Source organism: Amycolatopsis sp. NPDC005003, assembly GCF_053600695.1.
The window spans coordinates 1-115,343 of sequence record NZ_JBSGAI010000006.1 but is presented as its reverse complement, the minus strand read 5'-3'; the positions used below and the strand labels follow the sequence as shown (position 1 = coordinate 115,343).

At 71.7% G+C, this 115,343-nt stretch carries 93 protein-coding genes and 2 pseudogenes (1 of these 95 running past the window's edge); 38 read left to right on the top strand and 57 right to left on the bottom strand.

Annotated elements, in window-relative coordinates; translation table 11 throughout:
- Positions 1–935 carry the 3' portion of a LacI family DNA-binding transcriptional regulator gene (locus tag ACWED2_RS09380; RefSeq protein WP_449689964.1) on the top strand. The gene continues 76 nt to the left of window position 1, outside the view, so only the last 935 of its 1,011 coding nucleotides appear in the window; the start codon falls outside the window, past its left edge; it ends in the stop codon at positions 933–935.
- Between the two features lie 13 nt (positions 936–948).
- Here ACWED2_RS09380 and ACWED2_RS09375 read toward each other — a convergent pair whose 3' ends face one another.
- Complete coding sequence (locus ACWED2_RS09375) at positions 949–1,815, bottom strand: alpha/beta hydrolase fold domain-containing protein (protein WP_449689963.1); 867 nt, start codon at positions 1,813–1,815, stop codon at positions 949–951.
- Positions 1,816–1,947: 132 nt separating this feature from the next.
- Between ACWED2_RS09375 and ACWED2_RS09370 the strand changes: the two genes are divergently transcribed.
- From ACWED2_RS09370 to ACWED2_RS09350, 5 genes are read left to right on the top strand one after another with little or no spacing between them, the layout of a single operon-like run.
- On the top strand, positions 1,948–3,243 hold the full coding sequence (locus ACWED2_RS09370) for an MFS transporter (protein ID WP_449689962.1): 1,296 nt from the start codon (positions 1,948–1,950) through the stop codon (positions 3,241–3,243).
- 12 nt (positions 3,244–3,255) lie between these two features.
- Positions 3,256–5,730 carry a glycoside hydrolase family 78 protein gene (locus ACWED2_RS09365; protein WP_449689961.1) on the top strand — a complete coding sequence of 825 codons (2,475 nt, stop codon included), beginning with the start codon at positions 3,256–3,258 and terminating at the stop codon, positions 5,728–5,730.
- On the top strand, positions 5,730–7,919 hold the full coding sequence (locus ACWED2_RS09360; protein WP_449689960.1) for a glycoside hydrolase family 3 C-terminal domain-containing protein: 2,190 nt from the start codon (positions 5,730–5,732) through the stop codon (positions 7,917–7,919). The genes ACWED2_RS09365 and ACWED2_RS09360 overlap by 1 nt, the downstream gene beginning before the upstream one ends.
- Before the next feature lie 23 nt (positions 7,920–7,942).
- Entirely contained in the window at positions 7,943–8,701 is a 759-nt protein-coding gene (locus tag ACWED2_RS09355; protein ID WP_449689959.1) for an SDR family NAD(P)-dependent oxidoreductase, read from the top strand.
- Positions 8,698–11,337 carry a family 78 glycoside hydrolase catalytic domain gene (locus ACWED2_RS09350; protein ID WP_449689958.1) on the top strand — a complete coding sequence of 880 codons (2,640 nt, stop codon included), beginning with the start codon at positions 8,698–8,700 and terminating at the stop codon, positions 11,335–11,337. The genes ACWED2_RS09355 and ACWED2_RS09350 overlap by 4 nt, the downstream gene beginning before the upstream one ends.
- Before the next feature lie 186 nt (positions 11,338–11,523).
- Here ACWED2_RS09350 and ACWED2_RS09345 read toward each other — a convergent pair whose 3' ends face one another.
- Entirely contained in the window at positions 11,524–12,681 is a 1,158-nt protein-coding gene (locus tag ACWED2_RS09345) for a hypothetical protein (RefSeq protein ID WP_449689957.1), read from the bottom strand.
- Positions 12,682–12,983: 302 nt separating this feature from the next.
- Between ACWED2_RS09345 and ACWED2_RS09340 the strand changes: the two are divergent.
- Positions 12,984–13,055, top strand: a pseudogene (locus ACWED2_RS09340) (hypothetical protein); the annotation flags it as partial.
- A gap of 730 nt (positions 13,056–13,785) precedes the next feature.
- Here the strand turns inward: ACWED2_RS09340 and ACWED2_RS09335 are convergent.
- A complete protein-coding gene (locus ACWED2_RS09335) occupies positions 13,786–17,508 on the bottom strand; it encodes a DUF7379 domain-containing protein (protein WP_449689956.1) in 3,723 nt (1,240 codons plus the stop codon).
- Positions 17,509–17,861: 353 nt separating this feature from the next.
- Positions 17,862–18,386: pseudogene (locus ACWED2_RS09330) on the bottom strand (alcohol dehydrogenase catalytic domain-containing protein); the annotation flags it as partial.
- Between the two features lie 133 nt (positions 18,387–18,519).
- Between ACWED2_RS09330 and ACWED2_RS09325 the strand changes: the two are divergent.
- Positions 18,520–18,924 (top strand): nuclear transport factor 2 family protein, encoded by a 405-nt coding sequence (locus tag ACWED2_RS09325; RefSeq protein WP_449689955.1) that lies wholly within the window; start codon positions 18,520–18,522, stop codon positions 18,922–18,924.
- 28 nt (positions 18,925–18,952) lie between these two features.
- Here the strand turns inward: ACWED2_RS09325 and ACWED2_RS09320 are convergent, their stop codons facing one another.
- Positions 18,953–20,083 carry an epoxide hydrolase family protein gene (locus ACWED2_RS09320; RefSeq protein ID WP_449689954.1) on the bottom strand — a complete coding sequence of 377 codons (1,131 nt, stop codon included), beginning with the start codon at positions 20,081–20,083 and terminating at the stop codon, positions 18,953–18,955.
- Here ACWED2_RS09320 and ACWED2_RS09315 point away from each other — a divergent pair.
- The gene (locus ACWED2_RS09315; RefSeq protein WP_449689953.1) at positions 20,082–20,321 is read left to right on the top strand and encodes an MmyB family transcriptional regulator; all 240 of its coding nucleotides are present in this window, start codon (positions 20,082–20,084) and stop codon (positions 20,319–20,321) included. The two genes, ACWED2_RS09320 and ACWED2_RS09315, sit on opposite strands and share 2 nt — an antisense overlap.
- Before the next feature lie 16 nt (positions 20,322–20,337).
- On the opposite strand, the gene ACWED2_RS09310 is transcribed toward ACWED2_RS09315, so the two are convergent.
- The 4 genes from ACWED2_RS09310 to ACWED2_RS09295 are packed head-to-tail and all read right to left on the bottom strand — an operon-like array spanning position 20,338 to position 26,434.
- Entirely contained in the window at positions 20,338–21,312 is a 975-nt protein-coding gene (locus ACWED2_RS09310) for a hypothetical protein (RefSeq protein ID WP_449689952.1), read from the bottom strand.
- The gene (locus ACWED2_RS09305; protein WP_449689951.1) at positions 21,309–24,224 is read right to left on the bottom strand and encodes an ATP-binding protein; all 2,916 of its coding nucleotides are present in this window, start codon (positions 24,222–24,224) and stop codon (positions 21,309–21,311) included. The genes ACWED2_RS09310 and ACWED2_RS09305 overlap by 4 nt, the downstream gene beginning before the upstream one ends.
- Before the next feature lie 10 nt (positions 24,225–24,234).
- Positions 24,235–26,157 (bottom strand): hypothetical protein, encoded by a 1,923-nt coding sequence (locus ACWED2_RS09300; protein ID WP_449689950.1) that lies wholly within the window; start codon positions 26,155–26,157, stop codon positions 24,235–24,237.
- A 16-nt stretch (positions 26,158–26,173) separates the two neighbouring features.
- Positions 26,174–26,434, bottom strand: a complete 261-nt coding sequence (locus ACWED2_RS09295) for a hypothetical protein (RefSeq protein WP_449689949.1) — start codon at positions 26,432–26,434, stop codon at positions 26,174–26,176.
- A 418-nt stretch (positions 26,435–26,852) separates the two neighbouring features.
- On the opposite strand from ACWED2_RS09295, the gene ACWED2_RS09290 reads away from it, so the two are divergent.
- Together ACWED2_RS09290 and ACWED2_RS09285 are read left to right on the top strand one after the other, a co-directional pair.
- Positions 26,853–28,055 (top strand): epoxide hydrolase family protein, encoded by a 1,203-nt coding sequence (locus tag ACWED2_RS09290; protein ID WP_449690130.1) that lies wholly within the window; start codon positions 26,853–26,855, stop codon positions 28,053–28,055.
- A gap of 83 nt (positions 28,056–28,138) precedes the next feature.
- A complete protein-coding gene (locus ACWED2_RS09285) occupies positions 28,139–29,392 on the top strand; it encodes an epoxide hydrolase family protein (protein ID WP_449689948.1) in 1,254 nt (417 codons plus the stop codon).
- A gap of 37 nt (positions 29,393–29,429) precedes the next feature.
- On the opposite strand, the gene ACWED2_RS09280 is transcribed toward ACWED2_RS09285, so the two are convergent.
- On the bottom strand, positions 29,430–32,138 hold the full coding sequence (locus ACWED2_RS09280; protein WP_449689947.1) for an ATP-binding protein: 2,709 nt from the start codon (positions 32,136–32,138) through the stop codon (positions 29,430–29,432).
- A gap of 209 nt (positions 32,139–32,347) precedes the next feature.
- On the opposite strand from ACWED2_RS09280, the gene ACWED2_RS09275 reads away from it, so the two are divergent.
- Positions 32,348–35,128 (top strand): ATP-binding protein, encoded by a 2,781-nt coding sequence (locus ACWED2_RS09275; RefSeq protein ID WP_449689946.1) that lies wholly within the window; start codon positions 32,348–32,350, stop codon positions 35,126–35,128.
- A 7-nt stretch (positions 35,129–35,135) separates the two neighbouring features.
- Here the strand turns inward: ACWED2_RS09275 and ACWED2_RS09270 are convergent, their stop codons facing one another.
- From ACWED2_RS09270 to ACWED2_RS09260, 3 genes are read right to left on the bottom strand one after another with little or no spacing between them, the layout of a single operon-like run.
- On the bottom strand, positions 35,136–35,855 hold the full coding sequence (locus ACWED2_RS09270; protein WP_449689945.1) for an SDR family oxidoreductase: 720 nt from the start codon (positions 35,853–35,855) through the stop codon (positions 35,136–35,138).
- Positions 35,856–35,865: 10 nt separating this feature from the next.
- Positions 35,866–37,353: an MFS transporter gene (locus ACWED2_RS09265; protein WP_449689944.1), complete on the bottom strand. Its 1,488-nt coding sequence runs from the start codon at positions 37,351–37,353 to the stop codon at positions 35,866–35,868.
- Positions 37,350–37,961, bottom strand: coding sequence for a muconolactone Delta-isomerase family protein (locus ACWED2_RS09260; protein WP_449689943.1), 612 nt, complete (start codon positions 37,959–37,961; stop codon positions 37,350–37,352). The genes ACWED2_RS09265 and ACWED2_RS09260 overlap by 4 nt, the downstream gene beginning before the upstream one ends.
- 169 nt (positions 37,962–38,130) lie before the next feature.
- Here ACWED2_RS09260 and ACWED2_RS09255 point away from each other — a divergent pair, with 169 nt between their 5' ends.
- The 7 genes from ACWED2_RS09255 (at position 38,131) to ACWED2_RS09225 (ending at position 45,669) form a co-directional block, all read left to right on the top strand.
- Positions 38,131–38,748 carry a VOC family protein gene (locus tag ACWED2_RS09255; RefSeq protein ID WP_449689942.1) on the top strand — a complete coding sequence of 206 codons (618 nt, stop codon included), beginning with the start codon at positions 38,131–38,133 and terminating at the stop codon, positions 38,746–38,748.
- Between the two features lie 63 nt (positions 38,749–38,811).
- Entirely contained in the window at positions 38,812–39,579 is a 768-nt protein-coding gene (locus ACWED2_RS09250) for an SDR family oxidoreductase (RefSeq protein ID WP_449689941.1), read from the top strand.
- A 14-nt stretch (positions 39,580–39,593) separates the two neighbouring features.
- Positions 39,594–40,976: a dihydrolipoyl dehydrogenase family protein gene (locus tag ACWED2_RS09245; RefSeq protein WP_449689940.1), complete on the top strand. Its 1,383-nt coding sequence runs from the start codon at positions 39,594–39,596 to the stop codon at positions 40,974–40,976.
- Positions 40,977–41,128: 152 nt separating this feature from the next.
- Entirely contained in the window at positions 41,129–41,833 is a 705-nt protein-coding gene (locus tag ACWED2_RS09240) for an SDR family NAD(P)-dependent oxidoreductase (protein ID WP_449689939.1), read from the top strand.
- Entirely contained in the window at positions 41,820–42,920 is a 1,101-nt protein-coding gene (locus ACWED2_RS09235) for a tellurite resistance/C4-dicarboxylate transporter family protein (protein WP_449689938.1), read from the top strand. The genes ACWED2_RS09240 and ACWED2_RS09235 overlap by 14 nt, the downstream gene beginning before the upstream one ends.
- Positions 42,921–42,925: 5 nt before the next feature.
- Entirely contained in the window at positions 42,926–44,605 is a 1,680-nt protein-coding gene (locus ACWED2_RS09230) for an MOSC domain-containing protein (protein ID WP_449689937.1), read from the top strand.
- Between the two features lie 278 nt (positions 44,606–44,883).
- A complete protein-coding gene (locus ACWED2_RS09225; protein WP_449689936.1) occupies positions 44,884–45,669 on the top strand; it encodes a hypothetical protein in 786 nt (261 codons plus the stop codon).
- A gap of 239 nt (positions 45,670–45,908) precedes the next feature.
- On the opposite strand, the gene ACWED2_RS09220 is transcribed toward ACWED2_RS09225, so the two are convergent.
- Positions 45,909–47,909, bottom strand: a complete 2,001-nt coding sequence (locus tag ACWED2_RS09220; RefSeq protein ID WP_449689935.1) for a hypothetical protein — start codon at positions 47,907–47,909, stop codon at positions 45,909–45,911.
- A gap of 223 nt (positions 47,910–48,132) precedes the next feature.
- Entirely contained in the window at positions 48,133–50,019 is a 1,887-nt protein-coding gene (locus ACWED2_RS09215; protein ID WP_449689934.1) for a hypothetical protein, read from the bottom strand.
- 477 nt (positions 50,020–50,496) lie between these two features.
- Between ACWED2_RS09215 and ACWED2_RS09210 the strand changes: the two genes are divergently transcribed.
- Positions 50,497–51,126: an amidohydrolase family protein gene (locus tag ACWED2_RS09210; protein WP_449690129.1), complete on the top strand. Its 630-nt coding sequence runs from the start codon at positions 50,497–50,499 to the stop codon at positions 51,124–51,126.
- A 29-nt stretch (positions 51,127–51,155) separates the two neighbouring features.
- On the opposite strand, the gene ACWED2_RS09205 is transcribed toward ACWED2_RS09210, so the two are convergent.
- The 3 genes from ACWED2_RS09205 to ACWED2_RS09195 form a co-directional block, all read right to left on the bottom strand.
- Entirely contained in the window at positions 51,156–51,947 is a 792-nt protein-coding gene (locus tag ACWED2_RS09205) for a hypothetical protein (protein WP_449689933.1), read from the bottom strand.
- A gap of 142 nt (positions 51,948–52,089) precedes the next feature.
- Positions 52,090–52,677, bottom strand: coding sequence for a TetR/AcrR family transcriptional regulator (locus ACWED2_RS09200; protein ID WP_449689932.1), 588 nt, complete (start codon positions 52,675–52,677; stop codon positions 52,090–52,092).
- 46 nt (positions 52,678–52,723) lie between these two features.
- The gene (locus ACWED2_RS09195) at positions 52,724–53,737 is read right to left on the bottom strand and encodes an NADP-dependent oxidoreductase (protein ID WP_449689931.1); all 1,014 of its coding nucleotides are present in this window, start codon (positions 53,735–53,737) and stop codon (positions 52,724–52,726) included.
- A 210-nt stretch (positions 53,738–53,947) separates the two neighbouring features.
- Between ACWED2_RS09195 and ACWED2_RS09190 the strand changes: the two genes are divergently transcribed.
- Complete coding sequence (locus ACWED2_RS09190; protein WP_449689930.1) at positions 53,948–54,790, top strand: alpha/beta fold hydrolase; 843 nt, start codon at positions 53,948–53,950, stop codon at positions 54,788–54,790.
- A 4-nt stretch (positions 54,791–54,794) separates the two neighbouring features.
- On the opposite strand, the gene ACWED2_RS09185 is transcribed toward ACWED2_RS09190, so the two are convergent.
- The gene (locus ACWED2_RS09185; protein WP_449689929.1) at positions 54,795–55,469 is read right to left on the bottom strand and encodes a TetR/AcrR family transcriptional regulator; all 675 of its coding nucleotides are present in this window, start codon (positions 55,467–55,469) and stop codon (positions 54,795–54,797) included.
- Between the two features lie 100 nt (positions 55,470–55,569).
- Entirely contained in the window at positions 55,570–56,148 is a 579-nt protein-coding gene (locus ACWED2_RS09180) for a PadR family transcriptional regulator (protein WP_449689928.1), read from the bottom strand.
- Positions 56,149–56,233: 85 nt separating this feature from the next.
- On the opposite strand from ACWED2_RS09180, the gene ACWED2_RS09175 reads away from it, so the two are divergent.
- From ACWED2_RS09175 to ACWED2_RS09165, 3 genes are all read left to right on the top strand, one after another.
- Entirely contained in the window at positions 56,234–57,025 is a 792-nt protein-coding gene (locus ACWED2_RS09175; protein ID WP_449689927.1) for an SGNH/GDSL hydrolase family protein, read from the top strand.
- Positions 57,026–57,180: 155 nt separating this feature from the next.
- A complete protein-coding gene (locus tag ACWED2_RS09170; RefSeq protein ID WP_449689926.1) occupies positions 57,181–57,642 on the top strand; it encodes a VOC family protein in 462 nt (153 codons plus the stop codon).
- Positions 57,643–57,746: 104 nt separating this feature from the next.
- Entirely contained in the window at positions 57,747–58,307 is a 561-nt protein-coding gene (locus tag ACWED2_RS09165) for an SRPBCC domain-containing protein (RefSeq protein WP_449689925.1), read from the top strand.
- Between the two features lie 79 nt (positions 58,308–58,386).
- Here ACWED2_RS09165 and ACWED2_RS09160 read toward each other — a convergent pair whose 3' ends face one another.
- The 3 genes from ACWED2_RS09160 to ACWED2_RS09150 form a co-directional block, all read right to left on the bottom strand.
- Positions 58,387–61,491 (bottom strand): tetratricopeptide repeat protein, encoded by a 3,105-nt coding sequence (locus tag ACWED2_RS09160; protein ID WP_449689924.1) that lies wholly within the window; start codon positions 61,489–61,491, stop codon positions 58,387–58,389.
- A 13-nt stretch (positions 61,492–61,504) separates the two neighbouring features.
- The gene (locus ACWED2_RS09155) at positions 61,505–61,834 is read right to left on the bottom strand and encodes a trypco2 family protein (RefSeq protein WP_449689923.1); all 330 of its coding nucleotides are present in this window, start codon (positions 61,832–61,834) and stop codon (positions 61,505–61,507) included.
- Between the two features lie 127 nt (positions 61,835–61,961).
- Positions 61,962–62,825: a LysR family transcriptional regulator gene (locus ACWED2_RS09150; RefSeq protein ID WP_449689922.1), complete on the bottom strand. Its 864-nt coding sequence runs from the start codon at positions 62,823–62,825 to the stop codon at positions 61,962–61,964.
- Between the two features lie 166 nt (positions 62,826–62,991).
- Here ACWED2_RS09150 and ACWED2_RS09145 point away from each other — a divergent pair, with 166 nt between their 5' ends.
- Positions 62,992–63,729, top strand: coding sequence for an alpha/beta hydrolase (locus ACWED2_RS09145; RefSeq protein ID WP_449689921.1), 738 nt, complete (start codon positions 62,992–62,994; stop codon positions 63,727–63,729).
- Complete coding sequence (locus tag ACWED2_RS09140) at positions 63,726–64,169, top strand: ester cyclase (RefSeq protein ID WP_449689920.1); 444 nt, start codon at positions 63,726–63,728, stop codon at positions 64,167–64,169. The genes ACWED2_RS09145 and ACWED2_RS09140 overlap by 4 nt, the downstream gene beginning before the upstream one ends.
- A 291-nt stretch (positions 64,170–64,460) precedes the next feature.
- On the opposite strand, the gene ACWED2_RS09135 is transcribed toward ACWED2_RS09140, so the two are convergent.
- Together ACWED2_RS09135 and ACWED2_RS09130 are read right to left on the bottom strand one after the other, a co-directional pair.
- Positions 64,461–65,306 (bottom strand): HEAT repeat domain-containing protein, encoded by an 846-nt coding sequence (locus ACWED2_RS09135; protein ID WP_449689919.1) that lies wholly within the window; start codon positions 65,304–65,306, stop codon positions 64,461–64,463.
- An 86-nt stretch (positions 65,307–65,392) separates the two neighbouring features.
- The gene (locus tag ACWED2_RS09130; RefSeq protein ID WP_449689918.1) at positions 65,393–66,367 is read right to left on the bottom strand and encodes an RNA polymerase subunit sigma-70; all 975 of its coding nucleotides are present in this window, start codon (positions 66,365–66,367) and stop codon (positions 65,393–65,395) included.
- Between the two features lie 89 nt (positions 66,368–66,456).
- Here ACWED2_RS09130 and ACWED2_RS09125 point away from each other — a divergent pair, with 89 nt between their 5' ends.
- Positions 66,457–66,927 (top strand): PPOX class F420-dependent oxidoreductase, encoded by a 471-nt coding sequence (locus ACWED2_RS09125; protein ID WP_449689917.1) that lies wholly within the window; start codon positions 66,457–66,459, stop codon positions 66,925–66,927.
- A gap of 48 nt (positions 66,928–66,975) precedes the next feature.
- Here the strand turns inward: ACWED2_RS09125 and ACWED2_RS09120 are convergent, their stop codons facing one another.
- Entirely contained in the window at positions 66,976–67,566 is a 591-nt protein-coding gene (locus tag ACWED2_RS09120; protein ID WP_449689916.1) for a TetR/AcrR family transcriptional regulator, read from the bottom strand.
- A 94-nt stretch (positions 67,567–67,660) separates the two neighbouring features.
- Between ACWED2_RS09120 and ACWED2_RS09115 the strand changes: the two genes are divergently transcribed.
- On the top strand, positions 67,661–68,824 hold the full coding sequence (locus ACWED2_RS09115; RefSeq protein ID WP_449689915.1) for an epoxide hydrolase family protein: 1,164 nt from the start codon (positions 67,661–67,663) through the stop codon (positions 68,822–68,824).
- Positions 68,825–68,884: 60 nt separating this feature from the next.
- On the opposite strand, the gene ACWED2_RS09110 is transcribed toward ACWED2_RS09115, so the two are convergent.
- From ACWED2_RS09110 to ACWED2_RS09100, 3 genes are read right to left on the bottom strand one after another with little or no spacing between them, the layout of a single operon-like run.
- Positions 68,885–70,318 (bottom strand): alpha/beta hydrolase, encoded by a 1,434-nt coding sequence (locus tag ACWED2_RS09110; protein WP_449689914.1) that lies wholly within the window; start codon positions 70,316–70,318, stop codon positions 68,885–68,887.
- Positions 70,319–70,344: 26 nt separating this feature from the next.
- Positions 70,345–71,064 (bottom strand): ABC transporter permease, encoded by a 720-nt coding sequence (locus tag ACWED2_RS09105; RefSeq protein ID WP_449689913.1) that lies wholly within the window; start codon positions 71,062–71,064, stop codon positions 70,345–70,347.
- An 11-nt stretch (positions 71,065–71,075) separates the two neighbouring features.
- Positions 71,076–71,960 (bottom strand): ABC transporter ATP-binding protein, encoded by an 885-nt coding sequence (locus tag ACWED2_RS09100; protein ID WP_449689912.1) that lies wholly within the window; start codon positions 71,958–71,960, stop codon positions 71,076–71,078.
- Between the two features lie 108 nt (positions 71,961–72,068).
- Here ACWED2_RS09100 and ACWED2_RS09095 point away from each other — a divergent pair, with 108 nt between their 5' ends.
- Complete coding sequence (locus ACWED2_RS09095) at positions 72,069–73,205, top strand: sensor histidine kinase (RefSeq protein ID WP_449689911.1); 1,137 nt, start codon at positions 72,069–72,071, stop codon at positions 73,203–73,205.
- On the top strand, positions 73,202–73,804 hold the full coding sequence (locus tag ACWED2_RS09090; RefSeq protein ID WP_449689910.1) for a response regulator: 603 nt from the start codon (positions 73,202–73,204) through the stop codon (positions 73,802–73,804). Before ACWED2_RS09095 ends, ACWED2_RS09090 begins: the two co-directional genes overlap by 4 nt.
- 27 nt (positions 73,805–73,831) lie before the next feature.
- Here the strand turns inward: ACWED2_RS09090 and ACWED2_RS09085 are convergent, their stop codons facing one another.
- From ACWED2_RS09085 to ACWED2_RS09065, 5 genes are all read right to left on the bottom strand, one after another.
- Positions 73,832–74,182 carry a VOC family protein gene (locus tag ACWED2_RS09085; protein WP_449689909.1) on the bottom strand — a complete coding sequence of 117 codons (351 nt, stop codon included), beginning with the start codon at positions 74,180–74,182 and terminating at the stop codon, positions 73,832–73,834.
- A 25-nt stretch (positions 74,183–74,207) separates the two neighbouring features.
- The gene (locus ACWED2_RS09080) at positions 74,208–75,419 is read right to left on the bottom strand and encodes a cytochrome P450 (RefSeq protein ID WP_449689908.1); all 1,212 of its coding nucleotides are present in this window, start codon (positions 75,417–75,419) and stop codon (positions 74,208–74,210) included.
- On the bottom strand, positions 75,416–75,910 hold the full coding sequence (locus ACWED2_RS09075; RefSeq protein WP_449689907.1) for a hypothetical protein: 495 nt from the start codon (positions 75,908–75,910) through the stop codon (positions 75,416–75,418). Before ACWED2_RS09075 ends, ACWED2_RS09080 begins: the two co-directional genes overlap by 4 nt.
- Positions 75,907–77,394 (bottom strand): phenylacetate--CoA ligase family protein, encoded by a 1,488-nt coding sequence (locus ACWED2_RS09070; RefSeq protein ID WP_449689906.1) that lies wholly within the window; start codon positions 77,392–77,394, stop codon positions 75,907–75,909. Before ACWED2_RS09070 ends, ACWED2_RS09075 begins: the two co-directional genes overlap by 4 nt.
- 389 nt (positions 77,395–77,783) lie before the next feature.
- Positions 77,784–78,647: an NADP-dependent oxidoreductase gene (locus ACWED2_RS09065; protein ID WP_449689905.1), complete on the bottom strand. Its 864-nt coding sequence runs from the start codon at positions 78,645–78,647 to the stop codon at positions 77,784–77,786.
- An 84-nt stretch (positions 78,648–78,731) separates the two neighbouring features.
- On the opposite strand from ACWED2_RS09065, the gene ACWED2_RS09060 reads away from it, so the two are divergent.
- Complete coding sequence (locus ACWED2_RS09060; protein ID WP_449689904.1) at positions 78,732–79,694, top strand: AraC family transcriptional regulator; 963 nt, start codon at positions 78,732–78,734, stop codon at positions 79,692–79,694.
- Here the strand turns inward: ACWED2_RS09060 and ACWED2_RS09055 are convergent.
- The 3 genes from ACWED2_RS09055 to ACWED2_RS09045 all read right to left on the bottom strand — a co-directional run bounded on the left by ACWED2_RS09055 (position 79,681) and on the right by ACWED2_RS09045 (position 82,150).
- Positions 79,681–80,631, bottom strand: coding sequence for an alpha/beta hydrolase (locus ACWED2_RS09055; RefSeq protein WP_449689903.1), 951 nt, complete (start codon positions 80,629–80,631; stop codon positions 79,681–79,683). The two genes, ACWED2_RS09060 and ACWED2_RS09055, sit on opposite strands and share 14 nt — an antisense overlap.
- A gap of 26 nt (positions 80,632–80,657) precedes the next feature.
- Complete coding sequence (locus ACWED2_RS09050) at positions 80,658–81,596, bottom strand: NADP-dependent oxidoreductase (RefSeq protein WP_449689902.1); 939 nt, start codon at positions 81,594–81,596, stop codon at positions 80,658–80,660.
- Positions 81,597–81,682: 86 nt separating this feature from the next.
- Positions 81,683–82,150 (bottom strand): cupin domain-containing protein, encoded by a 468-nt coding sequence (locus ACWED2_RS09045; protein WP_449689901.1) that lies wholly within the window; start codon positions 82,148–82,150, stop codon positions 81,683–81,685.
- A gap of 115 nt (positions 82,151–82,265) precedes the next feature.
- Here ACWED2_RS09045 and ACWED2_RS09040 point away from each other — a divergent pair, with 115 nt between their 5' ends.
- Both ACWED2_RS09040 and ACWED2_RS09035 read left to right on the top strand, forming a co-directional pair.
- Positions 82,266–82,769 (top strand): MarR family winged helix-turn-helix transcriptional regulator, encoded by a 504-nt coding sequence (locus tag ACWED2_RS09040; protein WP_449689900.1) that lies wholly within the window; start codon positions 82,266–82,268, stop codon positions 82,767–82,769.
- A gap of 148 nt (positions 82,770–82,917) precedes the next feature.
- Positions 82,918–84,936 carry an AAA family ATPase gene (locus tag ACWED2_RS09035; RefSeq protein WP_449689899.1) on the top strand — a complete coding sequence of 673 codons (2,019 nt, stop codon included), beginning with the start codon at positions 82,918–82,920 and terminating at the stop codon, positions 84,934–84,936.
- Positions 84,937–85,042: 106 nt separating this feature from the next.
- Here ACWED2_RS09035 and ACWED2_RS09030 read toward each other — a convergent pair whose 3' ends face one another.
- The gene (locus tag ACWED2_RS09030) at positions 85,043–85,921 is read right to left on the bottom strand and encodes an alpha/beta fold hydrolase (protein WP_449689898.1); all 879 of its coding nucleotides are present in this window, start codon (positions 85,919–85,921) and stop codon (positions 85,043–85,045) included.
- Between the two features lie 110 nt (positions 85,922–86,031).
- On the opposite strand from ACWED2_RS09030, the gene ACWED2_RS09025 reads away from it, so the two are divergent.
- A complete protein-coding gene (locus ACWED2_RS09025) occupies positions 86,032–87,951 on the top strand; it encodes a BTAD domain-containing putative transcriptional regulator (RefSeq protein WP_449689897.1) in 1,920 nt (639 codons plus the stop codon).
- A 185-nt stretch (positions 87,952–88,136) separates the two neighbouring features.
- Here ACWED2_RS09025 and ACWED2_RS09020 read toward each other — a convergent pair whose 3' ends face one another.
- The 5 genes from ACWED2_RS09020 to ACWED2_RS09000 all read right to left on the bottom strand — a co-directional run bounded on the left by ACWED2_RS09020 (position 88,137) and on the right by ACWED2_RS09000 (position 94,529).
- Positions 88,137–89,654 (bottom strand): GMC oxidoreductase, encoded by a 1,518-nt coding sequence (locus ACWED2_RS09020; protein WP_449689896.1) that lies wholly within the window; start codon positions 89,652–89,654, stop codon positions 88,137–88,139.
- 1 nt (position 89,655) lies between these two features.
- Positions 89,656–90,537 (bottom strand): glucose-1-phosphate thymidylyltransferase RfbA, encoded by an 882-nt coding sequence (gene rfbA, locus ACWED2_RS09015; RefSeq protein ID WP_449689895.1) that lies wholly within the window; start codon positions 90,535–90,537, stop codon positions 89,656–89,658.
- A 67-nt stretch (positions 90,538–90,604) separates the two neighbouring features.
- Entirely contained in the window at positions 90,605–92,296 is a 1,692-nt protein-coding gene (locus ACWED2_RS09010; protein WP_449689894.1) for a non-ribosomal peptide synthetase, read from the bottom strand.
- Complete coding sequence (locus ACWED2_RS09005; protein ID WP_449689893.1) at positions 92,281–93,012, bottom strand: thioesterase II family protein; 732 nt, start codon at positions 93,010–93,012, stop codon at positions 92,281–92,283. Before ACWED2_RS09005 ends, ACWED2_RS09010 begins: the two co-directional genes overlap by 16 nt.
- A gap of 50 nt (positions 93,013–93,062) precedes the next feature.
- Positions 93,063–94,529, bottom strand: coding sequence for a condensation domain-containing protein (locus tag ACWED2_RS09000; RefSeq protein WP_449689892.1), 1,467 nt, complete (start codon positions 94,527–94,529; stop codon positions 93,063–93,065).
- 218 nt (positions 94,530–94,747) lie between these two features.
- Here ACWED2_RS09000 and ACWED2_RS08995 point away from each other — a divergent pair, with 218 nt between their 5' ends.
- Complete coding sequence (locus ACWED2_RS08995) at positions 94,748–95,191, top strand: enediyne antibiotic chromoprotein (protein WP_449689891.1); 444 nt, start codon at positions 94,748–94,750, stop codon at positions 95,189–95,191.
- Between the two features lie 77 nt (positions 95,192–95,268).
- On the opposite strand, the gene ACWED2_RS08990 is transcribed toward ACWED2_RS08995, so the two are convergent.
- Positions 95,269–96,438 carry a nucleotide disphospho-sugar-binding domain-containing protein gene (locus tag ACWED2_RS08990; RefSeq protein ID WP_449689890.1) on the bottom strand — a complete coding sequence of 390 codons (1,170 nt, stop codon included), beginning with the start codon at positions 96,436–96,438 and terminating at the stop codon, positions 95,269–95,271.
- 173 nt (positions 96,439–96,611) lie between these two features.
- Between ACWED2_RS08990 and ACWED2_RS08985 the strand changes: the two genes are divergently transcribed.
- Positions 96,612–96,827, top strand: a complete 216-nt coding sequence (locus ACWED2_RS08985) for a hypothetical protein (RefSeq protein WP_449689889.1) — start codon at positions 96,612–96,614, stop codon at positions 96,825–96,827.
- Positions 96,828–96,856: 29 nt separating this feature from the next.
- On the opposite strand, the gene ACWED2_RS08980 is transcribed toward ACWED2_RS08985, so the two are convergent.
- The 7 genes from ACWED2_RS08980 to ACWED2_RS08950 all read right to left on the bottom strand — a co-directional run bounded on the left by ACWED2_RS08980 (position 96,857) and on the right by ACWED2_RS08950 (position 103,957).
- Positions 96,857–97,909, bottom strand: a complete 1,053-nt coding sequence (locus ACWED2_RS08980; protein WP_449689888.1) for a hypothetical protein — start codon at positions 97,907–97,909, stop codon at positions 96,857–96,859.
- A complete protein-coding gene (locus ACWED2_RS08975; RefSeq protein ID WP_449689887.1) occupies positions 97,909–98,889 on the bottom strand; it encodes a methyltransferase in 981 nt (326 codons plus the stop codon). Before ACWED2_RS08975 ends, ACWED2_RS08980 begins: the two co-directional genes overlap by 1 nt.
- A gap of 45 nt (positions 98,890–98,934) precedes the next feature.
- Positions 98,935–100,356: an NDP-hexose 2,3-dehydratase family protein gene (locus ACWED2_RS08970; RefSeq protein WP_449689886.1), complete on the bottom strand. Its 1,422-nt coding sequence runs from the start codon at positions 100,354–100,356 to the stop codon at positions 98,935–98,937.
- Positions 100,357–100,454: 98 nt separating this feature from the next.
- Positions 100,455–101,096, bottom strand: a complete 642-nt coding sequence (locus ACWED2_RS08965; protein ID WP_449689885.1) for a response regulator — start codon at positions 101,094–101,096, stop codon at positions 100,455–100,457.
- Positions 101,093–102,271, bottom strand: a complete 1,179-nt coding sequence (locus tag ACWED2_RS08960) for a sensor histidine kinase (RefSeq protein ID WP_449689884.1) — start codon at positions 102,269–102,271, stop codon at positions 101,093–101,095. The genes ACWED2_RS08965 and ACWED2_RS08960 overlap by 4 nt, the downstream gene beginning before the upstream one ends.
- Positions 102,272–102,279: 8 nt before the next feature.
- Positions 102,280–103,113 carry an ABC transporter permease gene (locus ACWED2_RS08955; protein ID WP_449689883.1) on the bottom strand — a complete coding sequence of 278 codons (834 nt, stop codon included), beginning with the start codon at positions 103,111–103,113 and terminating at the stop codon, positions 102,280–102,282.
- The gene (locus tag ACWED2_RS08950) at positions 103,106–103,957 is read right to left on the bottom strand and encodes an ABC transporter ATP-binding protein (protein WP_449689882.1); all 852 of its coding nucleotides are present in this window, start codon (positions 103,955–103,957) and stop codon (positions 103,106–103,108) included. Before ACWED2_RS08950 ends, ACWED2_RS08955 begins: the two co-directional genes overlap by 8 nt.
- 162 nt (positions 103,958–104,119) lie before the next feature.
- Between ACWED2_RS08950 and ACWED2_RS08945 the strand changes: the two genes are divergently transcribed.
- Positions 104,120–104,881 (top strand): NAD-dependent epimerase/dehydratase family protein, encoded by a 762-nt coding sequence (locus ACWED2_RS08945; RefSeq protein ID WP_449689881.1) that lies wholly within the window; start codon positions 104,120–104,122, stop codon positions 104,879–104,881.
- A 44-nt stretch (positions 104,882–104,925) separates the two neighbouring features.
- Here the strand turns inward: ACWED2_RS08945 and ACWED2_RS08940 are convergent, their stop codons facing one another.
- From ACWED2_RS08940 to ACWED2_RS08915, 6 genes are read right to left on the bottom strand one after another with little or no spacing between them, the layout of a single operon-like run.
- Entirely contained in the window at positions 104,926–106,098 is a 1,173-nt protein-coding gene (locus ACWED2_RS08940) for a class I SAM-dependent methyltransferase (RefSeq protein ID WP_449689880.1), read from the bottom strand.
- The gene (locus tag ACWED2_RS08935; protein ID WP_449689879.1) at positions 106,095–109,160 is read right to left on the bottom strand and encodes an AMP-binding protein; all 3,066 of its coding nucleotides are present in this window, start codon (positions 109,158–109,160) and stop codon (positions 106,095–106,097) included. Before ACWED2_RS08935 ends, ACWED2_RS08940 begins: the two co-directional genes overlap by 4 nt.
- 36 nt (positions 109,161–109,196) lie before the next feature.
- Positions 109,197–110,381 carry a nucleotide disphospho-sugar-binding domain-containing protein gene (locus ACWED2_RS08930; protein ID WP_449690128.1) on the bottom strand — a complete coding sequence of 395 codons (1,185 nt, stop codon included), beginning with the start codon at positions 110,379–110,381 and terminating at the stop codon, positions 109,197–109,199.
- Positions 110,381–111,574: a nucleotide disphospho-sugar-binding domain-containing protein gene (locus ACWED2_RS08925; RefSeq protein WP_449689878.1), complete on the bottom strand. Its 1,194-nt coding sequence runs from the start codon at positions 111,572–111,574 to the stop codon at positions 110,381–110,383. The genes ACWED2_RS08930 and ACWED2_RS08925 overlap by 1 nt, the downstream gene beginning before the upstream one ends.
- A gap of 1 nt (position 111,575) precedes the next feature.
- On the bottom strand, positions 111,576–112,703 hold the full coding sequence (locus ACWED2_RS08920; RefSeq protein WP_449689877.1) for a glycosyltransferase: 1,128 nt from the start codon (positions 112,701–112,703) through the stop codon (positions 111,576–111,578).
- A 35-nt stretch (positions 112,704–112,738) separates the two neighbouring features.
- The gene (locus ACWED2_RS08915; RefSeq protein ID WP_449689876.1) at positions 112,739–113,899 is read right to left on the bottom strand and encodes a nucleotide disphospho-sugar-binding domain-containing protein; all 1,161 of its coding nucleotides are present in this window, start codon (positions 113,897–113,899) and stop codon (positions 112,739–112,741) included.
- Positions 113,900–114,127: 228 nt separating this feature from the next.
- Here ACWED2_RS08915 and ACWED2_RS08910 point away from each other — a divergent pair, with 228 nt between their 5' ends.
- Positions 114,128–115,261, top strand: a complete 1,134-nt coding sequence (locus ACWED2_RS08910) for a glycosyltransferase (RefSeq protein ID WP_449689875.1) — start codon at positions 114,128–114,130, stop codon at positions 115,259–115,261.
- Positions 115,262–115,343: the final 82 nt, after the last annotated feature.

Below are 115,343 nucleotides of genomic sequence, written 5' to 3'. Positions count from 1 at the left end.
GCTTCGTGCTCAACGGGACGTCCGAGCAACGGATCTCCGAGGCCACCAAGGAACGCGTCCTGGCCGAGGCGGCCCGCCTGGGCTACCGGCCGCACACCGCGGCCCAGGCGCTGCGCCGCGGCAGCAGCAAGCTGGTCCTGCTGGTCGTCCCCGACTGGCCGGTGGAGTTCAGCATCAGCAAATGCGTCGAAGAAGCCTCCCACGCCCTGGAGGAGGCCGGTTACTCGCTCGTCACCCAGACCCGGCACCCCGCGGGCACCGCGCGTCCGCTCTGGGAGCTCCTCGACCCGGAGGTGGTCGTCGGGTTCACGCCGTTCACGCCGGACGAACTGGCGGCGATGCGCGGGTGCGGCATCACCAAGATCATCCCCGGGTCCTCGTCGAGCCCTCAGCAGCCCGATCCGCTCGGTCTTCGGGACGGCCCGCGCCTGCAGGTCGAGCACCTGCACGGACGCGGTCACACACGCCTCGGCTTCGCCGCGACGGCCGACCCTCGTCTGGCCGATCTGGTCGAGTCCCGACTGCGGATGGCCGAGGAAACGGCCGCCGGCCTGCCGCCCCTGGTGGTCCGGCACGTCGACGACCACGCCGACGCCGCCGGGCAAGCAGTACACGACTGGCTGGACGCGGGCGTGACCGGCGTCGTCGCCTACAACGACGAAAGTGCCGCCCGGGTGATCCGGGCCGCGGTGCGCGCGGGGCGCCGCGTTCCGGCCGATCTCGCCGTCATCGGGCACGACGACAACCCTTACACCGAGCTGTTCGTCCCCTCGATCTCGAGCATCCGGATCGACTACGCCGGCCTCGGACGGCACTTGGCCGCCCTCGCTCTGCACGAAGCCACCGGGCAACCCCTGCCGGCCGGCAACGTCGATGCCGCGGCGACCGTGGTGGCCCGGGAATCCACTGAGATCGTCGACCGCCTGCGCGAGTAGTCGACCGGTCCGGTCAACCGTCGGCGCCGACCGTCTTGGAACGGTTCAACAGCCAGTCGGTGACGACACGGATGCCGAGCCCGAAATGAGGCCGCTGCGGCCGATTCAGAAAGCCATGCCGAGACCCGGGAACCCTCGCGTGGACGATATCGACACCCGCAGCGGCCAGCTCGGCCGCGAAAGCCTCACCGGACGCCCCCAGCGCGTCACGATCGGCGTCGAGAACGAGAGTCGGCGGAAACCCGCCCAACTCGCCGCCGCCCGGGAAAGCGTGCCGGTCCTGCAGAGCTTCCGCAGTGCCGGCGTAGTTCCGGTTCATCTTGTCGACGACGCCCGGCATGAACTGCCCGAGCCGGTGCCGCCCGCGGATCCGGGACGCCAGGCGTCCCGACAGGGCCGGGAGCGACGCGTGGAACGTCCCATAGACCAGCACCAGCCCGGCCGGCCCCGGCTGCCCTTCGTCCCACAGGCGGAGTGTCGCGGCCGCCGCCAAGCACGCACCGGCGCTCGCCCCGCCCAGAACGGTCCCAGCCCCCGCCGACCGCGCCTGGACCCAGGTGAACACGTCGATGACGTCGTCGAGCGGGATCGGAAACCGGATCCCCGGCAGCCGGCCGGACGGCAGCCGGCGCACCCAGCTGAACGGCGGGACACGGCGGTAGTCGACACTCACCACTTCGCGACCGGTCCGCGCGACGGCCATCGCGACCGCGTGCGCCTCGGGCACGTCCAGGTCGCCCCAGGCGAAGGCGCCACCGTGCGCCCACACGAGCGGAGCGACGCTTTCCACCGCGCCACCGGGCGGCGTGTAGATGCGCACCGGAACCACGCCGTGCCGTCCTCGGACTTCGGCGTCTTCGATGTTCAGGATCAGCTCCACTTCGAACTCCGCTGCAACGTTTCATACCGGAATGCTTGCACGTGCTAGCTCCGGCAGATTAGCATCACCGGTCAGCGCTTGCTAGCACGTGATACCACGTCTGACCTGAGCTTTCGGACAACGGAGTCTTCCATGATCGACAGTCAACCGTCTGCTGTCCCGCCTCCGGCGCCGGCGGCTGCGCCCGCTCCGGCACTGCCCAAGGTCTCCGCTCGCTACATCTGGCTGATGGCCCTGGCCCAGTTCGGCGTGTTCCTGGCCTTCATCACCCCGCTCGGGATCTCGCTCTCGGTGAAGCTGGCCCAAGTCGCGCCCGGGCACGAGGAGTACCTCGGCTACATCACCGGCGGGGGCGCCGCCACGGTCCTGCTGTTCGGCCCGCTCCTGGGCGTGCTCAGCGACCGGACGAGGAGCCGGTTGGGGCGCCGCCGTCCGTTCATGGTCGGCGGGATGCTGCTCGGCGTCGTGTCGCTGGTGGTCATGGCCACGGCGCCGAGCGCGTTCGTGCTCGGGCTCGGCTGGGTGCTGGCCCAGCTGGGCTGGGGGCAGGTCCTGGGTGCGTTGACCAACTCGCAGGCCGATCGGCTTCCCGAGGAACAGCGCGGCAAGGTCGCCGGGCTCGTCGGCTTCGCCACCCTCATCGCCCCGGTGGGCGGTGTCGTGCTGGCCAGCCAGTTCGTCGGCGACGCCCTGCTGCTGTTCCTGGTCCCCGGCTCGGTCGGGGTCGTGCTGGTGACCCTCTTCGTCTGCCTGATCCACGAGCAGGACAGCCGCACGCTGCCGCGGAGCGCCCCCCTCACCGCGCGGAGCCTGGTCGGCAAGTACACGTTCAAGCCGCGCCGGTACCCGGACTACTCGTGGAACTGGCTCAGCCGCTTCCTGTTCTACTTCGGGCTGACGCTCAACACGACGTTCGTCGCGTTCTTCCTCGCCGCACGCCTGGGGATCAGTGTGGCGGAGGTGGCCGGTACCGTCGCCGTTCTCTCCGGGCTCGGCGTGCTGGCCACGTCCGCGGGCGCGCTGGGCGGCGGGTTCCTCTCCGACAAGCTCCGCCGCCGGCGCGTGTTCGTCCTCGTCGCGGGTGCGATCTTCGCCCTCGGCGCGGTGGTCATGGCCTTCGCGTCCAGCGTGCCCCTGCTGTTCGCGGGATCGCTGACGACCTCGGTCGGGCTGGGCATGTTCTCCGCCGTCGACCAGGCGCTCGCCCTCGACGTCCTCCCCGAACGCGAGACCGAGGCCGGCCGTTTCATGGGCATCATGGGCTTCGCCACTTCGATCCCGCAGTCCGTCGCTCCGCTGATCGCGCCGGTGTTCCTGACCATCGGGGCCACGGCCACCGGCAAGAACTACACCCTGCTGTTCATCGTCGCCGCCGCCTGTACCGTCCTCAGTGGACTGGCTGTGCTGCGCGTCAAGTCCGTCCGATAGAGGAGATTCGCCGTGTCCCCCACCTGGCAGGCCAGGTTCATCACGCCCGCGTCCGCAGCCGGAGCGCCGGCGTCGTACTTCCGGCGCGAGTTCACCGTCGAGGGCTCGCCTCGCCGCGCGACCCTGCACGTCACCGCGATCGGGCTGGTCGAGCCGCACCTGAATGGCGGGCGGGTGGGCGACGAGGTGCTGGCCCCCGGCTGGACCTCCTACCGGCATCACCTCGCGGTCAGCTCCTACGACGTGACCGACCGGATCGTTCCCGGCGCGAACGCCGTCGGTGCGATCGTCGGCGAAGGGTGGGCGCTCGGACGACTCGGCTGGGAGAACAAGCGCCACCACTACGCCGACCGGCCGGCGTTGTTCCTGCAACTCGAACTCGAGTACGCCGACCGCACCGAGACGATCGGCACGGACACCTCGTTCACCACCGGCACCGGAGCCGTCCTGGCGAACAGCCTCTACGACGGCGAGGAGTACGACGCCCGGCTGGAACCCCTCGCCTGGAACCAGCCGGAGTTCGGTGACTCGTGGGAGCCGGTGGAGCTGTTCGACTGGGACCTCTCGGCCCTCGTGACCCCCACTGCTCCCCCGATCCGGCGAATCGAAGGACTAAAGCCCGTCTCGATCACGCAGAGCCCGAGCGGGAAGACGATCGTCGACTTCGGACAGAACATCTCCGGCTGGGTCCGGTTGAGCGTTCTCGGCGAGCCGGGGCAGACGATCACGATCCGCCACGCCGAGGTGCTCACCGACGGCGAGCTGCACACCGAAAACCTGCGCACCGCCGCGGCGACCGACCGGTACACCCTCCGCGGCGGCGACCGCGAGACGTGGGAGCCGAAGTTCACCTTCCACGGCTTCCGCTACGCCGAAGTGGACGGCTACCCGGGCACCGTCACCGCCGACGACCTCACCGCGGTCGTGGTGCACAGCGACATGACCCGGACGGGGTGGTTCGAGTGCTCGAACCCACTGCTGAACCAGCTGCACGCCAATGTCGTCTGGTCCATGCGGGACAACTTCGTCGGCGTCCCCACCGACTGCCCGCAACGGGACGAACGCCTGGGCTGGACCGGTGACATCAACGCGTTCGCCCCCACGGCGGCCTTCCTCTACGACGTGCGCGGTGTCCTCGGCTCCTGGCTGGCCGACCTCGCCGCCGAGCAGCGCGAAAAGGGGTACGTGCCCTGGGTCGTCCCGGACGTGCTGTCCACCCCGTCGCCGCCGACCGCGTTGTGGAGCGACGTCGCGATCAGCCTCCCCTGGACGCTCTACACCGAGTACGGGGACCCGGACATCCTCCGGCAGAACTACGACTCGATGGCGGCGTTAACCCGGGACGTCGAGACCCGGTTGGCCGATACAGGCCTGTGGAGCAGCGGCTACCAGTTCGGCGACTGGCTCGACCCGGACGCACCGATGGACAACCCGGCGGGCGGCAAGACCGACCGGCACCTCGTCGCGTCGGCGTTCCTGTACCGCACCACCACACAGCTGGCACAGACCGCGGCTCTGCTCGGCAAGGCCGAGGATGCCGAGCACTTCGCGGCCTTGGCCGATCGCGTGCGGGCGGCGTTCCGGCACGAGTACGTCACCCCGTCCGGTCGGCTGGCGAACGAGTCGGCGACCGCGTTGGCCCTCGCGATCTGCTTCGACATCCTCGACCCAGCCCAGGAAACCAAGGCAGGCGACCAGCTGGCCGCATTGGTGGCCAAGGCCGGCTACCGGATCTCCACCGGCTTCGCGGGAACCCCGTTCGTCGCCGAGGCCCTCAGCCGCACCGGCCATCTCGACGCGGCCTACCTCCTCCTGCTGGAAACCGGGTGCCCCTCGTTCCTCTACCCGGTCACCATGGGCGCGACGACGATCTGGGAACGCTGGGACTCGATCCGCCCGGACGGCACGATCAACCCGTCCGGGATGACTTCCCTCAACCACTACGCCCTGGGCGCCGTCGCCGACTGGCTGCACCGGGTCGTGGGCGGCCTCTCCCCCGCCGAACCCGGCTACCGCAGGATGCACATCGCCCCACGCCCGGGCGGCGACCTCACCCACGCCACCGTCACCCACGACACGGTCCACGGCCGCGCTACCGTCGCCTGGCGCATCGACGAAGGGCAGCTGCACCTGGACGTCACCATCCCGGACGGCACCGAGGCGACCGTGGTCCTGCCGCAGCACCCGGACGAGCTCGTCGTCCAGGTCACCGGCGGAGACCACTCCTGGCACTACGACATCGCCGACCGGACTCCTGATCAGTACACAATGGACACTCCCCTTCGGACGCTCTCCCAGGACCCGAAGGTGTGGCGGGCGATCACGGAAGTCTTCGCGAAGCACTTCCCCGGTATTCCCCTCGACGGGTCCGCACCCGAAGCCGCGAGCATCTCCCTCAACGTCGTCCTCGACCACGTACCCGGCGCCTCGAACGAACTGAAGAACGATTTGGTGGCCGCCGTCGGCGGTCAGGAAGGAACCCTCTGATGCCCGATCCCGCAGACCTCACCCTGGAGCAGAAGGCTTCGCTGCTGTCCGGCAAGGACTTCTCGGCCACCAAGGCGATCGCCGGCGTCCCGTCGATCACCATGGCCGACGGACCGCACGGCCTGCGGCTCCAGGACGCCGACGCCGACCACCTCGGCGTCCACGACAGCCGGCCCGCCACCTGCTTCCCGACCGCGGCCGCCGTCGGGTCGAGCTGGGACCCCGGCGTCGCCGCCGAACTCGGCGCGGCCATCGGCCGCGAAGCGCGGGCCGCCGGGCTGACGGTCAACCTCGGGCCCGGCGTGAACATCAAGCGGTCACCGCTGTGCGGCCGCAACTTCGAGTACTACTCCGAAGACCCGCTGCTCAGCGGCACACTCGGCGCGGCACACGTGCAAGGCCTGCAAGGCGAAGGCGTCGGCGCGTCGATCAAGCACTTCGCCGCCAACAACCAGGAAACCGACCGTATGCGCATCAGCGCGGACGTCGACGAACGCACCCTGCGCGAGGTCTACTTCCCGGCCTTCGAGAAGGTCGTGACCGAGGCCCACCCGGCCACCGTGATGTGCTCCTACAACCGGCTCAACGGCGTCTACGCCTCCCAGAACCGGTGGCTGCTCACCGAGGTACTGCGCGACGAGTGGGGCTTCGACGGCCTGGTCGTCTCCGACTGGGGCGCCGTCAACGACCGGGTCGCCGCCCTCGAAGCCGGTCTTGACCTCGAAATGCCCGGCACCGGCGGCGCGAGCGACGCCGAGATCGTGGCGGCGGTGCACCGCGGCGAACTCGACGAATCGGTGGTGGACCGCAGCGTGGGGCGGGTGCTCGCCCTCACCGAGCGGGTCGCGCCCGCGACCGGGACCCTCGACGTCGAAGCCCACCACGCCCTGGCGAAACGGCTCGCCACCGAGTGCGCGGTCCTGCTGAAGAACGAGCGGAACACGCTGCCCATCGCCCCCGAAGCCCGGGTCGCCGTCGTCGGCGAGTTCGCCGTGGAGGCACGGTTCCAGGGCGGCGGCAGCTCGCACGTCAACGCGACCCGCGTCGACACCGCACTCGACGCGATCCGCGCCCTGGGCGCCTCCGTCAGCCACGCACGCGGGCTCGACGACAACGCCGTGGAGATCGCCCGCGAAGCCGACGTCACCGTGGTGTTCGCCGGGCTGAAGGAGATCGACGAGTCCGAAGGATACGACCGCGACACCATCACCCTGCCGGCCGGGCAGATCGACCTCATCCGCCGCGTCGTCGCGGTCAGCTCCCGCACCGTCGTGGTGCTGTCCCACGGCGGAGTCGTCTCCCTGGAAGGCTGGCACGACGACGTCGACGCGATCCTCGACGGCTGGCTGCTCGGCCAGGCGAGCGGCGGCGCCCTCGCCGACCTGCTCTACGGCATCGCCAACCCGTCCGGGCACCTGGCCGAGACGATCCCGCTGCGGCTTCAGGACAACCCCAGCTACCTCAACTTCCCCGGCGAGCAGGGGCACGTCCGCTACGGCGAAGGCGTGATGGTCGGCTACCGCTACTACGAAACCGCCGAGGTCGGCGTGCGGTACCCGTTCGGCCACGGCCTCTCGTACACCACTTTCGAGACGAACGACCTCTCCGTGACCGTCACCGGCGACGACACCGCGACGGTCTCGGTCACCGTGACCAACACCGGGCCCATTGCCGGGAAACACGTCGTCCAGGTCTACGTCGCCACCGACGCCGGACCGGTCCGGCGGCCCGCCCGTGAACTGCGCGCGTTCACCAAGGTTGCCCTCGAACCCGGCGAATCCCGGACGGTCGACCTCGCCCTCGGCCGCCGTGCCTTCGCCTACTACGACGTCGAACTCGGCCGGTGGGTGGTCGCCCCCGGCGAATACACAGTCCAAATCGGACACAGTGCCGCCGACATCGTCGCCGAGACGCCGATCACCCTCGCCGGCGAGGTCGTCAAGCGGGTGCTGAGCCTCGACTCGCCGGTGCAGGAGTGGTTCGGCCACCCCGTCGTCGGACCACTCATCACCCGCAAGATCACCGATTCGATGAGCTCGGAGCAGACGAAACAAGCCGAAGGAATGTCGGACTCGATGCGCATGATCGCCTCGCTGCCCATGAAGCAGTTCACCCACTTCCTGACCTCCGGCGGCGTGCACTTGCCGGACGACGCCCTCACCGAACTGATCGAACTCAGCAAGAACTGACTCCCGGAAAGGAACCCGGACGAATGCAGCGATTCACCGGCAAACGCGTCCTGATCACCGGCGGTGCCTCCGGAATCGGCCAGGCGACGGTCCTGCGGCTCCTGGCCGAAGGCGCGCATGTCGTCGCGGCCGACGTCGCCGAAAGCGGCCTCAAGGAGACGGCGGACCGCGCCGACAGCGAGCGGCTCACCAGCCGCGTGCTGGACATCTCGGACGAGTCTGCCGTCAAGACCGTCGTCGCCGAGAGCGTGGCCGGACTCGGCGGACTGGACGTCCTCGTCAACGCCGCCGGCATCCTCCGCGGCGCCCACACCCACGAGTGCGAGCTCGAGACCTGGAACCGGATCATCGGCGTCAACCTGACCGGCACGTTCCTGGTCACCCGCGCCGCCCTGCCGGCGCTGCTGGAAACCGGGCACGGCGTGGTCGTCAACTTCAGCTCGACGTCCGCCACCTTCGCCCACCCGTACATGGCGGCCTACTCCGCCAGCAAGGGCGGCATCCAGTCCTTCACCCACTCCATCGCGCCGGAGTACTCCAAGCAGGGCCTGCGCGCGGTCTGCGTCGCCCCCGGCAGCATCCGCAGCGGCATCACCGAAACGACAGTCCAGCACCTGCCCGAAGACGTCGACTGGCAGCTGTTCCTCAAGCTCCAGCCCGCCATCGGCGAAGGCTTCGCCCCGCCGGAGTCCGTCGCCGGAGTCATCGCCATGCTCGCCTCCGAGGACGGCTCGTTCATCACCGGCACCGAGATCCGCGTCGACGGGGGAACCCACCAGTGATCGCCCCCACCCACCTGCGCGTCGAGCACCTCGAGAACCCGCTGGGCACCAGCCTGGCCCGGCCCCGGCTGTCCTGGTGGCTCCCCGCCGGCTCCACGACGCAGTCGGCCTACCAGGTCCGGACCGGCGACCGGGACTCCGGACGGATCGACGGCGACGAGCAGGTCCTGGTCCGCTGGGCCGGTCCGCTTCCTGGGCCGGCCCAGCGGGTGACCTGGCAGGTCAAAGTGTGGACCGACCAGGGCGAGAGCGCGTGGTCCGAGCCCGCCTTCTGGGAGACCGGGCTCGGCACCGAGGAGTGGACGGCCTCCTGGATCGAACCGTCCGAAGAGGACCTGCCCGAGCCGGGCCACCGGCCCGGGCACCTGTTCCGGCGCGACTTCACGGTCTCCCAGCCCGTGAGCGCCCGGCTGTACGCCACCGCGCACGGCATCTACGAGGCCTTCCTCAACGGCGAGCGGGTCGGCGACCTCGAACTGACGCCCGGCTTCACCGCGTACCGGGACGTGCTGCACGTCCAGACCTACGACGTCACCGACCTGCTCCAGGCCGGAGAGAACACGATCGGTGTCATCGTGTCCGACGGCTGGTTCCGCGGCCGCACCGGCGCGATGCGCCTCGCCAACTCCTTCGGCGACCGCACGGCTCTGCTGTGCCAGCTGCGTCTCCGGCACGAGGACGGCTCCACGACGGTGCTGGGCACCGACTCCACCTGGACGACCACCCCGGCGTGGTTCACGGCGGACCTCATGGACGGCCAGACCGTGGACCTGCGCCAGGCAATGCCCGGCTGGTCCGCGCCCAGGTACGCCGATGCCGCCTGGTCGAAAGCCGTGGCCGCCGCCGGCGGGCTCTACGACGACTTCGCCCGGCTCACCTCTTCACCCGCACCGCCGGTCCGGCGCATCGAGGAATTGTCCCCCGTTTCGATCGCCCACCTGCCGTCCGGACGGCAGGTCGTCGACCTGGGCCAGAACATCAACGGCCGGCTCCGGGTGCAGGTGCCACCGGGCGATCATCTCGTCCTCAGGCACGGCGAAGCGCTCCGCCCGGACGGCGACGTGACCGTCGACCACCTGCGCGGCGTCGACTGGCAGACCCACGAGCCGCTGTCCGCGGGCCAGGTCGACCAGGTGATTTCCGGCGGCCGGACGGACGAGGTTTTCGAGCCCCGGCACACCACGCACGGGTTCCAGTACGTCAGCGTCGAAGGCGCGTCCCGCCCGCTCACCGCGAGCGACGTCCGCGGGGTCGTCGTGCACACCGACCTGCGCCGCACCGGGTGGTTCCGGTGCAGCGACGACCGAATCAATCGGCTGCACGAAGCCGCGGTGTGGAGCTTCCGCGACAACGCCTGCGACATCCCCACCGACTGCCCGCAACGCGAACGCGCGGGCTGGACCGGCGACTGGATGCTCTACGTGCCGACCGCCGCGTTCCTCTACGACGTCGCGGGCTTCTCGGTGAAGTGGCTGCGCGACCTGGCGGTCGACCAGTGGGACGACGGCTGCCTCACCAACTTCGCGCCCGACCCGGGCGGCCGGACGGTCCAGCACCTGCCCGCGGAAATCCTGGACCAGTTCGCCGGATCCTCGGGATGGGGCGACGCCTCGGTCATCGTGCCGTGGGAGCTGTACCTGACCTACGCCGACCTCGACGTCCTCGAAGAGTTCCGGCCGATGATGGCCCGCTGGGTCGACTTCGCCGCCGAACGGGCCCGCACCCGCCGCCACCCCAGCCGGACGGCGGCTCCGGCACCCCACGAGGAATTCCTCTGGGACGGCGGCTTCCACTGGGGCGAATGGTGCGAACCCGACGTCGACGAAGAGGCCTTCCGCACCGCCGACCACGGCGCAGTCGCCACCGCGTACCTGTACCGCTCGGCGTCCCTGCTGTCCCGCATCTCCGCCATGACCGGCCACCAGCCGGACGCCGACCGCTACGGACGCCTCGCTTCCCGCGCGCTCGATGCCTGGCGAACGGAGTTCATCGCCGACGACGGCTCGCTCTCCCCCGCCACCCAAGCGACCTATGTGCGCGCGCTCGCCTTCGGGCTGGTGCCGGAGGACTTGCGTGCCGCCACCGCGGACCGGCTCGTCAGGCTGATCCGCGACGCGGGCACCCACGTGGGCACCGGCTTCCTGGCGACGCCGTACCTGCTGCCCGTCCTCGCCGACACCGGGCACCTCGACGTGGCCTACGAGCTGCTGTTCCAGGACACCTCACCGTCGTGGCTGACCATGATCGACCGCGGCGCGACGACGATCTGGGAACACTGGGACGGCATCGACACCCGCGGCGTCCCGCACGCCTCCCTCAACCACTACAGCAAGGGCGCGGTCGTGTCCTTCCTGCACCGGCACACCGCGGGCATCCGGCTGCGCGAGGACGCGCCCGGCTACCGGCACTTCGATGTCCGGCCCGAGCCCGGTGGCGGCCTCACCTGGGCCGAAGCCGAGTTCGACTCGGCGCATGGGCGCATCGCGTCGAGCTGGCGCATCGAAGACGGCCGATTCCACCTGGCCGTCACGGTCCCGCCGGGGACCACCGCGACCGTGACCCTGCCCGACGGCCGCAGCTTCACCGCGGGCCCCGGCACCCACGAGGATAGTTGCGCTGCTGCGCCCCACCAGTAGAACGGAGTCGCACCACCGATGCCCAGCAAGACGTTCGACCAGATGGTCGGCTGGTTCCGCAACAACGAGCCGGTCGACCTCGCCACCGAGAACAGGACACCGAACCGCCATGGCATCGGCGGCTATCTGGACGACAGAGACGTGGCGAGGAGAGTCTATGACGCGCTGATCGCCCCTGACGGCGGCTCAGCAGCACAGCAAGGATGCGTGCATAAGCTGTTCACAGACGTCACGAACTGCCTCCATCCTCCTGGCTCCTCCGCCGAGGCCCGTGGCGCACGGCGTTCGGCGGCCAGCAATGTGCTGGAAGGTCACCGCCCGAGCGGCGCGAGCGTGCTGCAGGGCGGCGCCGGGATCTCCGAGCAGTTGTTCGACGGACAGGCGATGGTTCAGCAGGTTTGCCCCGGCTCGCGTCGCGTCGACTCCCACGAGCTTCGCAGTGGTGGCCGCAGCGTCAGCCAGCAGGTCACGAGCCCGGACACTGGCGAGTGCTCGGGCCGCGGAGTAACTGCCGCTGCACAGGAGGCTGGCGTGCAGCAGAAGGTGGCGCGGGTCGCGGCCGTCGAGGGCGAGCCGGTCGGCAGCCTGGAGGAAGAGGTTCTGGGGCTCGGTCGCGGTCGCCGGCGCGGCGACATACGCCGGGGAGCATGCGTTCCGCCTCCGCGAGCAGGAGGGGCTGACCGGCTTCTCCGCAGCCCGGACGGCACGGACGACACTGACCCACTCCAGCCACCAGTGTGTAGGCCTGGGCCTGCGCGCCGCAATCTTGGGCGGCTTCGGCAGCCCGCACCACGGCTTCTGGCCGATGTGCCCGGTCGCGACACCTTCGCGGCTTTCCGGTCCGAACGTCGATGCGGGAATTTGCCGGACCTCGGCCAGCCGCCGGAGTGTCATCACGTTCTCCATCTGGAGCCAGCGAGCACACCCGGCCCACTCGAATGAGTGAATCGACGGTGATTCGGTAATCAATCCCTGGATCTTGGCGACTGTCAGAGAACCAGCTGTTCGAGGTTGACGAATCCAGGGCTCGAAGGAGCCATCATGTCCGAACGCCACCGGGAGGTGGTCATACCCGGCGAGCTGATGGCGATGGACCTGTCGGCTCCGTATGAGTTCTCCTGGTCCGGCAACGGCGCCGCCGGCTGCGTCCAGATCCCGTTCCCGGAGCTCGGTCTGCCGGTCGACGTCATCCGCGGCGCCACCGGCAACCTGCGCGCCAGCCCGCTCAACCAGCTCTTCACCGACCACGTCAACCACCTGGTCTCCGACGCCGACCGCCTCAGCGCCGATTCGGGGGCCGCCGCTCTCGGCGCCGCGACCATCGAGCTGGCCCGCGCTGCTCATCTCGGCCGCGCGCCCCGGCCGGCACTCCGCCGCGGTCCTGCACCAGACGCTGCTCACCCGGGTGCGCGCCTACGTGCGCAGGCACCTCACCGAACCCACCCTCCGCCCGGCGACGCACAACGTCTCCCTGCGCTACCTGTACAAGACCTGCGCCCAGGCGGGCTTCAGTCTCGAACAGTGAATCATCAGCGAACGGCTCCAAGGCGCCCGCGAGGACCTCATCCGGCCGAACAGCCGGGGCCACACCATCGCGATGATCGCCCGCCGGTGGGGTCAGCGACCCGACCCACTTCACCCGGCGTTTCCGCGTGGCGTACGGCATCACCCCCGGCGAATGGCGACACACCGGAACGGCATCGGACCTTGGTGACTGAATCCGACCACCGGGCTTCACTGCGACGTCGACGTCGTGATGACGGCTCAGCACCGGGAGCGCTCGATCGCCGCAGGCCGAGCTGCAGCGGTCACGACATGGCACGTTCTCGCGGACCCGCTGCTTACAGCCCCGAGCCTCGGTGAGTGCTGACAGGGAGGCCTCAGAGGGGCGAGGCAGGCCCGGAGCCGGGGAGGAACCTGGAGATTCCTGTCGCACGATCGAATACGTGCACTGCACCAGCACATCGTGGGGAGTGCTGCTGCTGACGCGCTCCCGTTGGAGCGATTTGGACGTGCAACGTCAGCTCGTGTGCGAGCTCGAAGCGGGTACGACCAGCACGCCATCTCTTCGAGCTGCGCATGGCGTCAGCCCGTGGCGAGCTGATCGAGCCTCGGCGTTGCGCGGCAGGCAACCTCGGAAGTCCCGTCAGACCAGCTGACACGAGGATTTGCGGTAGTCGCGGGCTCATCTGTCACGGATCGCGATTGCTCGCCGATCAAGGTGAACGTCAGGGACATCCACGTGAACTGCGGGTGGGGCGATGACACGGTCAGCTTTGTTGATCTCTACCCGGTTGTACCTGGATGCCCGGTAAACGTCGAGGGCGGGCCGCCGCACACCCAATCGTGACGCCGTTACGCATCCGCTCAGCCTGCTTGTGCACATATCTGCTGCCGTAACCAGGTGACGATGCCTCGGCCCGGGACAGCTGGCCCAACCGGTGACGGTTACCTGGCCCGGCGCAGCTTGCGCGGGCTTGCCTTGTCGATCGTGAAGGTCGCACACGGGTTGCCGTAGACGACGTAGGCCAGCCAGGTGTCTTCCCCTCCCTGTCTCGCGGCCGCGCGGGCGGCTCTTGTCGCCTGTGACAAGGTCTGCCCCTTCAGCAGCGACTCGTACAGCGTCGTCGTGAACATCCCGGCCGGCGCGTCGCCGACCGACCACAGGCTGCTGATGAATGCACCGGCCCCCGCCTCCAGAAACGATTTGGCGAACCCGCCGAGACCGGTGAGCTGGTTGCCGAGCTGGCCCACCTGGCAGGCGTTGAACACGACCAGCGGTCCCGGCCTCTTCTTCGCGCGCAACTTGGCATACGAGCGCACCAAGCTCGCGTCGAGGTACTCCGGGTAGTACTGACCGCTCCGGATTTCACCGGTGAGCATGATCCGGGCCTCGGTGATGTTCGTGCCGTCCGCGGCGCCGTGGCCCGCGAAGTGGAGGACGTCGAACGAGCCCTGTTGTCCGAGGAGGTTCAACACTGTCCGGAGCTTCGCCTCCACCTCTTTCGCGCCAAGCGCGTTCCTCAGGTAGTCACCCTCGGCGAGCGCAGCCGGGAGCTGGAACTCAGGCAGCGGGTAGGGGGGTGTCAGGTAGCGTGCTTTGCCCTTGCGGCAGTGCAACCGGTGGCCCGGCCAGCTCCCGTGTAGCCACCTGACCAGCCCGAACTCGGCGAGGAACCACGTCCGCTCCGCCGGAAGGGCGACTCCGTTCTTCAGGTGCACGAGCTCCCAGGGGATGAACGGTTCGGTCGAGACGACGAGGACGTTGTTCAGCTCCTCCCGCCGGTCCCACAGCAGCCGACGCAGCTCCGCTGGAAAGAGCTCGTCGAAGAGGTCGCCGCCGATGGCTGCAAGTTCCCTGGCGAAGAGCTCCGAGTCCTCCGCGCTGGCGACCCAACGCCTTTCGATGCGGGCGTAGAGGTTTTGCACATACGTATCGCGGTCAACCTTGAGCGGAGCCGACGTATACGTCTCCAGGATTCCCAGGTCCTGGGCCGCGAGCTCGTACTGGAACAACGTCTCGGCCCCGCGCTGGATCTCGGTGATCCGCAGCCACTGCTGGACGCAGGTCTCGGGCGCGACCGCGGCGACCGTGGCTTCGGCGGAGGTGGCCCCGGTGGCTTCGGCCCGCCGCTCCGCCCCGGCGAACGTCGGGGTAAGCCGCAGCGTCACCAGCGCGATCGGCCCCTGCCGGGCGATGATCCAGATTTCCCCTTGACCCTCGTGTACCGGTTTCACGTCGAAGTACAGTTCTGCGGGCTCGCCCAGCGGGGGCACGTCGATTTCGACCCGGTCGGCACCGACCACGACCGCGTGCGCCTTGGCGATGGCCTGCACGACGATCGGGCGATCCGGCTCTGCAGCGCTTCCTTGGGAGACGCTCATCCCTCCGGACGCCGCCACCAGCGCTTCCCGGGAGACCGTGCACCGGACCGTGGCCACCGTGCCGACCTCGACCACACCGGCCATGGTGGCCAGGAAGTGTGCGGTCACCCCAGGCGGCGACGCCGGCTTCCGCGGCGGTTCGGGCAGCTCAGCCGGTGGCTGCTCGAGCAGGCTCTCCACCGAAGGCGGCGGCACGGGTTCCGGCACGACCGCCACGGGCTCGCCCGCGTCCAGCAGGACGACGCGGTCCGACGACGGCACGCCGACGGCGAGTGCTGCCGCATGGGTCCACAGCGACGGTCCTCGCAACTGCGAGCTGTCCGTCGCGGCGAGACGAAGGCGTTGCAGCACGGGCGCGGTCCGGGTGCGCGGCCCCAGCGTCCCCAGCCGCGAATTCAGCTCGTCCGGTGTCAGGGCGTAGAACTCCTTCGACGGCTCGTCCCGGACGACGACGAATCCCGGCTCCATTGCCGCGACTTCCGCCCGGACCACGCCGGCGGGTGCGTCGGCGTCGACGATCACGATGTCCGGTTCCGCCGCGACCGGCAGGTCCGGGCCGACCGTGGCCCCGACCGGCACCACCGCGGCCGCCGGCCCACTCAGCCCCAGCCAGTTCGCCAACGCCGTGCACACTTCCGGCCGGGTGAAGTACACCGTGTGGTAGACGTGCGCATTGCCGCCGAGATCGCACCGGTCCTTGACGAACCCGCCCACGGCGAGGTCGATCGCCGCCATCGAATCGGTGTCGACGACCAGGTCGTTGCTCTCGCCCATCAACCGGTCCACGAGGCCGTCCGCGAGCGCCGTCAGCAACCGCACTGGGAGCTGCTTCGGCTCGGTGCCGCCGACGTCGGGTTCGAAGTCCGACGTCACGACGTAACACTGCACGTCCGCCGGCGAAGGCTGGCCCGGCTGCGTCTGGTTGAGCGTCGTGACGAAAGGTCCGCCCGGGCGCATCGCCGCGAGTCCGGGCACCCCGATTTCGCCTTCGCCTTCTTCGGTCGCGTAGGAGACGAGGTATTTCACGAAGGCACCGAGTCCCTGCACCAGGCCGCGGATCACCTGGGCCGGCGCAGCGGCGTGCGGCACCAGCGCCAGCACCCTCGACGCGGCCGCGACCAGGTTGGTGTAGAGATCGACCAGCGTCCGCCAGTTGCCGGGGCTGGCCAGTTCGGTGCCGCCGTTGGTGCCGCCCACGAAGATCATGCGCCGTACCTGCGCCGCGAAGTTCTCCTGCGGCAGGACCTCTTCGGTGAAACTGCGGGCGACGAGCGCTCCCCGGCTGTGGCAGACCACGTCGATCTCGAGCGGCTGGGCGAGCTCCGCGGACTTCAGGGCTCGCAGCAGGTCGCGGGCGTTCGCCCCGGGGTCGGCGCTGAGGGTCACGTGGTCGTAGCCGAGAACGGCGTCGTATTCGCGGGCGGCAGCGGTCAGCAGCGCCCGGCCCCAGTCGAAAGCGCCGAGTGCCCCGAAAGCGCCCACCGTGCTGGAGAAGGTTCCGTGCACGAACAACAGGATGCGGGCAGGCCGGTTCTTCGGCAGTTTGACCGCTCCGAGGCCGTCGATCCTGTGCCAGGTCTCCGTATCCGGCGACGGCATGGTCAGCAATCCGGGTTCAATGTGCGCTTCGAGGTGGTGCATCACCATACCGGCGACCTTGCGAGCGACGAACTTGAGCACAAAAGCGCGTGCGCCCGCGAAAAGCAGGTCGCCGAGAAAACCGCGGGTCTGCGCGGCGGCGGACGGACGTGCTCCGAACTCCAGCGCGAACGCGATGCGCCGGCCGGGCGACGGGGCGGGACCACCCGCTCTTCGCCGGACGGCGGGCTCCGTCACCTCGCGTTCGACCGGGTGGTGCCACGAGTAGAGACCGTCCTGTTCCAGCAGGACGACCGCGTCTTCGTCAGCGCCGACGGTCAGCTCCAGCCGAGTCGTCGCCCGTCGTCTCCGTGCGCCGGGCACGACTTCGAGATCCACGGGCTGCTCGACGAGCGCGAGCCCCTGCTCCGACAACGCTGCGACGAGATCATCGGAGCCGGCCGACACCGGAATCGGCCCATCGGGAAGATCGACCTTTCGCGTGGCATCATCCGCCACGGCTTCGTCGCGCACGCGGATTCCCGCCGGAAGGGTGAAGCGCAGTTCGCCGGACGACCATGATGTGGGCATTTCTACCCCTTTCCGCCGCGCGCGTGGCAGATTTTTTCCCCGCCCCGATGCGGGTTCATGCGAAGAGTCGCCTCGGCTTTCAGCCGTGCTACGGAATCGAATGTTGCGTTTGAGCATCGATGACCGCTGACCTCGGCAGGACGCCCGCCCCAGGTCGACGAGTCCGCCGGTCAGCTCACGCGAAGTTTGCGTTCGTACGGATACGTATGCCGGTTCACCGTCCGTCAATACATTTCCGAACCATTCCAACGGGCTTCCGCTCCGTGGACAGCAGGTGTCGACCAGGTCACGATTGCGTACATACCCAGCCCTTTCTGGATCCCCTACAGACTGAGTGGATATGCCCCGAAGGCCGGGTGGCGCCGCTGGCGAACGACGCACGCCGGCCTCGCCACGACGACCGACGGCATCGATTTCACCCATCCACTCATCGGCTCAACCGTTTACCACGACGTCGGACCGGTTGAGCGGCCTGCCACCGTCACCGCGCTCCCCGGCCCCACTCCGGCCGTCACCGCGCAGTGATGGCCGGTCGGGAAGACGTCGGCGAGCGTGACCAGGGACGGCAGCAGCTCCGAGTCCTCCCCGACGGGGAGCTTGACCAGCGTTCCCTGCGCGAAGGGCACTCGCACGACCTCGCCCTGACCGCCATCCGCGCCCGCGGCGCCGAAGAAGCCGCCGTGCGGGAACGAAGTCTGCAGCCCGGCCCGGCAGTACTCGCACGTGTTGTCGGCGTAGGCGAACGGCGCGACCACGACGTCACCCGCCGCCAACCCGGCCACTTCCGACCCGGTCTCCTCGACCACGCCGAGGAACTCGTGGCCGATGCGGTCACCTTCCTCGGTGGCCGGCCGCGAGCCGTAGGGCCACAGGTCACTGCCGCAGATGCAGGCCCGCAGCACCCGCACCACCGCGTCGGTGGGCTCCACCAGCTTCGGGTCGGGCACGTTCTCGACCCGGACGTCACCGGCACCGTAGATCAAAGTCGCTCGCACAACGCGAGAGTTCCATCCGCGACGGCGGCCGTGGAGGGGAGAAAATCCTCCCCCTCAGCCGGCGAGCTTTCCACGCGGCTCGCTGTGAAGCTGGCTTCCGAACCCCGAAGTCCAGTCTACAAAGGATCTACGCATGCCCGAATCCCCCGATATCACCTTGGTTCGCCGGCTGTATGAATCGCACGCCGACTCGACCGTGATGGAAGAGATCATGGCCCCGGACCTCGAGTGGGACATCACCCCGGGCTTTCCGTACGGTGGGGTCTACCACGGGTTCGGCAGCATGATGAACGACTTCTTCGGCGCACTCCTCCCGCACTTCAAGTCCTTCGGGGCGCAGGCCGAGCAGTACTACGCCGATGGTAACGGCCACGTGTTCGTCTTCGGTCACTACCACGGGGTGACCAAGGACAGGGTGACCGCCGACGCCCGGTTCATCCACCTGTGGACGGTCCGGGACGGCAAGCTCGCCCGGCTGCTGCAGGCCGCCGACAGCCACGTCCTGCAGCAGGCACTGACCGGGGCGGGCACCCGATGACGGCCCTCGCCCGGGTCGAAGCTGCGGTTCACCGCAGAGCCCGGAAGAAGTCGATGATGTCGCGGGCGAGCAGTTCGGGTTCCTCGTGGGCGGCGAAGTGGCCGCCGCGGGGCATCTTCGTGTACCTCGTCACGTTGTACGTGCGCTCGGCCCAGCTGCGCGGTGGTTGGGTGAGGTCGGCCGGGAACAGGGCGACGGCGGTCGGCACGTCGACCCGCTCGACCTTGCGGGTCAGGTTCTCGCTGTACTCGTAGTACGGCCGGAACGAGGTCGAGATGGTGTTGGTGAACCAGTAGAGCGACGCCTGCGTCAGCAGGAAGTCGTCGTTGAACCGCGAGGACACGTCGCCTCCGCAGTCGCTCCACGCGCGGTACTTCTCGAGGATCCAGGCGAGCAGCCCGGCCGGCGAGTCGGCCAGGCCGTAGGCCAAGGTGAGCGGCCGGGTGCTCTGCTGGTGCTGGTAGCCCCCTTCCCGCGCCGACCAGGTCGCGACCGAGCCCAGGTAGGCGCGCTCCTGCGCGGTGAGGCTCTCGTCGTCGTGGGCGATCGGAGCGGCGACGGCCAGCAGGTGAATACCGACCAGGGCTTCGGAGTGGGCTTCGGCCAGCCGGGAGGTGATGCCCGCGCCCAGGTCTCCGCCGTGCGCCGCGTACCGGGTGAAGCCCAGTTCTTCCCGCATCAGCAGGTGCCACAGTTCGTGGGTCTGCACGGGATCCGTGAGCGAAGGACGTTGCGGGGAGAAGCCGAAGCCGGGCAGCGACGGGACGATGACGGTGAACGAGTCCGCCGCGGAACCGCCGTGCTTCGACGGTGTCGCCAGCCGCCGCGCGAAGCTGGTCAGCTCCAGGAACGAGCTGGGCCACCCGTTGGTCAGGACGATCGGCAAGGCGTCCGGGGTTTCGCCGTCGAAACGCAGGTAGTGCACCGGTGTGCCGACGATGTCCGCGAAGTGGTGCGGCAGGGCGTTGATGGCGGCCTCGTGCGCGCGCCAGTCGTAACCGGACGCCCAGTAGGCAACCAGTCGCTGCAGCTCACCGGGGTCGGTCCCGGCAGACCAACCGGCCACCGGCCACGGAGCCGGCCACCGGGTACCGGCCAGCCGGGTCCGCAGCTCGCCGAGTTCGGCATCGGTGACCGCGAGCACGGGCCTGTCGGACATGGTTTTCTCCCTGCTTTCCCGGAACACCATCCTCGCCGGACAGTACGACACAAGCACGGCAGCGGCGGCCGACGGTGTGGCCTTCCTGCACGTCTACGCCGGGCGTCACCCGGACGACCCGCAGCTCGCGGAGCTGATCGGTGAGCTGTCCGTGCGCAGTGACGTCTCCGCCGCATGTGGGCCGGCCACGATGTCCTCGCCCACGCTGCCCGACGAGGCCCGCGACTCAACCGGCTGACGTCAGACCCGGATGCTCACCTCGGTGGGATGTGCTGCTGGACGTGCGGCATCTGCCGCACCGGCGGGACCTGCCGAGGCGTCTGGCCGGGCCGGGGGATCTCCGCGGGCTCGCGCCGGTTCTGCCGATGGTCCGGGCCAGGGCCGGGCACGCGGCGACCGGGCTGGGACTCCGGCCAGGGCTTCGGATCCGGAACCTCGGGCGGCTGCGGACGCGGACTGTCGACGTGGGTTCGCACGTCCCATTTCGTGGCTGCCTTGCACACCTCCCGGAACGCCGCCCGCACCTGCGCGATCTCGGGGTCCGACTTCGTGTGCACGAGATGCAGCTTGATGTCCACCGGCTGGACGCGCAGCTCTCGGCTCCCGTACCCGCCGTGCGGCGGAGCGCCCGGCCGGCGCTGCTCCTCCGCCACGCCGACGTCCGCCTTCACCATGCGGGTGAGTTCCGCCCGCACCTTGACCCAGTCGAGTTTGCCGTGTTCGTCGCGGTACGTTTTGTCCAGGTCCAGCGTGTGGGTGCGTTGGATGGGTGGCAGCTCCACCCGGTGGCTGATCTCGGTGGGGCGCACCATCGCGGTTTCCGGGTGCGGCCCCACCCAGTGGGACTCGAACTGCGCCTTCCACTGCGCCATGTTCGTCGACAGGGTCGGTCCCGGCGGCTGGTCCCCGCCGCGGTGCGGAGTGTCCGCGTTGCGGGGCCCGGGGACCTCGTTGATCTTGACGGGCCCGTCACCGGACCGGTGGGTGCCGGCTGCCTTGTCGCCGGGCTGCTTGGATCCCGTGTCGCCCTTGGGACCGATGTCGGGGGGCTTGCCGCCCGGCGGCCCGGGCGGGGCGTGATTGTCCTTGCCGTCCGGCTGCGCGGTCCGGTTCGCCGGGCGGGAGGTGTCGTGCTGCGGCTTCTGCGCGTCCGGCGGCACCGGCGGCTTGTCGGGGGGCTTCGGTGTCTTCGCCTTGTCGGCGGCCCCGGAGCCGAATTCGCCACTCATGTCTCGTCCCCTATCGGTAGCACGTGCGACCACACCCACTCCATGTCACCGGTGAACCACCCCTGGGCCCTGGCCACCGCGTACCGCCACGTGTCGCCGGCGCCGGCCTGGACGCCGAGCGCCGACTCGAGCGCGGACGGTCTGCTGGTGCCGTACGTGACGGCGTCCCGGCCCGCCTTGTCGCGAAGGAGTTCGGTGTGCCAACGGTCCACGGCGGCGTGCTGCTCGGCGCGCGTCGAGCCCGGGATCGGCTGGCGGTAGAAGCGTTCCCACGCCTCGCTGTACTCGTGCCGCGGCGCGTCACCGTCGTCCTTGAGCACGTGCAGCACCTTGGCCCACTTGTACGTCTCGGCGAGGAACTCCCCGCCGTCTTCGGCGCAGCTGCCGGGCATGCCGTGCCAGAGTGCGTTGACCTGAACGGCATTGCAGTGCGCCGCGAACACCCACGACCGCATGGCCGGTTGCAGCTGGGCCGAGCGGGTCCGCACCGCGCGCTCGGCCGCGTGCGACAACGCGCAATCCAGCGTACGAACCGTTGCCGCCCCGAGCAGGATGTCCCGGAAACGCTTGTCCAGCACCGGAACCGGGGCGTTCACCAGGTGGGCGAGCACGGTCAGCTCGGTCCACACGGTCAGCACCGGGTAGCGCGCCAGCAGTTGCCCACCGCGCGCGATGTCGCTCAGCCGGCACGCGGCGGCCTGGCATTCGCTGCCACAGGTGGCGCTGCGCACCGTGCGGATCAGGTCGGTGACCGGGGCGGGCCGGGCCGCCACCTCCTCCGCCTGACGGCCGTCCGGGACGCGCACCAGCAGCGGCCGGTCCATGCCGTCGGTGAAGACCGCGGCCTCCCGTGGTTCCAGCGACACCACGTTCCGGGACTGGCCGTTGTCGAGGTTCATCGTGGCGCCGACGCTCTTGCGGTCGTCCTCGGCGGGCAGCCGGTGCACCACCTTCACGGCGGTGTTCTTGATGACGTCCGGGATGAGCTTGCCGGGGATCTGTTCCACCACGACAAGCCCCTCGCCGTACGCGCGGACCTCGGCCAGCAGCGACGCGAACGTCTCGACGGCACGCCCGGCGGCGCTGTCGGTGTCTTCGCCGGGATTGCGCAGCAGGCGGTGCGCCTCTTCGATCACGGTGAGGTGGTGCAGCGGGACCTGCGTTTTCCCGCCGTGCCGCAGCTTGAGGTGCTCGGTCAGCTGCAACAGCACCGCGCCCATCAGGAAGGCCTTGTCGGTGTTGTCACCGACGTCCTCGATCTCCAGCACCACATTGCGGCGCATCAGCTTGTCGAAGTCCAGCGGGTGCGCGTCGTCGAGGAACCGCCCGATCACGCCCTGCCCGAGGCTGCGCATCCGCACCTTGACGAAACCCTGCATGTTGGCGGCGATCTCGGGGCCGTAGCCGATCTCGTCCACCACGATCCCCGCGACCCGCTGCAGATCGGTGAGGGTGGGGTAGCGCGGCTCGGCGTCGGCGTGGACCGCCTCGCCGAGCGTGACGTCCCAGCCGAGCTCCTCGTATGACCGGGTCAGCGCCGTGGTGAGGATCTGCGGGAACGGCTCGTCCGCGTCGAAGGTGGCCAGGAACAGCGCCCGCACCAGGTCGAGGTGGGTCTGCAGGGAGAACACGTGCTCGTTGCCGTCGGCGTCGGCGTCGGCGAAACGGGCCGGCGCCAGCGGATTGAAGCCGACCGGCGGGTCGTCCGCCTTGCCGGGTTGCAGCACGACGACGTCGGAGCCCAGCGGGGCCAGCCGGTTGGCCATCCGTCCGTACTCGGCCTTGGCGGGCTCGACGACGAGCCACGGCAGCCCGGCGCGGGTGGCCTCGGTCAGCAGATGCCGTACGGTGAAGGACTTGCCGCTACCGGTCGCGCCGCAGACGAAGGTGTGCCGGTTGAGCGAGTCCCGCCCGGCCGTCAGCGGCCCGACCTCGGCGCGGGCCGCGTCCAGCACGCCACCCAGCAGCAGGCCCCCGCTCGCCGGCGCGTCCGGCGTGACGTCGAAGCGCCGCGGCTCGACGACCCGGATGCCCGGCAGTTCCCGTCGCGGCGGGCGGGTCAGCCGCACCAGCAGCTCGGTACCCGCCAGGACGCCGCTTTGCTGCGCCGCGCCGGCCAGGCTCGTCGCGCGGCCGCTCGGCGTGAGCACGTACGGCTGGTTGTCCAGATCCGCCGCCGCACAGAGCAATGCGGCGACGTTCTCCGTGACGGCCTCGTCGCGTCCGCCGACCAGTACCCGGATCCGCCAGGCGTTGCCGAGCAGCGCGCGGCTGAGTTCCCGGTACCGGGACTGCTTGCGTTCCAGGCTGATCCGGTTCGCCTCGCCCACCTCGGTGCGGGACAGCGGCAGGATCTCCCGGACGAGCCGGTCGAGTTCGGGCTGGACCTCGTGGGCCCGCGCCGGTTCGGCCAGCACCACCCAGGCGAAGGGCTGCCGCAGGTGCGCCACGTACTGCTCGAAGGAGCCGCGGCGGTCCCGGGGCCTGGCGTGCTTGGGATCCGACGGGGCCCACAGCGCGTCCGGATGGCCGGTGCACTCCACCCAGCAACCGAACTGGTCCAGCGGCGTGGCCTGCCCCCGGCCCAGCGGGGTGGCCAGCGCACCGGGCGGGAACAGCACCTCGCCCCGTCCCCCACCCACGGCCGGCGTGAAATCGGGCTTGCCGCCGACCAGGAACCGCAGGCGATCGGCGGCCGGCGGCCGCATCCAGGCCGACAGCACGGCGGGCGCGTGGTGGCCGTTCGCCACGAGGCCGGCGTGGGCCCCGGCGAGCGCGACGCCCAACGCCGCGATCGGGTCGTCGGCGGGTACGTCACGGTCGCCGCGCTCGCCGTCCTCCTCCCGGCGGTCGTCGGGTGGCGCCGGCACCTCGGTCAGCTCGTGCAGGTCGAACTCCGACCAGTTCAGCACCGTGACCACCTCACGGCGCCGGGATCGCGGAGACCCGGTCCCGCAGGCAGATGCCGGGATTGGCGTCGGCCGTGATCACCCGCCGGCCGTGGCCGGAGTTGTCCACCAGGACGAACAAGGTCTCCGGCATGCCGAGGAGCTGCGCCGGCTCGACGGTGAACTCGTAGACGCGGCCGGTTCCGGTGGAGGTGCTGACGTTGTCGGCGGACGACCAGGTGCGGGTGCCGGTCCAGGTGTGCCCGCGCGACTCGGACAACCCGGTGGGCCGGCCGGCGGTGCCGGACCGCCGCTGCTTGTTCTGGCCGCTCTGCCCGGTGTTCGCGGCGAAGCTGTCGCCGCCGCCGTCGGTGAACGTGCTGCCCACCTGCCGGGTGATCTGGTTGACCACGAACTTGTGGCCCTTGCCGATGAACTCGGCGGCGATGGTGGCGTCGCGGTGGTTGTACATCTTCATGATGCAGACGACGCCGCCCGTGCCGGCGGACTTCTCCAGGTCGCCCTGCGGCTGGTCGATCATCAGGATCAGCCGTACGCCGGCGTGCCGGGCGTGCTCCGACAGCACCCGCACGGTCGTGGCGCCGAGCTGGTCGGCCCCGGCGACGACCAGTAGCCCGCCCGGCCAGACCCGGGCGTCCATGGCCCGCTGCGCCAGCTGCACGAGCAGCCGGTCCACCAGTTCCTTGCGGTCGTGACGGCCGCCGTCCGTGGCGACCAGCGACACGGCATCATTTGTCCACAGTGGACGACCGGTCGGAGTTGCCGCCACCACGTCGTGCAGCATGTCCAGCTGACGGGCGAGCAGGCGCAACTGCCGCGCCGCCCACTCGTTCTGGTCGACGTCCACGATGTGCGCGGCGAGTCTGTCCAGCTCCGGCGGGGAAAGCTCGCCGGTGCCCTGGCACAGCACCCGCACGCCCGCGGCCAGCCGGGCGAACGTCACCGGCCCGTCCAGGGCGTCGAGCACCATCCGCAGCATGTCGACGGCCAGCGCGCGTTCCTCGCGGTGGTCGCCGTCCGGACGGCTGGTCGCCGCGTAGCCGACGCACTCGGCGATGTCCCGCGCGGACAGCCCGGCGAACAGGTTCAGCCCGGCCGTGTCGGCGCCGGTCAGCTGCACCGATCCGACGCTCATGCCGGCGGCGCGAGCCACCCCGGCCAGCGACTCGCCGACCTCCTGGCCGGTGAAGTCCAGCACGGTGATCCGCCGGCCCGCGGCCAGCAGCGACGAACCGAAGGTCACCAGCAGGCTGGCCCAGCCGTGCCGGTGCGGGTCGCCCCCGAACACGTCGACCCGGGTCGGTTCGGACGCCGGCAGCACGGGATACCACTGCGGGCCGTTCGCGGCGGCCGCGGCCGCCCGGGCGGCCGCGGCGGCGGCCGCGGCGTGCTGCCGCACGATCTGCTCCCACGCCGCCACGGCCTGCCGGTAGCGGGCCTGCTCGGAGCCGCACAACTGGCGGTAGGGCCGCTCGAAGTTGCGGATGTTGCGGCTGGCGAACTGAACGCCGGCCACCGCGCGGATCACGCTCAGCGCCAGCAGCCCGGCGATCACCAGCAGCACCACGATGTACACCTGGTGCGCCGAGCTGCCGTACCGGCTGACCTGGCGTTCGATCACCAGCTGGTAGGCGGTGAACGCGAACGCGGCGACCACCAGCAGCGCCAGCCTCCAGATCACCCTGGTGACGGCTTTCGACCGGGCCGCGACCAGCCCGCTGGTGTCCGGCCGGGCCGGCTCCGTCCAGACCGGCCGGGCGGGCGGCGCGGGCAGCTCCGCGGTCTGCGCCGGCACGGGCGACGCGGCCTGCCAGCCCCACCGGGCCGGCGGCGCGAACAGCCGCGGGGCGAGCTGGCTCGCCCAGCCGGCGGTCGTCGTGTACCCGGACGAACGTCGCTCACCCTGCCCCGCGGCCATCCGATAGGTCCCGCTCACATCGTCCTCCCCCGGCTCAGTGGCGCCGCTCGAACCAGGTGCTGACCTGGTCGAGCAGGTGCGGCTCGGCGGCGCTGAGGACCATCAGGAAGATCCCCGCCGCGATGGCGATGATCACCAGCGGGAAGACGAGCACGAGCAGCCCCCGGACCACCCCGACCGGGCCCCGCCGACGGCGCTGGGCGTGGTAGGCGGAGTTGCGGGCGAAGGTGGAGCGGTCGTGCTGAACCTGCTGCTGGTAGTTCTGCTGGGCCTGGCGGCTTCCGGGCGTGGTCATGGCGGCTCCCCTGTGACGGCTGACGGTGATTCGGATGCGCGAAGCGGCCGGTTGATACAAACAGCGTCGTGAGCCGCCACGTCGGTGTCCCGAGCAGTCGGCTACTGGCTGGTCTGTGCGCGCGAAAGCGAATGGGCGGGATTTCCTTGAGATGGCCCTGCCCATACGTCTGGGTCAGTACTGGAGTTTGGCGCTGCCTCAGCACACAACACCGAATCCCGCCAGAGTTCCCCGGGCCGACTCACTAAACCCGGGCGGTCCCCGGGGGCCTGACCCAGTGTGTCGACCGGGGTCTTTCACGGGCGCGAATCGCACGAACGGGTTGCCATGCTGGTGCACATCCGGAGAGCGAGGGGCATACCGCCTCCCGTACCTGGATTTGTTCGTGCCGGAATCCGAGGGAAAGGCCGTGCATGAGATGACCACGCTCGAGCAGCAAACGAGCCACGCGATCCGACCGTTCACCGTGTCCTTCCGCAAAGGGGCGCTCGACGACCTGCGCCACCGGCTGGCGGCGACGCGCTGGCCGAGCCGGGAGCTCGTGGGCGATCGCTCCCAGGGGGTGCAGCTGGCGACGCTCCGGGCGCTGGCCCAGTACTGGGCGAACGGGTACGACCTCGGCCGGGTGCAGTCCCGGCTGAACGCGCTGCCGCAGTTCACCACCGAAATCGACGGGGTGAGCGTCCATTTCGTCCACGTGAAATCGAAGCACGCGGATGCGCTGCCGCTGATCATGACGCACGGCTGGCCCGGCTCGGTCATCGAGCTGATCGACTCGATCGGCCCGCTGACCGATCCGACCGCGCACGGTGGCACCGCGGCGGACGCATTCCACCTCGTGCTGCCGTCGCTGCCCGGCTACGGCTTCTCGAGCGAGCCCGCCGAGGTCGGGTGGGATCTCGTGCGCACGGCCCGGGCGTGGGCGGAGCTGATGAGCCGGCTCGGCTATGGCCGGTATGTGGCCCAGGGTGGCGACGTCGGCGCCGGGGTAACCGACGCGATGGGCCGGCTGGGCCCGGCGGGTCTGGCCGGCATCCACACGAATCTGCTGGTGCCCGCGCTCAACGACCCGTCGTCGCTGCCGGACGACACCGAGGAGGAACGCGCGGCGCTCGCCGCGATCAAGGTTTTCCAGACCACCGGGAACGGCTACTTCGTGGAGATGGCCACCCGGCCGGAGACGATCGGCTACGCGTTGCTGGATTCGCCGGTCGCGCTCGCCGGGTGGATGATCGACCACGACACGGACGCCTACTACAAGATCGCCGGCGCGTTCGTCGACGGCAAGCCGTCGGGGGGTCTCACGCGGGATCACCTCCTCGACGACATCACGACCTACTGGCTGACCGGCACCGGGGCGTCCACGGCCCGGTCGTACTGGGAGGCGTACGGGCCGGACGCACCGGCCGCGGGCCGCCCGCCGCTGCCGGATCCCCGCGTTCCGGTCGGTTTCAGCACCTTCCCCGGGGAGATCTGGCGGACGCCACGCAGCTGGGCCGAGAAGGCCTATCCGACGCTCAGCTACTTCGGGGTCGCGGCCCGCGGCGGCCATTTCGCCGCCTGGGAGGAGCCCGAGCTGTTCGCGGACCAGGTGCGGGCCGCGTTCCGGCCACTGCGCTAGGACACGGCAAACGCCCTAACTCCGACGAATCCAGAAGTGGAGAGACCATGACTCCGTCCACGTCCAGACCCACTCGACGGCAAGTGCTCCAGGCAGGCGTCGCGGCCGGCCTCACCGTCGCCGCGTCCACTGTGCTCGGGCAGACGCCGGCCGGCGCCGCGCCGCCCACCGACCCGAACGGGGTCCGCCCGTTCCGGGTCGCGGTCCGGCGCGAACAGCTGGCGGAGTTGCACCGCCGCATCGAAGCAACCCGCTGGCCGACCCGCGAGCTCGTCTCCGACCGCTCGCAAGGCGTGCAGCTGGCGACCGCTCAGGCGCTCGCCCGGTTCTGGACGACCGGCTACGACTGGCGGCGGTTCGAGGCGAAGCTCAACGCGCTGCCCCAGTTCAAGACGCAGATCGACGGCGTCGACATCCACTTCGTCCACGTACGCTCCCGGCACCGCGGCGCACTGCCGCTCATCATGACCCACGGCTGGCCGGGCTCGATCGTCGAGCTGCTCGAGACCGTCGGTCCGCTGACGGATCCGACCGCGCACGGCGGCACGGCGGCGGACGCCTTCCACCTCGTCCTCCCGTCGATCCCCGGCTACGGCTTCTCCGGCAAACCGGACGAAATCGGCTGGGACCACAACCGGACGGCGCGAGCCTGGGCGGAGCTCATGCACCGCCTCGGCTACCCCCGCTGGGTCGCTCAGGGCGGAGATGTCGGCGCCGCCGTGACCGATGGCATCGGCCGCCTGGCTCCGGCCGGATTGCTCGGCATCCACGTGAACCTGCTGACGCCGGCCTTGGGCAGCACCGCCGACCTGCCGAAGAACACCGATGAGGAGAAGGCCGCGGCCACCGCACTCCAGATCTTCTCGACGAGCGGCCGGGGGTACATCGTCGAGCAGTCGACGCGGCCGCAGACAATCGGCTACGCACTTCTCGATTCGCCCGTCGCCCTGGCGGCCTGGATGCTCGATCACGACACGGACAGCTATCGCAAGATCTCCCGCGCCTTCCTCGGCGGACCGCCGTCGGGCGGCCTGACCCGGGAGCACGTCCTCGACAACGTGTCGGTCTACTGGCTGACCGGGACCGGCGAGTCGGCCGCCCGGCTGTACTGGGAGAGAGCGCTCACCGCCGGCCAGAACTCCCCGGCGGTGAGCGTGCCGGTCGCGTTCAGCGCCTTCCCCGGCGAGATCTTCCAGGCTCCCCGTAGCTGGGCCGAGGCCGTCTACCCGACCCTCGGCTACTACCACCGGCCCACGCGGGGCGGACACTTCGCGGCTTGGGAGGAACCCGGACTGTTCACCCAGGAGCTTCGTGCCGCCTTCCGCCCGCTTCGATGACCGGACGCTGGATCGCAGATGAGCTCGACCCACGGGCTCAGGCCGGCAGGACGTCCCGGAGTTTCCGGCGGGAGTCGATGCCCAGCTTCGCGAAGATCCTGCGGAGGTGCCATTCGACGGTGCGCGGGGAGAGGTAGAGCCGCTCGCCGACCTCACGGTTGGAGTAGCCGTCGCGGACCAGCAACGCGATCTGCCGCTCCTGGGCGGTGAGCTCGACCTCCGGCGCCCGGGCGGCCGTGCGTTTGCGCACGGTTTCCCCGGTGGCCAGAAGCTCGCGGCGGGCGCGTTCGGCGAACGCTTCCATCCCGATGGCGACCAGCATTTCGTACGCGGTCCGCAGCTGCTCGCGGGCCCGGACGCGCTGTCTGCGGCGGCGCAGCCACTCGCCGTACACCAGATGGGCCCGCGCCGCCTCCGGCTGCAGGCGGGTGCGGTCGAGTCGCTCGACGGCCTCGCGGTAGAGGTCCTCGGCCTCCGGTCCGTCGGTGACCAGTGCCTGGGTCCGGGCCTCGACGCCGCGGGCGAAGTCGGTGTCGAACGAGCGCGTCGTCTCGGTCAGCCGGTCGAGCGCCTCCCGGGCGACCTCCGGCTCGCCGGCGCGGCCGGCCGCCTCCACCAGCTCGGGCAGCAGCCAGGTGGAGATCCCCGGCTCGGAGACGTAGGTGGTGGCCAGTGCCGCACGCATCGCCTCGGGATAGCGCCCGAGTCCGTTGTAGAGCACGGCGGCCGCCCACCGCGCGGCCGTGTTGCCCATGCCGAGGCCCGCAGCGGTCGAGGCGCGAATCGTGGCTGCGATCAGCTCGGCGGCCTCCGGCTCCCGGCCGCGCAGCGAGAGCAGCCGCAGTTCGCCGTACGGTGGCAGTGGGTTGCCCGTCGCGGCGGCGACGGCATCGGCCTCGGCGATGGAGGCGGCGGTCGCCTCGAAGTCACCGGTCCAGGAGCTGGCGAAGCTGGACGTGGTGAGCAGGAAGGGCAGTTCGCGCAGCGCGTGGGCGTCGCGCGCCACGCGTAGCCACCGGTCGCAGAGTTCGCGCATCCCTTCGTCGTCCCAGACGGCGGCGATGCCCCCGGTCGCCACCCAGCCCCACCGCAACACCTGCTCCGCGGGCAGGTTCACGAGCGCCGCCGCCGCCCGCCGCAGGGTGTCCGCGGCGGCTGCCGTGCCGTCGGTGACCAGTTGGGCGTAGCCGTCGAGCAGCAGGTCCAGCGGGCCGGGGTCGGCCGGCGGCGGGAGGAGCCGGACGGCCTGCGACACCTCGAGCAACGAGGCCGGATCGGTGAAGGTGACAGCGATGCCCCACGCGGTCAGGTAGGTCTCGCGTGCGGCTTGCGGTGCCACCGGCTCCAGCTGCCGCGCGGCCTCGATCGTCCGTGCGGTGGCGTTGGCGCCGTCGAGGGTGGCGAAGGCAACCTGACCGCGCAGCACCGCCGCCTGTCCCCGCTGCAAGGCGTCGAGCGGGTAGACGCCGACGGCGCTCAGGAGCCGGCCGGCGTCCTCCACGTCGCCGGCCTGGAAACTCGCCTCGGCCGCCGAGAGCATGCGGTCGGTGCGCCGGGCCGGGTCGGCGGTCAGGACGACGGACCGGTGCAGGAACGCGGCCGCCGCGGCCATTCCGCCGCGTGCCTGCGCCCGGGCGGCGGACCGTTCCAGTTCCGCGGCGACGGCCTCGTCGGGCCCAGCGGCCGCCGAGGCGAGGTGCCAGGCACGCCGGTCGGGGGCGGACCGCGGATCCGTGACCTCGGCCAGGGCCAGGTGTGCGGCTCGCCGGTCGGCGGGCGACGCCGCGCGATAGATCGCCGATCGCACCAGCGGATGGCGGAAGGTCACCCGGTCGTCGATGGTCAGCAGGCCGTCGATGCCGCTCATCGCGGAGGGCACGCCGAGCCGCTCCGCGGCGTGCCGGACCAGGTCGGGGTCGCCGACCGGTTCCACGGCGGCGACCAGGAGCAGCAGCCGTGTCCGCTGCGGAAGTGAGCCGATCCGGTTGAGGAAGCTCTCCTCGATCCGGCCGGGCAGCGTGTCGGCGCTCAGCAGGCCGAGGCCGCCGGCCATCTGGCTTGCGGTCAGGCCGCGCGGCAGCTCGATGAGGGCGAGCGGGTTGCCGTGCGTCTCCGCGACGATGCGATCGCGGATGCCGCGGTCCAGGGGCGCGGCGGCGACCGAGTCGAGCAGTGTGCGCGCGTCGGTGTGGCGCAGCCCGGTGATCTCCATCATCGGGAGGCCGGTCAGCTCGGGGCCGGGCACCCTGGACGCGATCACCAGGGCGATCGACTCGGCCAGCAGCCGGCGGGAGACGAAGCCCAGGACCTGGGCCGAGGACCGATCGAGCCATTGCGCGTCGTCGATGACGCAGAGCAGCGGCTGATCCTCGGAGGCGCCGGACAGGAGGTCGAGGATCGCCAGGCCGACCAGGAACGGGTCCGGCCGGGCACCGTCGCGCAAGCGGAACACCGTCTCGAGTGCGGCACGCCGGGGTGCCGGCAGGTCCTTCAGCCGGGCCAGCAGCGGCAGGCAGAACTGGTGCAGGGCGGCGAAGTCCAGCTCCATGTCGGACTCGATGCCGACGGTGCGTAGCTTGCGAAACCCGCTCGCGGCGCTCTCCGCGTAGTGCAGAAGCGCGGATTTACCGATCCCGGGCGCCCCGCGGAGCACGAGCACGCGGCTTTCCCCGGCGTGGACGGCGGCGATCATCTCGTCCAAAGCGGCGCGTTCCGCCACTCGATCCACCAGGCCGGGCCCGGTCACGCGAACCGCCTCTGCCCCATGACTGTCTCCCAGGCCGCTGACCAGGACCGACGTGACGTCGTACGGCACCAGTCTCGCTCGGTGCCGTCGCCCTGTCCAACAAGCACGAGCCGGGTCGAACGTCGCTACCATCACTCGAAGCCGCTCGCAGCAGGTGAGCGGCTCAGCGAGGCCAGTCAAATGCCGCATCGGACACCTGTTAGGACACCATGTCCCGCAAGGTCGGAAGTGCCGCGCCGGAACTCCTCGGTCGCACGCGCGAATGTCAGGCCCTCGACCGCCTGGTGACCACTGCGCTGGGCGGCACGAGCCAGGTGCTGGTCCTGCGCGGCGACGCGGGTGTGGGCAAGAGCGCGCTGCTGGGGTACCTGTCCGGCAAGGTCGACGGCTGGCACATCGCGTCGGCGGTCGGGGTCGAGTCATTGATGGAGCTCGCCTACAGCGGCCTCTACCAACTCTGTGCGCCGATGCTCGACCACATCGAGCGCCTGCCCGCGCCGCAGCGCGACGCGCTGGCGACCGTGTTCGGACTCAGCGCCGGCCCGCCACCGGACCGGTTCCTGGTCGGGCTGGCCACGTTGACGCTGTTCGCCGAGGTGGCCGAGGACCGGCCGCTGATCTGCATCGTCGACGACGCCCAGTGGCTGGACCAGGCCTCGGCGCAGATCCTCGCGTTCGTCGCCCGGCGGCTCTTGGCCGAGCGGATCGCGATCGTGTGCGTCGCGCGCCGGGGAACCGGCGATCAGGTCCTGACCGGGTTGCCGGAGTTGCCGGTCGGCGGGCTGGATGACCGTGATTCGCGAGCGCTGCTGCTGAGCACCATCCGGGGCCCGGTGGACATCGACCTGTCCCACCGGATCATCGCGGAGAGTCGAGGCAATCCGCTCGCGCTCATCGAGCTTCCCCGTGCCTGGAAGGACGGCGATCTCGCGGGTGGCTTCGGGTTGCCGGACAGCCAGCCGATCAACGACAAGATCGAGGAGAGCTATGCCCGGCGGGCCTCCGCACTGCCCGCCGACACCCGGCTGCTCGTCCTCACCGCGGCGGCGGAATCCGTCGGCGACACCGGGCTGTTGCACCGCGCGGCCGCTGCGCTCGCCGTCGACATCGCGGCGCTCGCCCCGGCGGCCGACGCCGGTCTGATCAGGCTCGACGGCCGGGTGCAGTTCACGCACCCGCTCGCCCGCTCGGCCGTCTACCGGTCCGCCGCGCCGGAGGACCGGCGCCGCGTGCATGGCGTCCTGGCCGGCGTCACGGACGCCACCACCGATCCGGATCGCCGGGCTTGGCACCGTGCCGGCGCAGCCTCGGGACCGGACGAACAGGTCGCCACCGAGCTCGAACAGGCCGCGGAACGCGCCCGGGCACGCGGCGGTCTCGCCGCGGTGGCGGCGCTGCTTCAGCGGGCGGTGGGGCTCGGCGGCGACCCGGCGCGGCGCACCGAACGCGCATTGGTCGCGGCTCGGGCGAGTTTGGACGCGGGCAGGTTCGACGCGGCGCGACGCATCCTGTCGGTCGCCGAGATCGGGACGCTGGACGAGTACCAGCACGCGCAGGTGGACATCCTCCACGGACAGCTCGCCATGTTCACCACGATGACCGGCGACGCCGCCGCGTCGCTGCTCAAGGCGGCGCAACGACTCGAACCGGTCGACGCCGGTCTCGCCCGGGAGACGTACCTCGACGCGTGGTCCGCCGCGTTCGTCGCCGGCCACGGCTCCGCCGGTGACGACCGCCTCGCTGTGTCCCGGGCGGCCCGAGCCGCCCCTTACCCGGACGAGGCCGCCCGGCCGGTGGATCTGCTGCTGGACAGCCTCGCCACACTGACGATCGACGGGCCGCGAGCCGCCGCGCCACAGCTTCAGCAGGCGGTGGCCGCCTTCACCGACGAGGCGTGCCCGCACGAACAGATCATCCGATGGAACTGGTTGGCGGCATTGGCGGCGTGGACGATCTGGGACGACGAGAGTGTCCACACCCTTCGCGCGCGCACGCTGAAGATCTCGCGCGACAGCGGGGCACTCGCCCGGCTTCAGGTCGAGCTCGGTGTCTTCGCGCAAGCCGGAGTGCGGTGCGGTGACTTCGCCGACGTCGCGCAAGCGATCGCGGAAATCGATGCGGCCGCGGACGGCGCCAAACCCATCACCGGGTCGTACGTGTCGATGAGGCTCGCCGCCTCCCGCGGCCGGGAGGCCGAGGCTCGGGCGGTGATCGAGGCCGTCCTGACCGAGGCCGCGGCGGCCGGGCAGGGAACGGTGACCGAGCGCTGCGACTTCTCCCGGGCCGTTCTGTGCAACGGGCTCGGCCAGTACGAAGAAGCGCTGGTCGCCGCGCGCTCGGCCGTCGACTACCACCCCCGGATGTATCTGTCGGCCTGGGCCGCGGTGGAGCTGCTCGAAGCCGCGACCCGAACCGGCCGGACGGCAGTCGCGGAGGACGCCCTCCACCACGTGCTCGACGCCACGGCCCACCTGCCCAACGACGCGGCACAGGGCATCGCCGCCCGGTCACGGGCACTGATGGCGACCGGCGAGCGGGCCGACGGCCTGTACCGGGACGCCATCGCACGGCTCGGCCGAAGCCTGCTGCGACCCGAGCTGGCCCGCGCACACCTGCTCTACGGTGAGTGGCTGCGCCGCGAGGGCCGGCAGCTCGATGCGCGTCGGCACCTGCACGACGCTCATGAGCAGTTCGCCGCGATCGGGATGGAGGCGTTCGCGGAACGCGCCCGCGCCGAGCTGGCGGCGACCGGCGAGACCGCGCGCAAACGGACCGACGACACCCGCACCCAGCTGACGGCGCAGGAACTGCAGATCGCCCGGATGGCGCGCGACGGGCTCTCCAACCCGGAGATCGGTGCCCGGCTCTTCCTCAGCCCGCGTACCGTCGAGTGGCATCTGCGCAAGGTGTTCGGAGTCCTCGGCATCAGCTCCCGCCGGCAGCTTCGTACCAGCCTGCCGGAGCTGGACACGGGACTCGTGGAGGAATAGTCCGCCCTCACGCGATGAGGTGCTGGCCGCCGTCGACGTCGTAGGTCGCGCCGGCGAGTGCCGTGTTGGTCATCAGCTGCAGGGCAAGGGCCGCCACGTCCGCCGGTCCGACGACGCGGCGGATCGGCAGCGTCGCCCGAAGCTGGTCCCGGCGATGGTCGAGCTCGTCGCCGAGCAGGCTGGCCGACAGCGGGGTGTCGACGAACCCGGCGGCGATCGCGTTGACCCGGACCGGAGCGAGTTCGAGCGCGGCGTTCGCCGCGATGGCGGGCAACGCGGCGGCCGCGATGGCCGCCAGGCTCAGCCCGACGCCGGGACGCCGGGCATGGGTGCCGGTGATGAAGGTCAGCGATCCGCCGGGACGGACCCGGATCGCGCATTCCCGGGCAACGCGCAGGGACCCGAGCAGGTGCTCGTCGAGCACCCCCAGCGCCCGGTCGAAGTCCAGCTCGGCGATCGGCGAGTAGAACGGGCCGCCTCCGGAGACCAGGACGTGGTCGACCGGCACCGGCAGCTCGGCGAAGAACCTCCGCAGCGCCGCGGCGTCGCCCAGGTCCAGCGTCGCGGTCGACGCGCCGAGCTCGTCGCTCGCGGCACCGAGCCGCTCCTGGTTCCGGCCGGTGAGGACGAGCTTCGCCTCGGCCGCGTGTGCCTGGCGGGCGGTCTCCAGGCCGATGCCGGAGGTTCCCCCGATGACGACGACGGTGCTTCCCGACAAACTGTCCATTGTGTCCTCCTCAGGGGGCCGTCGCCGGTTCCGGCACGGCACAGGAGTGAAGGCGCGGACCGGACACAGCGCCCGGCCCGGCGGTACGACGGCTGGGGACGAACACCGCCGCGAGGACCGCGGCGACCACGCTCACGCCGGCCATGACGAGCATCGCGGACCGGTAGCGCGCGGCCACGGGCCCGGCCAGGTCGGTCGCGCCGCCGGCGCCGAGCAGCGCGGGGACGAGCGCGATCAGGATGACGCCGCCGACCCGGGACGCGGCGTCGTTGACGGCCGACGCCTCGCCGAGGTCGGGGTCGTCGACGGCGGCGAGCACCCCCGCGGTGAGCGGGGCGACGGTCAGCCCGATCCCGAGGCCCCAGAGGATCGCGCCGGGCAGGATCGCCTCGAAGTACGTCTCGCCCGGCTGGGCCGCCGACAACCAGCCGAACCCGCAGGCCACCACCAGGATGCCGGCCGCCATCGGCCACCGCGTCCCGACCCGGGCGACCAGGCCGCCGACGAACGGGGACACGACCAGGAACACCGCCGACTCGGGAATGAGCGCGGCGCCGGCCGCGGTGGCGCTGTACCCGAGCCGCAGCTGGCACTGCAGGACGACCAGGTAGCTGGCGGCGGCCAGGGCGCCGTAGAACAGCAGCGTCGCGGCGTTGATCGCGTCGAACGGCCGTGACCGGAACAGGGCCGTCCGCAGCATCGGCCGGCGCGTGTGCCGCTCGACCGGGACCAGCACCACCAAGCAGGCCAGCCCGAGCACACCGGAGCACAGGACCGGCCAGGTCGTCCACCCCGATCCCGGGCCCGCGGTGAGGGCGTAGATGACGCCGCCCAGGCCCACCACGGCGAGCAAGGCACCGACGGCGTCCACCGACAGCGGCCGCCGGTCGCCGGTGCCCGGCGGGACGTGGCGCAGCACCCACCCGGCGGCGGCGACGAGCGGCAGGTTGAGCAGGAAGACCCAGCGCCACGAGGCGTGGTCGATCAGCCACCCGCCGCCGTACGGGCCGACCGTGGTGCCGAGAGTGGCGATCCCGGCCCAGATGCCGATGCCCCGCGCCCGGTCGGGCGCCCGCAACGTGCCGTTCAGCAGAGCGAGGCTGCTGGGCACGACCAGCGCGCCGCCCACGCCCTGCACCAGCCGGGCCGCGATCAGCGTGGCCGGCGTCGGCGCGACCGCACAGCACAGCGAGGCGACGAGCATCACCAGCAGCCCGATCACCAGGATGCGGCGCCGTCCGAAGTGGTCGGCGAGCGCGCCGGCGACCAGCAGCAGCGAGGCGACGGTGACCAGGTAGCCGGTCAGCACCCACTGCAGTTCGCTGATGCTCGCGTGCAGGTCGCGCCCGATCGCCGGCACGGCCACGTTGATCATGTACGCGTCCAGGAAACCGACCAGGGAAGCGAGCACGGTCGCGGCGACGAGTGCGGCCCCGGCCGGGCTGCGCAGCGCCACCAGCGCCGGTCCGGTCGTGCCCGTGGCCGGCTCGGCGGTCATGGCGTCGCTCCCGCGGTCACCGGGTCACTGGGGTGCGCTGTCAGCGGCATCGTTTCGACGTCGAGCCAGTCGCCCAGCGGGAGGGACCGCAGGATCTCCCGCAGCCGCGTGGCCCCGGTGGCCTGCCAGAGCCCGAGGTTGCGGCCCTCGCCGGGCAGCTTCCACAGGCGGACCAGGTACCCGTCGGCGGCCAGCTCATGAGCACGGCCGGCCTCGCGGGCGAACCTCTCGTCGACGGCCTCCTGGCTCGTCCCGGCCGGAACGCCGACGACCAGCGTGACCAGGTACTCCTCGTCGCCCGCCGCGAACGGCACCTTGCCGGGACCGGGATCGTTGGGGTGCGCGCCCAGCGCGGTGACCTCGTCGGTCCGCCAGACGCGCAACGGCATCGAGGCGAGCACCCGTTCGAGGTCGCCGGCGTCGTCGGCGGCGAACAGCCCGATCGTGCGCCATTCGCCCGGCTCCAGCGGGGGACGCCACAGCCGCAGCACCCGCCCCTGGGCGGCGAGGTCGCGGGTGTGCGCGGCCTCCCGTGCCCGGATGTCGGCCACCTCGTGCGCCGGTGTTCCGTCCGGCACCCGGGTGGTCATGGTGACCAGGTACTCCATCTCCAGCCTCCTCGTCGGTCGGCCCGTCCAGGGTGCGGCCGGCCGGTGGCCGCTCGCGCCCGTGACTCCCACTGGCCGGCGGGACCAGTGAGAGTCACGGGCGCGAGCCGGCGGCGGGCCGGACGAAACTCGGCACGTCGGATTCCCCACGAGCGCAGGAGGCGCCGTCATGGACATGAAGCTCGAGGTCGTCGTGGTCCCGGTCGCCGACGTCGACCGCGCGAAGGCCTTCTACACGGCGCTGGGGTGGCGGCTCGACGCCGACGTCGCCACCGACGAGAACTTCCGCGTGGTGCAGGTGACCCCGCCCGGGTCGCCGGCGTCGGTCATCTTCGGCACCTCGGTCACGGCCCAGGCGCCGGGCACGGCCCAGGGCCTGCACCTGGTCGTCGACGACGTCGAAGCCGCGCGCGACGAGCTGAAGCGGCTCGGCGCCGATCCGAGCGAGGTGTTCCACGACGCCGGCGGCGTCTTCCACCACGCCGGGACCGACGCCCGGGTGCCCGGCCCGGATCCGCGGCGCGCCAGCTACGGCTCTTTCCTGTCGTTCGACGATCCGGACGGCAATGGCTGGGTCCTGCAGGAGATCACCACCCGGCTCCCGGGGCGGGTCGATCCGGCGGTCACCACGTTCGCCTCGGCCGCGGACCTCGCGGGCGCGCTGCGCCGGGCCGCCGCGGCGCACGGCGAGCACGAGGCACGCACCGGCGCGGCGGACCCGGACTGGCCGGACTGGTACGCGGAGCACATGGTGCGTGAACAGTCCGGAGCGGAACTGCCCACCTGACCGCGGGACCCTTCCGGCCGGCCTGCTCGAGCGCCGTCCCCGACACGAAAGGAGGAGAGGCTCATGTCCGAGAAGTCGCTGGCGGGAGCCGTCGCGCTGGTCACCGGCGCCAGCAGCGGGATCGGCGCCGCGACGGCACGCCACCTCGCCCGCGAGGGCGCGGTGGTCGCGCTGGTGGCGCGTCGCCGCGACCGCCTCGACCAGGTCGTGACCGACATCGCCGGGCTCGGCGGCCACGCGGTCGCCGTCACGGCCGACATCACCGAGCCCGAACGCGCCTACGAGGCGGTGCAGGCCACGCTGGAGCGGTTCGGGCGGCTCGACGTCCTGGTCAACAACGCCGGGATCATGCTGCTCGGCTCGGCGCTGCAGACCACCGTCGAGGATTGGGACCGGATGGTCTCCCTCAACGTCGCGGCGCTGCTGCACGTCACGCACGCCGCGGTTCCGTACCTGATCGACGCGGCATCGACGTCGCCGCGGCGGGTGGCGGATCTGGTGAACGTCGGCTCGACGGCCGGGCGGGTCGCGCGGCCGGGCAGCAGCGGCTACACCCTGACCAAGTTCGGCCTCACCGGGTTCACCGAATCGCTCCGCCAGGAACTGCTCGGCGAGAGCGTGCGGGTCAGCGTGGTGGAGCCCGGCACCGTGGACACGGAACTGGTGGACCACCTCGGCGACGCCGTCCGGGACGCGGCCCGCCGGCAGGTCGGCGGGATCGAAGCGTTGCGGGCGGAGGACATCGCGGACGCGATCGGCTACATCGTCACGCGGGACCGGCGCGTGGCCGTCAACGAAATGCTGGTCCGGGCCGGCGAGCAGACCTGGTAGGCGGGAGTCGGAAGATGAACAGCGGTTACGACGTCATCGTGCTCGGCGGCGGGTCGCCGGGCGAGCACTGCGCCGGCGCTCTCGCCGAGGGCGGCCTGCGCGTCGCGCTGGTCGAGCGGGAACTCGTCGGCGGGGAATGTTCCTACTGGGCGTGCATTCCGTCGAAGACGCTGCTGCGCCCGGGCGAAGCAGTACGCGGAGCACTCGATGCCGAGTCCACCGCCGAGGTCGATGCCGAGCGGGCCCTCGCCTGGCGCGACTTCATGGTGTCGGACTACTCCGACGCGGGCCAGGAGCGATGGCTGGCGGGCAACGGCATCGACCTGCTGCGCGGCACCGGCCGGCTGGCCGGACCGGGTGTCGTCGAGGTGGCCGGCACCCGGTACACGGCCACCCACGTCGTCGTCGCCACCGGCGCTTCGCCGATCATCCCGGACATCCCGGGTCTGCCGGAACTGGCGGGCCTGTGGACCAACCGCGAGGCCACCGCGATGAAATCGGTACCGCGCCGGCTGATCGTGCTCGGCGGCGGGCCTGTCGGCGTCGAGCTGGCCCAGGCGGTCCGGCGGCTGGGCGGCGAGGTGGTCCTCACCGCCCACGGCGGGCGCGTCCTGCCGCGTGAACCCGCCCCGCTGGGCCAGGCGCTCGGCGAAGTCCTGCGCCGCGACGGGATCGAGCTCGTGCTCGGCCCGAAGGCGGTCAAGGCCCGGCGCGAGGGCGACGACTACGTCCTGACCCTCGACGACGGGCAGGAACTGCGTGGCGACAAGCTCCTCGTCGCCACCGGGCGCCGTCCGCGAGTGCACGATCTCGGACTCGAGACGGTCGGTGTGGCGGCGGGTGACAACGGCATCCCGGTCGACGGGCGGCTGCGTGCCGCCGAGAACCTCTGGGTCGTCGGCGACGCCACCGGCCTGGAAATGCTCACCCATGTGGGCAAGTACCAGGGCGAAGTGGTCGCGGACAACATTCTCGGCACACCACGGGAAGCCGATTACACGGCCGTGCCCCGTGTGGTGTTCACCGACCCGCAGGCGGCGTCGGTGGGCGCGGGCACGGCACGGTTCAGCGCCACTGCCCGGATCTCCGAGGTGGCCAAGACCGCGACCTACACCCGGGCCTACGCCGAGGCCAACGGCTTCCTGACGCTGCTCAGCGACGGCGAAGCGCTCACCGGCGCCTACGCCCTCGGCCCGGAGGCCGGGGAATGGCTGCAACAGGCGACCCTGGCCATCCGCGCCCGGATCCCGCTCGACGTCCTGCGCGACACCATCCAGCCGTTCCCGACGTTCTCCGAAATCTACGTCGCCGCGCTCAAAGGCCTGCACGAGCAGATCGGCGCGGCCCGGCAACCGGCCGCCAAGGGGTCTCCTGAGGCGAAGGAAGGATCTCCATGATCATCAAGCGGATCTTCGCCAAAGTCGTGGGCGCCGGAGCAGTCGCGTCTTCACTGGCCGGCGTGCCCCCGACGGTCGCCACGCCGGAACCGGGCAGAACCCGCACTCGGCCGCGATCCCGGCGGACCGGCTGATGCAGATCCTCGATTAGCGTGCCCGGCAAGAAGGTCGCCGTCATCACCGGCGCGTCACAGGGTATCGGTGCCGCCCTGGTGGCGGCGTACCGCAAGCTCGGCTACGCCGTCGTCGCGACGTCGCGGAGCATCGCGCCCGGAGCGGACCCGGACGTCCTCGCCGTCCGTGGCGACGTCGTGGACCCCGCCACGGCCGAGCGCGTGGCCGCCGCCGCGATCGAGCGGTTCGGCCGCATCGACACCCTGGTCAACAACGCCGGCATCTTCATCGCCAAGCCGTTCACCGAGTACACCCGGGACGACTACGAGGCCGTCACCGGCGTCAACCTGACCGGGTTCTTCCGCATCACCCAGCTGGCGGTCGAACAGATGCTCCGCCAAGGCAGTGGTCACCTCGTGCAGATCAGCAGCAGCCTGGCCGACCACGCCGACGCCTCGGTCAATGCGGTGCTGACGTCGCTGACCAAAGGCGGCCTGCAGTCCGCCACCAAGGCGCTGGCCATCGAGTACGCGGCCCGCGGCATCCGCAGCAACGCGGTCGCGCTGGGCGTCATCGAGACCTCGGATCCGGCCGCGTACGAGGATTCTCTCGCCCGGCGGCACCCGCTGGGGCGAATGGGCGAGGTCGCCGACGTCGTCGACGCGATCGTCTACCTCGAGAACGCCGCGTTCGTCACCGGCGAAATCCTGCACGTGGACGGGGGCCAGAGTGCCGGCCATTGAGCGCCTACGCCGATATCGGGAGGCCGCATCCTTCGCGGTCGCCGACCTCAACGCGGGAGCGTGCGCATTCGTCATGGGCACCGGAATCGTGTCCACCGCCCTGAACATCAACGGCGCCCACATCGCCTCCGTCGCACTGGTGGTGGTGGCCCTGGCCGGTTTCGCAGTGCTGGTGCCGGCCTATGGGTGGCGCCTGGTGCGCTGGCGACAGCGATTCGCCGCGGACTTCTTCGGGCCACGAGCATTCGCGTTCCTGACCATCGCCATCGCCGCCGACGTCCTGGCCGCCCGCCTCGTATCGGACGGCCAGGTCGCCGCTGCTCGGGCGTTCCTGGCGTTGGGAACGCTCGGGTGGCTGCTGCTGGGCTACGGCATTCCCCTCGGCCTGATCGCCACCACGAGCCGGCGGCCCTCGATCGACCAGGTGAACGGCACCTGGTTCCTCTGGGCGGTGAGCTCCGAGTCGGTGGCCGTCGCGGCAGCCGCCCTGAGCCGCCAGACCACGGACCACCTGCTGCCGGTACTGGCCACGGCGTGCTGGGCCATCGGACTGATGCAGTACCTGCTGACCGCCGGGATCGTCCTGGCCAGGCTGCTCGCGCGGCCAGTGGTGCCGGAGAACCTCATGACCTCGGCCTGGATCTTCATGGGCGCGGCGGCGATCACGGTGCTCGCCGGGGCGAGGCTCCTCGAACTGTCACCGGACGATGTGCTGCTGCCGCGCTCGGTCATCGTCGGCTGGTCCGTTGTCCTGTGGGCGTTTTCGAGCTGGCTGGTTCCGATGCTGCTGGCTCTGGGGATATGGCGGCACGTGCTGCGACGTGTCCCGCTGCGGTACGACTTCGGCTGGTGGAACCTGGTCTTCCCGATCGGGATGTACGGTGTCACCACCCACGAACTGGGACGCACAACCGCGACATCATGGCTGACCGCGCTGGGCCGCGGGGAAATCTGGGTCGGTGCCGCGGTCTGGGTAGTGGTGATCACCGCCATGGTGGCCGGTGCGCTCCGGCCGCACCTGACGGTGAGGGGTCACGAGCCGGCCGAAGTCGGTTCCAGCCAGCGCGCCCGGACATCCGCGGACTGAAGGAGATGACCACCATGGCCCGCCTGGTGTCACTGAACGTCGGACTGCCCCGGGACGTGCCCTGGCAGGGCCGGACCGTCCACACGGGCATCTTCAAGTACCCGGTCGAAGGCCGCCGCATGGTGCGGCGGCTCAACGTCGACGGCGACGGCCAGGGCGACCTGGGCGGCCACGGCGGCGAGAACCGCGCGGTGCTCGTCTACCAGCGTCAGTCCTACGAACACTGGCGGCGGTTCCTCGGCCGCGACGACCTCGAGGACGGCCGGTTCGGCGAAAACTTCACCGTCGACGGCCTGCCCGACGACGAAGTGCACATCGGCGACCGGTACCGCATCGGCGAAGCCGAGTTCGAGGTCACCCAGCCGCGCGTCACGTGCTTCCGCGTCGGCATGCGCCTCGGCGAGCCGCGGATGCCGTCCCTGCTGGTGGCGCACCACCGGCCCGGCTTCTACCTGCGGGTCGTCACCGAAGGCCACGTCCAGGCGGGCGACGAGATCGTCCGCACCCGGGTCGGCCGGCACGAACTGAGCGTCGCGGACATCGACGCGCTCCTCTACCTGCCCGGCCGCGACCGGGACACGCTGCGCAAGGCTCTCGACATCCCGGCGCTCAGTCCCGGCTGGCAGGGGTCGTTCCGGGACCTGCTGGCCGCGGAAGAACCACCGGCGCCTCGCGGCTGGAGCGGCTTCCGGCCCCTGCGCGTCACCCGGGTGGTACCCGAGAGCACGACCGTGGCCTCCCTCCACCTGGCCGCCGAGGACGGCGCGCCGCTCCCCCGGCCCGAGCCGGGCCAGTACCTCACCCTGCGGGTGCCCGGGGCCGGCGACCCGGCGCCGGTCCGCAGCTACTCGCTGTCGGCCACGCCTTCGGACCGCGAGTACCGCATCAGCGTCAAACGGGACGGGGTCGTCAGCAGTTACCTCCACACGCAGCTGGCCGCCGGCGCGGTCGTGGACGTCGCGGCACCCCGGGGCGACTTCGTGCTGACCGAAGACGACCGTCCCGTGGTCCTCGTCTCGGCAGGCATCGGCGTGACTCCCGTCCTCGCCATGCTGCACGCGCTCGCCGCGAACCGGACTTCACGGGAGGTCTGGTGGCTGCACACCACCCGGACCGCCGCCGACCACGCGTTCGCCGGCGAAGCACACCAACTGCTGGCGAGCCTTCCGCACGGCCACGAGCACATCCACTACACCGCGGAACACGGCCGGCTGACCCGCGAAACGCTGTCGGAACTGCCGGTCGACAGCACCGTCTACCTGTGCGGACCGGACGCCTTCATGACGGCCGTGCGGGAATCCCTGGTTTCCTCGGGTTTCGACCCGGCACACATCCACAGTGAACTGTTCGGCGGAGTGTCCGCGATCAACCCGGGCCTCACCGGCGTCGTCCGCAAGACCCCGCACCTCCCGGCCGGCGCGGCCGGACCAGGACCCGCGGTCACGTTCGCGCGGAGCGGGCTCACCGTGCCGTGGAGCGACCGCTACCCCAGCCTGCTCGAGTTCGCCGAGGCATGCGACGTACCGACACGCTGGTCGTGCCGCACCGGCGTCTGCCACACCTGCGTGACCCCGCTGCTGTCCGGCCACGTGCGCTACGATCCCGACCCGCTCGAACCGCCGGCGCCGGACCAAGCGCTCGTCTGCTGCGCCCAGCCACAGGACGACGTCGTCCTGGACCTGTGACGACCGGATCGGTCGTCTTTCGCGGGCGACCCCACCTGCCCGTGGCACCACGCCGAGGACCGCGACTTTCAGCTGGACTGCCTGTCAGGTTTGCCAGCAGGGGGCCGGATTTCTAAGATCTCGGCATCGCGAGCCGGAGTGCTCGATCGTCTGGGAGTTCGGAGGTTCCACCGATGGCGCGTGCCGGCCGGCGAAGAGCCAGCAGCGGGCTTGACCGTCGAGGAGGTGCTGCCGAAGGCCGGGGTTGGGTCCCTCCGATCGAGACAGTCGAGCTGCCGGTGATCCCCGGGGAGCCGGGGAGCCCGGACGAGCGCCGCGCGCGGCTGGAACGGCAGGCCTCGGAGGCGGCCGAGGCGCAGTTGCGCGCGGGCGCGCGGATCCGCTGGGCATTCGTGGTCGCGGGCGCGGCAGTGGTGGTGACGAGCATCGCCGTGCTGACGTCGATGTCCGGCCCGGCGCAGTCGCCGCGCGAGGCGGCGGTGTGGTCGGTGCCGCTCGAGCCGGCCACCCTGCTGCCGTCGAGTGCCATCCCGGCTCAGGCCGCCGCGCCCACGACCTCGGCCACGCCGCCGCCCACGACGTCGGCCACGACCTCGGCCACGCCGACACACTCGCCGACCCGCCGCAGCGTCACCCCACCACCACCGCCACCATCAGCTGCCCCGGTCACCGCCACCCCGCACTGCCCGACCGCCGAAACGGCGACGCTCAACGACGACGCGACCGGCATCGTCTACAGCGGACCGTGGTACACCGCCGGCAAGCGCGGCCTGGGCGACTTCCACGACGACGTGCACGCCACGATGGCGGACGGCAGCCAGGTCGCCTACGCCTTCACCGGGACCGGCATCGCGCTCTTCAGCGAGACCTACTCCGACGAAGGCCGGATGGACATCTACCTGGACGAAGTCTTCCAGCGCACCGTCGACACCACGAGCCAGGTCCGGCACGCCCAGCAGAGCGTGTTCAGCGCCTGCGGCCTGTCGCCGGGCCGCCACACCATCCGGGCCGTCAAACGCAGCGGCACGTACATGCTGCTGGACCGCTTCGACGTCACCCCGTGAGCCGCCGGGCTCGCACGGTCCACCCGACAATCACCAGCTCCGGGCTCACCGCACGGACGCAAACCCCACCGAAGTCCCTTCCACCACGAGGGTCGCCCGGATCCGGGGGTGACTTGACCACCGGGTGACTCGGCCGGTGGGCGCTTCCCGCCAGCTGCGTTCCGGCTCCTGCTGCAGCGGCTTCCGCCGCACCCGCAAGGCATCGAACTCGCCCTCGGGCCAGGCCGGTGCTACGCCGCTCAGCGTGAGCGTGGGTTGAAGTCCACGCCCTCGTCGTTGAGCCGGTGCCGCACCACGAACGCTTCCACCGCGTCGGTCGGCCAAACCGAGCCCTGCTGCCGCAGCGCTTCCAGATACTGCTGGTTTTGCGGCGCGTCGGTCAGGATGAGGTTCCGGTTCTGTTTGGCGAGCCAGGGATTATCCGAAAGCCGGACCCGGTGCTCGAGGTTGAGCGGCTCGAACGCCTGCGTGCCGTCGGCGCGAACGACCTTGATCCGCATCGTGCCCGTGGCACCGGCTCGGGCGTCACCGGCGGCGACGAGCTGGCTCTCGATCGCCCGCAGAGCAGGGTCGGCCCGAAGCCGGCCCATCACCTTCCGCTGCAGGCCACCGAAGTCCTTTCGAGCGATGACGCGGGCCTCGCGGAGGATGCCGTTGGCCCGGGCGCGTTGGGGCGGGGTCAGTTCGGGAGCATTGCCGGCTTCGGCTCGCAGCGCGTCGAACTCGGCACCGAGCTGGGCCAGCCGTGCCCGGCCGGGGGTGGACCGCTCCGCGGCCACGGTCTGCTCGACGACGGCCGGCAACCGCTCGTTCGCGAGCTGCTCGTAGCGAGCGACCAGTTCGGGATTCGCGACCCGGACGTTGCGGGTTTGCGGGGTCGACGTCACCGCACCTTCGGGGGTGGACCGCCCGGCGAGGGCATGACCGACCAGACCGGCGATCCCGCCGACGATCAGGTTGACCACGACGTTGCGCAGCAGCTGCTCCATGGTGGCTTGGCCGCGGACGACGCGGACGCCGTCGGTGATCGCGCCCTGCACCATGTTGCCCGCCGACCCCGCGACCACGGAGCCTACGGCCTTCGCCAGGGTCTCTTCGGCGACATTGGCGAACAAGCCGTTGGCGACCAGGGATCTGGTCAGCGCCGGCGCCAGGAACGGTGTCAGTTTGGCGGCGACCGCACCGCCCGCGGCCCCACCTGCGGCGCCCACCACCGTGTCGATGGTGACGTCCTTGACGTCCGTCCAGCCGACCTCGTCCCCGTAGACGACCTTGGCGCCGACACCGGCGGCGCTGGACAGCAACGCGGTCCCCCCGCCCATGATCGCTCCGCTGGAGACCACGCCGAGGCCAAGGCCACCAGCGGCGGCGGGGGCGGCGAGCACCGCGCCGCCGGCAACCGCGAAGATCGTGAAGCACGCTGTCTCGGTCACCTGGAGCGCAGCGATCACGGTCGCGCCGGTACCGATCTGGCGTTCCCGGTACTCCTGGATCGCCCGGTACGCGGCATCCGCTTTCTCCTGCGCGGTCCGGGTCGCGCTCTCGGTCGCAGCCAGATCGTCGCCGTCGGCGAGCCGCTTCAGGTTCTGCAAGGCGGCTTCGCCGGCGGTGATGATCGGAGCGACCTCGTCGAGATTGATACCGGTGTGGACCGCTTCCAGCACCCACGCCACCACGGAGTGGTCGTCGTTGAGCTCCTTCATGGCGTCGTAGTAGCCACGGGCACTGGTCACGCGGGACTCGATCGGACGAAGCACCTCGGTCCGGAACGTCCGCCGGAGTCCGGTCAGGAAGCCCGCCCACTGGCTCTCCGGAATCGCGTACTGCCGCCCCTGATAGGTCAGGACGTGCAAGGGCTCGGCACACACCGCTTGCTCCGCTGACGGCGGCACGCCGGCGTCGGCCTGCTCGTCCGTGGTGGCCGTACAGACGCCGCCGACGGTGCGGTCGTCCCGCTGGACAGCGATGTCACGCTGGACCGCCACCTCCCCGGCGGCGGCCGGCACCGTCTCTCCTTCACCGTCTCCGACCTGGCACGGGCACTCCCCGGCCGGAGTCGTGCCGCATCGTTGCACCGCTGCCAGCTGCCGCACGGCCCGATTCCCCGCGGCGCGTTGCAACTGCAGGATCGTCAGTGCCACCGGATTGAATCCGCGTTCTCGGGAAGACGTGCCCGGAGCCAAGCGCGGCGCATTTCGAACGGCTTCGCGCCGATCCGGCTCCCGATGGTCGTACTTCATTGGGCGCTCCCTTGGGCTTCGACATCTGGTGTAGGACACATGACCCCAGCCTGGGAACCGACCAGCCTGCGGACGTTCGGGCAGGTTTCGCAGCCCGAAGGGGTAGCCTTCGGGGCACAACGCCCTCTTCTGCCGCTGACCGGCTGACCATCGGATGCGCGCTCACGCCGGCTTGGCTCGGCAACCTCTCGGCGACTGGGCACCATCGGTCGGTGGCAACGCACTACACGACGCACCCTCGCGAGGCTGGCGGAAAGCGTCGGTCGACCGATGCCTCCTCGAATGTGAAGCCCGGGTCGACCCAGTAGTCGGAGTGGCCGACAATACCGTTGTCCAGCCTGATATTCACGATTTCCGGTGATGCGTTTCTCTCCCCGGAAAGGTTCGGCGCCGTGTCGTCCGAATCTTCGCTCGGAGTGGGCAGTGCCGTGGCGATGGGGTCGCTGTCGCGCCAGTAGTTCGTCCAGTCGACCACATTGGAACGAACCTTGACGAAGAGGTCTTCGCTGAAATGCAACGGGAAGTACGAGCCGTAAAGGGAGGCCAGGGGCGAACCGCAGGTGACCAGGTGAATGGGCAGCGGAGCTTTCGACTTGGCCGCAAGCCAGGCGCACAGGACGCTGCCCTGGCTGTGCCCAGCCAGTACGACGTTCTCACGTTCTCCGGCGGCGGCTTGCGACGTATGCCGGGCGACGACCTGCCGGATTCCCGTGACGATGTCCTCGCGGTAGGACTGACCGGCCAGTGGGTGGGTGGTGACCGGCCAGAAGCCGAGAATGTCCGCAATCATGCCGAACACCTTGCGAACGGTGGGTGACCGGCGCCCGAGGAGGAGGAATGCCAGCGTCGCCGCTGCCAGGAGATGGGTCACGGTGATCGCCGCCGAGTACCACCAGCCCAGGGCACGGTCAGGATGGAACACCCAGTAGTGCAGCGCCAGAGCCTCTCCGATGAACAGGGCGAACGCGGCCGCGAGCGTCCACGGCAGCACCTTGGGCAGATGCAGCACCAGCCAACGTGTAGAGAGCTTTGCGCCGCGCATCCTGTGCACCAGCAACACCAACGCGAGAGCCAGTGCCAGCGCCACGACGGCTGCGAACCCATACGTGGCCACAATGTCGGGCAGGAAAACCGGCACTCGGCTCTCGTCGAACACGAGGAGCACCCGCTCGCACGGAGGGAGCGTTGACTGTCCGATGGGCGCCGGCAGGTCGCAGCGGGCCATCGGCCGTCCGGCAAGCGACTGCACCGCCGGGTACCGGTGGAAGTAGGCGAGCACCCAATCCACGCCAAGTCGAAGCAGGGACCCGGTGACGTGGATCCACAGAAGACTCATGGCTATGACGAGCGAAGCTCCCGAGCCCGGCGACACCTTCAACCGCCGAACGGATTTCGGATGGCCGGCGGCCGACAGACACCAGGCCACGCCCGCGAACAAAAGCATCAGCACACTGGAGCCTATGACGACGGTGGTCACGAAATCCCAGTCGGCCGGCACCCCGCAGACGTCACGGACGGGCTCGCAGGCGTCCGGCAGGATGTCCGGAGCCACCACCCGAGCAGCCGGCCGCCAAAACACCAACGCCACGGAATAGCTCAGCACAACGGCGACGTGGGAGTGACCGATCAATTTGTTGTAGTCCGAGTCACGACGCCCCAGGCTTCGGATGCGAGCGCACATAAGGATAACTACCACGACAGCAGCCACCATGAGAGTCCACCGTGTGACCGACGCGGTCACCTGCCACGGAAGCCGTTTGACGACCGTCTCCAGAATGGCGAGAGCCCAGGTCGTGACCGCGATTGTCAGCACGAACCCGCTCAGGATCACGACCGCACCGAACACCCGCCGCCGCGCCGTGCCCACAGGGCCCATCTCGCCGGCGACGTTGAGCAGCGTGAACGGCAGCGCGAGGTACCAGAGGAAGCCGGCCTTGCGCCGGCTGGTGCGCGACCAGTTCACCAGCCGCACCGCATGGTCGGGCAGCTTGTGAGTCTTGAACTCCTCGACCGAACTCCCCGGGTTGTCATTCACCGGCGGAAGGGATCCCAGCGCGCTGGACGGCGCGTGGTCTCCGATTCCATGGACCCGTATTTCCACGGTCGCCATGGGGGCCTCCTTCCGCTCGGCGGACCACACTTCAGTGTCGGGAAGTAGCAGTCGGTAACAAGAGTCGTCCGAATGCGCACCCCTGTTACAGCGATCGGGTGTATCCGCCGCGTCACAGGGTCGAGCAAGAGTTAGCTTTCCCCGGCTGGGTTCCTGTCGCGATCGGCCGGATTGCCCACCTGCACAGCCGCAGGGCCGATCCCGCGAGTTGCGTTCCAGCTCCCGCAGTAAGCATGTCGGGTAGCAGAACCGGCTCCACACACGGAAAGTCCTTATCGCGGGGTTTGGGTTCCCTTCCCGAAGGATGCGGCCCGGTACCGCCCTTTGTCTGAGGAAGCACCATCAGCGCCGCACGGGACCCGGGTCCTGGCACAATGGACTTGTGTCTGATGCTCCGTTGCCAGGTTCCGACGCGGGCTCCCCACCACGGCCGATCCCCGCTACGTCCCGGACTACGACGCCACGCCCGACGACTACCTGACACTGCTCGACGAACACGGGATCGCGGGCGCCCTGCTCGTCCAGCCCTGCTTTCTCGGCGCGGACAACCGGTTCCTGCTGGCCTGCCTGCGCCGCCACCCCGACCGCTTCCGCGCGGTGGTCGTCCTGAACGGTCCCCACGACCTGGCGCCGCTCTCGATCGACGGCGTCGGCGGGATACGCCTCAACCTCATCGGCCGGGCCGTTCCCGAGCTCACCGCCCCCGCCTGGCGGCACCTGGGTGCCGAACTCGCCCGCCGTGGCCAGCACCTCGAGGTCCAAGCCCGCGACGAGCAGTGGACAGCGTTGGCTCCCGCGCTCCGGCACTGGCCGTCCCCGGTCGTGTTCGACCACCTCGGACTCTCCTCGCCGAAGCCGGACCCCACCGGCTGCTCTGGGGCAGCGACTGGCCCTGGACCCCCACGAGCACGACCGAACCTATTCCGCGTGCCTCACCTGGCTGGAAGACCACGTCGACCGGCGAACTCCGCACGCCGTCGTCGCCCACAACGCGGCCAGGCTCCTGCGCTGGTCGCCGGCACCGCTCCCCGCCGCGACGCGCCACGCCGGGTCCTGAGCAAGGTGCTCGGGCCCGCGCACTGCGGCACCCGCGCGGGCGATGGATGACCGCCACACACCCGCAGCAGTCGTGCGGGCTACGCCGGGTTCTCGGCGACGGCGAGGTAGTCCGTGTAGATCTGCGGTGAGCCCGAGAACGAGGCCAGCTGCTTCCACTCCTCGTACATCTGCTTGGTGTCGCGGTGGGCGGCCGCAAACGCCGCGGCCTCGCCGGTGGCGATGTCGCGCTCGGGGTAGAAGACGTCCAGCGCCTCCAGGCCCGCGATCTCCATCATCATCACGTACTGGTCGAGGCGGTTGCCCCGCTCGCCCTTGAGCACGTGGAACCGCCAGTCCGGGTAGTCGTCGATCCGGTGGTGGTTCTCGGCGATGAAGCGGTCGAACACCTCCTCGGTCACCCCGGCGCGCAACGCCAGGTTGTGGATCCCGATGACCCGGGCGACGGGCTCCTCCCCCGGGCGGTCGCGGTAGCGGGGGCCGGGCGTGACCGTGCTCCGCGGATTGTCGGCCAGCAGCCGGTAGTCGGTGAACAACGTCGGCAGCTCGGCGAACGTGCCCAGCCGCCGCCACCGCGCCAGCACCTCCTCCGCCTCCGGGTGCCGCGCCCAGAACTGCCGGGCGAGCTCGGTCTGCTCACCGCGGGCCGTGACGTAGCGGTCGCGCTGCTCGGCGCTGTCGATTTCGTACAACATCAGGTACTGCCCGGTCCGCTCTCCGCGCAACCCGCGCAGCAGAGTCCACCGCCACCCCGGGTACAAGGGCAGGTGAACGCCTTCGCCACGCACGAAGGTCTCGAATTCTTCCGGGGTGACACCGGCCTCGGTGTCGATGGCGATGTACTGGAAGGTGAACACCGACGAGCGTCCCATTGCGTCCAATCCTCGGGCCGGGAAAGGGCTCGCGCGTCCGACAAGCACGACTCCCCTGCACCACATCCTGCCCGCTCCGGAGCGACGGCGCCCGCGAGCCGGTACCCGAAAGTCACCACCGTGTCCCGGTCGAGGCGAGTACTCAGCCGGCCCGCCGCACGCCGTCGAAGATCGCGAGGGCGTTCCGGATGCCCTGTTCCAGTAGCTCGTCGGCCAGCTGCCGGTCGGTGAGGGCGCGGGAAAGCTGCATCGTCCCGACCATCATCGCGTAGACGCTGAGCGTCGTGGTCCGGGCCGACTGCGGGTCCTCCGGCGCGAGGCGGGCGGCCATGTCGTCCATGATGCCCAGCACACCCTCGGTATACGCCTGCTTCGTCGATTCCGCGCAGCGGCCGATCTCGTCCAGCAGCGCGGCGGACGGGCAGCCCTCGCCCGGGTTGTCGCGGTGTTCGGGCGAAAGGTAGGAGCGCACGATCTGCTCGACTCCCGCCTGTCCCGGCGCCACCGCGGCGAGCTGCTCACGCTGGTCGGCCAGCTGATCCGTGACGGCCGTCGCGACCAGGTCCTCCTTGGACTCGAAGTGAGCGTAGAACGCGCCGTTGGTCAGCCCGGCATCCTTCATGAGCGTGGCGACGCCGGAGCCGTCGATGCCGTCACGCTTGAGCCGGCGACCGGCCGTCTCGACGATCCGGCGTCTCGTCTCCAGCTTGTGCTCTTTCGCGTATCGCACCACTTCGCACGCTCCTCGATGCTCCCGTTGCCAGTACGACCGTACGCTAAAATTCGGCGCTTTCGGACACGACGACGACCTTGCCCGCCTTCGTGCGCCCTTGCTCGACGTGGGCCAGCGCCTCGAGCGTCTCGGAGAACGGGAACGTCCGGTCGATGACCGGGCGGAGTACGCCCTTGTCGTAGAGGACACCGAGGTCGCGAAGCTGGGAACCGTCGGCTCGCATGAAGAAGAACTCGTACCGCACCCCCAGGGCCTTGGCCTGCTTGCGCACCTTGCGGCTGAGGAAGTTCATGGCCGCGCCCAAGAAGAACGGGGCGCCGAGCTGCCGGGCGAACCCGGCGTCCGGCGGGCCGGCGACGCCGATCGCGAGGCCGCCGGGCTTCAGCACGGTCAGCGACTTCTCCAGGTTCGCCCCACCCAGGGCATCCAGCACCAGGTCGTAGCCGGACAGCACCGTCGAGAAGTCTTCCCGGGTGTAGTCGACCACGACGTCGGCGCCGAGACCACGGACCAGGTCGATCGTCGGCGTGCTCACGGTGGTCGCCACCGAGGCCCCGAGGTGCTTGGCGAGCTGGATGACCGTCGAGCCGAGGCCGCCCGCGCCCGCGTGGACCAGCACCTTCTGCCCCGGCCGCACGTTCGCCCGCTCGACGAGGATCTGCCAGGCGGCCAGCGCCACCAGCGGCACCGCGGCCGCCTCGTGCAGCGTCAGCGACTCCGGCCTGGGCGCGACGTCGTCCTGGTCGATCGCGATGTATTCCGCGAACCCGCCGATCCGCAGATCACGCGGACGGGCGTAGATCTCGTCGCCGACCCGGAAACCCCGCACGGCCGGACCGACCTCCGTCACGACGCCGGCCACGTCGTGGCCCAGCACGAACGGCGTCTGGTACTTCAGGAGCTGCTTGAACTCCCCGTTGCGCACCATCTTGTCGAGGGGGTTGACGCTCGTGGCGTGCACCCGGACGAGGACGTCGCGGACCCCGACCGCGGGCACGGGTACCTCCGCGGCGCGCACGGTGTCCTTGCCGTACTTCTCGACGACGAATGCCTTCATCTCAGCCCCCGCACGCCGCGCGCGTCAAGACGAGCCGCCTACCTGCTAAGTCTCGTTTCATGACGGACAATGTAACTTCGTTACAGTCGGGCAGCAACCTTCCACCAGGCCGCCACCTATGTAATTACGGTCATAATTCAATCCTCTTGCGACCCAGACCCAGCGCGGCTTATGGTCGTACGGTCATAATCCAAAGCGTTGGGAACCACGATGACCACCATCACGCGCTACCAGGACGCACCCACCAAGACCATCGACGTCAACGGCGTCACGTACGCCTACCGGCAGCTCGGCCCGGACGGCGGCACGCCGGTGATCTTCCTCAACCACCTGGCCGCGGTGCTGGACAACTGGGACCCTCGCGTCGTCGACGGCATCGCCGCACACCACCGGGTGATCACCTTCGACAACCGGGGAGTCGGCGCGTCCACCGGCACGACGCCGAAGAGCATCCAGGCGATGGCGGCCGACGCGGTCACCTTCATCCGGGCGCTGGGGCTGACCGAGGTCGACATCCTCGGCTTCTCCATGGGCGGCATGGTCGCCCAGGTGATCGCCCAGCAGGAGCCGCAGCTGATCCGCAGGCTGATCCTCGCCGGGACGGGCCCCGCCGGTGGCGAGGGCATCAAGAACGTCACCAAGCTGTCGCACCTGGACACCGTCCGCGGACTGTTCACGTTCCAGGACCCGAAGCAGTTCCTGTTCTTCACCAGGACCGCGAACGGGCGCCGCGCGGGCAAGGAGTTCCTGGCCCGGCTGAAGGAACGCACGAACGACCGGGACAAGGCGATCGCCCTCAAGTCCTACTTCGCGCAGCTCGCGGCCATCCACAAGTGGGGACTGGAGAAGCCGTCCGATCTCTCCGTCGTCAAGGTGCCCGTGCTCGTCGCCAACGGCGACAACGACAGGATGGTGCCGACGGAGAACTCGACCGACCTGGCCCGGCGCCTGCCGAACGCCGAGCTGGTGATCTACCCCGACGGCGGGCACGGCGGCATCTTCCAGTACCACGAGGAGTTCGTCCCCCAGGCCCTCGAATTCCTGGGGCGGTGACGTCCTAGGCGCTTGCCGCCACGCGGTTCAGCACCGCGTGGTGCGAGGCTTCGGCCCGCTCCCGCGTGTCGCCGAGCGCGACCGCGAAGTTGACCCCCAGCGGCAGCAGGACCTCGGTGACCGGATCGGCGAACTCGGCGAAGTGCTCGGCCAGCTCGAGCGTGACGTAGCCGTGCACGAAGCTCCACAGCTGCGCGGCGACCACCTCGGGGTCCTGGGCCTGCACCCGGCCGGTGTCCACCAGCCGGGCACAGGCCCGGGTGACGTGCCGGTGGGCGCCCCGGAACGCTGCCGAACGCCCGCTCCGCCGCGTCTCCGGCTCGGCGAGCGGCCGGTAGGTCGACCGCGTCGACAGACCGAACATCAGGTCGTAGAGGTGCGGGTTCTCCCGCGCGACCCGGCGGCAGGCCAGGGCCATCGCGAACAGGTCCGCCACCGGGTCGTCGGTCACCGGCAACTCGGCGAACACCCGGTCCAGTTCCCGGAACCCGTGATCGGCGACCGCGGCGACCAGCTCGGCGATCCCGCCGAAGTGGTGGTAGACCGTCGACGTCGTCAGCCCGATCGCGGACGCCACCGTCCGCGCCTTGATCGCGGCCGGCCCCTGCTCGGCCAGCAGGCCGATCGTGGCCTGCACCAGCCGCTCCGGCACCCCGCCCGCCGTCGCATCCCCTGACATGGTCCCCATCGTCGCACCCGATTCCGCCCCGCGGCCGACACCTCCGCGCCCGCGGCACTCGCCACGATACTGTAACCTCGTTACGATCTGCGTAACTTCGTTACATCGGGCGGGGGCCTCCCTGCCGAGTCGCCCGATCACGCAGGAGCGCGGCAGCCTGCACCGACCAGTCGTGGTGTTCCTGCTCGAACCGCCGACCGCGCAAGCACGTCAGATAGGGCCCGATCGGAGACCCGTGACGCAGGTAGGTCTCCTCGTCGAGATCCCCGCGCAACCGCCGCAGGATCTTGTCGAGGATCTCCACCTTGGCCGCGGCCGCCGCGGCTCGTTGCTCCAGTTGCGCGATCACCGGTGCCGCGTCGACGTGGTCGACGGCTTGGACCTTGACCAGCAGGTCGTCGCGGATGAACGACGGCTTGCCCGCGGCGGCGGCGAACTGCGCCAGTTCCGCGAGGCCGGCGTCGGTGACCACGAACAGCCGCTTGGTGGGACGGGTTCGCTGGACCACCTCCCGGCCGCTGATCAACCCGTCCTGCTCGAGCTTGGCCAGCTCCAGGTAGAGCTGCTGCGGCCGGGCGTACCAGAAATTGGCGACACCCACGTCGAACGCCTTGGCCAGCTCGTAGCCGCTGTACTCACCGGACAGCAACGCCGCGAGCACCGCATGCCGCAGACTCACCGGCCCATCTCCTCCTCGTCGACGTGGGGGCAAGCCCATCATAGGCATGGTTATGATTAGTCAACATTATGACTAGGAGGATGGCGTGACAGTCAGCGGCAAGTACCTGCGCTACGTCGCCTTGGGCGACAGCCAAACCGAAGGCGTCGGTGACGGTGACGACATCGTGGGCCTCCGGGGATGGGCCGACCGGCTCGCCGAACACCTCACCATCCACAACCCCGACCTCCAGTACGCCAACCTCGCCGTCCGCGGCCGCCGCGCGGGCGAAGTCCGGTCCGAGCAACTCGAGCCGGCTCTGGCCCTGCGCCCCGACCTGGCCACCGTCGTCGCCGGAGTCAACGACCTGCTCCGGCTCCGGGCCGAACCCGCCACGGTCGCCGGTCACCTGGAAGCGATGTTCGCCGCCCTCACCGGCTCCGGCGCCCGCGTGGCGACCCTGACCTTCCCCGACCTCACCAGGATCATCCCCCTCGCCCGCCCGGTCCGCTCCCGCATCCTCGACATCAACGACCGCATCCGCGCCGCAGCCGCCCGGCACGGCGTCGCCGTCGCGGAAATCGCCCGCCACCCCTCCGTCGCCGACCGCCGCTTCTGGAGCGAAGACCGGCTGCACTGCAGCCCCCTCGGACACCAACTGATCGCCGACGCGGTCGCGCACGCCCTGCAGCTGCCGGGCAGCAACGATTCCTGGAACCAACCTCCACCCCCGCTGCCCACCCCACTGTCAACGCCATGGCGCGCCACCGCCGAACTGCGTTGGGCAGCCACCTTTCTCCGCCCCTGGCTCGGCAGGCGCCTGCGCGGCCAGTCCTCCGGGGACCAGCGCACGGCCAAACACCCTCAGCTCCACCGCATCGAGGGACCGCGGAGTTGAGCCTCGGCGGCCAGCAACCTGTCCCCGGCTCCACTTGCCGACGAGCCGATCACGCCACGTGAGTCCGGGTCACGACGAAATCGAGGACCGCACCTGTCCGCTTCCGGTGGCAGGGTGGGGTGACACAGCCCGACAACGACCCGCGGAGAACTTCGATGAGCCGACACGTCCAGGTCACCTTCGACGCCCACGACCCACGCGCGCTCTCGGCGTTCTGGCGCGAGGTGCTGGACTACGTGCACCCGGCGCCGCCCGGCGTCGAGCTCCCCGAGGGCGCCGACCCCTTCGCCGCGTGGGACGAGTTCCTCGAGCGGGTCGGTGTGCCGGAAGAGCAGCGCAACAGCCGCTCCGCCGTCGAAGACCCCGACGGTCACGGGCCACGCCTGTTCTTCCAGCAGGTCCCGGAGGACAAGACCGCGAAAAACCGGGTCCACCTCGACGTCCGGGCCGCCCCGGGCCTGCAGGGCGACGAGCGGATGGCGGCGCTCGAAGCGGAGTGCGAACGGCTGCTCGCCCTCGGCGCGACCCGGGTCCGCCGCTTCGAACCGGAGCCGCCGCTCAGCGCCGGGTTCATCGTGATGGCCGACCCCGAAGGCAACGAGTTCTGCCTCGATTGACCGCGGCGCGGTAACCTGGCTTGTCGACCGTTTCGCGAAGCGCCCGGCGCCCGGCAAGCGCGCCACCTGGCAGTGCTGACGCCGACCACCCCGGAAGGCGAGCAATGACTGGAGCGGAAGAGTTTCCCAGTACCAGCCTCAGTTCCACGATCTACCTGCGCGCGGAACCTCTCCAGGTGTGGCACGCACTGACTGCTCCTGACGTGGTGCCGCTGTGGCGCTTCGGCATGTCGCTGCGGTCCGACTGGCAGCCGTGCTCCGTCGTGCGGAGCACGAATCCGCACGGCACGGGCGTCGTCCACACCGTGATACCGCCGTACCTCCTGACCTACAGCTGGAGCAAAGCCAGCGACACCGAAAGCAGCGGCGAGCACCTGTCCACGGTTTCCTTCGAGCTCGAGCCGGTCGGCGAGACCACCCAGCTGACGGTCCGGGCCAGCCACTTCGACCAGTACGGCACCTTCATCGACCTCGCCCAGCCCGAATGGCCGATGATGCTGTCCAGCCTGAAGAGCCTGCTGGAAACCGGCCGGCCCCTGCGGTATTCGCCCGCACCGGGCGACCACCCGCCCAGAGATCGCGCGCCGACAGGGGTCCCTTCGCCTCGTTCGGCGTGGGCCACCAAACTGACCAGGAAATGGTTGCACCGCCCGGAATCCGGGTGATCGACCCGGTCGCGAATGCACCGGACCGGAGAGCAGGGAATTGAGAGAGGAGATGCCGGCAGCCACCACGCGGGCTGACTCAAGCCTCCGTCAGCAGGCGATCGAGCGCATCCCGGTAGGACTTGAAACCGTCCCGATGGACGGCTGGGTGGTGTTCGGCGAGCTGCTGGGCGATGTCGACGGCTTCGCGCATTGCGGCCACAGCCTCCTCAAGTCGGCCCGTTTCACGTAGCCGGTTCGAGAGGTTGTTGAGGGCGGCGGCGAGGTTGGGCAGGTGGGCACCGGGGTACTGCTCGGCGAGCCGGCGGTAGGCCTCGACGGCTTCGCCGATCGCGGCCAAGGCCTCGTCGCGCCGCCCCAGGCGGCCGAGCCGGTTGGAGAGGTTGTTGAGACTGCCGGCGAGCTCGGGCAGGTGGGCATCCGGGTGCCGCTCGACCAGCCGGCGATAGACCTCGACGGCTTCGCGGCCGGCAGCGACCGCTTCGTCGTTCCGCCCGACATCACCCAGCCGGACCGAGAAAGCGTTGAGGCTCCTGGCCAGGCCGGGCAGGTGGGCGTCGGGGTGTTGCTCGACGAGCCTGCGGCGAATGTCGACGGCTTCCCGGACGGCAGCCAGCGCTTCGTCGATCCGGCCCAGATCACCCAGCAAGATCGAGAGGTTGGTCAGGCTCAACGCGAAGTCGGACAGGTGAAGGTCGGGGCGCTGCCCGGCCAGCCGGCGGCGGAGGTCGACCGCTTCCCGGAGGTGGGCCAGTGCCTCGTCGTGCCGGCCGAGACCGCACAGCGCGTTCGAAAGGTTGTTCAGGCTGCCGGCGAGGGTGGGGAGGTTGGCGTCGGGCTGCCGCTCGGTGAGCCTGCGGCGGATGTCGACGGCTTCTCGGATGGCGGTCAAGGCTTCGTGCCGCCGCCCCAGGTCGCCCAAGCCGAGCGAGAGGTTGTTGAGGGTGATGGCGAGGTCGGACAGGTGGCGGCCGGGGTCCTGCTCGGCGAGGCTGCGGCGGATGTCCGCCGCTTCGCGGACGGCAGCCAGTGCCTCCTCACGCCGGCCCAGATCGACCAGGCGGTTGGCGAGGTTGTTCAGGGCGGCCGCGAGGGCGGCGGCATCCTGTTGCGGGTCCCCGAAGGGTGACTGCCGTAGTTTGCCGACCCGGGCGTGGGCGATGGCGACCGCGATGTCGGCCAGTACTTGTGTCTCCTTCGGCACTTCCTCGGACAGCCGGTCGAGGACGGCGATGTCGGTGACCGGATCCGTGATGGCGCGGTCGATGGCTCGCAGGAGAGGCCGGGGCTGTTCGATGCGGGGCGCCGCACGCAAGGCCGGCACGAGCAGCCCGTGGTGGCGATCACAGAGCGCGGCGAGCGCGTCACCGGCGTGCGGGCCGAGTGCCGGGTGCGCGGCGGCTCGGGTGGCCACGGTCAGCAACCGCTCGGCTTCGGCCTCGTCGGCGTGGGCGGCGAGGTGCTCGATGATGCCGGACCGGGCGGTGTTCACCAGCAGACGGCCGATGAGGCGTTCGGCGAGCCGGTCGGGAGCGAGCCCGGCGAAACCGTGGTCTTCGCCGGGATAGAGGTGCAGAAGCCAGTCACGGACGGCGTTCCGCCGGTCACGAGGGAGGTCGGCGACCGCCGGGGCACGAGCGAGGACCGCGGCGAGTTCGTCGGTGGTGGACGGGCCGAGCAGGGCCGTGGCGGCGACGACGTCTTCCAGCGTCGCCGGGCTCAGCCCGAGTTCGTGGGCCTGCGCGGTGGCGGCCCAGTAGCGGCGTTCGTGGGTCAGCAGCCGGTCTTCCGGCCCCGGGCGCCGCGGGTCGTCCTCGTGCGCCGCGGCGGTGTCGAGCAGATCGGCCAGCGCGGTCATCTGGACTGCCAGCACCGTGTTCCCGCTGGTGTCCGGCTCAGCTCGGGCGACGAGGGCAGCCGCCGCCTCCAGCCACGACGCCGGAGCTTGCCCGGGCACCCTGCCGAGCGCGGCGGCGAACGCGGTCACCGCGCTGCGGTAGCTGCGCTGCCGGTCCCCGGCACCGTCGTCCAGCACCGTCAACGCCACCACTCGAGCGGCCTCGGCCAGATCCTGGCTCAGGTCGCCGCCCGCGGGAACGGTGTCGGTCCACCAGGCGCCGGCGGTGCGGGCCAGCAGCAGCACCTTCACCGGCACGCCCCCGGCACGTCGAGACAGCACCTCGACGAGCGCGGCCAGCTGGCCGGTCCGGCTCTCGGCGTAGTCCAGCACCAGCAACGTCGGTACCCGGACTTCGGCCAGCACCTCCAACGAGCTCGCCCGGGCATCGAGCCAGAGCACAGCCCAGCCATCGGAGGCGAGTCGACGGCCGAACTGGTGTGCCAGCCGGGTCTTGCCCTGCCCGCCCGGGCCGTGCAGCAGCCACAGCCCCACCCCCGGCGACCGGGCCCACTCGGCACCATCGGCCAGCACGCCTTCCCGGCCGTGGAACGGGACCACCGCACGCCGCGCGGGCAGCAACCCCGCCGGAGACGACACCGACCCTCCAGGCGCTGCCCTGGAGGGCGCGTCGGCCAGCGGCCACAGCTCGACCGCCTCGCAACTCGGCCCCGCATCACCGGTGTGCGGGGCGAGAACGGAGCTGAATCCCGGATCGCGCAGCAACAACGACACAGGTACCGCTTCCAACGCCGCGTGCGCCCGGCCCGCCGGGTCGGTACTGACGACGCCGACGACCAGGTCGCCGCAGAGCAAGGCCGCCCCCGACATCCCACCCCACGGCGACTCGCCTTCCGGCGGAAAACTCGTCAGCTGCAGCACATAACGTTCACCGACGAGCCGATCACCCGGGTTCAGCTTCCCCGGCACCTGCAGCACATCGATCGGGCGGCCCGGACGCTGCACCAGGTCCGGCACTCCCCACGCCTCGCACACCAATCCCGCGCGGTGCGTCACCGGGCGCCCCCAGACCACGCCACTGCCCTCGACCGGCTGCCAGCCGGGGTCACCGACCGAGACCAGCGCCGCGTCGTCTCGTCCCCCGGGACTGCCGCACCACACCACCGTGCCGGTGAACAGCCCGGGCCGGCCGGGGTGGAACACCGACACCGACGCGCCGGCTTCCGCCACGAGATGGGCGGCGGTGAGCACCAACCGCGGCGCCACCTCGTAGCCCGAGCCCGGACCACCCGGGCCGCCGATCGCGACGACCCTCTCCCACACCATCCCGAACCGCCCGTCAGCGTTCGGTCTGCCCGGACACCTCACCCGGCCCGGCCGGCCGGGCCGGGTCACCCGCGACCAGGAGATCGCCGCCGCCGGGCCGGCGTGGCGTGATCGTCAGCTTCACCTTGTGCGTCCGGCCCTTCGCCAGACCGCCCTCGGCATCCGCCGAGATCACCCACGCTTTGAAGCCGGTCTTCAGCTTGGCCTCACGGCGCAGCTCGACCGCGAACTCCAGCTCGATCGGCCCGACGACGAATTCGAACTCACCGTCGGCCCCGCGCGCCGCGGCCGCCAGCAACTCGTCCCGCACGGACGCCACCGCGTCCGCCAACTCAATCTCCATGACCCGACAGTCGCCGGCCGGGGACCAACCGCTACACCCCGCCGGACAGCGGTCTCTTCGGCGGCTTCCGGGCGAGACCATTGCCGCCGCACGGGGAAAGAGCTCCCACCAGCTCTCCGGCGCCTGATCACGGCTCCTTGCCGCCGGGGCTGGTGAGGTGGCGGCGGGCCATGGCCGCGAAGTGCTGTATCTCCGGCATGGTGCGGTGGCGGGTGTAGGCCAGCGCGACGACAACCGGCTCGGCGTCGTGGATTTCGACGGGCGTGACGTCGTCGCGGTGGTGGTAGCGGGCGACACCGGCGGGCAGGACGCAGAATCCTTCTCCGGCGGCGACGGCTTCCAGCCGTTCCTCGACGGCGACGAGGGGACGCCGGCGGGGTGCGCTGTCGCCGCGCCAGCCCGGCAGTGAACCGGGGTCGTCGACCAGCGGCATGGCGCGCAGGTCCTCCAGCGTCAGCGCGGTGGATCCGGCCAGCGGGGAAGCGGCCGGGACCACGGCCACCCGCGGCACCTCGAACAGTTCGACGTGCCGCAGTTCGCGGGATTCCAGCGGCAGCCACACGAAACTGACGTCCACCGTGCCGTCCAGCAGGTACGGCTCCTGCTCGACGATGGGCACGTAGCGGGCATCGACCGACACGTCCGGGTGGGCGGCGCGGAACTCGGCCAGCAGGTCGGTGAACGGCACCCCGGGCATGAAGCCGATGGTGAACTCATGGCCCAGCCGCGCGGCGGCACGCACCCGGCGTTCGAGGGCGACCGCGGAGGCCAGCAGCGGCACCGCGTCCTCCAGCAGCTGACGGCCGGCGCCGGTGAGGGCCGTGCCGCGGCGGTCGCGGGTGAACAACGTGACGCCGAGGGACTGCTCGAGCGCTTGGATCTGGCGGCTCAGGGCCGGCTGGGTGATGTGGAGCTCCGCGGCGGCTCGGACGTAGCTCTGGCTCTGGGCGACCGCGACGAAGTAGCCGAGCTTCCGGAGGTCGAGGGACATGCCGGGAGCCTATGCCAACCCCATGCCGGTCGAGGTGCCGTTCTCATGCCGGGAAGGCATGAGAACGGCGGAAAGAAGCATTGGCGGGACCGGCCGCCCCCGGGCCAACCTCTGAGGTACCTCCCACTCGGGAGAACGTCACCTCATCTCGATTCAAGGAGCTTTCGTGGGCATCTTCGGCCGCCACCCATCCCCGTCCGCCGACGGGGACAAGCCGACCATCGTGATCGTGCACGGCGCGTTCGCCGACGCCACGGCCTTCGGCGCCGTCGCCGCCGAACTGATCGGCGCGGGCTTCCCGGTCATGGCGGTGGCCAACCCGCTGCGCGACCTGCACACCGACGCCGCCTACGTCCGCTCGGTCCTGGACACCGTCGCCGGGCCGGTGGTCCTGGTCGGGCACTCCTACGCCGGGTCGGTCATCACCCAGGCCGCCGCGGGTGCCGGGAACGTCAAGGCGCTCGTCTACGTCGCCGCCTTCATCCCGCAGGCGGGCGAAAGCTCGGCGGAGCTCAACGGCAGATACCCCGGCTCGCTGCTGACCCCGGACAACCTCGTCCTGGTGCCGACCCCGGACGGCCGCACCGACCTGTACATCAAGCCGGAACGGTACGAAGAGGTCTACGCCGGTGGGCTGAACGCCGAGCAGGTCCGGATCGCCGCGTTCGCCCAGCGGCCCGTCACCAGCGAAGCCCTGGGCGGCGTGGTGTCGGACGTTCCCGCCGAGAACCTCCCGAGGTGGCAGGTCGTCGCCACCGAGGACAACGCGGTCCCCGCCGACCTGCAGCGGTTCCTGGCCGACCGGGCCGGCGCCAAGATCATCGAGGCCGACTGCGGCCACGACGTCGCCGCCGCCCGGCCCGAGCAGGTCGTCGAAGCCGTGCTCGCGGCGGCCGCCGCATGAGCGACGAACCCGTGGTGCCCGGCTGGATCCAGGACTACGTCGACGCCTGCAACCGGCACGACGCCGCGGCGGTGGTCGCGATGATGGCGGAAGACGTGCAGGTGGTCGACACCGCGTTCGGCGGCGAGTTCACCGGCCGCGAAGCGGTGCGCCAGCTCCTGCTCGGCATGGACGCGGGCCTGTCCAGCGACTACCGGTTCACCGTCCGCAAAGTCCTCACGTCGGATGCGGACTACGCGTTCGAATGGGTGCTGTCCGGAACCCACGACCGCGCCAACCCGGCACTCGGGCTGCCCGCCACCGGCAAGGCGTTCGCCGTCCCGGGGCTCACGATCGGCACCCGCCACGACGGCGCGATCACGCAGAACCGGGACTACTGGAACCTCGCCGGCTTCCTGACCCAGGTCGGGCTGATGCCCGCGCTCGCCCGGAGCGCCTGACCGCACCGCCCGCCCGGAGAGCGTGGTTCTTGGTACCGCGCTCTCCGGGCGCCGAAGCCCGCGGCGCGATGCCGCCGCGCCGAACCGAGAAAGCGAAATCGATGAAGCCGTTGTGGCGCCTCGTGAACGAAACGCTCATCGGAGCGGTGATCTCCGCTCTCACCTGCAAGCTGACCGACGGCCGCCGCCGGCTGGATCAGCCCGGTCGACCGGCCCGCCGACCGGCAACCGAACAGCCTTCCCGGTAGCGGAGATCAGTACCGCGGACGTAGGCGGTGGCCGGCGCGCCGGTCAGCCCAGCTTCTTGAGCACCTTGCGGGCCTCGGTCCGGACGTTGTAGACCTCGTTGTCGTCCCAAGTGGACGGAAGATCGGCCAGCAGGGCCCGGATCCGGGGCTTCGCCTCGGTGTGGTTCAGTTTGCCCAGAGCCCGGACGGCCATGTGCGCGACCGAAGGATCGTCCAGCAGGCTCATGGCCACCGCCGCCGCACGGTCGTCCTTCAGCTTCGGCAGCGCGCTGACCAGAGCCGTCCGGGCGCCGCCGTACTTCGCGTCCGTGATGAGGTCCAGGTACTCCTCGGCGACCGCGTGGTCGGCGAACTTGGCCAGGCCCAGGCCGATCACCCAGCGCAGGTTTTCCCGGTCGTACTCCGTGACCTCGTGCCCGGCCGCGGTGCGCAGCTCGGGCAGATCGCGGAACAGCTTGAGGAACACCGGCCGGGCCTGCTTCTTGGCGAAGGCGTAGGACAACGTCCGCACCAGCTCACCCATCAGCGGGAAGTAGTCGGTTCGGTCCAGCCACGCCACCAGCAGCGGCACCTGGGCCTGGTAGTCGAGCTTCTCCCCGTCGAGCCGCAGCTCGTCCAGGTGCGAGACCACCAGGACGGGCAACCCGGCCTCCGCGAGGGAGGCGAGCAGGCCGCTCGCCTCCGCCCGGTACTGCGGCAGGGCGGGGTCGTTCTTGAGCTCGGCGATCCGCTCGGCCTGGAACCCCGGATCGGCGGCGATGCGGTCGACCACCTCGCGGTGCGGCAGCCCCGCGGCGCCGGGGAAGTTCTCGAACGGCGCCGGAGGATTCGCGGGCAGCTCGTAATAGTCCAGGATCGCCCCGGCGACCTCATCCGGAGACGGACGCACCGACTTACCCCCATCGTCAGCTGACTTCACGCACGATGATATTGCCCTGGCCGACGTTCGGGCGGTCGGCCCGGGCTGCTCGCCGCCTACCGCCACCGGGGCGGTAACGCGAAGTGCCCGAAAAGCCCGGGATCGCTGAACAAGGTGATACGGCTGAGGTGCGATCGCGTCGTGGCCAGCACGACGATCGCGAAGGCGCGATGGGTCTGGTCGCTGTCGCGATGGTAGGCCGCCGCGCCGAGCCGGCCGTTGGCCCGCAGGGGAACCATCGCCCAGTCCCCGGGGTGGCCGATGGCCTGGGCGGTGATGAACGGCGCGCAGGTCGCCTTCCCGGAAAACCACGTGCTGGTTCCGGTCATCTCGAGCACGGCCTCCTCGGCCAGCAGGCGCTTGATGGCGGCGTGATCGGCTTGCTCGAACGCGGCCATGTACCGGTCGAGAACCCGGCGGGCCCCCTGATCGGTCGGCTCGGCCACGTCGGCCTCGTCGACGGCGGCTTCGGCCAGGCGAGCCCGGCCCCGCTGCAGCAGGCTCTTGGCCGCGGCCACCGACACGTCCAGGATCTCGGCGGCCGCGACCGCGGGCAGGTCGAGCGCCTCGGCGAGGATCACGGCGGCCCGCTGGCGCGGCGGCAGCACCTGCAACATCGCCACCAGGGCGAGGCGGACGCGGTGGCGGGCGGCCATCACCTCGGCGGGATCGGACAGGTCGTCGACGACCAGGCGGTCCGGGACCGGCTCCAGCCAGCTCACCCCGGCCGGCGCCGGCGCGGTCGCGGCGTAGGGATCGGTCGATGGTGGTCCCAGCCCGGACGGAAGGGGCCGCCGCCGGTCTCGGTGCAGTGCGCTGAGGCAGGCGTTGGTGGCGATCCGGTACATCCAGGTGCGCACCGACGACCGCCGCTCGAAGCGGTCGAAAGCCTGCCACGCCCGCAGGTAGGTCTCCTGGACGAGGTCTTCGGCGTCGCCGATCGAGCCGGTCATCCGGTAGCAGTGGGCGAACAGCTCCCTCCGGAAGGGCGCGGTCGCCGCGTCGAACTGGTCGGTCTTCGCGTCACGCATGGCCACACCGCATGCTGACTCGCCCTCCCGCCGAAAGGAATCGCGGTCCGGCCGATTCTTCGGCGACGGCGGCCGAGTCAACCTGTGGCATGACCGAACACACCTTCCTCGACCCTTTTCTGAGCGGCCGTCCCCGCGCGGCGGCGCGGCAGGTCGCCACCCGGATTCTCGCCGGGCCCCACCTGTCGATGCTCTCGACCGCCAACCCGGACGGCTCACCCCAGGCTTCGGTGATCTTCGTGAAGCCCGACGGCGACGACGTGCTGTTCAGCACGATCGCGGGCCGCCGCAAGACCCTCAACATGCAGCGGGATCCCCGGGTCAGCCTGCTGGTCCACGGCTTGGTCGCGGACGGAGCGGAGTTCACCTACGCCGCCATCACCGGCGTCGTCGAACTGACCGACGACCCGGACGGCGCCTTCCACCAGGTGATGTACGACCTGCACATGGGCGGCGCGACCCCGCCGCCCGAACCCGGCGCACACCGGTTGATCGTCCGGCTGCGGCCGACGCACATCTACGCCCCACCGGCCTACGATGCGGCCTCCGAGCAGCATTGAGCGTCGCTGAAGGGGCCCTTCTTCACCAGCGGCCGCGGATGCTGCGGGTCAGGGCTGGTCGTCGACGAGGACGGTCGCGTGCGTTTCGGGGACCCCCAGCAGCAACAGGCTGGTGATCGCCGCCGCCCGGGGGGTGTTCGGCTGGTCGCTGTCGGCGATGGCGAACACGACGCCGTAGGCGAGCTGGCTCAGCACGCCCGCCGGCAGGTGCCGTCCGAACACACCGCTGTCCTGGCCGCGTTTCACGAGGTCGGCGAGGAGTTCGTCGACCGGCCCGAGCAGCCCGTGGATCACCTCGCCGTATTCGCCACGGCGCAGCGCCAGCAGCACCCGGTACCGGTCCGCCACCGGCCAGACGCGGGCGACGAACTCGACCCACGCCGCATCCGCTTCCGCGCCGGCGGCGCTGACCTCGGTGAGCACGGCCGTCATCTCGGCGACGGCCCGTTCCGTGAGCGTCCGGATCAGGTCGAGGCGCGAGGGGAAATGGCCGTAGACCGTGCGCCGGACGACGCCGGCCGCGGAGGCGATGTCGCCCATGCCGGCGTCGGGGTTGTCGCCCAGCACGTCGAGGGCCACGTCGAGGATGCGGTCGCGCGTCTCCCTCATCGAGCGCGCGCGGGAGGACTCGGTGGCCACGGCACCATTGTTGCACACTGGTGTGCAATGACATAGATTGCACACCAGTGTGCAATGACTTGCGCTGCGCTTCGACGTTCAGGAGAAGAAGGCGATGACCACACCGACGCCGCCGGCCCCGACCCTCGTCCGCCCGTTCACCGTCGCGATCCCGGAGTCGGAGATCGACGACCTGAAGCAGCGACTGGCCGGCACTCGATGGCCGGATCCGGAAACCGTGGACGACTGGTCGCAAGGGGTCCGCGTGGCGAACGCCCGGTCCCTGGTCGGCTACTGGCAGCACGGCTACGACTGGCGGCGCTTCGAGTCCGAGCTCAACCGCCTCCCCCAGTTCCTGACCGAGATCGACGGCCTGGACATCCACTTCATCCACGTCAGATCCGGGCATCCCGGCGCGCTGCCGCTGATCCTCACGCACGGGTGGCCGGGCTCGATCGTCGAATTCCTGAAGCTGATCGGCCCGCTGACCGACCCGGTCTCCTTCGGCGGGGACGCCGCCGATGCCTTCGACGTCGTCGTCCCCTCGCTCCCCGGGTTCGGGTTCTCCCAGAAGCCCACGGAGACCGGGTGGACCGCATCGCGCATCGCCGGCGCGTGGGCGGAGCTGATGAAGCGGCTCGGCTACACCATGTGGGCCGCGCAAGGCGGCGACTGGGGTGCCGTCGTCACCACCGCCCTCGGGGCCATGCGCCCCGAGGGGCTCCTCGGCATTCACCTGAACACCCAGTACGCCTTTCCTGCTCGGATCCCCGACACCTTGTCACCCGAACAGCGCTACGCCGTGGAGACCCTCGCCCGCTACACCGGCGACCTCGGCGGCTCGAACCACCTGCAGGGCACGAAGCCGGAGACCGTCGGATTCGCACTGGCGGACTCTCCCGCCGGCCAGGCGGCCTGGATCTACGAGAAGTTCCAGTCCAAGACCGACAACCACGGGCTCGCCGAGGACGTCCTGAGCGTCGACGACATGCTCGACGCGATCTCCCTTTACTGGTTCACCAACAGCGCAGCGTCGTCCGCCCGCATCTACTGGGAGAACAGAACGGCCACGTTCGCCGGCCCGAAGCTGACGCTCCCGGTCGCGGTCACCGTCTTCCCGGCGGACATCCCGCGCCTGCCGCGAAGCTGGATCGAAGACACCTACCGCAATCTGATCCACTACGGCGAGGCCGACAAGGGCGGGCATTTCGCGGCACTGGAACAGCCCGAAATCCTGGTCCGCGAAATCCGCGCCGGCCTGCGTGCCCTTCGTTCGTGACGGCAACACGAAGCGGCGGTGCCACCCCGGGGACGGGGGTGGCACCGCCGCCGCCCTCGGTCAGCTTCCCGCGGGGCAGAAGGTGTCGTCCGGCCGCTTCCCGCTGACCAGGTACCCGGTCACGAGCGAGTTCCCGCACTCGCTGGGCGTGAACAGATAGGCCCCGTGCCCGCCCTGGTCGATCGTGATCATCCGGGCGCGCTCGCCGAACGCCGCGCGCAGCTTGCGGGCCCCGGACAACGGCGTGCCCGGGTCACGCTGGTTCTGCACCATCAGCACGTTCGCCGGGCCGTGGCCGGTGATCCGCACCCGCGGCTCGGCCGGCGGGGCCCAGTACGCGCACGCCGAGATGTTCGCGGTCGCCGCGCCGAGCAGCGGGTAGTGGACCCGGTCGACGGCCACGTCCAGCTGGTAGCTCGCGATCGAGCGCGGCCACGCCGAGTCGCCGCAGACCACCGCGAACCGGGACGCCAGCAGGTTTTCCACCCCGGTCACCGGTTCCGCCGGCGGCTTCGGGGCCCGGCCCTGCTCGAGCCCTTGCCAGTCCTGGGCCAGCTTCGTCAGGTCCGTCGAGTACAGGCCCTCGAACGTCAAGCCGCGGAAGACCGAGCCGTCGATGCTCTCGACCGGGGTCCGGTCCAGCCGCGCGGCCAGCTCGTGGAACTTGGCCGTCACCTGCGAAGGCGTGGTGCCGAGCCCGTACTCCGGGTGCTTCGCCGCGAACGCCGCGAAGTCGGGGAACCGGTCCTCCATGCCCCGCGCGAAGCCGCGCATCGCGTCGATGTCGTAGCCGCCCGGCCCGAGATTGCTGTCCAGCACGATCCGGTCGCTGCGCTCGGGGAACAGCGTCGTGTACACCGCGCCCAGGTACGTCCCGTAGGAGGCGCCCAGGAACGACACCTTCGGCTCGCCGAGCGCCGTGCGGATGCGGTCCATGTCCCGCGCGGTGTTCGCCGTCGTGACGTACGGCAGCATCGATCCGGTCTTCGACCCGGCGCACTGCCCGGCTTCCCGCTTCGCGATCGCGGCTTGCTTCACGACGTCGGCCGGGCCGTTCGCGTACGGCAGGTTGCCGACCGCGATCTGCTCCGGCGTCAGGTCGCACGTCACCGGGGTGCTGTGCGCGACCCCGCGCGGGTCGAACCCGATGATGTCGTAGGAGTCGAGCACGTCCTGCGGCATCCGCACGAGCTTCAGCAGCTGCGGGTAGTCCAGGCCACCGCCGCCGGGACCGCCCGGGTTGGTCAGCAGCACGCCCCGCCGTTTCGCCGGGTTCTTGCTCGGCAGGCGCGACACGGCGACGTCGATCGTCCGCCCGCCCGGCTCCCGGTAGTCCAGCGGGACTTTCAGGGTCGTGCACTGCAGGTCCGGCGTCGGGAACGCCCCGGCGGGACACGGTCCCCAGTCCAGGGTGTTCGGAGCGGCGGAGGCCGCGGGGACGGCGGTCGTCGCGCCGAGCACGGCGATCGCGGCCACCAGCAAGGTCTTGCGCATCGGAATTCCTTTCGTTCGCACCGCGCTCAGCGGCGCGGTTCCCAGCGGAAGAGCCGGGTCGCCAGCACGACCGCGACGAAGACCCAGGCCAGGGTCGGGGCGAGGAGGAGCAGCGAGTCGGCGGCCGGTTTCCCGCCGTTCCACGCGTCGAGCACCAGCTCGGCCGCCGAACCGCCGGGCAGCAGGCGCTTGAGCAGCGTGAGCTCGCCGGTGCCGGTGAGGCCGACCCAGCCGGCCACCGCGATCACGCCGACGCTGATCGGCAGCGTGGTCACCTGCGCGTGTTCCGGCGAGTTCGTCAGCCCGGCCGTGGCCAGGCCCAGCGCGAGCATCATCACCACGGTGGCCACGACGGCGGCGGCCAGCAGCAGCGGGTTCGCCGGCTTCCCGGTGACCACGGCCAGCACCGCGAGCAGCACGGCGATCTGGACCACCGCGATCGCGGTGACCGGCAGCAGCAGCCCGCCCAGGATGCCGGCGTCCCCGGCCGCGGTCGAGCGCAGCCGCTTGAGGAACAGGTTCTGGCGGCGGGCGGCCAGTGTCGTCACCGTCGTGGTGTAGAGGCCGATGCCCAGCACGAAGAACAAGGTCAGCGTGGCGATGTAGCCGAGGCTCCCCATTTCGGCGAAGACGTCGTGCCGGGCGATGAAGAACGCGCTGAGCGCGGCCGGCAGCACCAGGGCGGTGACCAGGACCAGGCGGTTGCGGAAGAGCTGGATCAGCTCGCCGCGGGCGATCGTCAACATGGTTCCCCCGTTCAGGAGTTTTCGATGGCGCGGAAGACGTCGTCGAGCCGCGTCGGGCCGGCCTGCAGGTCGAGCAGCTCCACGGCCTGGTCCTGCGCCCAGGCGAGCAGCGTGTGCAGGTCCTTCTGCAGGCCGAAGGTCTCGACGAGGAACTTGCCGTCCACCCCCCGCGTGGCCAGCAGCGGCGGCGACGGCGCGTGGTCCGGGAGTCCGAAGTGGATGGTGGACGGCAGCGTCCGGGTCAGCTCGGCGACGGTGCCTTCGCGGTGGAGGGCACCCTGGTGCAGGAGCCCGATGCGGTCGGCGCGCTGCTGGGCTTCCTCGAGGTAGTGCGTGGTGAGCACGATCGTGGAGCCGTCCTCGCGCAGCCGGTCGACGGCGTCCCAGAGCGCGTCCCGAGACTGGATGTCGAGGCCGGTGGTGGGCTCGTCGAGGAAGACCAGCTCGGGCGTGCCGTAGACGGCGGTGGCGAAGTCGAGCCGCCGTTTCTCCCCGCCCGAGAGCTGCCCGACCCTGGTGCCCGCCTTGCGGGTGAGGCCGGCCACACCGAGCAGGCGCCCGACGTCGTCGTGCCGCCCGGTGAGCCGCCCGACCAGCCCGACGGTCTCGCGCACGGTCAGATCGGCGGAGAACCCGCTCTCCTGCAGCATGATCCCCAGCCGCGGGCGGACGGCGGCGCGGTCGCGGGGGTCCTTCCCGAACACCCGCACGGCGCCCGAGGCCGGCGCGCGGTGGCCTTCGACCGTCTCCAGGGTCGAGGTCTTGCCGGCGCCGTTCGTGCCGAGCAGGGCGTACAGCTCCCCGCGATCCACTTGGAACGAAAGGTCTTTCACGGCGGTGAAGCCGCCGTAGGTGAGGGTGAGGCGATCGACGTCGATGACCGGTGTCGTGGACATGCCCCGAATTCCAGCGTGGATCGGCGCGGCCCGGCAGTGCGGCGGCGTCACCCGGACACATGACGTGGTGTCACTGGTGCGGCCCGCTCAGCCGGATACGCTCGGCCGGTGGAGGTGCCGACGATCGCGCGCAGGACGTCCTGGACCGGCGGGAAGGTTCAGGAACGGCTGCGCCGGCTGAACCTGATCACGACCGTCCCGCCGCTGGCGATCGTCGGGGTGCTGTTGCTGCTGACCGCCCGGTCCTGGTGGCACGTCGTGCTCCAGGTCGTCGGGCTGGTCGCGGCGCTGGCGACCGCCGAACGCTGGACCGCGGGCGACTACCTGCGCGTCGCGCGGCCGAGCCTGGCCGTCACCGCGGTGGTGTCGCTGGCCGGGTCGCTGACCGACGACACCGCCGCGTTCTTCAGCCTGTCCGTCGTGGGGTCGTACCTCATCCCGCCGCTGCCCCGCCACCGGCTCGCCGCGCTGGCCGGGCTGACGGTGCTGATCGCGGGGCTGGGCGCGGCGAACGTCCTCGTGCACGACGACCGGACCGGCTGGCGGCTGTTCCAGTTCGTCGCCGTGCCCGCGGTCGCCATGCTGGTCTCGACCGGGTTCATGTTCGTCAGCCAGCGCTTCTTCGACCTGATCGCGGAGCTCGAGCAGTCCCGCGAGCGCGAAGCGGACCTCGCCGTGACGCGGGAGCGCGTGCGCTTCGCGTCCGACCTGCACGACATCCAGGGGCACACCCTGCACGTGGTGAAGCTGAAGGTGGCGCTGGCCGAGAAGCTGCTGGACCGCGAACCGGATCGGGCGCGCGACGAGCTGCGGGAGGTGCACGACCTGGTCGGTGAAACCATCGACCGGACCAAGGAACTCGCCTACGCCCAGCGGCGGCTCAACCTCTCCGCCGAGCTGGAGAACGCGAAGAACCTCTTCGAGGCCGCGGGCATCCACGTCCGCGTCGATCGCGAGTCCGAAGTGGACGCCACCGCGGGTGAACTGCTCGGCCAGGTCCTGCGCGAGACGACGACCAACATCCTGCGTCACGCCGACGCCCGCCAGGTGGGGATCACGCTCACCCGGCGCGGGATCACGATCGTCAACGACGGCGCCCCGGACACCGGCCCGCTCGAGCTGGGCGGGCTGGCGGTGCTCCGGCAGCGCCTGGCGGAGCACGGCGCCGAGCTGAAGGTCTCGCACTCCGACGGCCGCTTCCGCACCGCCGCGGCCTTCCCCGCGCCGAAGGAGGCCCGACGATGACGACGGTGGTGCTCGCCGACGACGAAGCCCTGCTCCGCAAGGCACTGGCCGCGCTGCTGCCGCTGGAAGGCGAGATCACGGTGCTGGCCGAGGCCGAAGACGGCGAAACGGCGGTGGCCGCCACCCTCGAACACCGCCCGGACGTGCTGGTCATCGACCTCGAGATGCCCCGCGTCGACGGCCTCGGCGCGGTCGAGAAGATCCGCCGCGCCCGCCCCGACCAGGTGATCCTGATGCTGACCCGCCACGCCCGCCCCGGCGTGCTCCGCAAGGCGCTGAAGCTCGGCGTCCAGGGCTTCGTCAGCAAGGCGGCGGAACCGGCCCACATCACCTCGGTGATCAAGACCCTGCACGCGGGCAAGCGCTGGATCGACCCGGACGTCTCGGCGCTGGCCGTCGTCGACGACTGCCCGCTGACCGACCGCGAGCTGGACGTCCTGCGCGCGACCCGCGAGGGCTTTTCGGTGGCCGACATCGCCGCGCAGCTGCACCTCGCGGAGGGCACGGTCCGCAACTACCTGTCCAACGCGATGCAGAAGACCCAGACCCGCACCCGCCACGAAGCGGCCCGATACGCCCGTGAGCACGACTGGCTGTAGCCGGTCGGGCCCACCGGCAGCTTGCCATCAGCCGTTCGGGACGGCGATGTATTCGAAGACGGCACCATCCGGGTGCCTGGCCACCAGCCGTTCCCCGTTGGGGCCGGCCGACGGCCCCTCGATGATCTCGCCGCCGGCCAGTTCGATGTCCCGGACGACCGCTTCGACGTCGAACACGAGGATGGTCGCGGTCCGATCGGTGTAGCCCTCGGCACCGTCCGCCTGCAGCAGCAGGAAAGGCCCGACGCTGGCCAGTTTCACGGTCCGGTGAGCGAACTTCCGCACCTCCTCGGCACCGGAAAGCGCCCGGTAGAGCGGGATGGCCTTGTCCAGGTCGTCGACCACGACCCTCGCCAGTACCTTCGCGATGTTGGACACTGCTGCTCCTGTCATCGTGGGCGCGCTACCAGGTGACCGGCAGCGAACGGACGCCATAGGTCACGTTGGACCGGCGGTAGGACACCTCGTCGAAGCCGATCGCCAGCTTCAGCGACGGGAACCTCTTCAGCAGGGCGGGAAACGCGACGTGCATCTCCATCCTGGCCAGGGACTGGCCGACGCAGTGGTGGATGCCGTACCCGTAGGCGAGGTGGGTCCGTGGCGGCCGGTCGAAGTCCAGCTCGTCGGGTCGCCCGAACCTGGCCGGGTCGCGGTTCGCCGAAGGCAGCGACACGAGCACCTGCTCGCCACGGCGGATCACCGTCCCGTTCACCAGCACATCGGCGGTGGCCGTGCGGATCTCGCCGTGGTGCGGGATGCAGACGTACCGGACCAGTTCGTCCACCGCGGCCGGGACGATCGCCGGATCGTCGCGGAGCCGGGCGAGCTGCGCGGGGTGGCGCAGCAGGGCCAACGTGCCGATCCCGAGCATGTTGGCCGTGGTCTCGTGGCCGGCGACCAGCAGCAGGTTGCCGATCCCGACGAGCTCTTCGTCGGTCACCTCCGAGCCGTACCGCCGGATCACCCGCCCCAGCAGGTTGTCGCCGGGATCGGCCCGGGTGGCCACCACATGAGCGCGCATCCCGGCGCGCAGCGCGTCCCGGGCCGGGATCAGGTTCTCGAGGCTCGCCATGACGTCGGTCATGATCGCGGTGAGGGCGGCGAAGTCGAAACCCTCCGCGTCCAGGCCGAGCAGTTCGCAGATGAGCGTCGACGGCACGGGGAGGGCGAACACGTCGACCAGGTCGACCGGCGGTCCGGCGGCGGCCATGGCGTCGAGCCGCTCCTCGACGATCTCGGTGAACCTCGGCTGCAGGGCGCGGATGCGCTGCTCGGTGAACTCGCCCGCGATCATCCGCCGGAGCCGGGTGTGCTCCGGCGGGTCGCACTCGATGAACGTCCCCGGCTGCTGCGACCGCAGCTCCTCGGCCAACGTCCGGTCCTCCGGCTCCGGCAGCACGATCCCCAGCGGAGTCAGCTCGCTGCTGAACCGGTCGTCGCCGAGCACTTGGCGCGCGTCGTCGAACCGGGTGATGAACCAGACCTCGTCGCCGCCGTTGATCTGCACCCGGGACACCGGCCGTGTGGTGCGGAGCTCGGCGAATTCGGGATCCGGGTCGAACGGGCAGCCCGCCGCACGCCGGTACGGCAGCGGCAGGGTGTCGGCCGCGGTCACGGAAGGTCCTTCCCGGGTGCGGCTTCCGGCACCTGCACGGTCCAGTGGCAGCTGCGCTCCCCCAGTTCGTGCTCCACCGTGACACCGAGCTTGTCCGCCGTCCGGTGATGCAGGTCGACGCAGTATTCACACGGTCGCCGCAGGGTCAGTTCGACGCCCTGCGCCTGCGCGCGCTCGCGGTAGTCGTAGATCCCGCAGCGGCGGACGGCGAGTGAAGTGCTGCGCGGCTCGTCGGTCCGGACCGTGTCGGAGCCGTAGACGTCGAGCATGGTGGCGAGCCCGGTCAGCAGATCGCGCGCGCGGTCGGCCGGGTCCTCGATGCGGTTGAGCATGGCCGCGGAGTTGATGCCGGCCACGTGGTCGGTCCACGCGGGCAGCCCTTCGGCGCCGAGGTACTTCTCGATCGCCGCCTGCGTCCGGAAGTAGACGCCCAGGACGAACTGGGCCTTCTCCGCGTCCGTCGTGGCGGGCCGGGGTTCGGGAGAGCTCATCGGGCTCCTTCGGTCGAGTGGATCGCCGGGCGCAAACCGGTGGCGGCTTCGATCTCGGCGAGGGAAACGCGGACCACCTCCGCGATGGGCGGGGGAAGCCGGTCGGTCATCGCGGGGTCGTCCAGGTCGACCAGCCGGGAGAGCTTCCAGCCGAGGTACGAACCGAGGGAAGCCAGCGGCGGCAGCGCCGGAACGGTCCGCACGGAAAGGGTGCGGCCGTCGAACAGGCCGGCCAGACGCCGGCGTACCGCGTCGAGGCCGGGTGCCTCCGGTTCGCGATCGGTGGTGAGCAGGCACACGACATCGGTGCCGCGGAGGACGAGCATGTAGTTCAGGACGGTGAAGGGCACTGCCTCGGTCTCGTTTCCGGCCCACAACACCGATTCGACGTCCTCCTGGCGGACACCGTCGCTGCCGAGGCGCATGACGTCGTGGACGCGGCCCAGGGTCCGCACCACCGGGAGCGCCACCCCGCACGGGCAGGGTGTCCCGGTCACCTCGACCAGGTCACCGGTCCGGTAGCGCAGCAGGGGACGGGCGCGCAGGTCGAGACAGGTGACCACCAGTTCGCCCACGTCGTGGCCGCCGCGGACCGGCCGGATGCCCTGGGAGTCGGCGAGCTCGAACAGGTAGCTCTGCACCTGGAGGTGCAACCTGCCCTGCTCACAGGTGGCCGCCGTCGTGCCCGTCTCCGATGAGCCGAAGCTGCCCACGAAGGCTTTCGCCCCCGTCAGCCGCTCCAGGTGCCGCAGCAGCGACGGACCGGCCTGCTCGGCCATGAGCAGCAGCTGCCTGAATCGGGGCAGCGGCTCTCCGCGCCGGTACGCGAAATGCAGCATCTCCAGCAGACGCGAAGGGGAACCCACATAGGTGCTGACCGAGAGTTCACGCAGCAACCGCAGGATCCGGGTGTAGTCACCGGTGACGTTGTCGACCCAGAGGCGGAGCGAGAGCACGCCCAGGTACTCCATCACCTTTTCGAACTGGTACCCGGCCGGCGCGAACGGGCCGTTGATCAGGATCAGCGCGGAGTCCGCCGGGGTGAGCACCCGGCGCCACATTTCGCCGATGTTGATCGTGTTCGCGGCGAGGTCGTCCAGTGCCTTGGGCGCGGCCACCGGGTCGCCGGTGGTTCCCGAGGATTCGTAGTAGTGCAGGAACTCGCCGATCGGGCGGGTGAACACCGCACTCGAGCCGGACCGGAACTCGGCCTGCCCGAGGACGGCGAGTTCGGCCAGCATCTTCTCGACGAAGACGGCAGGCTCGTCCGCCCGCGCCCGCACCACGGTCTCCTCGTCGCGCCAACCGGCGAGCACACTCCCGAACTGCCGGGAATCCGCGGCGGCGACGAGCGTCCGGATGAGTTTGTCCGCGTGCAAGGCGGGAAGATCCTCTTCACCCGCGTGGACGCGGCGGACCGCGGCGATCTGGCGGTCCACGAAATCCGCGTAGTCGGCGCGCACTTTCCCGTCACTGAAGAGCAAAAGAACTCCATTCGTCACCGACGGAAACGCGCAACCCATTGTTGTTTCCCGGGTCTTTCGGATCTGCGCACGTCATTGTCGGGCACTTGGAACGGCTAGCACAATTACGAAGAAGCGACTGACCCAGGACGAACTCCACCTGCGTGACCATTGCACTCTATCGCCGGTCGCGGCCGCGATGCACCGGAAAGGACCGGCAGCCAACCAGGAGTGCCCGTTTTTCTGGCCGGGTTGCCCGTCCGGACTTCGCCCTGCGACGGCTACTCCGGGTGTTCATATCGGAAAAGGCCAAGCGAAAGCCCGGCGTGGTCGCCGACATCATCGCGGCAGGTGGTGAGGCCGCCTCATCCTTGGGGATGGCCGCCCGAGGCGGCGGCGGTCAACGGCGGTCAACGGCAATGGATCGTGACCTTCCCGCGGATGTCGCCGGCCTCGCTTCTGCGGTGCACGTCGGCCAGCCCGTCGAGGGCGTGCGTCTCGGTGACGTCGACGGTCACGGCGCCCGCGTCCACGAGGTTCACCAGTTCGGTCAACTGGGCCGCGTCGTAGCGGACCACCACGTGGGTCGAGGTCACCCCGGGCGGCGCGGTCACGGGCGCCGCCGCGGAGACGATCGTGCCGGACCGGCGCACCGGCGGGGTCCATGGCGGCGGGGTGCCGACCAGGTGGATCAGCACGTCGACGGGCTCCACCGCCGACGCGACGGACCCCCTGGTGTAGTCGATGATCTCGTCGGCGCCCTGCCGCCGGACGGCGTCGGCGCTGCGCGCGCTCGCGGTGGCGATGACGTGGGCGCCCGCGCGTTTCGCGAACTGGACGGCGAACCCGCCGATCCCGCCGCCCGCGCCGTTGACCAGGACGCGCTGCCCGGCGGAGACGTGCGGGAAGACCACCTGCCACGCGGTGAGACCGGCGAGCGGGATGGCCGCGGCGTCGGAAAGCGGAATGCTCGTGGGCGCGGGAACCAGGCGTCCGTTCGGCGCGACGGCGTACTCCGCGGCCGCACCCCGGTCGAGCCAGCCGATGACCGGGCGGCCGGCCACCGTTCCCGCGACGTCCCAGCCGAGGGTGCGGGGCAGCTCGATCGGGAACAGCGACCGCAGTGCCCCGGAGCGCAGGGCGGTCTCGGTCGGGTTGAACGACGTCGCCGCGACCTCGACCAGCACCTCGCCGTCGGCGGGGAGCGGCCGCGGGATGTCTTCGATCTCGATGACCGAGGGGTCGCCGTGGCGGTGGATCCGGGCGCTTCTCATGGAAATCACCCTAGGATCGGGCCGGGGAGACACTCCATGCGTCGAAATCCTCGTTTCCTGTCCGATCGTCTCGCAGGAGAGACCATGGATGTCTTGAGCGACGTACTCGCCGTGCTGCGCACCGGTGAGCCGCGCTCGGCCCGGGTGGTGTGGAACGCGCCCTGGGGCCAGTGGTTCGCGCCGGTACCGGGCGCCGCGGGATTCCAGGTGGTGCTGCACGGGACCTGCTGGCTCGTGCGGGCGGACGCGGAGCCGTTGCCGCTGACCGCGGGCGACGTGGTCTTCCTGCCCCACGGGCAGGGTCACGCACTGGCCGACAGCCCGGCGACGCCGGTCGACACCCAGGCCTGCGACCCGGACGATCCCGGGTTCGCCGAGCGGTACGCGAACCGGCCGGAGACGGGTACGGGCCCGAAGACCGTGACGCTCTGCGGCGCGTACCGCCTGGATCCGGCGCAGGTGCACCCGTTGCTGGCGAGCCTGCCCGAGGTCGTGCACCTGCCCGCCCGGCTCGACCACGATCTCCGCGCCGTGGTCGAGCTGCTGAGCGCCGAGCTGGAACGCCCCCGGCTCGGCACGGACGCGCTGATCCCGGCCCTGCTCGACGCGCTGCTGCTGTACCTCCTGCGCGCCTGGTTCGACGAGCGCGCCACCGGTACGGCAGCGACCGGCTGGGCCGCGGCGTTGCGGGACCCCGCGATCACCGCGGCGCTGCACGCGATCCACAGCGACCCGGCGCACCCCTGGACCGTGGCGAGCCTCGCGGCCCGGGCCGGGCTGTCCCGGGCGCCGTTCGCGCGCAGATTCACCGAGAAGACCGGCCGGCCACCGCTCACCTACCTGACCTGGTGGCGGCTGACCCTCGCCGCCCGGATGCTGCGCGACACGGACGCCCCGCTGCGCGTGATCGCGGGAAAGAGCGGCTACACCTCGGAGTTCGCCTTCGCCAAGGCCTTCAGGCGGCACTACGGCACCGCACCCGGCAAACTTCGCCGGGCCGGGCGCCGGGGTCAGGAACGACCCGAGGGGCCGCTCAGATCGACTTGAGCACCCGGACGCGGTCGGCGACAGCCCGCCGGGACACGTCGGCGTCGAACGCGATGGCGTCGAACTCGTGCGGGGCGCCGGGGTGGAGGTGGAACTCCACCGGCACGCCGGCGTGGGCGAGTTTCGTGGCGTAGGCGGTGTCTTCGTCGCGGAACAGGTCGAGCTGGCCCACTTCGATGTAGGCCGGGGGCAGGCCGGTCGCGTCCTCCAGCCGGGCCGGGGCCGCCGTGGGCGGGACGTCGGGGCCGCCGGCGGCGGCGCCGAGCAGGGCCGGCCACGCGGTGCGGCTGTCGTCGGCCGACCACAGCAGATACGGCGCGCTGTGCGGGTCGGCTTCGGTGGTGCGGTCGTCCAGCATCGGCATGATGAGGATCTGGCGCGCGATGGCCGGGCCGCCGCGCTCGCGGGCGAGGATCGACACGGCCGCGGCCAGGCCGCCGCCGGCGCTGTCGCCCATCACCCCGATCCGGCCGGGGTCGACACCCAGTTCGGCGGCGTGGTCGTGCAGCCAGCGCAGTGCCGTGTAGGCGTCTTCCACCGGGGTCGGGTGGGGGTGCTCGGGAGCGCGGCGGTATTCGACCGACAGCATCGGCACGCCACTGGCGGAGACGTAGCGGGAGACCGGCCCGTCGAACAGGTCGATGTGGCCGAAGACGTAGCCGCCACCGTGGAAGAACACCACCGCCGGCCCTGCCGTGGCGCCTTCCTTGGTGTACCAGCGCATGGTGATCTGCGCGCCGTCGCCGGCGGTGGCGAAGCAGTCGGTGGTCTTGACGTCGGCCGGGATCGGCTGGGCGGTCCCCGCGGCGCCGATGATCGGCTCCCAGAGGGCGCGCTGCGCCTCGACGTCCCCGACCGCCGGTGGTGTGGTGGCGGCCATCGCGCCGGCCATCGGGGCCAGGGCTTCGGCGATTTCCGGGTCCAGGTTCAGTGCCATGACAGGGGCCTTTCGGAAGTCGGGGGTCAGGCGGTGGGCGGGACGACGACGACCTTGCCGTGCACCGCGCCTTCGGCGGCCCGGGCGTGCAGGGCGGCCAGGTCGGCCAGCGGCACCCGCTCGGCGACGTCGACGCGCAGCTCGCCGCGGTCGACCTGCGCGACCAGCTTCGCCAGCTGGTCGGCGTCGCCGCGGACGAACAGGTCGATGCCGCGCACGCCCCGCGCTTCGTCGCCGGGTGCGGGCATCCACACCGTCGTGTTGACCAGGACCCCGCCGGGCCGGATCAGCGTGACCAGCTCGGCCAGCCGCTCCGGGGCGACCGGCGCGAGGTTGAGCACGACGTCGACCGGTTCGGTCACCGCGTCGGTCACGCTCGTGGTGGTGTGGTCGACGACCTCGTCGGCGATCTTGACCGCGTCGGCGCTGCGGGGGCTCGCGGTGGCGATGACGTGGGCGCCGGCGTTGTGCGCCAGCTGCACCGCGTAGCCGCCGACCGCTCCCCCGGCACCGTTGATCAGCACGCGCTGTCCCGCCGTCAGCTCGGCGTGGTCGAACAGCGCCTGGTAGGCGGTGAGCCCGACCAGCGGCAGGGCGGCGGCGTCGGCCGGCGGGACGCTCTTCGGCGCCGCCGCGAGAACCTCGGCCGGCGCGATGACGTACTCCGCGGCGGCGCCGGGCTTGTCCATCGGCAGGAACCCGACGACCTCGTCGCCGACCGCGAGGCCGTCCAGCCCCTCGCCCAGCGCGTCGATCGTGCCGGCGACGTCGAGGCCGGGCGTGTGCGGCAGCGACACCGGGATGGGGCCCTGCATGAAGCCGCCGCGGATGTTGCCGTCCACGGAGTTGAACGACGTCGCGGCCACCCGGATCCGGACCTGCCCCGGGCCGGGAACCGGCTGCGCCACGTCCTCGTACCGCAGGACGCCGGGGTCGCCGTACTCGTGGAAACGCACTGCCTTCATCGGAGTCTCCTTCACTCATTCACTTCGAATTCGAAGCAACTACGGACACCGTACAACTGCTTCGAAGTCGAAGCAAGTGAAGTGGGTCACCGAGGCGGGCCGAGGACGACGTTGCCGGACAGTTCGGCGGCTTCGGCGAGCAGCTGCGGGGTGATCTCGAAGCCCTCCGGACGGGGCTCGCGCAGGTCGCGGCCGGCGTGGCGGAACATCTTCTCCAGCCCGCCCGGGGTGGCGATGAGCAGCAGGTCGGCCTTCTCCGAGGTGATGCGGTAGCTGTGCGGGATGCGCCGGGGCAGGAACACGATGCCGCCCTCGGCCAGCTCGTGCTCCTCGTCACCGGCCCACACCAGCGCCGAGCCGGACAGCAGCAGGAACACTTCGTCCTCGTTGTAGTGCAGGTGGAACGGCGGCGCTTCGCCCTCGCCGACGTCGAACCGGCCGACGGTCAGCTGCCCACCGGTCGCCTCGGCGTCGAGCAGGACGCTGAAGACGCTTCCGCCGATCCACTCGAGCTGCTGCTGGTCCTCCCGCTGGGCGAGATAGGGGATGCTCATGGCCGCGACCCTGCGGCAACCCCCTGCCCGATCGCCACGTTCCGAGGTGCTCAACCGGGCCCAGAAGTGCCCGCCACCGGACACCGTTCGAATTCGAAGCAGTAGACTGCGGGACATGACCGATGCGCCGCCGTCACTCGACCCCGTGCAGCTCGGTGCCTACTTCGACCTGATCGAGGTGACCAGCCTGCTCCGGCACGCCGTCGAGCAGCAGCTGCGCGAAGCCGGCGACCTCAGCTACGTGCAGTTCCAGCTGCTGGCCCGCCTCGGTGACTCCCCCACCGGCAGCCACCGCATGACCGACCTGGCCGACGGCGTCGTCTACAGCCGCAGCGGCCTGACCTACCAGGCCGGGCTGCTCGAAAAAGCCGGCCTGGTCGAGCGGACCCCTTCCCCGGACGACGAACGCAGCATCACGGTCACCATCACCGGCGCCGGGCGCGCGCTGCTCGCGAAGGTGCTGCCCGGGCACGTCGAGGTGGTCAGCGGCCTGCTGTTCGAGCCTCTCTCGTCCGACGACGTCAGGACCCTCGCCGCCTTGCTGGCCCCGGTGCGCGAGCACATGCGCTCGGCGCCGCCGCGCTCGGCCGCGCCCCGCCGCCGCAAAGGTGGGGGCTGAGGCGCCTTCACGGCCGGAGTTGCTGCCGGGTGCCGATGACGGTGGGCACGCCGATCTCCTGCCGTGCCCACCGGACGGCGAACTGACCGATGCACCAACCGGATCTTCGAAGGCAAAATGGACCTGACGAGAGGAGGCCGGATTGGGTGTGACGGGACTGGCGGACCGGCTGGCCGCGGCCCGGGCCGAGGCGCTCGTGGGCCGGGAGCCGGAGCAGGCGGTCCTCGACCGGATGCTGTCGGGCGCGGCGGACGCTCCGCTCGTGGCCTTCCTGCACGGTCCCGGCGGCATCGGCAAGTCCTCCCTGCTGCGCTACGCCGCCCGGCAGGCCGAACTCGCCGGCCGCCGGGTGGTGCCCGTGGACGCCCGGTTCCTCGACGCCGACCCGCACCGGCTCGAGGAAGCCGCGGCCCCGGCGTGCGCCGAGCCCGGCGCGGTGTTGCTCATCGACACCTTCGAACAGTGCCGGCCGCTCGAGGCGTGGCTGCGGGAGACCTTCCTGCTGCGGCTCGCCGACAACGCGATCGTGGTGCTGGCCGGCCGGACCGCCCCCGATCCGGAGTGGTCGCTGGATCCCGGGTGGGCGCGGCTGTTCACCGCACTGCCCGTGCGCCCCCTCGACGCCGCCCAGTCCGACGCCCTGCTCGCCGCCCGCGGGGTCCCCGCCGAGCAGCGCGGCGCCTTCGTCGCCTTCGCCGGCGGCAGCCCGCTCGCCCTCTCCCTGGCCGCCTCCGTGCCCGCCGCCCCGGGCGCACCGTGGAAGCCCACCGGCGACGTCCTGACCACCCTGGTCGACCGGCTGGTGGGCGACCTGCCCAGCGCCGTCCACCGACGCGCCCTCGAAGTCGTCGCCCAGGCCTACGTCACCCGCGAGCCCCTGCTGCGCGCGGTGCTGGGCGACGAGGACACCGCGGCGGTCTTCTCCTGGCTGCGCCAGCTGCCCTACATCGAAGCCACGCCCGAAGGGCTGCACCCCCACGACGCGGTGCGCGCCACGCTCGCGGCCGACCTGCGCTGGCGCGACCCCGAGCGCTACGACGACGTCCGCGTCCGCATCTCCCTCGCCTGCCTGCAGGCCGTCCGCGGCGCGACCGAGGACGACGCGCTCCTGCGGGTCGCGGAGTGGATGTTCCTCTTCCGCGACCAGGCCGGTCCGGACAAGCTGTACAACTTCCGCGAGCACCCGCACATCGACGACGCCCCGCTGCGGCCCGAAGACGTCCCCGATGTCCTGCGCATGGCCGAGGAAGCCGAGGGGCCGGCATCGGCGGCCGCGGTCGCCCACTGGGTGCGCCGCCAGCCGGAGGCCTTCCGCGTCCACCGCCACGCGGGCTCCGCCACACCCGCGTCGTTCATGGCCATCCTGCGGCTGGACACACCGCGGCCCGAAGACCGCGCCGCCGACCCGGTGATCGCGACGGTCTGGGACCTGGTGGAGACGTCCGCTCCCCTGGGCCCGGGCGAGCACCTGGGCATCCGCCGCTTCGCGGTGCAGCCCGGCCGGCACCAGCAGCCCTCGCCGCTGATGGACCTGGTCAGCCGGCGCACCATCGCCGAGGAAATGCGGGTCCACGGCCGCGCCGTGACCTTCACCGTCTTCGAAGACGGCGACCGGTGGCGGCGCTACCTCGGCGAGGCCGGACTGAGGGAGGTCGCGGCCGTGGACGTGGGCGGGCGGCGGCAGCACGTCTTCGGCCGGGACTGGCGGCGGCAAACCGTCGAACAGTGGGTGCAACACCGGGCTCGCGCCCTCGTCGCGCCCGTGGCGACCTGGCCCGCGTCCACCGGCGGCCCGGACGGCCGCCTGCAGCGCGCCGCGTTCGAGGAGGGCGTGCTCGAAGCCCTGCGCACGTGGCACACCCCACGGGCGTTCGCGACCAGCGTCCTGCTGCACAGCCACCTGGTGCCGCCCGGCTCGGCCGACCCGGTGGCGGACCTGCGCGACGCCATCACCACCGCACTCGACGCGCTGCAGACCGACCCCGCGGGCGTCAAGGCCCACGAAGCCCTCACCACCACCTACATCGACGCCTCCCGCACCCACAAAGCCGCCGCCCGGCGGCTCGGGGTGCCCTACGGCACCTACCGCCGCCACCTCGCCCTGGCCAAGGAACGCCTCACCGGCCAGCTCCTGCGGCAACCCGGCCGGACCGGTGGGCCGCATTGAGCACGGCTGGGCACCACCGGATGTAGGACCGGACAGCGGGCCGGCGCAGGGGCCGGCGAGCCGACCCGGCCGAGGGCGCCGCGGATCTTGCGGTCCGGCGGCGGGCTCAGCGGGCCAGCAGGTCCCGGATCGCCGCCGCGATCTCGCCGGGTGCTTCCTCGGCCATGAAGTGCCCGGCCCGGGTCAGCCGGTGGTCCAGGTCGGGCGCCCACGCCTTCCACACGCCGGCGGCGTCGTAGCCCAGCTGTGCGCCCCAGTCCTGCTGGACGACCGTCACCGGCATGGCGAGCTGCGAGCCGGCGTCGAGGTCGGCCTGGTCGTGTTCGACGTCGATGTCCGCCGAGGCGCGGTAGTCCGCGACGATCGACGGCACCGCGGCCGCGCTCGCCCGCAGGTACTCCGCACGCACGTCGTCCGGGATCGCCGCCGGGTCGTCGGCCCAGGCGTCGAGGAACGAGCCGAAGAACGCGTCCGCGCTGTTCGCGATCATCGTCTCGGGCAGGCCCGGCGGCTGGGCCATCAGGAAGAGGTGGTAGCCGACCGCCGCCGGGACGCCGTGCAGGACGTTCCACATGTCGAGCGTCGGCACCACGTCGAGGATGCCCAGGTGGGTGATGGACTCGGGGTGGTCCAGGCCCGCCCGGAAGGCGACCAGGGCCCCCCGGTCGTGGCCGACGAGGGCGAAGCGCTCGTGGCCGAGCGCCGCCGCCAGCCGCACCGCGTCGCCGGCCATCGTGCGCTTGGCGTACACGCTCCGGTCGTCGGCCGCCGGCTTGTCGCTGGCGCCGTAGCCGCGCAGGTCGGGGCAGATCACCGTGTGCTCGCCGGCGAGGCGCTCGGCGACGTGCCGCCACATCAGGTGGGTCTGCGGGAAGCCGTGCAGGAGCACGACCGGGTCGCCGCTGCCGCCGACGGCGGCCGCCAGTTCCACGCCGCCGGCGCCGGGCAGGCGGACGTGGTCGAAGCCGCGGATGGTGAGAGTCATGGAAGGCGTCTTTCTGCTGGGGAACCCGACCCGGCCAGAGTGGCCGCCGTCGATCAGCAACCGATCAGCACGAGGGGCGCGGCCGGCGCGCGGACGGCGATGATGGGGCCATGCGAATCGACGTGCTGGGCGCCGTGCGGGCACTGCGCGACGACGGGAGCCCGGTGGACCTGGGCGGGCCGCGCCACCGCGAAGTGCTCGCCCGGCTCGTCGCGGCCGAGGGGCGGCTGGTCACCACCGACACGCTCGTCGGCGACCTGTGGACCGAGCCGCCCGCCCGGGCCGTGGGCGCGCTGCGCACGTTCGTCGCCGCCCTGCGCCGAGCGCTCGAGCCCGGCCGGCCGCCGCGCACCCCGCCCCGGGTGATCGTGACCGAAGGGCCCGGCTACGCGCTGCGCCTGCCGCGCGAGGACGTGGACGTGCACCGGTTCGAGGACGTCCTGGACCGGACCCGGCGGGCTCCCGGCGCCGTGACCGACCTCAGCGCGGCACTGGCGGCTTGGCGGGGAACCGCTTACGCCGACGTGCCGGACTCCGCGTGGGCCCAGCGCGAGCGCACCCGGCTTGAGGAGTTGAGGCTGACGGCCGTGGAGCTGCGTGCCCGCGTCCTCCTCGACTCGGGTGCGGGCGGCGACCTCGTCGCCGAGCTCGGCGCCCACGTCACCGAACACCCGTGGCGCGAGCCCGCTTGGGGGCTGCTCGCCCGCGCCCTGCACCAGGCCGGACGGCAGGCCGACGCGCTGGCGACCCTCCGCCGTGCTCGCGCGATGCTCGTCGACCAGCTCGGGCTGGACCCCGGCGCCGACCTCCAGCGGCTGGAGACCGAACTGCTGACCGGCACCGGGACCGCGTGGCCCGCCTCCGGTGCCCGGTTCGGCCCGCGCACGACGGTGGAGCTGGCCCGCACCCTCGCACTGGCGGGCGGCGACGCCCTCGTCCACTCGCGGCGCGACCGGCTGGCCGCGATCCAGGCCGCCGAGCGCACCGGCGACCTCGTGCTGACGGCCCGGATCATCGGTGCCTACGACGTGCCCGCGATCTGGAGCCGGGCCGACGACCTCGGGCAGTCGCGCGCCGTCGTGGCGGCCGCCGAGCGCACGCTCACCGCGCTCGGTCCCGGCAGTCCGCCCGACCTGAGAGCGCGCCTCCTGGCGACTGTCGCCGTCGAGAGCCGCAGCGGCGACCTCACCGCCGCGGAGCGGGACCGCGTGCGGCGAGCCGCGGACGAGGCCGAAGCACTGGCCCGTGACGTCGGCGATCCCGCGCTGCTGGTGTTCGCGCTCAACGGGGTCTTCCTGCAGTCCTTTTCCCGCCCGGGGCTGGCAGCCGTCCGCGGCCGGACGGGTGCCGAAATCCTCGACGTGGCGACGCGGCACGACCTGCCGGCCTTCGCCGTGCTCGGCCGGCTCGTCCGACTGCAGTCCGCCTCGGCCACCGGCGACCTCGACACCGCGGAGGCGCACGCGGCCGCCGCCGAACAGCTCGCCGCCACCGCCGAGTCGCCCTTGGTCGCCGTCCTCGTCGCGTGGTTCCGGGCCCGGGCGACGGCCGCCCGCAGCGCGGAACCCGGCGGCCCGTCCCCCGCCACGGCCGCCGCGCAGTACCGCGCCGCCGAAGAAGCCCTGCGGACGGCGGGCATGCCGGGCTTGCACCGCGGCCTGTTCCCGTTGGCACTGCTGGGGTTGCGCCTCCTGCACGGCCGGGCCGCGCCGACCGACCCCCGCCTCGACTGGGGTCCGTACCGCCCGTGGACCCAGCCCCATGTGTCGCTCGCCCAAGGCAAGCGGGAAGAGGCCCGCGCCGCCCTCGCGGCCGCGCCCGAACCACCGCGCGACCACCTGCAGGAGGCGATGTGGTGCCTGACCGCCCACGCCGCGGCCGGTCTCGGCGAGCGCGGGATCGCGGCCACCGCCGCGGAAAGCCTGCGCGACGCCGCGGGTGAACACGCCGGCGCGGCGAGCGGGATGCTGACCTTGGGACCGGTGGCGCGGTACCTGGCCGAAGCGGCCGCCTGCGCCGGAACGAGGTGAGCACCGGGGTCCGGCCGGTGGGCTGCCGCGCATTCCGGCGGCGTCGTGCAGCTTCGTCAGCTGGACGAACCGGCCGTCCTCGACCTGGTGGAGCCACTCCCCGGCGGGGCCGGCGGGCAGCCGCGCCCGGCGGATGCGCTTGCGGTGACGAACTCGCCGCCGGCGTCCACGTCCGCGGGATCGCGTCAGCGGCTCGGATCGCCGCCGAGTTCGGCCGCGATCCGCGTTGCCGCCCGCCAGGCCAGTGCGACCGTGGTGAGTGTGGGGTTCGACGCGGTCGCGGTCGGGATGACGCCGTTGCCGCCGACGTACAGGTTCCGCACACCCCACACCTTCAGGTCGGGGTCGCAGACCGAGCGCCCGTCGTCGGTCGCTCCCATGCGGACGGTGCCCTGGTAGTGCAGTGACGCGCCGCCGGCCGCCAGGGCGGGCTCTTCGGCGAGGGTGCCGACCAGCGCCGCGCTCCGGTGGGAGAGGCCGCGCATGGCCTCGATCGTTTCGAGGTCGCGGGCGGTGTGCGAGTAACGGATGGACATGCGCGGCATGCCGTAGTGATCGGTCTCGGTTTCGCTGAACTCGACGGCGTCGCCGCGCTGCAGGTCCTTGGCGCCGTACCAGCTGACGACGCCGAGGCGGTCGTCGATGCGCCCGCCGGCGCCGAACCCGTACGGCGAGTTCACGATCGACATCACGCCGCCTTGGAGGGGCCGGGCGTCGGAGAAGGGGATCAGGACGTAGCCGATGCCCTCGATGCCGGACGCCTCGCCGCCGGCGAAAGCGTCGTCGAGGTGGACGAAGGACACCATCTGCAGGTGGTCGTTGAGGTAGCGGCCCAGCGCGGGCGGGCGCACGTTCGAGGCGAACAGGACCTGCGGGGTGCGCAGACCGTCGGCGCAGACGACGACGTGCCGGGCCCGGACCACCGACACCTCGCCCGTACGCCGGTCCTCGAGCTCGGCCCCGGTGGCGGCGCCGTCCTCGACGACGACCCGGCGCACCAGCGTCTCGGCGCGCAGCTCGAAGCCGGGTGCGGTCTCCTCGAGGTCGCCGAGGATCGCGCCGGTGCCCGAGAAGCGCAGCTCGGCGCCGTCCCACCGGGCGGCGATCGGCATGAAGCCCACCGGCGGCAGGCCCGGCCCCTCGAACTCCTCGGCCATCCTCTTGCGCAGCGCACCGGCGACGCCGTGGTCGCTGCCGAAAACCGTCACGCCGAGCAGGGCTTCCGCGTGGTCGAGCGCGGCGTCGAGTTCTCCGGCCGCGATGCAGGGGACGCGCTCGGACTGCCGCGGGCGCGGGCATCCCCCGGCCCAGTGGACCCCCATCCCGCCGACACCGCTCGCCATGCTGGCGGCCGGCAGCCCCACCTCACCGTCGGCGAGCACGGGCCGGGGGTCCACGAAGAACAGGCCGGGCAGCACCACCTGCCGGAACTCCATCGACGGGTCGGCGCCCTCGGCGATGTCGGCCAGCGCCGTCGCTCGCTCGATCCCGGCGTCCGGGCCCTGGGTGAGCAGCTCCGCGGCCCGCCGGTCGGCACGCGGCAGGTTGTGGGTGTGCTCGCCGCGCCGTCCCGGCAGCCGGGGACCGGCCTCGGCCATCAGGATCCGGGCGCCCGGCACCGCGTCGCCGATCGTCCGTGCGTAGGTCGCGCCCGCCGGGCCACTGCCCACGATGAGGACGTCGACGTCAGGAGTGGCCGTCATCTCAGGAGGCCGCGGACATCGATTCGGCCACGCTCATCACGTATTCGCCGTAACTCGACTTCGCGAGCTTCTCCCCCAGCGCGTGGCAGTGGGCGGCGTCGATGTAGCCCATGCGCAGGGCGATCTCCTCGACGCAGGCGACGCGGACACCCGTGCGGTCCTCGATCACGCGCACGAACTGACCGGCCTCCAGCAGCGAGTCGTGGGTGCCGGTGTCCAACCAGGCGAAGCCCCGCCCGAGGTCGACCATCCGCGCGCGGTGCTGCTGCAGGTACCGGCGGTTGACGTCGGTGATCTCCAGCTCACCGCGCGCGGACGGCTTCAGCGAGGCGGCGATGTCGAGCACGTCGTTGTCGTAGAAGTACAGTCCGGTGACCGCCCGGTCCGACCGGGGCCGGGCCGGTTTCTCCTCCAGGGAAAGCAGGTTTCCGGCCGCGTCGACTTCGGCCACGCCGTAGCGGTGCGCGTCCTTCACCCGGTAGCCGAACAGGACGCATCCGTCCAAATCGGACTTGGCCTGCTCGAGCACGCCGGAGAAGCCCGGGCCGTGGAACAGGTTGTCGCCCAGGATCAGCGCGACCGGGGAATCGCCGACGAAGCGGCGGCCGATGACGAACGCCTCGGCGAGGCCGTTCGGCTGGTACTGGAGCGCGTACTCGATCTGCAGCCCGAACTGCTCCCCGGCCCCGAGCAGCCGGCGGAAGCTGGGGAGGTCCTCGGGCGTCGAAATCAGCAGGATTTCGGTGATGCCCGCGAGCATCAGCACCGAGAGCGGATAGTAGATCATCGGTTTGTCGTACACGGGAAGCAGCTGTTTCGACGTCGCCTGGGTGATCGGGTGCAGTCTCGAGCCGGTCCCGCCGGCGAGGATGATGCCTTTCACGGTCTCTCCAAACCTGGTGCACGGATCCACGGCGGGCACACTGTGCCAGCGGCTCGTGGAAGATGGCTCAAACCCCGTCCGAGCGGCTCGTGGACACGGCGCTGACCGAAGCCGTCAGCGCGCCGAGCGTCTGGTGCCGCAGCACCGCCGTGGGGGTGAGCGGGATCCCCGCGCCGGCGGCCAGCTCCGCGACCCGGACCGCCAGCAACGACGTGCCGCCGAGGTCGAAGAAGTTGTCCTCCTCGGCGACTTCGTCCAGCTCCAGCAGGAACCGCCAGATCCCCGCCAGCCGGTCGCCCCGCGTCCCCTCGAACGCCGGCGCCGCGAGGGCCCGGCGGTCGAGTTTGCCGCGGCGGTTGACGGGCAGCGCGGTGGCGGTGCGGATCACGGCGGGCACGCAGTACGGGGGCAACGCGCCGGCGAGGTACCCGCGGAGCTCGGCCGCCGTCGGTGGTGGGCCGTCCGGGACAAGGACGACGGTCGCGACGAGACGGAGATCGCCGGCCGGGTCGGTCTCGGCGGTGACGACGGCCTGGGCCACGGCCGGGTGCCCGGCCAGCGCGATCTCGACCTCGGCGGGCTCGACCCGGTACCCGCGGATCTTGACCTGGTCGTCGAGCCGCCCGGCGAACACGAAATCGCCCGACGGCAGCCGCCGTCCGGCGTCACCGGTGCGGTAACCTCCGTCGGTGAAGCGCTCGGCGGTCAGGCCGGGACGGCCGAGGTACCCGCGGGCGATCCCGGTGCCGCCCAGCCAGATCTCCCCGGTGGCGCCGTCCGGGACCGGGGCGCCATCGGCGTCGAGCAGCCGGATCTCGGTGCCGTCGATGGGCCGGCCGATCGGCACCGGCGTGTCCGGCCAGCACCGCGCCCGGGCCGCGTCGATGGCGAACACGCAGCGGCCGACCACGCCCTCGGTCGGGCCGTAGTGGTTGTACAGCAGGGCATCCGGCGCGACCCCGGCCCAGGACCGCAGGAGATCGGGCGGGAGGGCTTCACCGCCGATGACGTAGGCGGCACTGCGCAACCGCCGTCCGGCCGCCTCGGGCAGCAGGAGGCGCAGGTGCGTCGGCGTGAGCCGGACGAAGCCGTGCGGACGCTCCATCGCGGACAGCAGCTCGTCGAACCCGGCGTCTTCCGGCAGCAGGGTGATCGACTCACCGCGCACGAGCGGGACGAACAGGCTGGTGAAGGAGAAGTCGAACGACAGCGGCGAATGCAGGACGCTCCCGGCCGCCGCGCGGGGAAGCGTGCGCGCGGCCCAGCCGACGTAGTTGGTGAGCCCGGCGTGCTCGACCTCGACGCCCTTCGGTTTCCCGGTCGAGCCCGAGGTGTACAGGACATACGCCAGATCGCGCGGATCGGGAAGAGGAGGCCGCCGCCCGGCGGGGGCCGCCGCCTCGAGCGGCAGCACCGGCACCCCGGCCACCGGCGGGTGGTGGCCGGCGGCCGCCAGCACGGCGACGGCGCCGGAGTCTTCGATCTGGTGCGCGATCCGGGCCTCGGGCAGGGTGACGTCGATCGGGACGAAGGCGCCGCCGGCCCGCAGCACGGCCAGTATCCCGAGCACCGCTTCGATGCCGCGGGGTGCGCACACCGCAACGCACCGGCCCGGGACCGCCTCGAGCGCCGCGGCGAGCGCATCGACCCTGGCCACGAGTTCGCCGTAGCTCACCCGGGTGCCCCGGCAGTCCAGCGCGAGCGCGCCGGGCGCCTCCTCCGCGCGGTCCGCGATCTGCTCGATCACCGTCGCGGGCACGGGAGCTCCTCGGCCACCAGACCGGCCAGCTCGGCCCAGGCCCCGCTCGGGAAGAGCTGCCCCGCGCGGACGCCGGCCAGCCGCAGCGGCCGGGTCGTCTCGCGCTGCCAGTCCGTCCACCGCGCCGGCGTGGCCGCCAGGTCCTCCTCGGTGGCCACGACGGTGACCGGCACCGGCAACGGCGGCTCGCTCTCGTACACATAGGACCGGCTGAGCGCGAGGTCGGCGAGCACCGGCGGCGCGAGCACGGCGAGCAGCTCCGGATCGCCCAGGATCCGCGGATCGGTGACGCCGTTGCCGGCGAGCTCCGTGCGGAGGTCGCCGATCGGGCGGGGGTCGGTCAGCCGCCCCGGCGCTTCGCAGGAGGCGACCACCAGCCGTCCGGGCAGTTCCCGGCCGCGCCGCCGCAGCTCGCGGACGAGCTCGAAGGCGAGCAGGCCGCCCGAGCAGTGTCCGAACAGGACCGTCGGCAGCTCGGGCCGGGTGGGCAGGTCGTCCGCGAGGCCCGAAACCGCCGCGGCCAGATCGGCGTGCGGAGGCTCGTCGAGCCGGCTTTCGCGGCCCGGCCAGCGCACGGCGAGCAGTTCGGTGTCCGAAGGCACCAGGTTCCGCCACTCGCGGAACGGCCCGGCCCCGCCACCCGCCCACGGCAGGCAGACCAGCCGGGCCCGCGGCTGCGCCGGCCGCGTCCAGTGCGCGATGCTCGAACCGGGCATGTGCACCTCTCTCCTGTCGGTTCCGGAACGGGACGGCCGCCGCCGTCGGCTCAGCGCGCGGCCGCGCCGGCACCGAGGTCGCGCAGCTGCAGCCGGCTCGTCCACGCCGTGGCGAGCCGCCGGGCCTCGCCGTCGCTCAGCACGTCCGTGCGGTACCGCAGCTGGGCGTGGGCCGCGGGCTCCGGCCACACCTCCAGCGCGACGTCGTGCCACGTCTTCGCCGTGGTCAGCCGTTCCCGGCCCGTGCACCGCACGCCGGGGAGGTCGAGCGTCGCCACCGCGTAGACGTGGTACTCGAAAGTGGCCTGCAGCAACGGAGAACGAGCCACACCGGCCGGCGGCTGGTAAAAGGCGCTGATCGGCATCGGCGGGGACGCGAGGGCGGCCCGCAGCCGCTCCGCCGCGGTCTCGGCCAGTTCGCCGGCCGGCGCGGCGGCGTCCGGGAACCGCACGGCCGCCGCCCAGGGGAAACAGCCGATGACGTTCTCGACCTCGGGCACCGAGCGCCCGGCCACCGGCACGTTGACCAGCACGTCACGAGCGCCGGTGACGTCGTGCAGCGCGCCGGCGTACGCGGCCAGCAGTTCCGCGGCCGTGGCACTCCGCCCGCCGGGAAGGGGCGCCGGGACGGTGACCCCCGGACCGACCTCGTCGCGGGCGCCGCCGAACGGCAAGGCCGTGGCGCCGGCGAGCTGCTCCCGCCAGTAGTGCCGGGCCCCGCGGAGTTCGGCGGCCTGACGGCTTTCCTGGACGGCGATGGCGCGGTAGTACGAAGTCGGCTGCCGCTCGGCGGGCGGCTTTCCGGCGGCCAGCGCGGTGTAGGCGGTGGCGAGGTCCCGCAGCAGGATCTGCTCCGACCAGCCGTCGTAGGCGGTGTGGTGCACCGAGATCGCGAGCACGAAGCGGCGGTCGCCGAGCTCGGTGAGCCGGGCCCGGATCGGGATCTCGTGCGCCAGGTCGAAATCGCGGAGCAGGAACCGGCGGGCGTCCGCGGCCGTGCCGGTTCCGACGCCGCACACCGGGCCCACCGAGCCGGGCGGGTCCACCACCGGCCGCGGGCCGGCGAGGATGCGCGTGCGCAGCGCGTCGTGCCAGGACGTGACGACATCGAGGGCGCCGGCCAGCGCAGCGGTGTCGAGCTCGCCCTCCAGCCAGTACAGCCGGCGCAGCAGGTGGGCGTCGTCGCGCGGGTCGTCCAACGCGACCCGGTAGGCCATCAGCTGGCTCAGCGGCAGCCCGTAGTCCCACCGGCCTTCGGTGGCACCGGCCGGTTCCCGCACGGGCAGGGCGTCGACGACCGCCGCGATCGCCGACGGCGTCTGCGCGCGCAGCACCCGGACCGGGGCGAGGTCGACGTCGTGACGCTCGGAAAGCCGGTTGGCCAGCTTGATCGCGACGAGCGAGGTCGCGCCGAGGTCGAACAGGTTGTCCCCGGGGGCGACCGGTTCGCCGAGCAACGACGACGCCACCTCGAGCACGGACGGGAGTGCCGGCTGCTTCGTGTGGTCCTGCCCCACGGATCTCCCCCTGTCAACCAGTGGCGGTGTACGTCGCGAGCACGTTAAGCGGGAACGTTGGAGTCCTGGTCGACCGCGGGTGGGTCGACCGTGCGACCGCGGGCGTCATCCGGTCGAAGGACCCGGGAAGTCGATCGTTGGCACCTCGCGAGATCCGCGCGCACCCGGACAGAATCGAACTCGTCCGCAACGCCGAACCATCCGGAGGGAACCCCTTCATGTCTGCGCGCACCTCGATCGGCACGAAAGCGGTGGTGGCCGCCGGTTTCGCGCTGGCCCTCGCCTTCTCCGGAGCCGCCACGGCCTCGGCCGCCGCGCCGGCGCTGACCGCGAGCCCGAGCAGCGACCTCACCGACGGCCAGGTCGTGGCCGTGTCCGGAACCGGCTACGCCGCCGGCTCGACGATCGTCCTGCTGGAGTGCGACGCCGCCCAGCCGGCCGGCCGGGCGTGCGACAAGGCGGCACTGGTGGCGACCGTCGCCGGCGCCGACGGCTCGCTGGCCGCGCAGCTGACCGTGCACAAGACGTTCCAGGCGGTCGACCTCAGCACCGGCGCGGCCGGGGCCACCGTGGACTGCGCGACCGCGCACTGCGTGCTCGCTTCCGCCGACACCAGCAACACCGGCAGCGAGGGCGCCGGCGTCTCGATCACGTTCGGCTGACCCACCCGAGAGCCCGGTGCCGGTCACGCGCTGCCCTCCCCCAGCAAGCCGTGACCGGCACCTTCCCGGGGAATGGTTCAGACCATAGCTGAGGTCAGGGAGGTCAGGTGGGCAGCCATCTCGTTGGGCGTCGGCAGCTGCCGCATCGCGTCGCGCACGCTCGCGGTCGCCGCCGAGAAGGCCGGGTCGCCGAGCATCCGGCCGGCCTTCTCGAGCAGGACCTCGTCCGTCGCGTCCGAGGGCAGCACGAACTCGCCACAGCCGTTCTCCGCCAGGAGTTCGGCGTTGAGCGCGGTGTCGGTCATCTGGGGCACCAGCAGCTGCGGGGTGCCGGACGCCAGCGCGGTCATCACCGTGCCGAGCCCGGCGTGCGAGATCACCAGGTCGCACCGCGGCAGCAGGGCGTTGAACGGGATCCCGGACACCACCCGGACGTTGGCGGGCAGCTCGCCGATCAGGTCGGCGTCCGCGGGGGTCACCGCGGCGACGACCTCGACGTCGAGCCCGGCCACCGCGCGGACCACCTGGCCGGTCACCACCATCCTGCGGTCGAACCGGCCCGACGACGTGCCCCAGGAGACGCAGACGCGCTTGCGCGGGTTCGGCTCGTGGAGCCAGTCCGGCAGCACGCCGGGGCCGTTGTACGGCACGTACTGCATCGGGAGGCGGGAACCCGGCGACGCGATCTGCAGTTGCGGCGGGCAGGGGTCGACGCTGACGGCGGCGAGCGACGGGACCTCGTCGAGCCCCCAGTGCGCCCGCACCTCGGCGAGCGCTTCGGCTTCGTACTCGCGGAACAGCCCGGCGTAGTCGATGCCCCAGGTGTGCCGGATCGCGGGCACGCCCAGCAGGTCGGCCACCATCGGGCCCGCGTACGTCCAGGCTTCGTACAGCACCACGTCCGGGCGCCAGCGCCGGGCGAAGTCCAGCAGGCCGTCCATCATCGTCCAGCAGGCGGCCACGCCGAGCCGGCAGTTCAGGGTGCCGTGGCGGCGCATTTCCCGCCAGTGCGGCGGGTTCACGCCCTCGGCGTCGGCGAGCCGGCGCAGGAAGCCGCCCATCATCGCGCCGGCGTCGACGCTCTCGCCCACCGCGGCGGCGGGCAGGCCCGAGCGCCGCACGGTACCGGCGAGTCCCGGCTGGGTGGCGACGACGACCTCGTGGCCCTGCGCCCGCAGCGACCAGGCCAGTGGCACCAGCGGAAAGTAGAGGGTGTTCCAGTTCCACGTCGTGATCAGCACGCGCACAGACGTTCATCCTCCGCTCCGGCCGCCGACAGTGTTCCGAGCGTCGGGGTGGCCACTCGAACCGGCGTCCAGTACCGGTGGCGCGCGGTTGCCGTCCCGTTCGGACCCGGGGCAGGATGATCCCCACCCGGACGTCCGGCAGATCCGAGGAATTCCCGAAGAAGGAGTGCACCATGAGCAATCCCCGGCGCGAGGGCACCAAACCCGCCAAGCGCTTTCCGGCGGCCGCCGTCCTCGGCTCCGCGCTGCCCCTCGCCCTGGTCTGGGTGATCCTCTACGTGACCGGAGCGGTCGACTCGGGCGCGCTGATCGCCATCGCGGCCGCGATCGTCGTGCTGGTGCTGTTCATCTGGGTGTCCGCGAGCATCCGCCTGCGCCGGGGCCGCTGACGGAGAACGCGCCGCCGGGCCGGAACCGGTCACAGGCAAGCAAAAGCCGCAAGGTCGACTTCCGGCACCGGCGGCGCGTTCTTCGTCACGAACCGCTTCAGGTAGGCCCAGCCCTCGGTGCCACCCGAGCCCAAGCTGTCGGGCAGGTACTTGCGGGCGAAGCCGTAGTGCCGGCCGCGCCAGACGAGCAGGGCGCGCTCGGCCGCCGCGCACAGCTCGTCCAGCTCGGGACGGCCCAGCCCGGCCACCACCCGGCGCAGCGGCTGCACCTCCACGTGCGGTTCGCCGCGCAGGCACGACAAGTGCGGGAAGCGCGCGAAGATCTCCTCGCGACGCGGATCGTGGCCGTGCACCACCAGTTCCATCAGGTGGTAGTTCATCGACTGCACGGCGCTGGCGTCGCCCGTCTCGGCGCGGAACGACAGGAACCGCTCCGGCGTGAGCGTCGTCAGCACCTCGAAGATGCCGTTGAGCAGGTCGGCGAACAGGCCGAGCTGACGCAGCCGGAACGCCGACCCGGCCGGCAGGGCGAGCCGCCGGACCAGGAAGAACACCAGCTCACAGGCCTGCACGGACCGCAGGAACACGTGCTCCTCGTGCTTGTCGGACTGCGTGAAGCCCGAACAGCCCAGCAGCAGGAACGCCCGCGTTTCGTCCACCGGCAGCTCCCCCACCCGGCTGCGCGGGGTCGCGGGCAGGTCGGCGATCCTCGCGCTCAGCCCGGTCAGCAGTTCGACGCGCTCGGCGAGGTAGGGCAGCTCCGGCAGCGCCCGGCGCTCGAGGTCGAGCAGGTCGGCCACCGTGAGCCGCAGCGCCAGGGCCGCGGCCGCCACCGGGTCGGGCGCGTCCGCCAGGAACCACTCGTGGACGTGCAGGCTGGTGTAGCGGTAGTACTCCGGGATCGGCCGCGGGCTGAACGGCCGGGTCAGCAACCGCAACGGCAGGTTCGCTTCGGTGGGTTCGGCGGCGGCTTCCTCGTGCCACCGCCCGAAAAGTTCCCGTTCGGCGGTGGTGAGCGCGAACCGGCCGGCTCGTCGCTGGGCCGCGACGATGTCCGCGCAGACCCCGGTGAAGGCGGCCATCACGCCCGGCCCAGCACGAGGTGCTTGTCGCGGGTACCGCGCCGGACCTCGCAGCCGTGGAAGCCGGCCGCGGTCAGCAGCTCGACGTATTCCGCGGCGCTGCGGTGCCGGCCTTCGGTTTCGACGTGCATGGAGAGGTTCATCGCCGCGGTGGCGAGCGGGCCGGCGCCGTCGTCGTCGAACAGCCGCTCCATGATCAGCACCAGCCCGCCGGGACGGCACGCGCGGCGGGCGGCGGCCAGCAGCTCGGCGCACGTCCCGTCGGCCCAGTCGGACAGGATGTAGCCGAAGGCGATCCGGTCGCCCTCGGGCAGCCGGTCGCGGAAGAAGTCACCGGGCGTGAACCCGAGCCGTCCGGCGAGGCCGAAGCGCTCGCGCGTGCGGGCGACGGCGGGGCCGACCGCCGGCAGGTCGAACACCGTGGCGGTCAGCGACGGCGCGGCCCGCAGCGCGGCCACCGCGAACGGGCCACTCGCCCCGCCGACGTCGACCAGGTGCGTCGCGGTGTCCAGTTCGGACAGTGCGGCCAGCTCCGCCGAAACGCCGTGGCTGAGGTCCCACATGGCCTGCAGGAACCGCTCGGTCGCGGCCTCGTCGTGGTAGAGCACGTCGAACGGCCGGGTGCCGGCCGGCTTGCCCCGTTCGAGGAAGCCCGCCACCTCGCCCATCCGCCCGGCCGTGCTCTCGGCCAGGTGGGTGACGAACCCGCCCAGGTAGTCCTCGGCGCCGGAGTCGACGAACGGCCGGAGGTCGGCGGGCACCACCCAGCCGTCCGCTCCCGGCTCGAGCAGGCCCGCTCCGCCGAGCACCACGAGGATCCGGTGCAGGGTCTCCGGGTCGAGCCCCAGCTTTTCGGCCACCACAGTGGACGGTGCGGGCGCGGGCAGCAGGGCGTCGAACACGCCGTGGGCGCAGGCCAGCTGCAGCGCGTGCGTGACGTACAGCCCGTAGACAGCACGTTCGAGCCGTTCGGGGAACACGGGTTCGACCTCCTGGTCGGCAGGATCGGCAGGGTCGGGGCGGGATCAGCAGAGGGCGCGCATGCAGGACAGCAGGCTGCGCGCTTCGACGTTCAGGTAGCCGCTGTGCGGGATGAGCGCCGACAGCTGGGCGAGGCTGGCCCAGCGGAAGCCCGGCGGGGTCGCGGCGAACCGGACGTCGTCGGCGACCTCCACGATCCGGTACCGGTTCTCGGCCCGGTGGAACCGGCCGCCTTCCTCCGAGAGGACGACGTCGTACTTGACGTCCTTCCCCCGCGCCGTGCGCGCGTGGTCGAGGAACGCGGGACGCCGCTCCGGCGCCAGGTGCAGGTAGTTGTCCGGCATGCACTGCACGGTCGGGCCCAGTTCGACGACGTCGGGCGTGCCCGCCTCGACCCTGGCCTGCAGCAGCACTTCCAGGTACCCGCGGGCCCGGCTCGCCAGGAAGGCGACCAGACCCGTGCCGCACGGCGCGATGAGCGGCTGGGTCCAGCTGCGGACCTCGCGGCCGGTGGCCGTGACCGACATCGCGACGACCTCGAAGTAGCGGCCCTCCTCGTGGGCGATCACCCGCTCGTCCCGGTGCCAGCGGCCGACCGACCGCAGCGGCGTGAGTTTCGCGGTGAGCTCGCAGTCGCCTTTGACGTGGTTGAGCCAGTTCTGCAGGCCGGCGGGTTCGGGGTCCTGCCGGAACGACGCGACGACCGCCGGGCCCAGCTCGCCCGCGCGCCGCTCGGGCGGCCGGGCGGTGGCGTTCATCGGGAGGCAGGCCAGCACCGTGCGGCTGTCCATGTTGACCATGTTGTCCTGCCGCAGCAGCTCGTGGACCTGGCCGAGGGTGAACCACCGGAAGCCCTCGTGCAGCGGCACGTCCTCGGTGGTCTCGACGATGATGTTGCGGTTGCGCTTGCGGAAGAACCGGCCACCCTGCTCCGAGTGCAGCACGTCGACGAGCACGGTGCCGCGGCCGGGTTCGGTGAAGTGCTCGAGGTACTTGGTCGCCGCGCCGCCGTGGAGGCGCAGGAAGTTGCTGCGGGTGGCCTGGACGGTCGGGGAAAGCTGGATCACGTTGACGTTGCCCGGCTCCATCTTCGCCTGCATCAGCAGGCAGAGCACCCCGTCGATCTCCTTGACCAGGATGCCGAGCACCCCGACCTCGGGCTGGTGGATGATCGGCTGCGTCCACGACGGCACGACGCCGGCCGGGTCGTGCACGTCGAGACCGCGGATCGTGAAGAAGCCGCCGGACCGGTGGCCGAGGTCGCCGGTGTCCGGATCGAACGACCAGCCGTCCAGCTCGGCGAACGGGATCGCCTCGGTCGTGAAGCTGCCGCGCGCGGTCCGTTCGGCCAGCCAGGCGGTGACTTCACCGTGCCCGCCGAGCGTCGGCGTGCTCAGCGTGGCCGCCGATTCGAGGAACCGGTCCAGCATGTCCCGCTGAACGAGAGTGGAGGGAGAAGTCACCACCGGTGCACCTTCCTTCGGAAGAAGTTCAGGTGCCCACCCTCGCCGGGGGAACTCGAATCACCCTCGAAGACAGGGCGTGGCGACAGTCCTCAGTGTACTCAGCCGGGGAAGATGCCCCGTTCCATCGCGACCGTGACCGCCGCCGTGCGGTCGCCGACCTCGAGCTTGGCGAACATCCGCACCAGGTGCGTCTTCACGGTCGTCTCGCTGATGTGCAGCTCCCGGCCGATGTCGGCGTTCGTCAGCCCCCGGGCCACCAGCCGCAGCACCTGGGCTTCGCGCGGGGTGAGCAGTTCCGGCTCGGCCGGCGCCGGCGCGGGACTGCGCAGGTGGTTCACCAGTTTCGCGACGATCGCCGGGGACAGCACGGTTTCCCCGCCCGCCGCGGCGCGGACCGCCGCCGCCAGCTCCTCGGGGGTCGCGTCCTTGAGGAGGTACCCCGAAGCGCCCGCCTCGACGGCGTGCACGATGTTCTGGTCGGTGTCGTAGGTGGTCAGGATCAGCACGCGGCAGCCCGGCACCTCGGCCACGATCCGCGCGGTCGCCGCGACCCCGTCGAGTTCCGGCATCCGCAGGTCCATCAGCACGACGTCGGGCCGGAGTCCGGCGGCCACGGCGACGGCCTCGGCCCCGTCGGCCGCCTCGCCGACGATTTCGAAGTCCGCCTCCATCGCGAGCAGCCCGACCAGGCCCGCGCGCACCACCGGGTGGTCGTCGGCGAGCACGATCCGGATGCTCAACAGCTCACCTCGATCTTGATCGTCGTGCCCGAACCGGGCGTGCTGGACACCGTCATCATGCCGGAGACCTGCTCGACCCGCGCGCGCATCCCGGCCAGGCCGAAGCCCGAAGCGCCGCCGGTCACGAAGCCGCGGCCGTTGTCGGCGACCTCCAGCTGCACCGACCGGGCGTGGTAGCGCACCCGGACGCGCACGCGGGTGGCGTGGGCGTGCTTGCGCACGTTGGCCAGCGCCTCCTGCACCGCGCGCAGCAGCACCACCTGGACGTCGGTCGACGGCACCCGCGGCTCGCCGAGCACTTCCGCGGTCGCTTCGATCCCCAGCTCCTGCCCCAGCCGGGCGACGACCTTGCCGATCGCCACGTCCAGCGGCGACCCGCTCAGCCCGGCGGGCCCGGACGCGCTGATCACGGCGCGCACTTCGGCCAGGTTCTCCGTCGCCGTCTTCTGCGCCAGCGCGAGCCGTTCGTGCGCCCGCTCCGGGTCGCCGGGGATGGCCGCGTCGGCCGCGCGGATCAGCATCAGCAGGCTGGTCAGCCCCTGCCCGACCGTGTCGTGGATCTCCTGGGCGAGCCGGTAGCGTTCGGACTGGACGCCCGCCTCGTGGTAGGACTCGGTCAGTTCGCCGCGGACGTTCTCCAGCTCGGCGATCAGCTCCCCCCGCCGCCGGTTCTCGGTGAGCAGCTGGGTCACGAAGAAGCCGACGAGCAGCGCGAACAACCACACGGTCGCGGTCTGCACGGCGACGTCGGACACCGCGGCCGGCGTCCAGCCGCGCCGGCTCAGGATCAGCACATCACTCGCCAGGGTGACAGCGAGGCAGGCCCACACCGCGATCCGGATGGGCTGCAGCAAGGCGAACGCCGCGGGCAGGAGGACGTACAGGGCGATCGACATCAGCCCGTCGACGGCCACCATCCCCAGCGTCCCGGCGAAGGCCAGCGCCAGGAACAGCCAGCCGTACCCGGCCGGCGCCGTGCCGCCCAGCGCGGGCGCGCCCACCACGGCGTAGGCGACGCCGATGAGCGCGATCACGGCGTAGACGAACCAGGGGTCGCGCTCGAACGCGGCGAGCACGACGAGCACGACCCCCATCAGCGCGAAGGACGCGTGCCACCCCAGCAGGATCCGCAGCAGCCAGCCCTGGCCGCTGGCGTCCTTCTCCGCGGAGGTCACCGGAGCCTTCACCCGTCGTCGCGACCCTTCCAGCGGAACGTCGTCAGGCACAGGACCAACCCAAGCACGCCGTACCCGGCGAGCACCAGCGCGACCCGCCCGTGCGCCCAGGACAGCCCGGGTTCGTACTGCTGGAAGGCGTCCGGCAGGAACACCGAGCGCATGCCCTGGCAGAGCCACTTGAGCGGGAACACCGCGGCGACCTTCTGCAGCACGTCGGGCAGCTGGTTGAACGGGATGAACACCCCGGAGATGAACTGCAGGGTGATCACCGGCAGGAACACCATCGCGCCCGCGCTCGCGGCCGGCACCACGCTCGAGTAGGCCAGGCCGAGCAGCGTGCACGCGACGATGCCGAGCACGTAGACCCACAGGAACGTCAGCCAGTGCGCCGCGTCGGACGGCAGGTGCAGGCCGAAGAAGAGGGTGCCGACCCCGAGCAGCACCACCGCCTGGCCGAGGCTGGACACCAGCACGACCGCGATCTTGCCGACGAAGTAGGCGCTGCGCGGCATCGGCGTCCCGCGCAGCCGCTTCAACGTTCCGTTCGCGCGCTCGCCCGCCACCTGGAGCACCATGCTCTGGAACGAGGTCGACAGGATGCCGACCCCGAGCATCCCGGTGACGTAGATCTGCTGGGCGTCCACGCCGGTGTCGCCGATCCGGCCCCGGAAGATGCTCGCCAGCAGCACCAGCATGATCACCGGCAGGGCGAAGGTGAAGATCACCTGGCCCTTCTCGCGGAAGAACTGCTTGATCTCCAGCGAGCCGCGCGCCAGCCCGATCCGCCACGCGGGCACGGGGAGCCGGATCGCCCGGTTCGCGGCTTTGGTCTCAGTCACCGGTCGCTCCGATCATGCTCAGGTAGACGTCTTCGAGGGTCGGCCGCCGGACGGCGAGGCCGGGGATGTCGTCGCCGAACCGCGCGGCCAGCTCCAGCACGGTCCGCGTCGGGTTCGGGCTCCGCACCTCGTGCGGGCCGTCGGCGTCGGTCCAGGACACGACCGCCTCGAGCAGGTGCCGGCCGCCGAGGCGCGCCGGGGTGTCGACGTCCACGAGCGCGCCCTTGCTCAGCACCCCGACCCGGTCGGCCAGGTGCTCGGCCTCGTCGAGGTAGTGGGTGGTCAGCAGGATCGTGGTGCCCTCTTCGCGCAGGCCGGCCACCAGGTCCCAGAACTGCCGCCGCACCTCGGGGTCGAAGCCGGTGGTCGGCTCGTCGAGGAAGAGCAGCTCCGGACGGCCGACCAGGCCGAGCGCCACGTCGAGCCGCCGCCGCTGCCCGCCGGACAGCTGCACGGCCCGCTTGTGCTCGTGGCCGGTCAGCCCGACGGCCTCGACCAGCTCGGCCGGGCGCCGCGCGTCCGGGTAGAAGGAGGCGAAGTGCGTGAGCACCTCGAGCACCGTCAGCTGCGCGTAGTCCTGCGAGTTCTGCAGGACCACGCCCACCCGCGTGCGCCAGGCGAGGCTCGCCTTGCCGGGATCCTCGCCGAGCACGTCGATCTCCCCGGAGTCCCGGTCGCGGAAGCCCTCGAGGATCTCGGTCAGCGTCGTCTTGCCGGCGCCGTTCGGCCCGAGCAGCGCGAAGATCTCGCCCTGTTCGACATCGAGATCCACGACGTCGAGCGCCACGGTGTCCCGGTACTTCTTCCGCAGGCCGCGCGTCCTGATCACGGTGTCCTTCAGCATGGCGCCAGGCTAGCGACCCCGGTTCGCCCCCGGCGAGGTGCGAACGATCGATCCGCGGTGTCCTCCGTTCGAAGGACGAATCGCATGAGCCACATTGGACGGGCCTTCGAGTCCGCCGCCCGACGATCCGGGCTGGGCCGACCCGGACCGAGAGGAGCACCGGTGGAGATCATCGGACGCGGTTTCATGGCCAAGAACCTGCACGAACACGGCATCGACCATCCGCGCACGGTCATCCTCGCCACCGGGGTCGCGACCACGACCGTGACCTCACCGGAGGACTACGGCAAGGACGCGGCGGGGTTGTACGACATCCTCCGCCGCTGCCGGCGCACCGGCGAGCGGCTGGTGTACCTGTCGACGGCGTCCGGCGCGATGTACGGCGCGGCCGACTGCCCGACCCGCGAGGACGACGTGGTCTTCCCGCCGCTCGCCTACGGCAGGCACAAGCTGGCCATGGAGGCCGTGGTCGCCGGCTCCGGGGTGGAGCACCTGATCCTGCGGATGACCAACCTGGTCGGCCACAACCAGCGCGCCCACCAGCTGCTGCCGGCACTGGTCGCCCAGGTGCGGTCGGGCCGGGTGCGCGTCTACGAGCAGGCGCACCGGGATCTGCTCGACGTCGAGCACGCGATCTCGATGATCGACATCCTGCTGACGCGCGGGGTGACCGGGCAGGTGGTCAACCTCGGGTCCGGGGTGGCGGTGCCGATCGAGGACATCATCCGGCACATCGAAAACCGGCTCGGCCGGAGCGTCGAGCGCGAGTACTGCCCGCAGCCGCCCCGGACGACCTCGGCGGTGCCGGTCTCGCTGGCGAAGCTGACCCGGCTGATCCCCGACGTGGTGACCCGGTTCGGCCTCGGCCCGACGTACTACCAGCGCGTCCTCGACCGCTACCTGACGGCGCCGGTCCTGACCTGACGCCGGTGTTCCCCTCGCCCGCGGGGCGAGGGGAACACCGGGGTTCACCAGTGCGGAGCGCGGGGCATCCAGCGCGGGATGCCGCCTTCGGCGTTGCGGCCCTTCTCCAGGAACGCGATGTTGTGGTAGACGTGCATGCCGACCAGCCCGGCCTCGGTCACCGACGGCGAGCCGTCGATACCACGCGACGGCTCGCCGCCGGTGTCACGCTCCTGGTGGTGCAGGTCGTCCAGCAGGGTCTTCAGCAACCCGAGCATCGTCGTGGGCACGCCCAAGTCGCGGTCGTCACCGCCGTAGCCGGGCAGGTACGAGGTCCACAGGTCCTCGATCACGTAGAAGCCCCCGGTGCGCACGTACGGGAACAGCGCCCGGAACGAGGTGAGCACGTGTTCGTTGATGTGGCTGCCGTCGTCGATCACGATGTCGAACGGCCCGTGCTCCTTGGCCAGCGCGTCGAGCTGGGCCGGGTCGTTCTGGTCACCGCGCAGCACGGTCAGCCGCGGTCCGGAGAACCGGGACTTGTCGAAGTAGTCGAGCCCGAACACCGAGGCCCGCGGGAAGTAGCGGCGCCACATCTTCAGCGAACCGCCCCCGGACTCCTCGTCCTCGTAGCCGCCGACGCCGATTTCCAGCAACCGCAGCGGTTCCTCGCGCAGCGGCGCGAAATGCCGCTCGTAGTGCTGGGTGAACCAGTGCGTCTGGCCCCACTTGTCCGAGCCGTACCGGACGGCCAGCGCCCCCAGGTCCGGCGCCCGCGCCGAAAGCGCCGCGGTGAGGGTGGCCGACGCCGCGGCGATGGAGGGCTGGCGTTCGCGGGGCGGGAAGGAGGTGTCCATCGCGGTCGCCAGTTCGTAGGCGCGGGCGGGCGACGAGCGCCCGCGCGAGGGCCCCCACAGTTCGGTGATCAGGTCCTCGGCGTCGTAGCGCAGCCGGACGTCGCAGCCGGGGTGCAGACCCGGCAGCACGCGCACCGGCTCGCCGGCCCGCAGCACCCACGTGTGGTCCGCGGACTCGTGGCCGTCCGAAACGGACAGTCCGATGTGGATTTCGAGCGGGTTCACGGGCGGGTCGAGCCGCAGCGTCCACTCGGCCACCGCGAGCTCGGCGACCCGGGCGAGGCCGAGCGCGTCCAGCCGGGCGCGGACCTCGTCCGGGCGCCCGCCCGCGGCCCGGATCAGGGCTTCGATATCGGGCGTAACGGTCTTCTCGGAAGTCACAGTTTTCCCTCCAGGGCACGGACGACCCGCGTCACGTGGTCGATGAGCCGGCCGGCGAGGCCACGGGCCTGCTCCTCGCCGATCGCGTCGGTCCGGTACCGCAGCACCCCGCCGACGGCCGGGTGCGGCCACAGCTCCAAGGTGATCTCCGGCAGGGCGTTGCGCGGCGGCACCCGGACCAGCTCGGCCCGCGCGTCGCCGAACCGCACCGCCCCCGGGGGCATCTCCTCCTGCAGCAGGTAGGCCTGCAGCAGCGGATGCCGCTGGTGGCCCTCGGGGATCGACGGCATCACCGCGGTGAGCGGCACCAGCGGGGGCCGCATCACCTCCCGCAGCTGCCGCGCGGCCGCCGCGGCGAGCTCGGCCGGGTCGTCGATCCCGGCGGGCGGGCGCATCGGGACCATGCTCGCGAGGCACCCGATGACGTCGCCGGCCTCCTCGGTGAACCGCCCGGTGGTCGGCAGCGCGACCGCCGGTGACGGCTCGCCGGTCAGTTCCCGCAGGAGCAGCACGTAGGCCGCGTAGAAGACGGCCATCACGGTGCCACCGACCGCGGCGGCGGCCCGGCCGACCGCCGGCAGCAGCACCTCGTCGATGTCGAGGCCGACCTCGGCCGCCGGCCCGCCCCACGGCCGGGGGCCGGGCAGCGGGAAGCGCAGCTCCGGCGCGTCGGCCATGGCCGTCTGCTTGGTGTAGACCGCGAGCGGGTACCGGTCGCGGTACCGCTCCCACTGCTCGGCCGAAACGCGGTAGTAGCTGGCCGGCCACTCGGCCAGGCCGGGCCGCCCGGCGAGGAAGGCGTCGTAGGAGCGGACCAGGTCCGCGGCGAAGACCTGGCCGGACCACCCGTCGAACGAGATGTGGTGGATCCCCACCGCGAGCACCGATTCGGTGGCGGACACCGGGTAGTACGCGGCCCGGATCGGGAAGTCGGCGCCCAGGTCGAACGGGCGCATCACCCAGGCGCACGCGTCCCGGACCGCCTCCGCCGTCGTGGCCGCCGGGCGGTCGGTCAGCAGCCCGGCCAGTTCGGCGGCCGGGTGGATCCGCACCTTCGGCGTGCGGCCGCCCTCGGCGAACCGGGCCCGCAGCACCTCGTGCCGGGCGACGACGTGGTCGAGCGCCCGGCCGAGCGCGGCCCGGTCGACGGCACCGCGGATCCGGTAGATCACCGGCACGACGGCTTCCTCGAGGTGGCCGGCCTGCTTCTGGGCGTGCCAGAACTCGGCGACGGTGAACGGGACGTGGTCCGGCTCGTACGCGGTCTCCGGTCCGGGGTCGTGGTGGCCGGCGACACCGGGCTCGAGGGCCGGCGCTTCGGCCACGGCCGCGGCGATGGCCCGCGGGGTGCGCGCGGCGAGGATCTCGGGCACCGCGAGCAGCCGGCCGAACAGCGCGCCGACCCGCGTGGAGATGCGGATCGCGGTGAGCGAGGTGGCGCCCCGGTCGAAGATGTCGTCGTCGACGCCCACCCGGTAGCCGAGCACGTCGGAGGCGACCTCCCGGAGGGTGGCTTCGAGGCCCACGCCGTCGTCGGCGGACGCCGCGGTGCCCGTACCTTCCGCCGCTTCGGCGAGGGCTCGCTGGTCGAGCTTCCCGTTGGGCAGCAGGGGGAACTCCGCCACGGCGAAGACGACGTCGGGGACGAAGCCGGCGGGCAGGACCGTGGCGACGGCCTTGCGCACCAGCTCCGGCGGCACGCCCTCGCCGACGTAGAACGCGGCCAGGCTGGTCTTCACCGCGCCGTCGAACGGCAGCGGCACCACCACGCCCGCGGAGACCCCGGGCACCGCCTCGACGATCCGCTCGACCTCCTCGGCTTCGATCCGGACCCCGCGGACCTTGAGCTGCCGGTCGCGGCGGCCGACGAACACCAGCCGGCCCGCTTCGTCGAGCCGCGCCAGGTCGCCGGTGAAGTACGCCCGGCGGGGCACCCCGTCCAGGGCCAGCGTGGCGAACCGTTTCGCCGTCTCGGCTTCGTCGCCGACGTACCCGAAGCACACGCCGTCGCCGGTCGTCACGATCTCGCCGGTCTCCCCGGCCGGGACGATCCGGCGGTCCTCGTCGAGCAGGTACACCGAGGTGTTCACCGACGGGGTGCCGATCGGGACCTCGTCGCCGAAGTCCGGGTCCGTGGTGGCCCACGCGGTGGTGCTCACCGTGTTCTCCACGGGCCCGTAGGCGTTGACCACCCGCAGGCCGGGATGCGCGCGCAGGCACCGCTTCACGTGGGCGGCCGAAGCCCGCTCGCCGCCGACGAACAGCACCCGCGCGCCGGCGAAGCACTCGACGTCGTCGTCCACCAGCGCGTTGAACAGCGTCGACGCCATCGCGATGAGCGTCACGCCTTCGCCGATCCGCGCGCGGACCTGCGGGCCGCTCAGGTGCCCGCCGTCGTGGAGCACGGCGGTGCCGCCCTTGATCAACGGCACCCAGAGCTCGAACGCGAACACGTCCCACGCCGGGTTCGCCTGCTGGAGCGAGACGATCCGGCCGTCGTGCCCGTGCCGCCGGTCCAGCGCGGTGCGGGCGACGCCGCTGTGCGGCGCGAGCGCGGCCTTCGGCACGCCGGTGCTGCCGGAGGTCAGGAACACGCAGAACGGCGCCGTGCCGTCGAGCCCGTGTGCGGGCACCGGCGCCCCGCCCGGCAGCGCATCGATGTCCAGTGTGGACACCCCGGCGAACGGCTCGTGGCTCAGCAGCAGCTTCGCCCCGGTCCGCTCGATCAGCTGCCGCACCCGGTCCAGCGGCCAGTCCGGGGGCGCACAGGCGTAGGCGGCGCCGGTGCGCAGCACGCCGAGCAGCACCGCGACCAGGCGCGGGGTGCGCGGCGCCCGCACCGCCACGATGTCACCCGGGCCGATCCCGGCCGCCGCCAGCGCCGAGGCGGCCGCCGCGGCGTCCGCCATGAGCTCGGCGTAGGTCACTTCGGTCTCGCGCCACCGCAGCGCCACCGCGTCACCGCAGCGCTCGGCGGTGCGCGCGACCAGCTCTTCGATGCGCGCGCCTTCGGAATACGCCTCCCGGGGGCCGTGCAGCACGGACAGCGTCTCTGTGGTCATCTGTTCCTCCTTGGCGGCCATCCTGGGCGCGCGGCCTCAAGCGGCGGTCGACGCCGCTTCGCGCGGCGGCAGCCGGGCGGCGATCTCGTTCGGGGTGGGCAGCTCGTGCAGCTCGGCCGAAAGCTTCCGGGCGCCGTCGTCGAGGGAACCGGCCAGCACGGCGGCCACCGTTTCGGTCAGGAGCTCCTCGAAACCGTCGCCGGGGAAGACGAAATCGGCCGCACCGGCCGCGGCGAGCTGACGGGCGTTGAGGATCAGATCCGCCCGCTGGGGCACGACGACCTGGGGCAGCCCGGCGGCGACCGCCGTCAGGAGCGTGCCGAGGCCGCCTTGGGAGACCACCGCGTCGCAGGTCGGCAGCAGCGCGTGGAACGGCACTCCCCGCACGACCCGCACGTTCGGCGCGACCGCCTCGACCGCTTCCCCCTCGGCCGCCGGCACGGCGGCCACCACCTCGGCGCCGAGCCCGGCGAGGGCTTCGACGACCCGGCCGGTGACGACGAGCTCCTTGTCGAACCGCCCGTTCGACAAGCCCCAGGTGACGCAGATCCGCTTGCCGCGCCGCGGTTCGGTCAGCCAGCCGGGCAGCACCCCGGGGCCGTTGAAGGGCACGTACCGCATGGGCAGCCGGGTCACCTCGGGCACGCCGGGGACCGGGCCGGCCGGCGCCACCTGCACGCTCGGCGGGCACGGATCGACGGTGACCTGCCCCAGCGGTTCCACTCCCGGCAGGCCCCACCGGGCGCACAGGTCCGCCAGTGCTTCGTCCTCGAACTCCCGGGTGAGGCAGGCGTAGTCGATCCCCCAGGTGTGCCGGACCGCGGGCACGCCGAGCAGGCTCGCCACGATCGGCCCGGCGTACGTCGTCGCCTCGAACACCACCAGGTCCGGCCGCCATACGCGGGCGAAGTCGTGGAGGCCGCCGCTCATCGCCTCGGCCGCCGCGACCCCGAGCCAGCAGTTGCGCGGCCCGAACCGGCGCATCTGCGCCCATTCCACGAGCTGGGCGTCGTGCCGCCGCGCACGCCGCACGTACTGCCCCATCATCGCGGCGGTGTCGACGTCGGCGCCGACGGCCACCGCGGGCAGGCCGGTGCCCCGCACCGCGGGCACCAGTCCCGGCTGGGTCGCCACGACCACCTCGTGCCCCGCCGCGCGCAACGACCACGCCAGCGGCACCATCGGGTAGAGGTGGGTCGTCCAGTTCCACAAGGTGAACATCACCCGCACGGGCCGCTCCCTTTCACCCCGGCCAGTTCCGGCAACCCGGCGGCCACTTCGGACAGTGACGGCTGCGCGGCGGCCTCCTCGGCCAGCGCCGCCGCGGCCTGCTCGTGCGACGCTGAACCGAGCACCCGCAGCACGGCGGCCCCGACGGAATCCGCGGTCGCGGCGTCGAGCGGGACCAGCTCGCCCGCGCCGGCGTCCGCGATCACCCGGCTGTTGAGCACGTGCTCGCCGAAGTGCGGCACGCACACCTGCGGCACGCCCGCCGTCACGGCCGACGCGACCGCACCGGCGCCGCCTTGGGAGACGATCAGGTCGCAGCTCGGCAGCAGCAGGTGCAGCGGCAGGTTCTCGGCCACCCGGACGTTCGCCGGGAGCACGCCGAGCCGCGCGCGGTCCCGGGGCGAGACCGCGCAGACGACCTCGGCGTCGATCTCGGCGAAGGCGCCCAGCACCTTGTCCACGCCGAACGCGCGCTCGCCGAGCACGTGCGCGATGGTGCCCCAGGTGACGCAGATCCGCTTGCGGCGCGGGGGGTCGAGCAGCCAGCGCGGGACGGTGCCGGAGCCGTTGAACGGCAGGTGCCGGGCGAAGAGCCGGCGCACGTCGTCGCGGCGCTGGAGGCTCGGCGGGCACGGGTCCAGCGTGGCCGCCCCGAGCACGTCGAGGTCGTCGAGGCCGAGCGCGGCCCGGTGGGCGGCGAGCGCCCGCGGCGCGAACCCGGTGAGGTACGAGCTGTAGTCCACGCCCCAGATCTGGCGCACCGCGGGCACTCCGCACGCGGCCGCGGCGAGCGGTCCGGCGTAGGTGACCGCGTCGAACACCAGGAGGTCGGGGTGCCACCGGCGGACGAGGGCGACCAGGTCGTCCTGCATGACCTTCGCGATGAGCGCGTAGACGGACAGGGGCTGTTCCCCCGCGGCGCGGGCCGCCGCCCAGTCGGTCGGCTCGCCCGCCGCGGCCTCCTCGGCCAGCGGCGAGGCCCAGTAGTACTTCTCGATGATCGGCAGCACGTCGAAGTCGGCTCCGACGGCGGCGGCCGGCAGGCCGCCGCGGGTCACCCCGGGCACCGCGCCGGGCGGCACCGCGACCAGCACCTCGTGCCCGGCGGCCCGCAGGGACCACGCGATCGGCGTGAGCCAGAAGTAGTGCGTGGGCCAGGCCCACGAGGTCAGCAGGACGCGCACGTCAGCCTCCCACCGCGGCGAGCAGCCCTGCGCCCGCCTCGGCCGGGTCCGGCAACGCGCGGGACTCCTCGCGCAGCGCGGCCGCGGCCTCGGTGAACGAGGGGTCGGCCAGGAGTTCGGTGAGGACGTCCCGGATCGCTTCGACGGTCGCGCCGTCGGCGCCGACCCGCGCTCCGGCACCGGCGCCGGCCAGCTGGGCCGCGTTGGTCTCCTGGTCCGGGATGAGCGGCAGGCACACCTGCGGCAGCCCGGCGAGCACGGTGGTGAGGGCACTGCCCGATCCCCCGGGGTGGACCACCAGGTCGCAGCCCGGCAGCACCAGGTTGAGCGGTTGCATCACGACGGTCTGCCAGGTCTTCGGGTACTCCGGGCCGAACGCCTCGGCGCCCGAGGTCGCGAACACGACGTCGAGACCGAGGTCGGCGGCGGCGGCGAAGACGAGCGCGGGGAGCGAGCCGGCCGCGCCGAACTTCCCGCTGGTCGTCCCCCAGGTGACGCACAGCCGGGGCACCTCGCCGCGGCCGCGAAGCCCGCGCTCGTAGACCGCGGTGCCGTTGTAGGGCCGGTAGGCCATCCGCACCGGGGTGTACTCCACCGGCAGCTGCAGGCCCGGTGGGCACGGGTCGAGCGTCGGGGTGTCCCCGCTGACCACGCACGCGCCGGCGCCGAGGCGTTCGTAGAGATCGGCGAAGGCGGTTTCCTCGAACATCCGCAGCGGGTAGGTGAAGTCGACGCCCCACAGGTGCCGCACGGACGGCACCCCGAGCGCGGCGGCGACGGCGGGGGCGGCGTAGGTCGTCGGGTCGTGCACGATGACGTCCGCGCGCCAGTCGCGGGCGAACCGGAGCAGGTCGCCGGCCATGGCGTCGGCGACCGGGACGAACATGTCGAGCGGGGTCCGCCGCTCCCGGCGCGGTTTCGCACCGTCCATGAAGGACTTCATCCGCGGCGCGAGGTCGACGTCGGCGCCGATCCGGGCCACCGGCAGCCCGGTCCGGGCCGCCACCGGCACCAGCGACGGCGGGCAGGCGAGCACGACCTCGTGCCCGGCGAGCCGCAGCCCCCACGCCGTGGGGACCATCGGGAACAGGTGCGAGGGCCAGGCCCACGACACGAACAGCAAGCGCATACGGCCTCCTCGGCCGGCGACGGCCGCCGGGTGGATCACGGGGTGCCGGCCAGCGTGAGCAGTTCGCCGACCGTTTCGTCGAGGGTGGCCTGCGCGGCCACCTCGGTCCGCAGCCGCCGGGCGGCACCGGCGGCCGCCTCGTCGGCGAGGACCGCGTCCAGCGCGGCCCGCACCGACTCCGGCTCGTCGTCTTCGACCAGGACACCGGCGCCGGTGGCGGCCAGCCGCCGGGACGGCACGAGATCCGGGAAGTACTCGGGCACCACGACCTGCCGCACGCCGGCCGCGACCCCGGTCATCATGGAGCCGGCGCCGCCGCGGGAGATCAGCACCGCGCTGCTCGGCAGCACCAGGTGCAACGGCAGGTTCTCGACCAGGCGGACGCCGTCGGGCAGGTCCGCGCCGAGGGCGTCCGTGCTCGAGACCGCGACCACCAGGTCGAGGCCCGGCCGGGCGATCGCCGCCACGAGCGCCCGCATCCGCCGCGCCGCGGCGGCCCATTCGTCCGGTCCCTTGAACTGCGGCGAGACGCCCCAGGTGAGCACCACCCGGGGGTGGCGCGGCTCGGTCCACAGCCAGTCCGGCACGGCGCCGGTCCCGTTGTAGGGCACGTACCTCGTGCGCAGGACGCGGCCGGGCACTTCGACCTGCAACGACGGCGGGCACGGGTCCACGGTGGCGGTGCCGGCCGAGTCGAAGGCGCCGATCCCCAGTTTCCCGCACAGCTCGGCGAAGGCCAGGTTTTCGAAGGCACGGGCCGGGGAGTGGAAGTCGACGCCCCACAGCACGCGCACGTGCGGCAGGCCGAGTTTCGTGGCCACCAGGGGCGCGGCGTAGGTGGTCGGCTCGTAGAGCACGAGGTCCGGCGCCCAGTGGCGGCAGAACGCTTCGAGGTCGCCCGCCATGTCTTCGGCGAGCGCGACCGACAGGCCGAGCCGCTTGCCGGTGCCGCGCTCCGGGGCGGGCCCGGCGTCCGGGCCCGGCCGGATCGGACGCATGGCGCGGGCCAGCAACGCGGTGTGGTCACCACCGGTGCCCACGGACACCGCGGGCAGCCCCGCGCCGGTCACCGCGCCGGCCAGCCGGGGCTGCGTGGCGAACCGGACGTCGTGCCCCGCCGCGCGGAAGGCCCACCCGATCGGGACCAGGGGCCGCACATGGGACGGCCAGGCCCACGAGACCAGCAGCACGCGCACGCCGGTTCACCTCCCGCCCAGCTACCGATCCGGCCGGCCCCGACGCGGCACGCAACCGTGGCCACGAAGCCGTTCGGCCGTGACCGTGGCCGGATCGGTAGCGATCGACCCAGTAGTCCGGCCACCGTCGCGAGACCGGCTGGAGTCCGGGTCCAGGATGGGTGGGCCGGTGGGCGGCGGCGAAGCAGGTTCGAGCCGTTCCCGAGGCGGGGCAGAGACCGTGCTCGCATGCGAATTCTGTTCTGCACGTGGGCGTGGCCGACGCACTACCAGCCCATGGTGACCCTGGGCTGGGCCTTCCGGGCCGCGGGCCACGAGGTCCGGGTCGCGAGCCAGCCGTCCCTCGTCCCGGTGGTCCGGGCGTCCGGGCTGCCCGCGGTGGCCGTCGGGCGGGACGAGGAGATCGAGCCGGCGGTGGCCGGGCTGCTGGCGGCGGATCCCCGGGTGCGGGGCTCGGGCAAGGAGTCCCGCACGGTGTCCGCTTACGCCGGGATCGCGGAGAAGATGGCCGGCCCGCTGCTGGCGCTGATGCGGTCCTGGCGGCCGGACCTGGTGGTGTTCGAGGAGAGCACCTACGCCGCGGCGCTGGTCGCGAACGCGCTGGGCATCCCTGCCGTGCGCCACCTGTGGGGCGTCGACATCCTCTCCTACGTCCGGTCATTCGAACCCGCGGCGCTCGCGGCGACCGCATCCTCGCTCGGGTTGTCCACAGTGGACGTTTCGGGCGCGGTGACCGTGGACCACTGCCCGCCCGCCCTGCAGGTGCCCGGCGACTTCACCCGGCGGCACATGCGCTACGTCCCGTTCAACGGCGCGACGGTGCTGCCGGCGTGGGCCGCCGGGCCGCGGACCCGGCCGCGGATCTGCGTGACCTACGGCACGACCAGTTCCCAGCTGGCGTTCTACGAATGCGTCATCGACCGCCTCGTCCACGCGGCGGCGGGGCTGCCGGTCGAAGTGGTGGCGACGGTGGCCGGCGACGACCTGGCCGCGGTCGGCCCGGTGCCGGGCAACGTCCGGATCGTCGAGCGGATCCCGCTGCACGCCCTGCTGCCCAGCTGCGACCTGCTGATCTCGCAGGCGGGCCCGAGCACCGCGCTGACGGCGGTGTCCTGCGGAACCCCGCAGCTGATGATTCCCCAGCTGCCGGACCAGCGCCTCATCTCGACCCTGGTCTCGGCCGCGGGCGCGGGCATCAAGCTGGACCTCGCGGAGGCGGACACCGAGACGATCCGGACGGCGGCGGCCAAGATTCTCGGCGACGCGGGCTACCGGGAAGCCGCGATGGGGCTGGCGAAGGAGAGCCGGGAGCAGCCCAGCCCGGCCGAGGTCGTCGAAGGGCTCGTCTCGCTGGCTCGCTGAGCGGGCTGCTCCGCCGGGCCGGTCAGCTCTGTCGCAGGGGTCGTGAGTGTTTAGTCGGGTTAGAACCCGACTAAACACTCAC

What these genes read in the sequence shown, in the direction of transcription:
- ACWED2_RS09275 (WP_449689946.1), top strand. Translation starts at nt 32,348, where the DNA reads ATGTCCCGCAAGGTCGGAAGTGCCGCGCCGGAACTCCTCGGTCGCACG.
- ACWED2_RS09065 (WP_449689905.1), bottom strand. Translation starts at nt 78,647, where the DNA reads ATGAGAAGCGCCCGGATCCACCGCCACGGCGACCCCTCGGTCATCGAG.
- ACWED2_RS09025 (WP_449689897.1), top strand. Translation starts at nt 86,032, where the DNA reads ATGCGAATCGACGTGCTGGGCGCCGTGCGGGCACTGCGCGACGACGGG.
- ACWED2_RS09045 (WP_449689901.1), bottom strand. Translation starts at nt 82,150, where the DNA reads ATGAGCATCCCCTATCTCGCCCAGCGGGAGGACCAGCAGCAGCTCGAG.
- ACWED2_RS08920 (WP_449689877.1), bottom strand. Translation starts at nt 112,703, where the DNA reads ATGCGCTTGCTGTTCGTGTCGTGGGCCTGGCCCTCGCACCTGTTCCCG.
- ACWED2_RS09335 (WP_449689956.1), bottom strand. Translation starts at nt 17,508, where the DNA reads ATGCTCAAACGCAACATTCGATTCCGTAGCACGGCTGAAAGCCGAGGC.
- ACWED2_RS09040 (WP_449689900.1), top strand. Translation starts at nt 82,266, where the DNA reads ATGACCGATGCGCCGCCGTCACTCGACCCCGTGCAGCTCGGTGCCTAC.
- ACWED2_RS09125 (WP_449689917.1), top strand. Translation starts at nt 66,457, where the DNA reads ATGACCGAACACACCTTCCTCGACCCTTTTCTGAGCGGCCGTCCCCGC.
- ACWED2_RS09060 (WP_449689904.1), top strand. Translation starts at nt 78,732, where the DNA reads ATGGATGTCTTGAGCGACGTACTCGCCGTGCTGCGCACCGGTGAGCCG.
- ACWED2_RS09220 (WP_449689935.1), bottom strand. Translation starts at nt 47,909, where the DNA reads ATGAAGTACGACCATCGGGAGCCGGATCGGCGCGAAGCCGTTCGAAAT.
- ACWED2_RS09255 (WP_449689942.1), top strand. Translation starts at nt 38,131, where the DNA reads ATGGACATGAAGCTCGAGGTCGTCGTGGTCCCGGTCGCCGACGTCGAC.
- ACWED2_RS09160 (WP_449689924.1), bottom strand. Translation starts at nt 61,491, where the DNA reads ATGGTGTGGGAGAGGGTCGTCGCGATCGGCGGCCCGGGTGGTCCGGGC.
- ACWED2_RS09370 (WP_449689962.1), top strand. Translation starts at nt 1,948, where the DNA reads ATGATCGACAGTCAACCGTCTGCTGTCCCGCCTCCGGCGCCGGCGGCT.
- ACWED2_RS08930 (WP_449690128.1), bottom strand. Translation starts at nt 110,381, where the DNA reads ATGTTCACCTTGTGGAACTGGACGACCCACCTCTACCCGATGGTGCCG.
- ACWED2_RS09115 (WP_449689915.1), top strand. Translation starts at nt 67,661, where the DNA reads ATGACCACACCGACGCCGCCGGCCCCGACCCTCGTCCGCCCGTTCACC.
- ACWED2_RS09355 (WP_449689959.1), top strand. Translation starts at nt 7,943, where the DNA reads ATGCAGCGATTCACCGGCAAACGCGTCCTGATCACCGGCGGTGCCTCC.
- ACWED2_RS09075 (WP_449689907.1), bottom strand. Translation starts at nt 75,910, where the DNA reads ATGAGCTCTCCCGAACCCCGGCCCGCCACGACGGACGCGGAGAAGGCC.
- ACWED2_RS09130 (WP_449689918.1), bottom strand. Translation starts at nt 66,367, where the DNA reads ATGCGTGACGCGAAGACCGACCAGTTCGACGCGGCGACCGCGCCCTTC.
- ACWED2_RS09310 (WP_449689952.1), bottom strand. Translation starts at nt 21,312, where the DNA reads ATGAGTGGCGAATTCGGCTCCGGGGCCGCCGACAAGGCGAAGACACCG.
- ACWED2_RS08980 (WP_449689888.1), bottom strand. Translation starts at nt 97,909, where the DNA reads ATGGCCGCCTTCACCGGGGTCTGCGCGGACATCGTCGCGGCCCAGCGA.
- ACWED2_RS09215 (WP_449689934.1), bottom strand. Translation starts at nt 50,019, where the DNA reads ATGGCGACCGTGGAAATACGGGTCCATGGAATCGGAGACCACGCGCCG.
- ACWED2_RS09325 (WP_449689955.1), top strand. Translation starts at nt 18,520, where the DNA reads ATGCCCGAATCCCCCGATATCACCTTGGTTCGCCGGCTGTATGAATCG.
- ACWED2_RS09190 (WP_449689930.1), top strand. Translation starts at nt 53,948, where the DNA reads ATGACCACCATCACGCGCTACCAGGACGCACCCACCAAGACCATCGAC.
- ACWED2_RS09270 (WP_449689945.1), bottom strand. Translation starts at nt 35,855, where the DNA reads ATGGACAGTTTGTCGGGAAGCACCGTCGTCGTCATCGGGGGAACCTCC.
- ACWED2_RS09315 (WP_449689953.1), top strand. Translation starts at nt 20,082, where the DNA reads ATGGTTTTCTCCCTGCTTTCCCGGAACACCATCCTCGCCGGACAGTAC.
- ACWED2_RS08935 (WP_449689879.1), bottom strand. Translation starts at nt 109,160, where the DNA reads ATGACCACAGAGACGCTGTCCGTGCTGCACGGCCCCCGGGAGGCGTAT.
- ACWED2_RS09205 (WP_449689933.1), bottom strand. Translation starts at nt 51,947, where the DNA reads ATGGGACGCTCGTCGGTGTTCACCTTCCAGTACATCGCCATCGACACC.
- ACWED2_RS09155 (WP_449689923.1), bottom strand. Translation starts at nt 61,834, where the DNA reads ATGGAGATTGAGTTGGCGGACGCGGTGGCGTCCGTGCGGGACGAGTTG.
- ACWED2_RS09170 (WP_449689926.1), top strand. Translation starts at nt 57,181, where the DNA reads ATGAGCCGACACGTCCAGGTCACCTTCGACGCCCACGACCCACGCGCG.
- ACWED2_RS09345 (WP_449689957.1), bottom strand. Translation starts at nt 12,681, where the DNA reads ATGAGCAGCGCGGGCCAGCTCGATGGTCGCGGCGCCGAGAGCGGCGGC.
- ACWED2_RS08995 (WP_449689891.1), top strand. Translation starts at nt 94,748, where the DNA reads ATGTCTGCGCGCACCTCGATCGGCACGAAAGCGGTGGTGGCCGCCGGT.
- ACWED2_RS09100 (WP_449689912.1), bottom strand. Translation starts at nt 71,960, where the DNA reads ATGTCCACGACACCGGTCATCGACGTCGATCGCCTCACCCTCACCTAC.
- ACWED2_RS09105 (WP_449689913.1), bottom strand. Translation starts at nt 71,064, where the DNA reads ATGTTGACGATCGCCCGCGGCGAGCTGATCCAGCTCTTCCGCAACCGC.
- ACWED2_RS08910 (WP_449689875.1), top strand. Translation starts at nt 114,128, where the DNA reads ATGCGAATTCTGTTCTGCACGTGGGCGTGGCCGACGCACTACCAGCCC.
- ACWED2_RS09230 (WP_449689937.1), top strand. Translation starts at nt 42,926, where the DNA reads ATGACCACCATGGCCCGCCTGGTGTCACTGAACGTCGGACTGCCCCGG.
- ACWED2_RS09185 (WP_449689929.1), bottom strand. Translation starts at nt 55,469, where the DNA reads ATGTCAGGGGATGCGACGGCGGGCGGGGTGCCGGAGCGGCTGGTGCAG.
- ACWED2_RS09195 (WP_449689931.1), bottom strand. Translation starts at nt 53,737, where the DNA reads ATGAAGGCATTCGTCGTCGAGAAGTACGGCAAGGACACCGTGCGCGCC.
- ACWED2_RS09265 (WP_449689944.1), bottom strand. Translation starts at nt 37,353, where the DNA reads ATGACCGCCGAGCCGGCCACGGGCACGACCGGACCGGCGCTGGTGGCG.
- ACWED2_RS09050 (WP_449689902.1), bottom strand. Translation starts at nt 81,596, where the DNA reads ATGAAGGCAGTGCGTTTCCACGAGTACGGCGACCCCGGCGTCCTGCGG.
- ACWED2_RS09320 (WP_449689954.1), bottom strand. Translation starts at nt 20,083, where the DNA reads ATGTCCGACAGGCCCGTGCTCGCGGTCACCGATGCCGAACTCGGCGAG.
- ACWED2_RS09110 (WP_449689914.1), bottom strand. Translation starts at nt 70,318, where the DNA reads ATGCGCAAGACCTTGCTGGTGGCCGCGATCGCCGTGCTCGGCGCGACG.
- ACWED2_RS09020 (WP_449689896.1), bottom strand. Translation starts at nt 89,654, where the DNA reads ATGACGGCCACTCCTGACGTCGACGTCCTCATCGTGGGCAGTGGCCCG.
- ACWED2_RS09055 (WP_449689903.1), bottom strand. Translation starts at nt 80,631, where the DNA reads ATGGCACTGAACCTGGACCCGGAAATCGCCGAAGCCCTGGCCCCGATG.
- ACWED2_RS09165 (WP_449689925.1), top strand. Translation starts at nt 57,747, where the DNA reads ATGACTGGAGCGGAAGAGTTTCCCAGTACCAGCCTCAGTTCCACGATC.
- ACWED2_RS09090 (WP_449689910.1), top strand. Translation starts at nt 73,202, where the DNA reads ATGACGACGGTGGTGCTCGCCGACGACGAAGCCCTGCTCCGCAAGGCA.
- ACWED2_RS09260 (WP_449689943.1), bottom strand. Translation starts at nt 37,961, where the DNA reads ATGGAGTACCTGGTCACCATGACCACCCGGGTGCCGGACGGAACACCG.
- ACWED2_RS08985 (WP_449689889.1), top strand. Translation starts at nt 96,612, where the DNA reads ATGAGCAATCCCCGGCGCGAGGGCACCAAACCCGCCAAGCGCTTTCCG.
- ACWED2_RS09360 (WP_449689960.1), top strand. Translation starts at nt 5,730, where the DNA reads ATGCCCGATCCCGCAGACCTCACCCTGGAGCAGAAGGCTTCGCTGCTG.
- ACWED2_RS09005 (WP_449689893.1), bottom strand. Translation starts at nt 93,012, where the DNA reads ATGCCCGGTTCGAGCATCGCGCACTGGACGCGGCCGGCGCAGCCGCGG.
- ACWED2_RS08950 (WP_449689882.1), bottom strand. Translation starts at nt 103,957, where the DNA reads ATGCTGAAGGACACCGTGATCAGGACGCGCGGCCTGCGGAAGAAGTAC.
- ACWED2_RS09295 (WP_449689949.1), bottom strand. Translation starts at nt 26,434, where the DNA reads ATGACCACGCCCGGAAGCCGCCAGGCCCAGCAGAACTACCAGCAGCAG.
- ACWED2_RS09250 (WP_449689941.1), top strand. Translation starts at nt 38,812, where the DNA reads ATGTCCGAGAAGTCGCTGGCGGGAGCCGTCGCGCTGGTCACCGGCGCC.
- ACWED2_RS09140 (WP_449689920.1), top strand. Translation starts at nt 63,726, where the DNA reads ATGAGCGACGAACCCGTGGTGCCCGGCTGGATCCAGGACTACGTCGAC.
- ACWED2_RS09150 (WP_449689922.1), bottom strand. Translation starts at nt 62,825, where the DNA reads ATGTCCCTCGACCTCCGGAAGCTCGGCTACTTCGTCGCGGTCGCCCAG.
- ACWED2_RS09290 (WP_449690130.1), top strand. Translation starts at nt 26,853, where the DNA reads ATGACCACGCTCGAGCAGCAAACGAGCCACGCGATCCGACCGTTCACC.
- ACWED2_RS09030 (WP_449689898.1), bottom strand. Translation starts at nt 85,921, where the DNA reads ATGACTCTCACCATCCGCGGCTTCGACCACGTCCGCCTGCCCGGCGCC.
- ACWED2_RS09245 (WP_449689940.1), top strand. Translation starts at nt 39,594, where the DNA reads ATGAACAGCGGTTACGACGTCATCGTGCTCGGCGGCGGGTCGCCGGGC.